Origin of the sequence: Bradyrhizobium sp. 17 (assembly GCF_023073515.1) — a bacterium.
GTDB lineage: Bacteria > Pseudomonadota > Alphaproteobacteria > Rhizobiales > Xanthobacteraceae > Bradyrhizobium > Bradyrhizobium canariense_D.
The window spans coordinates 1-115,343 of the sequence record NZ_JADPJQ010000127.1 but is presented as its reverse complement, the minus strand read 5'-3'; the positions used below and the strand labels follow the sequence as shown (position 1 = coordinate 115,343).

The 115,343-nt window shown below is 60.6% G+C and carries 100 protein-coding genes and 8 pseudogenes; 63 read left to right on the top strand and 45 right to left on the bottom strand.

The window, feature by feature from the left end:
• Positions 1 to 95: 95 nt before the first annotated feature.
• From IVB13_RS34785 to IVB13_RS34760, 6 genes are all read left to right on the top strand, one after another.
• On the top strand, positions 96 to 1,610 hold the full coding sequence (locus IVB13_RS34785; protein WP_247360286.1) for an amidase: 1,515 nt from the start codon (positions 96 to 98) through the stop codon (positions 1,608 to 1,610).
• Positions 1,611 to 1,646: 36 nt separating this feature from the next.
• Positions 1,647 to 2,504, top strand: a complete 858-nt coding sequence (locus IVB13_RS34780) for a branched-chain amino acid ABC transporter permease (RefSeq protein ID WP_026233434.1) — start codon at positions 1,647 to 1,649, stop codon at positions 2,502 to 2,504.
• A 4-nt stretch (positions 2,505 to 2,508) separates the two neighbouring features.
• Positions 2,509 to 3,729, top strand: coding sequence for a substrate-binding protein (locus IVB13_RS34775; protein ID WP_247491975.1), 1,221 nt, complete (start codon positions 2,509 to 2,511; stop codon positions 3,727 to 3,729).
• A 78-nt stretch (positions 3,730 to 3,807) separates the two neighbouring features.
• Complete coding sequence (locus tag IVB13_RS34770) at positions 3,808 to 4,845, top strand: branched-chain amino acid ABC transporter permease (protein WP_247396732.1); 1,038 nt, start codon at positions 3,808 to 3,810, stop codon at positions 4,843 to 4,845.
• Positions 4,832 to 5,566 carry an ABC transporter ATP-binding protein gene (locus tag IVB13_RS34765; protein WP_018457729.1) on the top strand — a complete coding sequence of 245 codons (735 nt, stop codon included), beginning with the start codon at positions 4,832 to 4,834 and terminating at the stop codon, positions 5,564 to 5,566. Before IVB13_RS34770 ends, IVB13_RS34765 begins: the two co-directional genes overlap by 14 nt.
• Positions 5,559 to 6,260: an ABC transporter ATP-binding protein gene (locus tag IVB13_RS34760; RefSeq protein WP_018457728.1), complete on the top strand. Its 702-nt coding sequence runs from the start codon at positions 5,559 to 5,561 to the stop codon at positions 6,258 to 6,260. The genes IVB13_RS34765 and IVB13_RS34760 overlap by 8 nt, the downstream gene beginning before the upstream one ends.
• 131 nt (positions 6,261 to 6,391) lie before the next feature.
• Here the strand turns inward: IVB13_RS34760 and IVB13_RS34755 are convergent.
• Positions 6,392 to 6,788 (bottom strand): annotated as a pseudogene (locus IVB13_RS34755) (IS5/IS1182 family transposase); the annotation flags it as partial.
• Positions 6,789 to 7,140: 352 nt separating this feature from the next.
• Here IVB13_RS34755 and IVB13_RS34750 point away from each other — a divergent pair.
• The 8 genes from IVB13_RS34750 to IVB13_RS34715 all read left to right on the top strand — a co-directional run bounded on the left by IVB13_RS34750 (position 7,141) and on the right by IVB13_RS34715 (position 16,011).
• Positions 7,141 to 8,319 carry a Tm-1-like ATP-binding domain-containing protein gene (locus IVB13_RS34750; protein ID WP_247491974.1) on the top strand — a complete coding sequence of 393 codons (1,179 nt, stop codon included), beginning with the start codon at positions 7,141 to 7,143 and terminating at the stop codon, positions 8,317 to 8,319.
• Positions 8,312 to 9,136 (top strand): phosphoenolpyruvate hydrolase family protein, encoded by an 825-nt coding sequence (locus tag IVB13_RS34745; protein ID WP_018457725.1) that lies wholly within the window; start codon positions 8,312 to 8,314, stop codon positions 9,134 to 9,136. The genes IVB13_RS34750 and IVB13_RS34745 overlap by 8 nt, the downstream gene beginning before the upstream one ends.
• A gap of 30 nt (positions 9,137 to 9,166) precedes the next feature.
• A complete protein-coding gene (locus IVB13_RS34740; RefSeq protein WP_247491972.1) occupies positions 9,167 to 10,942 on the top strand; it encodes an FAD-dependent oxidoreductase in 1,776 nt (591 codons plus the stop codon).
• A gap of 299 nt (positions 10,943 to 11,241) precedes the next feature.
• Entirely contained in the window at positions 11,242 to 12,654 is a 1,413-nt protein-coding gene (gene pyk, locus IVB13_RS34735) for a pyruvate kinase (protein ID WP_247491970.1), read from the top strand.
• 353 nt (positions 12,655 to 13,007) lie between these two features.
• Positions 13,008 to 13,385 carry a nuclear transport factor 2 family protein gene (locus IVB13_RS34730; RefSeq protein WP_247405885.1) on the top strand — a complete coding sequence of 126 codons (378 nt, stop codon included), beginning with the start codon at positions 13,008 to 13,010 and terminating at the stop codon, positions 13,383 to 13,385.
• A 357-nt stretch (positions 13,386 to 13,742) separates the two neighbouring features.
• Positions 13,743 to 14,693, top strand: coding sequence for a phosphotransferase (locus tag IVB13_RS34725; RefSeq protein WP_247491968.1), 951 nt, complete (start codon positions 13,743 to 13,745; stop codon positions 14,691 to 14,693).
• 112 nt (positions 14,694 to 14,805) lie between these two features.
• Positions 14,806 to 15,462 carry an MFS transporter gene (locus IVB13_RS34720; RefSeq protein WP_247491964.1) on the top strand — a complete coding sequence of 219 codons (657 nt, stop codon included), beginning with the start codon at positions 14,806 to 14,808 and terminating at the stop codon, positions 15,460 to 15,462.
• A gap of 198 nt (positions 15,463 to 15,660) precedes the next feature.
• Positions 15,661 to 16,011: a hypothetical protein gene (locus IVB13_RS34715; RefSeq protein WP_247491962.1), complete on the top strand. Its 351-nt coding sequence runs from the start codon at positions 15,661 to 15,663 to the stop codon at positions 16,009 to 16,011.
• Between the two features lie 96 nt (positions 16,012 to 16,107).
• On the opposite strand, the gene IVB13_RS34710 is transcribed toward IVB13_RS34715, so the two are convergent.
• On the bottom strand, positions 16,108 to 16,371 hold the full coding sequence (locus tag IVB13_RS34710) for a hypothetical protein (RefSeq protein WP_018457719.1): 264 nt from the start codon (positions 16,369 to 16,371) through the stop codon (positions 16,108 to 16,110).
• Positions 16,371 to 16,955: a hypothetical protein gene (locus IVB13_RS34705; protein WP_245288486.1), complete on the bottom strand. Its 585-nt coding sequence runs from the start codon at positions 16,953 to 16,955 to the stop codon at positions 16,371 to 16,373. Before IVB13_RS34705 ends, IVB13_RS34710 begins: the two co-directional genes overlap by 1 nt.
• 118 nt (positions 16,956 to 17,073) lie before the next feature.
• Here IVB13_RS34705 and IVB13_RS34700 point away from each other — a divergent pair, with 118 nt between their 5' ends.
• The gene (locus tag IVB13_RS34700; protein ID WP_018457717.1) at positions 17,074 to 17,931 is read left to right on the top strand and encodes an rRNA adenine N-6-methyltransferase family protein; all 858 of its coding nucleotides are present in this window, start codon (positions 17,074 to 17,076) and stop codon (positions 17,929 to 17,931) included.
• An 85-nt stretch (positions 17,932 to 18,016) separates the two neighbouring features.
• Here the strand turns inward: IVB13_RS34700 and IVB13_RS34695 are convergent, their stop codons facing one another.
• A complete protein-coding gene (locus tag IVB13_RS34695; RefSeq protein ID WP_247396690.1) occupies positions 18,017 to 18,313 on the bottom strand; it encodes a chorismate mutase in 297 nt (98 codons plus the stop codon).
• 435 nt (positions 18,314 to 18,748) lie between these two features.
• The gene (locus IVB13_RS34690; RefSeq protein ID WP_247447145.1) at positions 18,749 to 19,966 is read right to left on the bottom strand and encodes an MFS transporter; all 1,218 of its coding nucleotides are present in this window, start codon (positions 19,964 to 19,966) and stop codon (positions 18,749 to 18,751) included.
• Positions 19,967 to 20,481: 515 nt separating this feature from the next.
• Here IVB13_RS34690 and IVB13_RS34685 point away from each other — a divergent pair.
• Together IVB13_RS34685 and IVB13_RS34680 are read left to right on the top strand one after the other, a co-directional pair.
• Positions 20,482 to 20,970, top strand: coding sequence for a GNAT family N-acetyltransferase (locus IVB13_RS34685; protein WP_247491960.1), 489 nt, complete (start codon positions 20,482 to 20,484; stop codon positions 20,968 to 20,970).
• Positions 20,971 to 21,121: 151 nt separating this feature from the next.
• Positions 21,122 to 21,745 (top strand): NUDIX hydrolase, encoded by a 624-nt coding sequence (locus IVB13_RS34680; protein ID WP_039800203.1) that lies wholly within the window; start codon positions 21,122 to 21,124, stop codon positions 21,743 to 21,745.
• A gap of 750 nt (positions 21,746 to 22,495) precedes the next feature.
• Here IVB13_RS34680 and IVB13_RS34675 read toward each other — a convergent pair.
• From IVB13_RS34675 to IVB13_RS34660, 4 genes are all read right to left on the bottom strand, one after another.
• The gene (locus IVB13_RS34675; protein ID WP_247298893.1) at positions 22,496 to 22,708 is read right to left on the bottom strand and encodes a hypothetical protein; all 213 of its coding nucleotides are present in this window, start codon (positions 22,706 to 22,708) and stop codon (positions 22,496 to 22,498) included.
• Between the two features lie 45 nt (positions 22,709 to 22,753).
• Positions 22,754 to 24,097, bottom strand: a complete 1,344-nt coding sequence (locus tag IVB13_RS34670; RefSeq protein WP_247447143.1) for an LLM class flavin-dependent oxidoreductase — start codon at positions 24,095 to 24,097, stop codon at positions 22,754 to 22,756.
• Between the two features lie 45 nt (positions 24,098 to 24,142).
• Positions 24,143 to 24,979, bottom strand: a complete 837-nt coding sequence (locus IVB13_RS34665; RefSeq protein WP_247491959.1) for a class I SAM-dependent methyltransferase — start codon at positions 24,977 to 24,979, stop codon at positions 24,143 to 24,145.
• 226 nt (positions 24,980 to 25,205) lie between these two features.
• Positions 25,206 to 25,589 (bottom strand): hypothetical protein, encoded by a 384-nt coding sequence (locus IVB13_RS34660; RefSeq protein WP_247491956.1) that lies wholly within the window; start codon positions 25,587 to 25,589, stop codon positions 25,206 to 25,208.
• 126 nt (positions 25,590 to 25,715) lie between these two features.
• Here IVB13_RS34660 and IVB13_RS34655 point away from each other — a divergent pair, with 126 nt between their 5' ends.
• The 6 genes from IVB13_RS34655 (at position 25,716) to IVB13_RS34630 (ending at position 30,817) form a co-directional block, all read left to right on the top strand.
• The gene (locus IVB13_RS34655) at positions 25,716 to 26,135 is read left to right on the top strand and encodes a SidA/IucD/PvdA family monooxygenase (protein ID WP_247447140.1); all 420 of its coding nucleotides are present in this window, start codon (positions 25,716 to 25,718) and stop codon (positions 26,133 to 26,135) included.
• Positions 26,136 to 26,162: 27 nt separating this feature from the next.
• Complete coding sequence (locus IVB13_RS34650) at positions 26,163 to 26,789, top strand: hypothetical protein (protein ID WP_247491944.1); 627 nt, start codon at positions 26,163 to 26,165, stop codon at positions 26,787 to 26,789.
• Positions 26,790 to 27,091: 302 nt separating this feature from the next.
• Positions 27,092 to 28,018, top strand: coding sequence for a TauD/TfdA family dioxygenase (locus IVB13_RS34645; RefSeq protein ID WP_247491942.1), 927 nt, complete (start codon positions 27,092 to 27,094; stop codon positions 28,016 to 28,018).
• Between the two features lie 21 nt (positions 28,019 to 28,039).
• On the top strand, positions 28,040 to 29,098 hold the full coding sequence (locus IVB13_RS34640; protein WP_247398990.1) for an ABC transporter substrate-binding protein: 1,059 nt from the start codon (positions 28,040 to 28,042) through the stop codon (positions 29,096 to 29,098).
• Positions 29,095 to 29,955 (top strand): ABC transporter ATP-binding protein, encoded by an 861-nt coding sequence (locus tag IVB13_RS34635; protein WP_247491940.1) that lies wholly within the window; start codon positions 29,095 to 29,097, stop codon positions 29,953 to 29,955. Before IVB13_RS34640 ends, IVB13_RS34635 begins: the two co-directional genes overlap by 4 nt.
• On the top strand, positions 29,948 to 30,817 hold the full coding sequence (locus IVB13_RS34630; RefSeq protein ID WP_247395990.1) for an ABC transporter permease: 870 nt from the start codon (positions 29,948 to 29,950) through the stop codon (positions 30,815 to 30,817). Before IVB13_RS34635 ends, IVB13_RS34630 begins: the two co-directional genes overlap by 8 nt.
• A gap of 6 nt (positions 30,818 to 30,823) precedes the next feature.
• Here IVB13_RS34630 and IVB13_RS34625 read toward each other — a convergent pair.
• Positions 30,824 to 30,943 (bottom strand): annotated as a pseudogene (locus IVB13_RS34625) (serine acetyltransferase); the annotation flags it as partial.
• A gap of 1,043 nt (positions 30,944 to 31,986) precedes the next feature.
• Here IVB13_RS34625 and IVB13_RS34620 point away from each other — a divergent pair.
• Together IVB13_RS34620 and IVB13_RS34615 are read left to right on the top strand one after the other, a co-directional pair.
• Positions 31,987 to 32,208, top strand: a complete 222-nt coding sequence (locus IVB13_RS34620; protein ID WP_018457704.1) for a hypothetical protein — start codon at positions 31,987 to 31,989, stop codon at positions 32,206 to 32,208.
• An 18-nt stretch (positions 32,209 to 32,226) separates the two neighbouring features.
• A complete protein-coding gene (locus tag IVB13_RS34615; RefSeq protein ID WP_247491938.1) occupies positions 32,227 to 32,649 on the top strand; it encodes a hypothetical protein in 423 nt (140 codons plus the stop codon).
• Positions 32,650 to 33,818: 1,169 nt separating this feature from the next.
• Here IVB13_RS34615 and IVB13_RS34610 read toward each other — a convergent pair.
• Genes IVB13_RS34610 through mdcA form a run of 7 tightly spaced genes read right to left on the bottom strand, consistent with a single transcriptional unit; the run spans position 33,819 to position 39,830 of the window.
• Positions 33,819 to 34,736, bottom strand: a complete 918-nt coding sequence (locus tag IVB13_RS34610) for an acyltransferase domain-containing protein (protein WP_247491936.1) — start codon at positions 34,734 to 34,736, stop codon at positions 33,819 to 33,821.
• Positions 34,730 to 35,584: a triphosphoribosyl-dephospho-CoA synthase MdcB gene (gene mdcB, locus IVB13_RS34605; protein WP_247491934.1), complete on the bottom strand. Its 855-nt coding sequence runs from the start codon at positions 35,582 to 35,584 to the stop codon at positions 34,730 to 34,732. The genes IVB13_RS34610 and mdcB overlap by 7 nt, the downstream gene beginning before the upstream one ends.
• Positions 35,581 to 36,228: a malonate decarboxylase holo-[acyl-carrier-protein] synthase gene (gene mdcG / locus IVB13_RS34600; RefSeq protein WP_247360224.1), complete on the bottom strand. Its 648-nt coding sequence runs from the start codon at positions 36,226 to 36,228 to the stop codon at positions 35,581 to 35,583. Before mdcG ends, mdcB begins: the two co-directional genes overlap by 4 nt.
• Positions 36,221 to 36,958: a biotin-independent malonate decarboxylase subunit gamma gene (gene mdcE / locus IVB13_RS34595; protein ID WP_247491924.1), complete on the bottom strand. Its 738-nt coding sequence runs from the start codon at positions 36,956 to 36,958 to the stop codon at positions 36,221 to 36,223. The genes mdcG and mdcE overlap by 8 nt, the downstream gene beginning before the upstream one ends.
• Complete coding sequence (locus IVB13_RS34590) at positions 36,945 to 37,859, bottom strand: biotin-independent malonate decarboxylase subunit beta (protein WP_247491913.1); 915 nt, start codon at positions 37,857 to 37,859, stop codon at positions 36,945 to 36,947. Before IVB13_RS34590 ends, mdcE begins: the two co-directional genes overlap by 14 nt.
• The gene (gene mdcC / locus IVB13_RS34585; protein WP_018456505.1) at positions 37,856 to 38,173 is read right to left on the bottom strand and encodes a malonate decarboxylase acyl carrier protein; all 318 of its coding nucleotides are present in this window, start codon (positions 38,171 to 38,173) and stop codon (positions 37,856 to 37,858) included. Before mdcC ends, IVB13_RS34590 begins: the two co-directional genes overlap by 4 nt.
• Positions 38,174 to 38,183: 10 nt before the next feature.
• Entirely contained in the window at positions 38,184 to 39,830 is a 1,647-nt protein-coding gene (gene mdcA, locus IVB13_RS34580) for a malonate decarboxylase subunit alpha (protein WP_247491911.1), read from the bottom strand.
• Positions 39,831 to 40,023: 193 nt separating this feature from the next.
• Between mdcA and madL the strand changes: the two genes are divergently transcribed.
• The 4 genes from madL (at position 40,024) to IVB13_RS40540 (ending at position 42,189) form a co-directional block, all read left to right on the top strand.
• Positions 40,024 to 40,458: a malonate transporter subunit MadL gene (gene madL, locus IVB13_RS34575; RefSeq protein ID WP_018456507.1), complete on the top strand. Its 435-nt coding sequence runs from the start codon at positions 40,024 to 40,026 to the stop codon at positions 40,456 to 40,458.
• Positions 40,455 to 41,219: a malonate transporter subunit MadM gene (gene madM / locus IVB13_RS34570; RefSeq protein WP_247395958.1), complete on the top strand. Its 765-nt coding sequence runs from the start codon at positions 40,455 to 40,457 to the stop codon at positions 41,217 to 41,219. Before madL ends, madM begins: the two co-directional genes overlap by 4 nt.
• Positions 41,220 to 41,921 carry a GntR family transcriptional regulator gene (locus IVB13_RS34565; RefSeq protein WP_018456509.1) on the top strand — a complete coding sequence of 234 codons (702 nt, stop codon included), beginning with the start codon at positions 41,220 to 41,222 and terminating at the stop codon, positions 41,919 to 41,921. It abuts the gene before it with no gap.
• Positions 41,922 to 42,057: 136 nt separating this feature from the next.
• Complete coding sequence (locus IVB13_RS40540; RefSeq protein ID WP_346732294.1) at positions 42,058 to 42,189, top strand: LysR family transcriptional regulator; 132 nt, start codon at positions 42,058 to 42,060, stop codon at positions 42,187 to 42,189.
• Positions 42,190 to 42,720: 531 nt separating this feature from the next.
• Here IVB13_RS40540 and IVB13_RS34560 read toward each other — a convergent pair.
• From IVB13_RS34560 to IVB13_RS34520, 8 genes are all read right to left on the bottom strand, one after another.
• Positions 42,721 to 43,527, bottom strand: a complete 807-nt coding sequence (locus IVB13_RS34560; protein ID WP_247491909.1) for a PhzF family phenazine biosynthesis protein — start codon at positions 43,525 to 43,527, stop codon at positions 42,721 to 42,723.
• Positions 43,528 to 44,048: 521 nt separating this feature from the next.
• Positions 44,049 to 44,381, bottom strand: coding sequence for a hypothetical protein (locus tag IVB13_RS34555; RefSeq protein WP_247397218.1), 333 nt, complete (start codon positions 44,379 to 44,381; stop codon positions 44,049 to 44,051).
• A gap of 820 nt (positions 44,382 to 45,201) precedes the next feature.
• Positions 45,202 to 45,819 (bottom strand): NYN domain-containing protein, encoded by a 618-nt coding sequence (locus IVB13_RS34545; RefSeq protein ID WP_247397221.1) that lies wholly within the window; start codon positions 45,817 to 45,819, stop codon positions 45,202 to 45,204.
• 657 nt (positions 45,820 to 46,476) lie between these two features.
• Positions 46,477 to 47,055, bottom strand: coding sequence for a DUF2939 domain-containing protein (locus IVB13_RS34540; RefSeq protein WP_247397224.1), 579 nt, complete (start codon positions 47,053 to 47,055; stop codon positions 46,477 to 46,479).
• A 1,308-nt stretch (positions 47,056 to 48,363) separates the two neighbouring features.
• On the bottom strand, positions 48,364 to 48,855 hold the full coding sequence (locus IVB13_RS34535; protein ID WP_157642969.1) for an ester cyclase: 492 nt from the start codon (positions 48,853 to 48,855) through the stop codon (positions 48,364 to 48,366).
• 38 nt (positions 48,856 to 48,893) lie between these two features.
• Positions 48,894 to 50,102, bottom strand: coding sequence for a PLP-dependent aspartate aminotransferase family protein (locus IVB13_RS34530; RefSeq protein WP_247360215.1), 1,209 nt, complete (start codon positions 50,100 to 50,102; stop codon positions 48,894 to 48,896).
• 98 nt (positions 50,103 to 50,200) lie between these two features.
• The gene (locus IVB13_RS34525) at positions 50,201 to 51,184 is read right to left on the bottom strand and encodes an MDR family oxidoreductase (RefSeq protein WP_247491845.1); all 984 of its coding nucleotides are present in this window, start codon (positions 51,182 to 51,184) and stop codon (positions 50,201 to 50,203) included.
• Positions 51,185 to 51,197: 13 nt separating this feature from the next.
• Complete coding sequence (locus IVB13_RS34520; RefSeq protein ID WP_247397231.1) at positions 51,198 to 51,866, bottom strand: TetR/AcrR family transcriptional regulator; 669 nt, start codon at positions 51,864 to 51,866, stop codon at positions 51,198 to 51,200.
• A 400-nt stretch (positions 51,867 to 52,266) separates the two neighbouring features.
• Here IVB13_RS34520 and IVB13_RS34515 point away from each other — a divergent pair, with 400 nt between their 5' ends.
• The 12 genes from IVB13_RS34515 (at position 52,267) to IVB13_RS34460 (ending at position 62,667) form a co-directional block, all read left to right on the top strand.
• Positions 52,267 to 53,097, top strand: coding sequence for a tripartite tricarboxylate transporter substrate binding protein (locus tag IVB13_RS34515; RefSeq protein ID WP_247397232.1), 831 nt, complete (start codon positions 52,267 to 52,269; stop codon positions 53,095 to 53,097).
• Positions 53,098 to 53,115: 18 nt separating this feature from the next.
• A complete protein-coding gene (locus IVB13_RS34510) occupies positions 53,116 to 54,294 on the top strand; it encodes an acyl-CoA dehydrogenase family protein (protein WP_247491843.1) in 1,179 nt (392 codons plus the stop codon).
• Positions 54,295 to 54,313: 19 nt separating this feature from the next.
• Positions 54,314 to 54,976, top strand: a complete 663-nt coding sequence (locus IVB13_RS34505; protein ID WP_018456527.1) for a 3-oxoacid CoA-transferase subunit A — start codon at positions 54,314 to 54,316, stop codon at positions 54,974 to 54,976.
• A complete protein-coding gene (locus IVB13_RS34500; RefSeq protein WP_247483981.1) occupies positions 54,973 to 55,650 on the top strand; it encodes a 3-oxoacid CoA-transferase subunit B in 678 nt (225 codons plus the stop codon). Before IVB13_RS34505 ends, IVB13_RS34500 begins: the two co-directional genes overlap by 4 nt.
• The gene (locus IVB13_RS34495) at positions 55,647 to 57,290 is read left to right on the top strand and encodes a thiamine pyrophosphate-dependent enzyme (protein ID WP_247491841.1); all 1,644 of its coding nucleotides are present in this window, start codon (positions 55,647 to 55,649) and stop codon (positions 57,288 to 57,290) included. Before IVB13_RS34500 ends, IVB13_RS34495 begins: the two co-directional genes overlap by 4 nt.
• A gap of 71 nt (positions 57,291 to 57,361) precedes the next feature.
• Positions 57,362 to 57,835 (top strand): MOSC domain-containing protein, encoded by a 474-nt coding sequence (locus tag IVB13_RS34490; protein ID WP_247491839.1) that lies wholly within the window; start codon positions 57,362 to 57,364, stop codon positions 57,833 to 57,835.
• A complete protein-coding gene (locus tag IVB13_RS34485; RefSeq protein ID WP_247491837.1) occupies positions 57,836 to 58,786 on the top strand; it encodes a PDR/VanB family oxidoreductase in 951 nt (316 codons plus the stop codon).
• An 87-nt stretch (positions 58,787 to 58,873) separates the two neighbouring features.
• A complete protein-coding gene (locus tag IVB13_RS34480) occupies positions 58,874 to 59,407 on the top strand; it encodes a helix-turn-helix domain-containing protein (protein ID WP_018456532.1) in 534 nt (177 codons plus the stop codon).
• A gap of 10 nt (positions 59,408 to 59,417) precedes the next feature.
• On the top strand, positions 59,418 to 59,885 hold the full coding sequence (locus IVB13_RS34475) for a tripartite tricarboxylate transporter TctB family protein (protein ID WP_247483986.1): 468 nt from the start codon (positions 59,418 to 59,420) through the stop codon (positions 59,883 to 59,885).
• The gene (locus tag IVB13_RS34470; RefSeq protein WP_247491835.1) at positions 59,886 to 61,439 is read left to right on the top strand and encodes a tripartite tricarboxylate transporter permease; all 1,554 of its coding nucleotides are present in this window, start codon (positions 59,886 to 59,888) and stop codon (positions 61,437 to 61,439) included.
• 367 nt (positions 61,440 to 61,806) lie between these two features.
• Positions 61,807 to 61,959, top strand: a complete 153-nt coding sequence (locus IVB13_RS34465) for a rubredoxin (RefSeq protein ID WP_247492179.1) — start codon at positions 61,807 to 61,809, stop codon at positions 61,957 to 61,959.
• A 63-nt stretch (positions 61,960 to 62,022) separates the two neighbouring features.
• The gene (locus IVB13_RS34460) at positions 62,023 to 62,667 is read left to right on the top strand and encodes an FMN-binding negative transcriptional regulator (RefSeq protein ID WP_247491833.1); all 645 of its coding nucleotides are present in this window, start codon (positions 62,023 to 62,025) and stop codon (positions 62,665 to 62,667) included.
• A gap of 538 nt (positions 62,668 to 63,205) precedes the next feature.
• Here the strand turns inward: IVB13_RS34460 and IVB13_RS34455 are convergent.
• Positions 63,206 to 63,367 (bottom strand): hypothetical protein, encoded by a 162-nt coding sequence (locus tag IVB13_RS34455; RefSeq protein ID WP_247491831.1) that lies wholly within the window; start codon positions 63,365 to 63,367, stop codon positions 63,206 to 63,208.
• 46 nt (positions 63,368 to 63,413) lie between these two features.
• On the bottom strand, positions 63,414 to 63,773 hold the full coding sequence (locus IVB13_RS34450) for a hypothetical protein (RefSeq protein WP_018456539.1): 360 nt from the start codon (positions 63,771 to 63,773) through the stop codon (positions 63,414 to 63,416).
• 88 nt (positions 63,774 to 63,861) lie between these two features.
• Between IVB13_RS34450 and IVB13_RS34445 the strand changes: the two genes are divergently transcribed.
• From IVB13_RS34445 to IVB13_RS34435, 3 genes are all read left to right on the top strand, one after another.
• Entirely contained in the window at positions 63,862 to 64,032 is a 171-nt protein-coding gene (locus IVB13_RS34445; RefSeq protein ID WP_247491829.1) for a hypothetical protein, read from the top strand.
• Between the two features lie 786 nt (positions 64,033 to 64,818).
• Positions 64,819 to 65,172 carry a hypothetical protein gene (locus IVB13_RS34440; RefSeq protein WP_247491828.1) on the top strand — a complete coding sequence of 118 codons (354 nt, stop codon included), beginning with the start codon at positions 64,819 to 64,821 and terminating at the stop codon, positions 65,170 to 65,172.
• A 382-nt stretch (positions 65,173 to 65,554) separates the two neighbouring features.
• The gene (locus IVB13_RS34435; protein ID WP_039799784.1) at positions 65,555 to 65,962 is read left to right on the top strand and encodes a hypothetical protein; all 408 of its coding nucleotides are present in this window, start codon (positions 65,555 to 65,557) and stop codon (positions 65,960 to 65,962) included.
• Between the two features lie 704 nt (positions 65,963 to 66,666).
• On the opposite strand, the gene IVB13_RS34430 is transcribed toward IVB13_RS34435, so the two are convergent.
• The 3 genes and pseudogenes from IVB13_RS34430 to IVB13_RS34425 all read right to left on the bottom strand — a co-directional run.
• Entirely contained in the window at positions 66,667 to 66,819 is a 153-nt protein-coding gene (locus tag IVB13_RS34430) for a hypothetical protein (RefSeq protein ID WP_018456542.1), read from the bottom strand.
• A gap of 436 nt (positions 66,820 to 67,255) precedes the next feature.
• Positions 67,256 to 67,381: a hypothetical protein gene (locus tag IVB13_RS40260; RefSeq protein WP_256464742.1), complete on the bottom strand. Its 126-nt coding sequence runs from the start codon at positions 67,379 to 67,381 to the stop codon at positions 67,256 to 67,258.
• Positions 67,353 to 67,457 (bottom strand): annotated as a pseudogene (locus IVB13_RS34425) (DNA ligase); the annotation flags it as partial. The gene IVB13_RS40260 and the pseudogene IVB13_RS34425, both read right to left, overlap by 29 nt.
• A gap of 231 nt (positions 67,458 to 67,688) precedes the next feature.
• On the opposite strand from IVB13_RS34425, the gene IVB13_RS34420 reads away from it, so the two are divergent.
• The 3 genes from IVB13_RS34420 (at position 67,689) to IVB13_RS34410 (ending at position 71,748) form a co-directional block, all read left to right on the top strand.
• Positions 67,689 to 68,021 carry a hypothetical protein gene (locus IVB13_RS34420; protein ID WP_247491826.1) on the top strand — a complete coding sequence of 111 codons (333 nt, stop codon included), beginning with the start codon at positions 67,689 to 67,691 and terminating at the stop codon, positions 68,019 to 68,021.
• Positions 68,022 to 68,657: 636 nt separating this feature from the next.
• Positions 68,658 to 69,176, top strand: coding sequence for a hypothetical protein (locus IVB13_RS34415; RefSeq protein ID WP_247491824.1), 519 nt, complete (start codon positions 68,658 to 68,660; stop codon positions 69,174 to 69,176).
• A 7-nt stretch (positions 69,177 to 69,183) separates the two neighbouring features.
• Complete coding sequence (locus tag IVB13_RS34410; protein ID WP_247491823.1) at positions 69,184 to 71,748, top strand: EAL domain-containing protein; 2,565 nt, start codon at positions 69,184 to 69,186, stop codon at positions 71,746 to 71,748.
• Between the two features lie 961 nt (positions 71,749 to 72,709).
• Here the strand turns inward: IVB13_RS34410 and IVB13_RS34405 are convergent.
• From IVB13_RS34405 to IVB13_RS34395, 3 genes and pseudogenes are all read right to left on the bottom strand, one after another.
• Positions 72,710 to 73,057 (bottom strand): hypothetical protein, encoded by a 348-nt coding sequence (locus IVB13_RS34405; RefSeq protein ID WP_247385381.1) that lies wholly within the window; start codon positions 73,055 to 73,057, stop codon positions 72,710 to 72,712.
• A gap of 89 nt (positions 73,058 to 73,146) precedes the next feature.
• Positions 73,147 to 78,675, bottom strand: a complete 5,529-nt coding sequence (locus IVB13_RS34400) for an ATP-binding sensor histidine kinase (RefSeq protein ID WP_247491811.1) — start codon at positions 78,673 to 78,675, stop codon at positions 73,147 to 73,149.
• Between the two features lie 346 nt (positions 78,676 to 79,021).
• A pseudogene (locus IVB13_RS34395) lies at positions 79,022 to 79,730 on the bottom strand (ABC transporter substrate-binding protein); the annotation flags it as partial.
• 287 nt (positions 79,731 to 80,017) lie between these two features.
• On the opposite strand from IVB13_RS34395, the gene IVB13_RS34390 reads away from it, so the two are divergent.
• Positions 80,018 to 80,872 carry an SDR family NAD(P)-dependent oxidoreductase gene (locus IVB13_RS34390; RefSeq protein WP_247491809.1) on the top strand — a complete coding sequence of 285 codons (855 nt, stop codon included), beginning with the start codon at positions 80,018 to 80,020 and terminating at the stop codon, positions 80,870 to 80,872.
• An 865-nt stretch (positions 80,873 to 81,737) separates the two neighbouring features.
• Here IVB13_RS34390 and IVB13_RS34385 read toward each other — a convergent pair.
• A pseudogene (locus IVB13_RS34385) lies at positions 81,738 to 82,104 on the bottom strand (hypothetical protein).
• A 333-nt stretch (positions 82,105 to 82,437) separates the two neighbouring features.
• Here IVB13_RS34385 and IVB13_RS34380 point away from each other — a divergent pair.
• The 7 genes from IVB13_RS34380 to IVB13_RS34350 all read left to right on the top strand — a co-directional run bounded on the left by IVB13_RS34380 (position 82,438) and on the right by IVB13_RS34350 (position 89,168).
• Positions 82,438 to 82,851, top strand: coding sequence for a cupin domain-containing protein (locus tag IVB13_RS34380; protein ID WP_247337913.1), 414 nt, complete (start codon positions 82,438 to 82,440; stop codon positions 82,849 to 82,851).
• 579 nt (positions 82,852 to 83,430) lie between these two features.
• Positions 83,431 to 84,345: a hypothetical protein gene (locus tag IVB13_RS34375; RefSeq protein ID WP_247491798.1), complete on the top strand. Its 915-nt coding sequence runs from the start codon at positions 83,431 to 83,433 to the stop codon at positions 84,343 to 84,345.
• Positions 84,346 to 84,383: 38 nt separating this feature from the next.
• Positions 84,384 to 84,716, top strand: a complete 333-nt coding sequence (locus tag IVB13_RS34370) for a cupredoxin domain-containing protein (protein WP_247491795.1) — start codon at positions 84,384 to 84,386, stop codon at positions 84,714 to 84,716.
• An 11-nt stretch (positions 84,717 to 84,727) separates the two neighbouring features.
• Positions 84,728 to 85,558 (top strand): FTR1 family protein, encoded by an 831-nt coding sequence (locus IVB13_RS34365; RefSeq protein WP_247477573.1) that lies wholly within the window; start codon positions 84,728 to 84,730, stop codon positions 85,556 to 85,558.
• Between the two features lie 298 nt (positions 85,559 to 85,856).
• The gene (gene hemE / locus IVB13_RS34360) at positions 85,857 to 86,891 is read left to right on the top strand and encodes a uroporphyrinogen decarboxylase (protein ID WP_247491784.1); all 1,035 of its coding nucleotides are present in this window, start codon (positions 85,857 to 85,859) and stop codon (positions 86,889 to 86,891) included.
• Positions 86,892 to 88,053: 1,162 nt separating this feature from the next.
• Positions 88,054 to 88,263 (top strand): hypothetical protein, encoded by a 210-nt coding sequence (locus tag IVB13_RS34355; RefSeq protein WP_247477578.1) that lies wholly within the window; start codon positions 88,054 to 88,056, stop codon positions 88,261 to 88,263.
• 362 nt (positions 88,264 to 88,625) lie between these two features.
• Positions 88,626 to 89,168: a cytochrome b/b6 domain-containing protein gene (locus IVB13_RS34350; protein ID WP_247491782.1), complete on the top strand. Its 543-nt coding sequence runs from the start codon at positions 88,626 to 88,628 to the stop codon at positions 89,166 to 89,168.
• A 916-nt stretch (positions 89,169 to 90,084) separates the two neighbouring features.
• Here IVB13_RS34350 and IVB13_RS34345 read toward each other — a convergent pair.
• Complete coding sequence (locus IVB13_RS34345) at positions 90,085 to 90,486, bottom strand: hypothetical protein (RefSeq protein WP_247295317.1); 402 nt, start codon at positions 90,484 to 90,486, stop codon at positions 90,085 to 90,087.
• A gap of 173 nt (positions 90,487 to 90,659) precedes the next feature.
• Between IVB13_RS34345 and IVB13_RS34340 the strand changes: the two are divergent.
• Positions 90,660 to 90,789 (top strand): annotated as a pseudogene (locus tag IVB13_RS34340) (IS256 family transposase); the annotation flags it as partial.
• A 459-nt stretch (positions 90,790 to 91,248) separates the two neighbouring features.
• Here the strand turns inward: IVB13_RS34340 and IVB13_RS34335 are convergent.
• Positions 91,249 to 91,668 (bottom strand): hypothetical protein, encoded by a 420-nt coding sequence (locus IVB13_RS34335; RefSeq protein ID WP_247491780.1) that lies wholly within the window; start codon positions 91,666 to 91,668, stop codon positions 91,249 to 91,251.
• 1,803 nt (positions 91,669 to 93,471) lie between these two features.
• Here IVB13_RS34335 and IVB13_RS34330 point away from each other — a divergent pair.
• Both IVB13_RS34330 and IVB13_RS34325 read left to right on the top strand, forming a co-directional pair.
• Positions 93,472 to 94,836 (top strand): MFS transporter, encoded by a 1,365-nt coding sequence (locus tag IVB13_RS34330; protein ID WP_247491778.1) that lies wholly within the window; start codon positions 93,472 to 93,474, stop codon positions 94,834 to 94,836.
• A 548-nt stretch (positions 94,837 to 95,384) separates the two neighbouring features.
• Positions 95,385 to 95,607: pseudogene (locus tag IVB13_RS34325) on the top strand (hypothetical protein); the annotation flags it as partial.
• 369 nt (positions 95,608 to 95,976) lie between these two features.
• Here IVB13_RS34325 and IVB13_RS34320 read toward each other — a convergent pair.
• From IVB13_RS34320 to IVB13_RS40005, 5 genes are all read right to left on the bottom strand, one after another.
• The gene (locus tag IVB13_RS34320; RefSeq protein WP_247491776.1) at positions 95,977 to 96,348 is read right to left on the bottom strand and encodes a hypothetical protein; all 372 of its coding nucleotides are present in this window, start codon (positions 96,346 to 96,348) and stop codon (positions 95,977 to 95,979) included.
• A gap of 1,332 nt (positions 96,349 to 97,680) precedes the next feature.
• Positions 97,681 to 98,226, bottom strand: a complete 546-nt coding sequence (locus IVB13_RS34315) for a carboxymuconolactone decarboxylase family protein (RefSeq protein WP_247477587.1) — start codon at positions 98,224 to 98,226, stop codon at positions 97,681 to 97,683.
• 34 nt (positions 98,227 to 98,260) lie between these two features.
• Positions 98,261 to 98,878 (bottom strand): nitroreductase family protein, encoded by a 618-nt coding sequence (locus IVB13_RS34310; RefSeq protein ID WP_247477588.1) that lies wholly within the window; start codon positions 98,876 to 98,878, stop codon positions 98,261 to 98,263.
• A 188-nt stretch (positions 98,879 to 99,066) separates the two neighbouring features.
• Entirely contained in the window at positions 99,067 to 99,984 is a 918-nt protein-coding gene (locus IVB13_RS34305; protein WP_247492177.1) for an NADP-dependent oxidoreductase, read from the bottom strand.
• A 244-nt stretch (positions 99,985 to 100,228) separates the two neighbouring features.
• On the bottom strand, positions 100,229 to 100,720 hold the full coding sequence (locus IVB13_RS40005) for an OsmC family protein (RefSeq protein ID WP_247477590.1): 492 nt from the start codon (positions 100,718 to 100,720) through the stop codon (positions 100,229 to 100,231).
• A gap of 749 nt (positions 100,721 to 101,469) precedes the next feature.
• Between IVB13_RS40005 and IVB13_RS34295 the strand changes: the two genes are divergently transcribed.
• From IVB13_RS34295 to IVB13_RS34280, 4 genes are all read left to right on the top strand, one after another.
• Positions 101,470 to 102,711, top strand: coding sequence for an efflux RND transporter periplasmic adaptor subunit (locus IVB13_RS34295; protein ID WP_247477636.1), 1,242 nt, complete (start codon positions 101,470 to 101,472; stop codon positions 102,709 to 102,711).
• Entirely contained in the window at positions 102,708 to 105,881 is a 3,174-nt protein-coding gene (locus IVB13_RS34290) for a multidrug efflux RND transporter permease subunit (protein ID WP_247477591.1), read from the top strand. Before IVB13_RS34295 ends, IVB13_RS34290 begins: the two co-directional genes overlap by 4 nt.
• 296 nt (positions 105,882 to 106,177) lie before the next feature.
• Complete coding sequence (locus IVB13_RS34285) at positions 106,178 to 106,579, top strand: hypothetical protein (protein WP_009859394.1); 402 nt, start codon at positions 106,178 to 106,180, stop codon at positions 106,577 to 106,579.
• 235 nt (positions 106,580 to 106,814) lie between these two features.
• On the top strand, positions 106,815 to 107,837 hold the full coding sequence (locus IVB13_RS34280; RefSeq protein WP_247402228.1) for a hypothetical protein: 1,023 nt from the start codon (positions 106,815 to 106,817) through the stop codon (positions 107,835 to 107,837).
• A gap of 244 nt (positions 107,838 to 108,081) precedes the next feature.
• On the opposite strand, the gene IVB13_RS34275 is transcribed toward IVB13_RS34280, so the two are convergent.
• From IVB13_RS34275 to IVB13_RS34265, 3 genes are all read right to left on the bottom strand, one after another.
• Entirely contained in the window at positions 108,082 to 110,289 is a 2,208-nt protein-coding gene (locus tag IVB13_RS34275) for a xanthine dehydrogenase family protein molybdopterin-binding subunit (RefSeq protein WP_247491762.1), read from the bottom strand.
• Between the two features lie 3 nt (positions 110,290 to 110,292).
• A complete protein-coding gene (locus IVB13_RS34270) occupies positions 110,293 to 110,748 on the bottom strand; it encodes a (2Fe-2S)-binding protein (RefSeq protein WP_247383986.1) in 456 nt (151 codons plus the stop codon).
• A gap of 655 nt (positions 110,749 to 111,403) precedes the next feature.
• Positions 111,404 to 111,859, bottom strand: a complete 456-nt coding sequence (locus tag IVB13_RS34265) for a DUF3788 domain-containing protein (RefSeq protein WP_247477594.1) — start codon at positions 111,857 to 111,859, stop codon at positions 111,404 to 111,406.
• A gap of 1,870 nt (positions 111,860 to 113,729) precedes the next feature.
• Between IVB13_RS34265 and IVB13_RS34260 the strand changes: the two genes are divergently transcribed.
• Entirely contained in the window at positions 113,730 to 114,785 is a 1,056-nt protein-coding gene (locus IVB13_RS34260) for a class I SAM-dependent methyltransferase (protein WP_247477597.1), read from the top strand.
• 12 nt (positions 114,786 to 114,797) lie between these two features.
• Here IVB13_RS34260 and IVB13_RS34255 read toward each other — a convergent pair.
• A pseudogene (locus IVB13_RS34255) lies at positions 114,798 to 115,017 on the bottom strand (NADP-dependent oxidoreductase); the annotation flags it as partial.
• Positions 115,018 to 115,343: the final 326 nt, after the last annotated feature.

The following is a 115,343-nucleotide window of genomic DNA, read 5'->3' as shown; positions in this document are numbered from 1 at the left end:
CTTGCTCCGCAGTATGTGGCGAGTAAGTGGCCATCGTAGAATAATCGATGGGCGGCACGTCCAAATGCCGGGATGAAATTTCTTAGGAGAGCCTCATGTCAGTCGCCCTTCCCACGCCAACCCAGCTTCGTAGCATCGCCGAACAGTGTGGTCTCTCACTGACCGATGAGGACGTTGCCTCGTTCCGAGGCCTGATGCAGGGCTCGCTCGAAGCGTACAATCTCGTCGCTGCAATGCCCGACGAATTGCCGGTCGTCAAATATCCACGCACTCCGGGCTATCGGCCGTCGCCGGAGGAGAACCCGCGCAACGCCTGGTACCGCAAGTCGACGGTGAAGGGCGCGGCGAGCGGCAAGCTCAAGGGCAAGACGGTGGCCCTGAAGGACAACATCATGCTGGCCGGGGTGCCCATGATGAATGGCTCGGCCACCCTCGAAGGCTACGTACCCGACTTCGACGCCACCATTGTTACGCGCATGCTCGATGCTGGTGCCGAGATTGCCGGCAAGGTTCACTGCGAGGCCTTCTGTCTCTCGGGTGGCAGCCACACCAATGCGACCGGTCCGGTGCATAATCCACACAGGATGGGCTATTCGGCCGGCGGTTCTTCCTCGGGAAGCGGGGTTGTGGTCGCGCTCGGCGAGGTCGACATGGCGATCGGGGGCGACCAAGGCGGCTCGATCCGCATGCCATCCTCGTTCTGCGGCACATACGGTATGAAGCCGACCTGGGGTCTCGTTCCCTACACGGGCATCATGCCGATCGAGGTCTTTATTGATCACACCGGACCGATCACGGCAACAGTGGCCGATAACGCGCTGCTGCTCGAGGTGATCGCCGGTGACGACGGCTACGATTCGCGCATCAAGGCACCAAAGGTTGACGAATACACCAAGGCCTTGGGTGCAGGCATCAAAGGGATGAAGATCGGCATCCTTAAGGAAGGTTTCGAGCAGCCGTCCGCGGAGGCTGCGGTCAATGAAAGCGTACGCGAGGCAGCCAAGCGCTTTAAAGATCTCGGTGCGACTGTTGAGACCGTCTCCATTCCGATGCATCTCCTCGGGGCGGCGATCTGGACCCCGATCGGAACCGAGGGCGCCGTCCAGACCATGATGTTCGGCGACGGCTATGGTCTCAGCCGAGGCGATCTGTACCCGACCTCCCTGATGGATTTCCATCGCGGGTGGCGGCGGCAGGCAGACTCGTTGTCCGAGACGAACAAGCTGTTCCTGTTGCTCGGCACGTACATCAACAACACTTTTGGTTCCAGGTTTTACGGCAAGGCCGTCAATATTTCTCGCCGCCTCGCTGCAACATACGACAAGGCTCTGGAGACCTATGACCTTCTACTCATGCCGACGACGCCGATGAAGGCAACGCCGCTGCCGCCTGCCGGCGCCAGTCGCGAAGACTATTTCACGCGCGCCATCGAGATGTTCACCAATACCGCGCCATTCGACATTACGCATCATCCAGCCATGTCACTGCCCTGCGGAATGGTCGACGGCTTACCAGTGGGCCTGATGCTGGTCGGTCGTTACTTCGAGGAATCCACCGTCTACCGCGCCGCCCATGCTTTCGAACAGATGGGCGACTGGAAGAAGATGTGAGACGGGCTGCGATGGCGTCCGGGTGGATCGCAACATATGACTAACGCATTCATGGCGGCATTCGACATTCTCAGCTTCGGCGCGATCATGGTCCTGATCGTACTGGGCCTCGGAGTCATAGCGAGCATGATGGGCATCTTCAATTTTGCCCAAGGCGAGTTCGTGTTGCTCGGTGCCTATATTACGTATCTCGCCTATAGCCATGGTCTCCCCGTTTGGGTCGGTATGGCGGCCGCACCGATCCTCGTCGGATTGCTGGGTTTTGTACTCGAAGCACTCATTATCCGCCGCTTCTATGCGGCACCGATCGTGGCGATGCTCGGCACCTATGCCCTCGGTCTTATCATCCGAGAAACGGTGCGGGGCCTGATTGGCGGCTTCTATCTGACGGTTCCGGAGCCGATTGGCGGATCTATCGCTATCGCCACGATGCACATCTCGGCCTGGCGCTTCGCGATACTCGTGATCACGGGTTTGGTGATGGGGGCCTGCTATCTGCTCCTGTCGCGCACAAGCTTCGGCCTGCGCGTTCGGGCGACGCTGGAAAATCCAGCGCTGGCGCGCGCCTCTGGCGTTTCGACGACGTTCATCTATGGCGCCACCTTTGCTTTCGGCGCAGCGTTAGCGGGGCTCGCCGGTGCGCTTATCGTGCCGGTTTTCGATCTATTTGCCGATCTCGGAATTCGTTTTCTGATCCAGGGATTTGTTGCCGTCATGGTCGGTGGCGTCGGCTCCTTCATCGGACCGGTGGCAGGGGCTGGCGTAATCGGCGCTCTTACCGCGGCGCTACCTTGGGCAGTGGCACCGGTAGTCGCCGACGTGCTCGTCTTCGTGCTTGCCATCTGTTTCATCAAGTTCCGCCCGCAAGGCCTCATCGCGCAAAGGGGAGTGTAGTCATATGATTGCTGATCGCGTCCAACTCACACGTCGTCGTTTCCTTTCGAACTTCGCTTTCACGGCTGGTGCGATCGCCACAGGAGCCAGCAGTTGGGTGATCCGCCCCGACTGGGCCAATGCGGCCGAAGGCCCCATCAAGGTCGGCATCGCGATCGATCTCACCGGCCCAATCGGCTTTGCCGGAAAGGCGGATGCCAACGTCGCCAGAATGGTGATCAAGGAAATCAACAATTCCGGCGGACTTTTGGGCCGGCCGCTCGAGCTTTATATCGAAGACACCGCCTCTAATGAATCGGTGGCGGTGGGCAATGTGCGCAAGCTGATCCAGCGCGACAAGGTGGACATGGTCCTCGGCGGCCTCGCGAGCTCGATGCGCAACGCGATCAAGGATGTAATCGTATCACGGGGCAAGACGCTCTATATTTATCCACAATTCTATGAAGGTCAGGAATGCACACCATACCTGTTCTGCACCGGCGCCACGCCGGCGCAGCAATGCGACACATTTATCCCTTGGCTGATCAAAAACGGCGGCAAGAGGTTTGCCCTTCCAGGTTCTAACTATATCTGGCCGCGTAATCTTAATGCATACGCCCGTAAGTTGATTGACGCAAATGGCGGCGAGGTCGTGTTCGAGGAGTATTATCCTCTCGACCAGGTCGATTTCTCCGCTACTGTCCACGGGATTATCTCTAACAAGGTCGACACTGTCTTCAACACTGTCATTCCACCCGGTGTCGGCCCCTTATTCAAGCAGCTCTATGAAGCGGGCTATCTCAAGAACGGCGGACGGCTTGCTGCCGTGAATGAGGATGAGAATTATCTTAGCCTCCATCCGGTCAATGAGATGGAAGGGCTTGCGAGTTGCCTCGACTATTACAAAGCAGTCGCCAAAGATGATCCCGTCTCCGCCAGAATTCAGGCGGCCTATGAAAAGGACTATCCTGGAGATTCCCTGTTTGCCGCGAGCAGTGCCGCGCCCAGCACCTATCGCGGTCTGAAACTTTGGGAGGCCGCGGTCAAGGAAGCCGGGAAGGTCGATCGCGAGTCGGTTGCTGCAACGCTCGATCACGCCAAGATCGCGGAAAGTCCGGGCGGTCCCGCCGAGATGGTGCCGGGCAAGCGGCACTGTAAGATGAACATGTACACGGCGGTGTGCAAAAGCGGGAAGTTTGAAATCGTGGAACGTAGCAATGGGCTTGTTGATCCCAGGGAATGCTGACGAGTCGCGGCGGAAGCGATGAGCGCGGTAGAGAGGCCATCGGTGCCCACATTAGAAGTGAACTGTGCGACGGCTGAAATGGCGGAAACCGCCTTTGCAGGGCAAGTTGGCCCTGCGCGACGGGTCCTGCTCATCATCGAAGGGCTAGTGCTGATTGGAGCACTAGTCCTCCCGGTGATGCTGCACGACTATCTTACGGTGTTTGCGACGCGCGTCGTGATCCTGGCGATCTTCGCTCTCTCGTTCGATCTGGTGTGGGGGTATGCCGGGATCATGAGTTTCGGGCAGGCCCTCTTCTTCGGCTCGGCAGGCTATGGCGTCGCGCTGCTTGCACGCGATCTCGACATCACCTCAATCCTTTTAGTGCTGCCGGCGGGCACACTAATCGGCCTCGTCTTCGCGCTGCTGCTCGGTGGTTTCCTCCTACTCGGCCGGCATCCAGCCAGCGTGATCTTCGTTTCGCTCGGTACGCTCACCGGCGCCTATGCCGCCGATCGTCTCGCGCGAGGCTGGTACTATCTTGGCGGCCAGAACGGCATTCCCTCGATTCCGCCGATGACGCTCGGCTCCTACGAACTCTCGGAAGGGCCGATCTTTTACTATCTCGCACTGGGGCTTCTCGTCATTGTCTACTTAGCATGCCGCTTCCTGGTGCGCTCGCAGTTCGGTCTCGCGCTCGCTGGCCTCCGCGAGAATGAGCAGCGCATCGCTTTCTTCGGCTATAAGACACAGCATCTGAAGGCCATAGTGTTCGCGATCAGCGGCGCCATCGCAGGCCTGGCCGGCAGCCTCTATGCCTTCCACGAGGGTTTTGTGTGGCCCAACATGATCGGCGTTGTGGTCTCCACGCAGGTCGTGCTCTACGTGCTGTTCGGCGGCTCCGGCACGCTGATAGGCGCGGTGATCGGTACGGCCATCGTCGAAGGCCTCTCTTTCTGGCTGTCGGACAATTACCGCGACATCTGGCCGATCATTCTGGGCCTGCTCCTGCTACTCGTGATCCTTTTCCGGCCGCTCGGGCTTATCAGCATAGTGTTGACGGAGCGCGAGCGCGTGGGTGGCTTCGCCGCGAAAGGGCAAAGCAAGAAGAGGGCGCAGCATCATGCCGCTTCTTGAAGCCGCAGGCATTGGAAAGATCTTTGGCAAGCTTACGGCACTCGATGGCGCGGCTCTCACGGTCGGCGAGAACGAGTTCCACGGTTTGATCGGGCCGAACGGTTCGGGCAAAAGCACGCTGATGAAGTGCATTGCCGGGGCGGAAGTGCCGACGAAAGGCAAGGTCAGCTTCATCAACACTGACATCACCGCATTCACGCCCACCGAGCGCGCTCGGGCTGGCATGAGCCTGAAGTTCCAAATCACATCGGTGCTGCCAACCCTCACCCTCTACGACAATATCTTGCTCGCGCTGCAGGGGCACTGCTCGCTTCTTGATCTTGTGTTCTCGCGCAGCCGCAGACAGTTGCACGACCAAGTCATGATGATGCTCACCCAGTTTCGTCTTGCCGATCGCGCGTTTGATGCCGCAGCAGCGCTTTCTCATGGTCAGCAACAGTGGCTGGAGATTGCGATGGCGCTCGCGGGCAAGCCCCGGCTCCTGCTTTTGGACGAGCCCACCGGAGGCATGAGTCTGGAGGAGCGCCGCGTCACCGGCGAACTCTTGCGACCAATCAAAGAGCATTGCTCTCTCGTTATCGTAGAGCACGATCTCGATTTCATCCGCGATATCTGCGACCGCCTCACCGTCCTCGACCAAGGCAAGGTGCTTGCGACAGGAAGCGTCGCGGAGATCCAGGCCAACAAACGTGTCCAGGAGATCTACTTACGCCGTGCTTAAACAACAGTTCCTCGACATAAGGCATCTCGACGCGGGTTATGGCCGCAGCCAGGTGCTGTTTGACATTACCCTCGGCATTCCTAGGCGCGGCGGTGTCGCCGTGCTTGGCCGGAATGGTGCAGGCAAGACCACGCTGATGAAGGCCATCGTCGGCGAGCTACCAAGCTGGAGAGGCGAGGTTTTCTTTGATGGCCACGATTTCAATCGCCTCCGGACCGAGCAGCGTGTGCGCGCCGGTATCGGCTATGTGCCGCAAGAGCACTCGGTGTTCGCACGCCTCTCGGTACGTGATAATCTCGCAGTGGGATCGCTCTCCAACACCGACGCTTCGGCGATTGATCGGGTCCTGACGATCTTTCCCAAGCTCGGCCACCGCTTGGATCAGGCAGCCGGCACTCTTTCGGGCGGCGAGCGTAAGATGCTAGCGATCGGGCGTGCGCTACTGGGAAGCCCAAAGCTGCTGCTGCTGGATGAGCCGACCGAGGGAGTTTGGATCGGCGTGATCGAGGAGATCACTGAACGCCTGACTGCGCTCACCAAGGAGATCGCGGTGATCATCGTCGAGCAGCACCTGGATCTCGCTTTGCGCGTGGCGAGCCACGCGTACGTACTCGATCGCGGCCGCATCGCGCTGCACGGCGCGGCAGGCGATGTCCGCGGCAATCCGGAACTTCTGCGGTACCTCGCACCTTAGTTTTTAGCGCCAGTCCGAGATAGTTAACTCACTCGCTAAGTGAGCTTGGCGGAGCAGGCGAGGGTTCGCCATAGCAGTCCGGCGAACAGGCCGCTCAAGCGTTGTCTGAGTCAGCGAGGATGCGGCGGCATGTTGTGGCCAACGGCTGAGAGGATGACATTTGCGTCGGCGCTGCACTTGAGGTACGTGGCCGAGGTCACCTTCGGCTTTTGTGTGTCCGATCATGGGCTCGATGGGGAAGCGGCGGCGCAGCTCTCGCCTAATGACACCGAAGACGCCGCGCTTCTCCCGGAAATGAAGACGCGAAGGTGAATTTTGTGCGTCGTGACCGCAGTGCCCCTGCTAGGCCCGCTCAATCGCACAGCCACAGAGTGTCTCGGCGCAGTCGATGACGTCCCGCAAACGTGTGACCTTCGCAGGGGGGCGGGCATTGCGCCGGCGTGCAGCACGAATAGGCCACCACGGGCCCGGCGGTTTGTTGCTGAGGACGGAGGTCCTCACGTCCAATTCGTAGGGCGCGGCGGCCTTTGCCGAATGCACTCCGGCTCCGGGGCATGGGTTGCGCTTGCAGGGGCGCCAGGATTGCTTGGTCGAGCCCACAGACACGCTACATCAAGTTCCAGAAGGACGCGCTTTTGAGAAAAGCTGAGGGGAGGCCGGCAGTCTTCCTATAAGCCGCCGTTTCAGGGCATCTACCCAATCTTACCCAATCACACTCCTCGCCGATGTTATAGCCAGCGTCGGCTCGGTTTAGACCACATGCTATTAAGAATGATCCGGGAGGAAGATCGTGTCTCACCATTGCACGGGCGACCAGGGGTCGGTCCGGGATGGTAATCGATCTGGGATTTCGGCCGGCGCCTCAGGCGCGGTTGCAATCGTGGCTACGCTGGACACCAAAGGCCCCGAAGCATCCTTCCTCTCGGACATCATCCAAACATGCGGCCGAAAGACCATCCTGATCGATATCGGGACCTCGAATAATAAGGTGAAGGCCGCCCACGCAACTGACGCGAGCCGCGCGCGCTCAGCCTCGCCCGCCGAGCTCCTGAAAGAGATTGCCGCAGCTACCCGCATAAAGGTGGCTGGCCTGCTCGCCTCGGGCGCAATCAGCGCGATTGTGGCCATTGCAGGAGGCAAGGGAAGCGCTGTTTTCGGCGAGGTCGTGTCTGATTTGCCTTACGGCTTCCCCAAGCTGCTGGTGACCAGTGCAAGACCAGCGCTCCTGGCCGAACTCGCGATCCACAACGACATCATGCTCTATCCGACCTTGGTCGATTTCTTCGGCATTAACGCGTTCACGGCAAGGGTGCTGGAGAATGCAGGCCGAGCCATTGCGGCCATGCGCTATGTGCCGGCCAAGCATGGGTGCGAAAGAACGATTGTTGCGATCACGGCCTTCGGTGTGACGACGCCCGCGGCAACTCAATGCGTCGCACGTCTTGCAGAGGCCGGCGCAGACGCGATCGTTTTTCCTGCCAACGGTGCTGGCGGTCGCAAAATGGAGCAGCTGATTGCCGCCGGCGAATTCGATGCCGTGCTCGATCTGACCACAACGGAATTGGCCGATGAACTCATGGGAGGCACGGCCAGCGCCGGGCCCGATCGGCTCAAGGCGGCCTCGCGCCGCTCAATCCCACAAGTCATCGCGCCCGGCGCGATCGACATGGTCAATTTTGGTCCACCGGCCAGCGTTCCCGATCAATTTCGCGGCCGCCATTTCTATTCACATACACCGTACACGACACTGATGCGAACCACGCCTGCGGAGAGCGCAAAAATCGGCCGGGTTACGGCCGAGCGGCTCTCGCAAGCACGCGGGCCGGCAGCCGTGCTTTGGCCAGCCAAAGGCGTGTCAGATTACGACCGAGAGGGTGGCGTCTTTCGCGATGCCGATGCCGATGGGGCATGGCTCCAGGCAGTTAAGGACAATCTCCGGCCAGAGATCGTTGTCTGCGAGCTGGACTGTCACATCAACGACCCCGAATTTGCCGAGGCCGCCGTGACGTGGCTCCTCAAACAATTAGGTCAAGGAGGCACGTCCCGTGCAGATGTTTGAGCGAACCGAAATTCTCTCGAGGATTGCAGGTCAGGTCGCGGAGCGAAAAGCGGTCCTTGCCGCGGCGAGCAGCTGCGGCCTCGTCGCAAAATGCGCGGCACTCGGAGGGGCGGATATGCTGGTGGTCTACTCTACTGGGCTCTCGCGGCTCATGGGGCTCCCCACCAGTCGTATTGGTGACTCCAACGCGCGTACGCTGGAGCTTGCGGCAGAAATCCGCAACGTCGTGTCTTCCGTACCCGTCATAGGCGGCGTCGAGGCCTGGGATCCCCTGCGGCTCGATCTCGACGATCTTCTCGACAATTTCCTAGCCGCCGGATTCTCCGGTGTGATCAACTATCCGACCATCTCCACGATGGGAGAGAAATGGCGTGACCGCCGCGGTCGCGTTGGACTTGGGTTCGAGCGCGAGCTCGAGATGATTGCGACTGCCCGCAAGAAGAACATCTTCTCGCTTGCCTACGTTGCGAGCCCCGAAGATGCCAAAGCCATGGCAAGCAGCGGAGCCGACTGCATCGTCCCACATGTCGGCGCGACGCGCGGCGGGCTCGTGGGCCATGAGGAGGGCCAGTCCATCCAGGAGGCGATCCAGCGCATCAACGAGATCAACGCGGCCGCGCAAGCGGTCCGCTCGGACGTCATCCTGCTCTGTCATGGTGGGGCAGTCGCGGAGCCCCAGCACACATTCGAGGTCTATCGGTCGACTGAGTGTGTCGGCTTTGTCGGGGCCTCCTCAATCGAACGAATACCGATTGAACGCTCGGTCAAAGCGGCGGCAGAGGAGTTCAAAGCCGTTCCCCTTCCGCGACATCACTGACGTTCAAAGAAACACCGCAGCGAGGCGGAGATGGACAAGCCGATCAACCAATCAGGCGAACAAAGGACAGCGGCATTGCCACCAATAGATGCTACTCAAACGTTCGAAACAGAGGTGCTCGTAGTCGGTAGCGGGGCAGCCGGCCTTTCGGCGGCACTCTACGCCGCAAAGAATGGACTTCGCGTGACGGTTTGCGAAAAGTCTTCGCGTCTCGGCGGGACCACGTCGCTGTCGAATGGCATGATCTGGGTTCCCTGTTCGCTTCAGGCGCGCTCCGCCAAAATCGATGACTCGCTTCCGAAAGCCAGGACATACCTCGAGCATGAGCTTGGCAATTACTATCGGCAAGACTTCATCGAAGCCTATCTTGAGGACGGGCCGACTGCGCTTGCCGCTCTCGAGACCGGGACAGAGGTCAAGTTCACGCTGGCCTCCGCGCCCGATTATCACTCAAGCCAGATCGGCGGAGCCGACAAAGGCCGGGCACTCAGCCCTGCACCCTACGATGCGCGGCTGCTCGGCCCCGACTTCGATCTGATCGGCGACCCCATTCGGGTTGTGCTCGGGGGGATGATGATTTCTTCCAGCGAAGTCCGAAGCTTCCTGAATCCGTTCCAATCGTTTGCTTCCCTCAAGCATGTCTTGCGTCGCGTGACTCGCTACGCGCGGGATCGCTTGAGCTACAGGCGCGGCACCGAGTTCAGCGGAGGCAATGCCCTGATTGCGCGCCTGCTCGTGAGTTTGCGGAAGTTAGGCGTAGAAATATGGCCGGCGTCTCCTCTCGTTGAGCTCGTCATGGAAGACGGGCGCGTCACAGGGGCAATCGTCAAACGCGGCAATTCTGAGATCCGCGTGCGCGCATCCCACGCTGTCATTCTCGCGACCGGCGGCTTCGCGCGCAACGCGCAGCTGAGAGCCGAGCTGAGCGGCCCACACCAGCATGACGACACGCTGGCTCATGCCGATGTTACAGGCGATGGCATTAACCTTGCCTCGAAGCTCGGAGCTGCAATCGACAAGGACGTCGCTTCTGCAGGGTTCTGGACTCCAGTCTCGATGCTCAGGAGTGGGACAGGCTCCCAAATCGTCCCCTACGGATGGCTCGACCGCGGACGACCCGGCGTCATCGCGGTTGCCCCGAATGGGCAACGTTTCGTCAACGAATCCAATTCATACCACGATATCTGCCTCGCGATGTTTGGAAACGGATATCCCGCAGACAAGCGGTTCTACTTCGTTTGCGATCAGGAGTTCGTTCGGCTGAGGGGCATGGGACATCTGCTGCCTTGGCCATGGACGCTGAGTATCCGAAAGTACGCGCGGCTCGGCTACGTCACACTGGGCCGAACGATACCGGAGCTAGCCATGCAAATTGGGTTGAATCCCGGCGAGCTCCAAAGGACGGTCGAGGAGCATAATGCGCACGCCGCCACTGGCGTCGATCCGCTCTTCAAACGCGGTGAATCGGCGTTCAACCGCACGCTTGGCGATCCCTCGGTAGGAACGAAAAATCCAAATCTTGGGCCCATCCAGAGTGGCCCCTTCATCGCGCTGCCGATCGTTCCGGCAACGCTCGGCACAGCCGCTGGCTTGGCGACCGATAGCTACGGCAAGGTTCTGGACGCAGAACGCGTGCCAATCCCGGGTCTTTATGCCTGCGGCAATGATATGACCTCACCAATGCGTGGAATTTATCCGGGAGCAGGCATCACCATCGGCCCCGGCATAGTCTTCGCTTACCGGGCAGTTTCGAACATTCTGGCATCCGCTCATCGCGTGCAGAAGGCGCCTGCATCCGCAACGTGAAATCGCGACTCACGGCATCTGTATCGCGACATGAGGTCAATTCGGTCATCTTGTGCCGTCGATTTTGCTACTTTGGGAAGCAAGGACCATGTCTTCATTCTGGCGGCGTTCTCCTGTTCGAATCTCTGCTGGATGCCTCCCGGACCGCGTTGAGCCGGGGTGATCAATTTCGCCTTCGGCGCAGGTGCATTGTGGCGGCGGGATGCGAGCCCATCACGCGAGAGTCTGAACGCCATCATCGAAGACTGACCTTCGCATTTTATTCACACGCGTTTCATCCTCTTACGTCTGGAATCAACATGCGTCGTTCGCGCCTCGCCAAAATCGTTGCGACCGTTGGTCCGGCGACAGCTGCACCAGAACGATTGCGTGCTCTCTATCTCTCAGGCGCAGATACGTTCCGACTCAATTTCAGTCACGGGAGCCCGGACGATCACGCACGGGTCTATGACTCGATCCGCAATCTCGAACGGGACTTCGGCACGCCAATAGGCGTCCTGCAGGATCTGCAAGGACCGAAGATCCGCATCGGCGCCGTCGAAGGCGGCAAGCTCGATCTACGCGCCGGCGAGAAGGTTCGATTTGTGCTCGACGGAGCTACGGGCGGAACGCAATCGATCCCACTACCTCATCCGGAAATATTCGCGGCCGCACGTCCGGGCCAGACTCTTCTCGTCGACGACGGCCGAGTGCGCCTGCGCGTTGAGAGTCCGGGCGATGGGCAGATCATCGCGACAGTTCTCGTCGGTGGAGCGATCCGCGATCGCAAAGGGGTAAACCTGCCAGGTTCGCTGCTTGCTATATCTCCTCTGACGAAGAAGGACCGCGGCGACCTCGCCTTCGGCCTCGCACTCGGGGTCGACTGGGTCGCCCTGTCGTTCGTCCAGAAGCCTTCCGACCTCCTAGAGGCGCGCGGGCTGATCGGCGAGCGTGCCGGTCTGATAGCGAAGATCGAGACGCCTATGGCGCTCGATCGTATCGACGATATCATTCTCCTGTCAGACGGCATTATGGTCGCACGCGGTGATCTCGGTGTCGAAATCCCGCCCGAGGAGGTGCCGGGCCGACAGAAGGAACTCATCCGCGCCTGTCGGCTGACCGGAAAGCCCGTGATCGTCGCAACACAGATGTTGGAGTCGATGGTGGCTGCACCGACAGCGACGCGCGCGGAAGCCTCAGACGTCGCTACCGCCATCTACGATGGAGCTGACGCGGTCATGCTGTCGGCTGAGTCGGCAAGCGGCGCCTATCCAATCGAGGCAGTTGTCATGATGGACAAAGTAATCAGAAGTACTGAACGGCATCATCTCTATCGGTCGCTGGTCCAAGCCTCGCAAGCCGACGAAGAGATGTCCCCACCGCATGCAGTCGCCGCCGCTGGTGCAGACCTTGCGGTGACCCTCAATGCGAAGGCGATCATCGGTTTCACCGCAAGCGGCACGACGGCGGCGCGCATCGCGCGCAAGCGGCCCCCGGTGCCGGTTCTTGCTCTCACTCCAGATGAGAAAGTCGCGCGGCGCATGTGCCTGCTGTGGGGGGTGCACAGCATCGTTTCAGACGATCCCGCCACCGACGAGGAGATGACGCAGATAGCCGCAGCGGTGGCGTGCAACGAAGGCTATCTTGAAGCAGGTGATTTGATGATCGTCGTATCCGGCGTGCCGTTTGGGCAAATATGTGCAACCAACAACGTCCGTATTGTCACCTGCTAAAATGGTTCAGGGCAATTTCGCTACATCTGCCCTAAGAAACGAAGCACTACGGGCCGAACAATGATCGCCGACAACGCTCTGATTCTTCATCGGTGAGACCAGGAGCTGACCTTGCTTGGGCTCGACTACAGCATTCGGCTCGTTGATTTGCTCCCGGTTATCGAAGAAACGCTTTCGGTCGAAATGGCGCAGTGATGCGGCAGGCCGGATGCAATGCTCTGGCATTTTTTTGAGCTCCTCGGAGGTTCGAACAGGCAGTGCTTGATTGCGAGTAGCCGGTGTCAGCCGTGATATACGGCGTACGGGTACGGCGTTCCAGCTTTTCAGAGTCTTAGCGTCGAACGAGATCTGTAATGAAAAACAACTTCTTGGTGCCGGACGTCAACGAGTTCCTGGAGCTCTGGGAGCAAACCTTCAATGTGCACGCGCCGGAACGTCTGGTTGTGCTATACGCCGATGATGCGCTGTTTCAGGGTACATCGAGTGCTAAGCTCTGCATCGGGGCTAAAGAGATAGGCACTTACTTTCATGGTATCGCTACCGTAAGAATGGACGTATGGCATTCCGTCACGTTGGCGTACAACGTTGTTTTGGTGGTGGGACATTATGTCTTTTCACGGATGCGGAATGGTCATGAGGTGTCGACGCCGGCTCGGTTCACCTTCGTATTACGTCTCGAGGACGGCGTGTGGAAGATCGTACACCATCACTCATCTGCCATCCCCGATTGATCGCCGAACCAAGCTTTGCGGTATCGGAGTTTGTAGCTGAAGTGGCATACTCAAGCTGCCTCTCGCCCCATCGTGCCTCTGGATCGCCCAAATTTGTCGAACAGCGCTCGCAACGAGAAACAGGACGGCAGCGAGGTAACGCCTGTTTTGCTGAAGCGAGTGACGGCAGAAGGGCAGTCCCTCGATCGAACGAAGCGACGCCTTCGAGCTGGTGCGCGACCAGGCCGCCCACCCACTTATCCGACCAGAGCTCCATGCTCTCGCATATCTGCTCTGCTCGGCGCTTGTCGGCCGTCACAAGACGAGGCGTGGTGTTCGTGATATCCGGGCGGCGCATCGGCGATCGGATAGGTGGACATGCAACAGGAACTACGCGCGGCCGTCGAGCGAGCGATTCACGCCTACGTTGCCGATACCTATGGCCTAACCGGCAGGGTCTCGACAGTTGTGAAAGGTGCGAATTGGACGTTCGTGGTTCGTGACGGCGCCCAAGATCGGGCTTTCGTTCGTCTGTATCGAACATGGGGCCGCTCCGCTGCCGACGTGGCCAGCGAAATGGCCGTGCTCCGAGCCCTTCAAAGTACGCCTGCGCTTGACGCTTCTCGGCCCCTCATCGACCATGAGGGAAGGTCGTTCTCCACATTCGAATTGCCTGACCGCACCAAGCGCCTTCTTGGCGTCTTCGCGCCAGCTGCGGGGCGGGAACTCGCGGCTACACCGGCCGATTGGTATCGCGCCGGCGTTGCCCTGTCCGATTTGCACCGCCAGACCAGGCTCACGAAACTGGCGCCGAGCAGGGAAGTTCTGAGCGAGGCGAGGGACAAGGAGACGCTCGCGATGATCGCCGAGAGGTCTCCAAGGCTTGCCGACGACATCAGCAAATCACTAAGTCTGCTCCTGGGCGCCGGTGCAAGCCAGTCGATTGGCCCGACAGGGCTTTGTCATGGCGATGTCAGGCCGATGAACATGCGGGTTCAGGACGAGCGCGTCACATTCTTCGATTTCGATGATTGTGGCCGCGGCCCTCAATGGCTCGACGTGGCGGCCATGGTGCTTTGGCTAGAACTCACGGCCGATGACCGTGTTGGCGCACTGTGGAAGGCCTTCCTGACCGGATATGGCGTGGACGAAAATGAGTCCTTTGTCTATTTTGTGTGCCGGATGGTGGCTGGACACCAGCTGCGCATACTGCGGTTCTTGTTTGACTATTGCGAGCTCGACGGCGCGCTGTGGGCTGATGTTCTGACCCAGGCCAAGACGACCGTGAGCAAGGCCGCCCACCGCCAGCTTCGCGCATTTGTCTCCTGATGCGTGGATCTATTCGTGATTGCCTGCAGCACTCGAGGCTACTCAGCCGTAAACTGTGACCGCCCCGACGGGCGGGTTTTCCGAGATCGCTTTCAGTGAGCCAACGAGAGAGATGCACGGGTTCCATTCGCAAGTAATGCAGCGACGTTGCTTCATTGGCTTTTCTTCCATCTCCTTCTTCATCGTCGGCGCCGGAATTGTCATGCCGGCCTGGGTTGCGTTCGATGTGGGCGGATCGAACCTGGTGGGCCTGGTTCTGCTGGCCTCCAGTCTTGCCGGTTTTGCCCTGGCGCCGCTTAGCGGACATCTTGTCGACCGTCACAATCACCTCAGGGTCACCGCATCGGGACAACTCGTCAGAGCTTTGGGCTTGCTAATGTTGGCTCCGGTACAAGTTTTGCCCGATGCGCTCTCGCGTCCTATCCTCCTTCTATCAACAGTTCTCGGAGCTTTCGGCTACGCGCTTATAGCAGGCGCGATGAGCGGCATCCTGCAGTCGCTGATTCCCGAGACCGAGCGCATGCGCTTTAACCTGCGATTGTCGTTCTTCAATCAGGCGGGGATGGCTTTGGGCACAGGTGCGGCCGGCTACGGCATCGCTCACGTCGGCAGCGCGACGACCGCCGCCCTGTTTGCCTTCGTCGCGATCTCCGTTCTGCCCCTGTTGAAGAATCTGACCGCGTATCCTACGCGCACACACGCAGCGAAGCGCCTCAACCTGTTTTCGGCTTCTCGTGAAGCGATCAACTATCTTGTGAACGAGCCCTAAACCCTATCCGCGTCGGTATCAGTGGGCCTGGTATTTGCCGTCATTCAGATCACAAACCTGTTGTTACCTGGATTCGTCAGTCATTCGCTCGGCGGAGGTAGTCGCCTCTTCGGTACACTCGAGATGACGGCTGCGATTGCGGGCATGGCCGCTCTAGCCGCTGCGGGGATCCCAGCCGTGGCCAGAAGAATGGCTCGTATGACGACGCCCCTTGTGGCCGCCGCGGCGGGCTCGTTGCTCGTCCTGTCCTTTGCGACCGACCCGCTTGTCGCAATTGTGCTCTATGCGGCGGCTGGGATGCTGTGGAACCTATCGCGGGCGGCGGCGAACGGACATCTCTTAACCGTGGTCGATTCCGCGCTAATCGGACGCGTTCAAGCTTTTACTAGTCTTTTAACCGGAGCGGTTGGTGCGCTGATCTTCCTGCTTCCCACTTTGCTTCCGAATACGACGGAAGCTCAGCTCTACATGGCATGCGGCGTGATGATCTTAGTCGCGACCGCGCTCCTCGCTCTCTGGACTCGCCGCGGCAGACCCGCTCGCACCTGACAGGTCAGCATCGACGATGGGCGATGCCGCCGAGTTCTGGGGCCGAAGGGCGACATCGTGGACGCTCGCGGACGATATCCCCCGGCATACTTTTGTCTATTGCTGAGTTTTCTCCGCTTGCTCAACGGCGCCAATACTGCCGCCTGCGCCAGTTCTCCCGCGCCCGTCGCAGTCTTGTTTCACGCCAACATCCGCCCCCGCAGCCCTGATGAGTTTTCTGAGCTCTTGAGCCGTATTAGCGACCTTCCATCCTTGACGGTCGGACATCTGGCGCACCTCCTCATCGGTGGCGGAAAGGATTTCCACGCTTAGCGATTCGAACAATCGCTCCAGATCGAGACTCGGGTGCCAGCGTGTCATCACTTGTTCCAGTACTGGTGTTGGCGCAGCAACGTGCGCCTCATCCGTCGTCGTGTCGTGTCGTAATCGAGCTCGGACATCTCATGGATCTTGCAAATCTCTCTAGCCGCCAGACCATCAGCCATGCCTGCGATGATTTTCAGCGCCAGTGGATCACCCTCAAACAGCCGATAGATGTTGGCCAGCGTCTGTGCGGCAACCAAGATCCGCTCCGGATCGGGCACCTCGTCGGCATCTCCACCGGGCCCGCTCCGCTGGTCCTCGTTATCGCGGCTCACGAACAGCCTTTGCTCAAGCCGCGCACGACGCCAATGGTCGTTGCAGATGCTGCGCATCACGCCCGACAGGAAGCCCAGGATGGGCACGCCGGGCGGCCAGGGGCGCGAGCCGTCGAGGGTGCGTGCAATCGCCTCGTGGAGGATGTCGGTCCAGGAGAGCCCTCCCGGCAGGTCGCGGCTCCACAATCGTGCAAGAGCTTTGAGCCGCACGAGATCGATATCGGACAGGGCATCTATCGCAGATGCGACATCAGTCGCATGGGCGACCGCGTTGGCAGGATGGGGAGCGATAGTCAATGGTTCCATGTTCACAGTGCTATGCGCTCCAGCCAGCCCAGTGCGGACAGCCGAAGATAAACATTTTTGACGTGTCTGCCCGACCGGAGTTCAGACGCATCGTCTGTATCGCAACGGGAGAGCCTTCATGGACGACACGTTGGCAGCGGCGCGCCGCTGGTATGCAGAAGACCTGGGATACAAAGTCCCGGTCCTGCGTAACCCGAAGCTGATCGAGGCCTTCGCCACCGTTCGGCGCGAGCAATTCGTAGGCCCTGGGCCGTGGAGCATCATCTCCGACCCATACAGCGACCCATTTCTGACCCCTGATGACGACCCGCGCTGGCTCTACCATGACGTTCTCGTGACGATCGATGCGAGTCGTAACCTCAACAATGGGATGCCCAGCTTCTGGGCCCGCAATTTTGACCATCTTAACATCGCCGCCGGCGAGCAGGTACTTCAGGTCGGTGCCGGCACCGGATACTATTCGGCGGTGCTGGCCGAGATTGTCGGACCCGCTGGTCGTGTGACGGCGATCGAAACCGACACGGAGTTGGCGTCGCGGGCCCGAGTGAACCTCGACAGCTGGCCCCAGGTCGATGTCGTCTCGGGCGACGGCCGGGCGGTAGATGTCGGCAAGGTTGATATCGCCATCGTGTTCGCCGGAGCCACTCACCCATCCCGTGTCTGGCTTGATCGCCTTGTCGAAGGTGGCCGGCTTCTGATGCCTATGACCGACGATACCTGGAAAGGCTTTCTTCTCCATGTGGTACGGCGTCGAGACCACTTTGAGGCCTCTTCCATTGGTGCCGTCTCTATTTATCCTTGCACGGGTGGACGCGATGAGGACGCTGCAAGACGTCTACATAACGCGATCGACGGGTTGCCGCTTCGCAACCTTCCAATTCGCGCGTTGCACGTAGGTGAGCCGAGATTTAACGACTCAGAGAATGTGTGGTTTAGCGGGCCGGGCTTCTGGCTCGAGCGTGATCCTCTATGCTAAGACGACCTACACTGATCGAGCGCATACCTGTTCAGCCAAGTTGAAGATCACCGGCTCCGACGAGAACGCGCGTGGTCGAGAAATTTTACACGTCGGCGTTTGCTCCACGAGTAAGGTCGTGATGCAGGATCACTTCTTTGCTAATGAATGATAGGAACTTCTCGGCAAACTCTGGGTCAAGGCTAGCTGCCTGTGCGAGCGTGCGTAGTCTTTCTACCTGGCGTTCCTCACGAGCTGGATCTGCCGAAGGCAATTGAAGTCGCGCTTTTAGTTTTCCGACCTGCCGAGTGCACCTGAAACGTTCCGCGAGAATGTGGATAAGGGCCGCGTCGAGATTGTCGATGCTGCTCCGCAGTTCGTTCAATTCGGATGGAGTTTCCAAGTTCGCATCTCCTTTCTATGCAACCATACTTTCCAGCTGGACACCCGGGTCTCTGGCTGAAACATTTTCAGGCTTTCCGAGTCACTGGGCCCTAACAGCCCGGTCTGATTGAACTAATTCGATCAATCTCAGTACGCCACCTCGGCATTGAAAGCATTTCTGACTCGAGCGCAGTAAATCAGTATTGGCCCATGTGGCCATCGAGGTCTGCGGGTCTTGGATAGCCAGGCGGCCAACAATCTCAAGAACCACGTACGTTACTGCACTTTCAGGCTCGGCATAATAACGGCATCCGCGGTGCCTAGCCAGCCGCCGCGGTGCGGGCCAGCGCGACCAGGCCACCGCATTCTTAATTTGGGCGCGGTGAAGGATCGTCGAGCGTGCCAAGTGGTGGATGCCCTTGCTCTATGAGGTCTGGTCATAGGGTGGTATGCCTTAGTCGAACCCACGGACTGCCGGAGTGGCAGCTTCTGCAGCTGCAACTTCACTCATAAAGGCAACAGCCAGTCCGAAGCCGATGAGGCCAATCAGGATCGACCCTGCAGCAAGGGATGTGACCCCGCTAGTTTCGACGAGGATACCGCCGAGAACGGCCCCGATGGCTATTCCTGCGAAGGTGGTCGAGCTGTTCATTGCCAAAACTAGCTTCGACCTCTCCCCAGCTAGATCGAGAAGCCGGTGCTGGATCGGAACGAGATACATGTAACTCGCGTTGCCCCAAAGAAATGCGATGAGCACGGTTAAGGCACCATGATGCCCGAATCCAACCAGAGCTACGAGAACGATTAGTTGTGCGCCGATCACCGCAATGAGAACTTTGTAGGGGCCGAAGCGATCGGTTAGAAAGCCGCACGCTGCGTTTCCTGTCACAGCTCCGAAACCGTACGCAAAGAGCGCGGCTGAAAGCAGCGGCACGCCTGTAAGCAGAGAACCGGTGATAATGACGCTCACATAGGAGTAAACAACGAACTCGGAAATGACCACGAATAGGGTAACCGAAAGAACACCGTAGATAGCCCTGGGAAAGTCTTTCGAAGCCGGGCTTTTTCCGCGCTCCGGCGCCTTTGCAGAGACACCGGACATCATAGGGGCAAAGATCAGCAATGCCAGGAGCCCCGCAACTGCCACAAAACCGAAGGCAAAACGCCAGCCGATGGCATCAGCGATCCAGCTGGTCGCCGGAACACCCGCAACTTGTGAAACGGTCATACCACCGAAGATAAGGGACAATGCCGACCCTTTGCTACCGGGCGGCAGCAGCTCGGTTGCCAATGCGGTGGCCGCCGGCGTGAACATGGCTGCGCCGTAGGCTGAAATGACGCGAGCTGCAGCAAGGGTTGCAAAGTTCGGAGCGATCGCACAGATCACGTTGCCGATGATGAAGATTGAAACGGATAGGATCTGGACGTTGCGGCGGCTTGCGGCCCGGAACATCCAGGCATTCAGCGGCGCAAATACAGCGTAGGAGAGTGCGTAGATTGAGATTATCCATCCCGCCGCACCGGTTGAAATGTTGAGGTCACCAGAAATCACTTCTAGTGCCCCGATGATGACAAACGTATCTAGGCCAATAGCGAACGCAGCGATCATCAGAGCGGCAAGGATTAGCTTTGTTCGTTTATCAGGAGGAGATAAGCTCATGATCCTGGCCATTCAGTTCATCGCGAGGTGTTCAAAGCCGTCATGCAACTCAGGATAAGGGGCGGCCGATGGTCGTGCCTGAATACCCGGGGACGACGGCGCTGCCACGGCCCCAGCACCTCTCCACATCCTGTGTGATCTCAAGTTCGGCGGGATATTCGAGCACCAATCTGCGTAAGCCCCGCATCATACAAGCCTTCCAGGAGGTTTTTCGCTACAACCGGCGCTGTTGTTTCGAAAAGCGGCTTTATTTGATGCTTTCGCGTCGATCTACCCCACCCCGGCGAGCTCGGCGAGTATGACGTCTCGCAGCCTGGCCCCTTCGAAGTGGAGATATTTCACGCTGGCATGACGCGTACATCTTCTCGCCCGGCAGGGCGTGCAAATGCGGAGCGTCAGGATGCAGCGATTCGGTGCACGCGACCCGCTACAGATCACAATTTGGCTCATCCCGCTGCAAGTTTTGCGGGAATGCTGCGGCCACAATCTGAGATAAGTTTTGGTGAATGGTTGCGAAGGAATCACCAATGAGCAGCACAAAAGTTGATGGCGAAACGGTATTGCGCGCGGCTTGCACTGGCGATGCCCAGGCGCTCTATGACGTGACGGCACAATCGGTTCAAGAACTGGCAATCACCCATTACAAGCCCGAGCAACTGGAGCGGTGGATGGGAGAACGTACTGCCAAATATTACGAGGATGTCATCGCTGCGGGCACCACGATCATAGCCGAGCAGAACGGCGAGGTATTGGGGTTCGTCGACACAGTTCCTGGCGAGGTGACCCGCCTTTTCGTCTTGCCGAAGGCAGCAGGCCGCGGAATTGGTGAGCGATTGCTCAAAGCTGGTCTTGAAGCCGCGGCAAAGGAACACTCAGGACCAATCAAAATCGAGTCAACCTTGAACGCGCAACGGTTCTATGAACGTCATGGCTTCAGGGCCATCCAGAAGGGCTACTTCTCTCATGGGCTTGGCGGAGATCCGATCGAGATTGTCCTCATGGAAATGGCACGATAGAGCCGCGGGTGCGACTTCGCTATATTGCGCGGCGACTCGGGATTGGTCATTCATCGCTGTTTGCGCTGACTCTGGCTGAATTCCAAAGCATAAGCTTTCGCCTCAATGCGCCGTTTGCTATGATATCATCGGAATGATGACGGAGTGCGCTATGGAGCCTCAGTGGCTGACGTTTGGGAAACGATTGCAAGCTATTGCATCTAGTGGGCTCCATTTTGCGCGAGATCAATTTGATCGAGAACGTTACGAGGAGATTGCCTCTATAGCCAATGAAATGCTCGCCGACTTGGGAAGTGTTCCCATCGAGAGGATAGAAAGGCTCGTCTCTGATTTCGCGAAGGGCTATGCGACACCGAAAGTCGATGTGCGCGGAGCGATCGTAGAAGAGAACAAGGTTCTTCTGGTCCGTGAGAAGAGCGATGGTCTTTGGGCCTTGCCTGGGGGCTTTGCAGACGTTGGCCTTTCTGCTGCCCAAAATATCGCAAAGGAGTTGTACGAAGAGGCCGGATTAAAAGTGTCTGTTCGTCGCCTCTACGGGGTCCGACACAAGGCCGGCGCTTCCTATTCGCCTGATGTCCGGGATTTCTACAAAGTTTTCTTTCTTTGCGATAGGCTCTCAGGCGGTGAGACCCGGCCCAGATTGGAGACGAGCGAGGCGACTTTTTTCCCGAAAGATCGTCTACCTCCGCTGTCGCGAGGTAGAACTATCGAGAGTGACGTTGAAGCAGCCTTCGCATTCGCAGCTGACGCGAACAGACCTGCCTTCTTCGATTGAGAGCTCGATCCATTCTCTCGGTCCGCACTCTTTCCTCCGTCAGCAACGATTTTGCCGAATGGAGAGCTCCGCATGACAGAGAGAATCATTCGGGCGCCATCAACCACGGCGCCTTGCGCGTGCTTTGAAAGTCGGTTGCTGGTCGCTATCTTCGCTTTTAGTGAAGATCGCGACCGAGCCCTTCGGCACTCATTCGGTGGTGTAGAGCGGTCGGTGCGCAGAACGCTCAATGGTTTCGGTTGCGTCATCGCAGCCCAACGTAGCTGATGCTGGTCAAGCAGCTTCATCAGCGATCACGTCGACCAACAAACGTAAGGGCGCTGAAACTCGACTGCATTGGTGACCGCCTCTATGCCACGCTCAAATGCGTTTGCCCCGTGCTTGGGATGGGCGCCGATGATCGGGAGGCTGTCCACGCGCCGCGTCAGCGGTCGGCGAGGGGGATCCCGCAGCAACCCGCATCTGCCTCGGCATGTCCTTCAAGCTCTGCGCGAAATCTTCGTCCGGCACCCAGTAAACGTCGTTTCTGTCGCCTGACGTTGCGACCGGCGAGCGGAAGACATTTACGCCACGCAATCCGTCGCGGAACTATACTGTCGATCAATCGCAAGAAACCGTGTTTGCTCCCGCAACCTGAACTTACTAGCCCTTGGCGAACGACCGCCCATTTCTGCCGACTCTCCAACACTCGGTCCTTGGGATTGCGTCGGTTGACGCGGTCGGCCGCCCTTCGCGTAGAACCGGACCTTATTATCGGTCGCGTCGATTTAGAATGAAATAGTTGGCCAGCCCGATCGTTAATAGCAAGAAGGCCGACACGACTGTACGAATCAGGATGGAGTCGATCTCGGACTTGAACACGGCGTTGTTGGCTTCAGCACCTGTTGAGAAATCGACATAGGACCCGGCGGCGAGGAGGAAAATGGCCAAAAGGCTGGAGAGGAGAAAGAACGCCGTCTTCATGTCAGCTTGCTGTTCGCGAGTCTGGATGTGGGTGCGGAAACAGTCTCAGGCAATCGCCTTGACTGCGCTGGAGTAGACGCTGGCCGGCCGCGCGAGTCCGTAGTGCTCGCGCAAGGTCGTGCCGGTGTAGTCCTCGCGGAACAGGCCGCGCTTGCGCAGGATCGGGATGACCTGCTCGGCGAAGGTATCGAAGCCGCCGGACAGCCATGGCGGCATAACATTGAAGCCATCGGCCGCGCCGCCCTCGAACCAGGTCTGGATGTTGTCCGCGATCTTCTCCGGCGTGCCGGCAATGACCCAGTGGCCGCGCGCGCCGGCGAGGCGCTGCACCAGCTGGCGAATGGTCGGCTTCTCGCGGTCGACGATATCGACCACGAGCTTGAAGCGGCTTGCGACTCCGCGCGCGCTCGCTGTGTCAATGAGATCCCGGGGAACCTGGCCATCGAGATCGTAGCCGGTGAGGTCGAGGCCGATCAGCTGACGCAGCTGCGTCAGGGAGAATTCGGGCTGGATCAGCTCGTTGAATTCGTCCTGAAGTCGATCGGCTTCAGCCTGCGTGCTGCCGATGAAGGGGCTGATGCCGGGCAGGATCTTGATCTCGTCGGGACTGCGATCGAAGGTGCGGGCCTGGCGCTTGATGTCGGCATAGAACGCCGTCGCGGACTCCAGTGTCTGATGCGCCGTGAAAATTGCCTCCGCGAACCGGGCGGCGAACGCGCGGCCGTCGTCGGAAGAGCCGGCCTGTACGTAGACCGGCCGTCCCTGCGGCGCCCGCGAGATGTTCAGCGGGCCACGAACGCGAAAATGCTTGCCGATATGGTCGAGCGTGTGGATCTTGCTGGTGTCGGCGAAGATGCCAGAAGCCGGATCGTTGACGAGCGCGTCATCCTCCCAGCTATCCCACAGCCGGGAGATCACGTCGAGATATTCGCGGGCGCGCTCATAGCGCTCGTGGTGAGGCGGATGTTCAGGCAACCCAAAGTTCTGTGCGGCCTGCTGCGCACCGGTGGTGACGATGTTCCAGCCGGCGCGACCCCGGCTGAGATGGTCGAGAGACGCAAACAGCCGTGCCAGATTGTACGGCTCGGTATAGGTCGTTGACGCCGTCGCGATCAGCCCGATACGGCTCGTGACGGCGGCAATCGCTGCGAGCCAGGTGATTGGTTCGAAACGAAGGCGCTGGGCGTACCGAACGTTGTCGGCCAGCGCCGGCCCGTCGGCAAAGAAGATGGCGTCGAATTTGCTCGCTTCGGCCCGTTGCGCCAGCTCCTGATAATGGGTGATGTCGAGGATGCGGTCCGGTTCAGATCCCTTATAGCGCCACGCGGCTTCGTGATGACCGCCCGGATAGATGAAGAGATTTAGAACAAGCTGGCGTTGGTTGCTCATGGTTCGTTTGTCCCGATGCGATGGCCAATGGTGAGACTTGAACGATTAAAGACCCGGAGAGGAATCCCGTGGCTCCGGCTTTCGAGCGAACGCGAAGCGCAGATATCGCTCCAGGCGGAGGCCCTCCGGGGTGCGCTTCGCCTCGACCAAGCCAGCAAAGGCGCGCTCGATCGCTTCCCGTTCCGCTGTGGAAAAGCCGCCGAGGAAGTTACCGAATGCGCTAGCCTCGGACCATGCGAGCGCCGAACTCACGTCGTCATGAAAATCGACCAGTGAACGCAGGTCGCTTCGGTAATCGACGAGACCAGCCTCAACGAAGAGCATTTTGAGCTCGTCGTCGGTGGCTCCGAGGACCCGGTGCGCTTCACCACTCCTCTCGGCGAACCCAGCCTGTTCGATCGCCTGCAGAAGCACGGTGCGGGACTCGTGAGGTTTGGTCGGGTCCTGAATGTTCAACCCGATCCGGCCGCCCGGCTTGAGAACGCGGTGGATTTCGTGCAGGGCTCGCCGCTTGTCCGCGATCCAATGGAACACGCTGTTGAGATAGACGGCGTCGAAGTCCGCAGGTTCAAAGCGCGAAAGGTCTTCGGCACGGCCGACCGCGAATGTCAACGTCTTCGACGCGCGGAGACGCGCGATGGCAATACGGTTCTCGAGAGGATCGATGCCGGTCACACGGCCGTCAGGGCCGACAAGTTCTGCGACGAATTCGGTAAGGCGGCCCGTACCGGCACCGATATCGAGCACGTGATTCCCGGCCTTCAATGCGAGCGGGCCGACGAGGAATTTACCGTGATGAAATTGGAGGATGCCGGCCTGCTCATAGGTGCGAGCATGCTCGGGTGTGTCTCGTTCAAGGCTGATGACGCCGGAGGTCGACATCGTGCTTCTCAACTCTCCAACGGGCCGACGAGACGGCTTGATTGGACGAAGTTTATGTTGTCGGAACGAGGAATGTCGATGAAATTGATTTGCATTGTTCGGTGTGCTGCGAGCATGAATCTAGCGGCGCGCATCCCTGGAAGAGATGATGTTGCAAACTGATCGTGCCAATTGGATGCCCGCGCATGCCGAGCGTCTCGCCCGGTCTCTGGCTCGCTCCACGACACTACGCAAATCTTTCAACACGCCGTAGCCCGGCGATGGGTTCGTTGTGCGGGTTGAAAAACAAAGCCGATTCCATTTCATTGACTGAGTATCGTTCGCTTCTACGATTTGACCGCATTTGATGCTGAACAATCGAGGTGCGAATATGCTTCAGTCCGATGTCGACACTGCGGCGCGCGAGACCTTGCGCCTGATTGGACCCGATCCGCAGAACTGGATCCCTGACCGTCAGGGGATCGATCACAACGTCGCCATCATCGGCGGCGGGCAATCCGGAAGCGCGTTTCGCCTTTGCGTTGCGTCGTGCCGGCATCGGCAAGGTCACCCTGATCGATGCCGCCGGCGACGCTGCTTCGTCCGGCCCCTGGTTGAGCAGCGCGCGCATGAACAAGCTGCGTACGCCGAAGCGGTTGCCCGGGCCTGAGCTCGGTTTGACAGGCTGAGTTTCCAGGCCTCGTATGAAGCCCGCCACGGCGCCGCCGCGTATGAAGCGATCGATCGCATTGCCCGGGTGGATTGGGCCGCCTACCTCGACTGGTATCGCAGCACGCTTCGCATCAACGTACGCTACCGGACGCGGCTTCTCCGTGTCGAGCCGGCCGCTGACCATGTGCGGCTTCATCTCGACCTGGCCGGCGAAGCGCGAACGGAAACGGCCCGCAAGATCATTCTTGCCAGTGGCTTCCCCAGTAACGGCGGTCCGTCCGTCCCCGACGTGCTCTCGCGCAATCTGCCAAAAGAGGTTTACGCTCATGCGCTGGAAGCGATCGATTTCGAGAAGCTGCGCGACAGGTCAGTCGCGGTGCTGGGCAGCGCGGCCTCCGCATTCGACGCGGCAGCGGTGGCGCTCGAAGCCGGGGCGAGGGAGGTGCATCTCTTCGCGCGGCGCGACGGGTTTGCCTCGGAGCCGGTGATCAGGACGCGCGGCTAACCGGGAGCTTACGACAATTGCGGATCGTTGCCGGACGCTCTTCGCTGGCACCAGGCCATCCGTTTCCGCCGTGCCGGATCCACGCCACCGCCTGATGCGGTCGCGCGCGCCGTCAAGTTCCCGAATTTCCACCTTCATCTGGCGGCGCCGTGGACGTCGGCCAAGCCGTTCGGGCGGCGGCTGCTTGCGACCACGCCGCATGGCGATATCGCATTCGATTTCGTGATCGCCGGTACGGGTTATCGGGTCGATCTCGCAAAAACACCGGAGCTGGCAGCCTTCTCCGATAACATCCTGTTGTGGCGCGACCGCTTTTCGCCTTCTGCGGACGAGCAGGACGAGACCCTAGGCGCACATCCCTATCTCGGGTCGGGGCACGAATTCCTCGAGAAGGCACCCGGCCGCGCGCCTTATCTCCGTAACATCCACGTCTTCAACCCTGCGGCATTCGTGAGCTTCGGCTTGCCAATTGGAGACGTCCCGAGCTTCAAGCGTGATATCCCGGCCGTCGTCGCGCAAATCAGCAGGGATCTCTTTCTGGACGATCTTGCCTCGCATGAGGCCCGCATCAATGCGCCGATCGCCGACGATTTCGAACCTGCACTTTATGCGCCTGCGGTGTGGCGCACGCAGAGCGTCGCCGCGGCTGAATAGCAGAAAGCGCAGATATCAATCGGATACGTCGTGCGAGTGCGTGCAACTATTTTCCACCTTCGTCCAACTTTGGAAGCTATTTCCGAAAGTCTTGAGTTAGCATCCTGTGACTGAGCGAGAGGCTGCATCGATGCCGTCTCTCGGGGAAGATCCCGCCGGACCCGATTGCCGCCAGAGCAGACGGCGATACTGCAAGAGGATCGATCACGACCATCAGCTGTGTATTTACTCCGCCATCGCATCAGCGATCGGCGAACGGCGGAGCCTTGTCCAAACGGGATCGCGATCTTGGGGAAAATGACATGACGGACGCAATCACCATCGACAACGTCATTCCGCGCGCGGATATCGTCAAGCGGTCGGCACGTATCGGCGCGGAGATCAGGAACATCAAGCTCTCGGGCGATCTCCCGGACCGGACGATCGCGGCGATCAACCAGGTTCTGCTCGAGCACAAGGTCGTCTTCTTCCGCGACCAGGACCATCTCGACGACGCGGGGCAGGAGAGTTTTGCCGTGAGGCTCGGCAAACTGGTTCCGCACCCGACGGTCGGCGCGACCAAGGGAACGGCGTCGATCCTGGAACTCGATTCCGGACGCGGCGGCGGCCGCGCCGACCAGTGGCACACCGATGTGACCTTCGTCGACGCCTATCCGAAGATCTCCGTGCTGCGCGGCGTCGTGATCCCCGAGTTCGGCGGCGATACGATCTGGTCAAACACCGCGGCATCCTATCTCGATCTGCCGGCGCCGCTGCGCAAGCTCGCGGACGAGCTCTGGGCGGTGCACAGCAACGCCTATGACTACGCCGTCAAGACCCGCGCGAGCGAGGCCGACAGGAAGCACTTCGAGGAGGTCTTCACCGGCACGATCTACGAGACCGAGCATCCCGTCGTTCGCGTCCATCCCGAGACCGGAGAACGGACGCTGGTGCTTGGCAATTTCGTCCAGCGCTTCGTCGGCCTGTCGAAATATGACAGCCAGAAGCTATTCGACCTGTTCCAGTCCCACATCACTGCGCCCGAGAATACGGTGCGCTGGAGCTGGCAGCAGGGTGATGTGGTGATCTGGGACAATCGCGCTACCCAGCACTACGCGGTCAACGATTACGGCGACCAGCACCGCGTCGTCCGGCGCGCAACCATCGACGGCGAAGTGCCGGTCAGCATCGACGGCCGCAACAGCGTCACTCGCGTCAAGTCGACCAAGCCACAGGCGAAGGCCGCCTGAAACGAGCGAGGAGTGAATACAATGGAAATCGCTATCTCTGCGTTGCGTCGCCTGGTTGCCGGTCTGCGTGCAAGAGGGCGGCAACTTGGCCTCGCCGCCCTCGGGCTGATAGGGCTCGTCGGCAGCGCCATGGCCGAGCCGCAGCTCGAAAGGACCGAGGTCCGCTATCAAGGCTGGGCCGGCCAAGTCACGTTTATCGAGCTGGCCGATGACCTCGGCTATCTCGCGCCGCTCAAGCTGAAATGGATCGGCAACACCATCAGCGGTCCGCAGGACATCCAGACGGTGGTGACCGGCGATATCGACATCGGCGGCGCGTTCTATGGCGCGATCATCAAGCTGATCGCGGCCAAGGCGCCGATCAAGGCGGTGGTCGGCTATTACGGCTCGGACGACAACACCTACAACGGCTATTACGTGAAGGATGACAGCCCGATCAAGACCGCGCGGGACCTGATCGGCAAGAAAGTCGCGGTCAACACGCTCGGTGCACATCTCGAATTCGTGCTGCGCGAATACTTGGCTCGTAACGGCCTTACGCCGGCGGATGCGAAGCAGGTGACGCTGGTCGCGATCCCGCCCGTCACCGGCGAGCAGGTGTTGCGGCAGGGACAGGTCGAGGTGGCCACGCTCAACGGCGTGTTGCGCGACAAGGCGCTCGAACGCGGCGGCATCCGCAGGCTGTTTGCCGATACCGACATCTTCGGAAACTTCACCGGCGGGTCCTACGTGCTGAGGGACAAGTTCATCAAGGACAATCCCAACACCTCGCGCAGGCTGGTCGAGGGCGTGTCGCGTGCCATCGCCTGGGCGCAGACGACGCCGCCGGAGGAAGTTCGCGCCCGTTTCGAGCGCATCATCGCCGATCGCAAGCGGAACGAGGACGCCACACCGATCAAGTACTGGAAGAGCACGGGTGTTGCGACCAAGGGCGGCGTGATCGGCGATTCCGAGCTGCAGGTGTGGGTCGACTGGCTGGTCAAGGATGGTCTCTTGAAGCCGGACCAGCTCAAGCCGTCTGATCTCTACACCAACGAGTTCAACTATTTCCGCCCCGGCAAGACCGCGGAGGCGAAATGACTACGACCAAGATCAGATTCGAGCATGTCCGGAAGGACTTCCTGGTCCGCGGCAAGGATGGCGGGCCGGCGCAACGCTTCACCGCGCTGGACGACATCACGCTGGATGTCCGGCCCGGCGAGTTCCTTGCGCTGGTCGGGCCGAGCGGCTGCGGCAAGTCGACCTTGCTGGACCTGCTCGGCGGCCTTTCGCTGCCGAGCAGCGGGCGGATCCTGCTCGACGGCAAGGCCATCAACGGGCCGGCGCGCGACCGCGGCATCGTGTTCCAGCAATACGCGCTGTTTCCTTGGCGGACGGCCGCGCAGAATGTCGAGTTCGGACTCGACATCGCCGGCCTGAAGGCCAGGGCACGGCGGGAGAAGGCGCTGCACTATCTCGATCTGGTCGGGCTGTCCGGCTTTGCCGACCGCTATCCGCACGAGCTCTCGGGCGGCATGAAGCAGCGCGTCGCGATCGCGCGAAGCCTCGCCTACGATCCCGGGGTGCTGCTGATGGACGAGCCGTTCGCGGCGCTCGACGCGCAGACGCGCGAGACGCTGCAAGGCGAGCTGTTGCGGATCTGGCGCAGCACCGGAAAGACCATCCTGTTCATCACGCATGGCATCGACGAAGCCGTCGTCCTCGGCCAGCGCGTGGCGGTGATGACTTCGCGTCCCGGCCGCATCAAGCAGATCGTCGATATTCCCGACGAACTGCATAGCGAAACCGAGGACGTCCGCTCGTTGCATCAGTTCGGGCGTGTGCGGCATGAGGTCTGGTCCTTGCTGCGCGACGAGGTGTTGAAGGCGCAAGGAGCTCAGGGCCCCGTAGCGGACGGCGAGGGCGTCGCAAAGCCGAAGGAATTGGCTCATGTCTAATCTGGAGGTGCTGACGCTGCTGGAGCTGGCCGAGGGAAGTCCGAAGGACCGAGCCGCACGACGCGCCGGCGCGCCTACGGCGGCGCCGGGCGGCTTCGCGCGATGGTTCGGTGCCATCGGGCAGCGATCGCTGCTGCTGCTGCTGTTCCTGACCGTCTGGGAGACGGCGCCGCGGTTGGGTCTGATCGACGTGACGTTCCTGCCGCCGTTCTCCGAGGTGATCGCCGCGGGTTGGCAGCTCGCGCAGAGCGGTGAACTCTATGAGGACGTCGGCGCAAGCCTGCTGCGGGCGCTGAGCGGATTCCTGATTGCGGTCGTTCTGATGGTGCCGCTCGGCCTGCTCACGGGCTGGTACGCCCGGCTTGGCGATCTGCTGAACCAGACCATCGAGATCGCGCGCAACACGGCGCCGCTGGCGCTGCTGCCGGTGTTCATCCTGTTGCTCGGAATCGGCGAGCTCTCGAAGGTCACGATGGTGGTCTATAGCTGCGCCTGGCCGCTGCTGCTCAACACCATCGCGGCCGTGCGGCAGGTCGATCCGCTGCTGGTCAAGTCGGCGCGGACGATGGGCGCGACGCCAAGCCAATTGTTCCGCAAGGTGATCCTGCCGGCGTCGCTGCCAACCATCTTCGTCGGCATTCGGCTGGCAAGCGCTTCCGCGATGCTGGTGTTGGTCGCTTCCGAGATGGTCGGTGCCAAGTCCGGGCTCGGCTATCTCATCATCAACAGCCAGTACAGTTTCCTGATCCCGCAGATGTATTTCGGCATCCTCGGCATCACCGTGATCGGCCTCGTCTTCAACGCGATCCTCGAGGCGCTGGAACGTCGCTTGATGCGCTGGAAGGCGCCCGTAGCGGCCTAGCCCGTTGTTGCGGGCCGTAGCCGGCGTCACGAAGCTGTTTGGCGGCGCATCTTCGGTCACCCAGACGTTGCCCCCAATCGTCGAGCCGCGGCCGATCGTGATCCGGCCGAAAATGGTCGCGCTCGCCCGATGAAGAGCGCGGCGCGATGGACCTGGTCGCACAGGCTGTCGAGCGCAATGCTGAGGCGGTTGAGGAGAACGACATGCAGACGCGCCCCGGTTCTGCCTAGGCTCAAAAGTGCTACGTGCTCGCGAAACAGTGGACTCGAGAACGAAGATGACCTTACCTACGAGCTGCTCCATGACGACGTCGTGACGGCCGATCACCTCCCGCCGCAAAGCATCACGGGGGCGGCTTTCCACATTGTGTGTGCGCTGTCTGAGATGGACGTGACTGTGGCGAGCGAGCTTCGCCATTGCGACTAGCGCCCGTTGCTCAAACGATGAGGGGCGCCTCTTGGCTGCACTGCAATGCCGATGGCGCTGCACGATAAGGATGCGGAAAGGACAGGGTCGCGCTCCTATCGCTTGGGAAGGAGACCTGATATTTTATCGTCGTAACCTTTTGATCGAAATCTTTGAAGACGCTCCATATTTGATCGTACCCCGGTGGGGAGTTTTGTTCATGCAAAGCGATTTAAGGTGCGCCGGGCGTCACGCGGCGAGTGCCGTTGAGGTGGAAGAGCTCGCCGCCGAGCCTCTAGCAACCGGCAGGCCCGAAGCTGCAAACGATAACAACGAGGACGGCCCCTCGCTGCTCGTTCCATTTCCTGACGGTTGGTACGCAACTTGTTGAAACATGGTCCGAGATCGGGACCTAGCTTCCGAGTGCGCGTACTATCCGTTCGACCGTACGAAGCGGTGTCCCGCTCTTTTCTGCCGTGTCCCTTTGCGAAGCTGCCCGTACCGCCAATTTGGCGGATTGATCTGCGGTCGCCGCCCTTCTTCGTCTCGGATGCACCGCCTCATAAGCCGGCTTCCACTTTCCGACCAGCTTCGCCCGTTGTGCCGCCCTCAGGTCGCGGCGGATCAGGTTCTCATCGATTTCAGCGAGCCAGACGATCCCGATTATTAAGACGGCAGAACGAAATTTCCCGAGAGCAGGAACACTATTCACAGGGGCGAGGTTTGTTCTTCATCAGAGGCTAGGCATCGCGGAGTTCTCTTCCATGGCTACCCAGATCGTAATGGACAGCACAGGCGACAGCAGACATTTTTTTGAGCGAGAGGACCCGAAGGGGCTCGCCGAGGCTGAGCGGCGCTTCAAGAAGTTCACCGCCCAGGGATTTACCGCTGCCACTCGGACGCCGGCCGGCGATCTCAAGCTGATACGGTCATTTGATCCAACAGCGGAGGAAACGCTGTTCTATCCGCACTTAGTCGGCGGTTAGAACCGTCCAGCATCAAAGATGTTTTTGTTCGGACGTAACGTCGCCCAGGGCGCGCGTCTGCGTGCCCTGCGTGCCCTCTATCGGAGCTTCAACGAGCACAATGGCCCGGAGGCGCGTGCACGTCGTCTTTTGCGGGAATGGCTATCTCCAGAACAGCGCGCGCAATTTGATGCCAATGGCTTTTTTGAAGTCGCTGGTTCTCTTACTGGCCGTCGATACCGAATTTATCAGGGCACGATGAGTAATGTTTTGGAGCTGGATGAAAAATTGGAGCCTAAGGTGGGGTGGTGCTTCCTCCCCGAACGGGCGTTGGCAGTTGGCGATGTGATGCTCGCCCAGAAGATCGCACTCGAAACTGACGAAGCCGCAGTTCTCGCGATCGCGAAGTCGTTTTCTCCGAGACTGCCGTTTGTGCCCCGAGCAGTGCGGCGCGGTCACTAGAGCTGATCATGGGCGGGGCCGTCGCTTGTGACGGCGGCGACCCCTCGCCGCGAAGGCGCCGTTACGCGAGACGCGGACCACTTCGCGACTGCATCCAGCATGGGCGCTGGGCCCGATCGACGCAAGATCGTCCGTGCGTTAGTGTTACTTGAACCGCGGCCTAACTACGTTCGGCCGCTTCGTGGATCGGCCGCGTGAGACCATTTCCTCGACAGCTCGCAGCATCCGAGCGGATTTAGACTGAAGATGTCGAGTGTGCGCCGCATCTTTTGGCTCTAAGAATCTCGACGAGGAAGCGGTTCAATCGCGATGTGACGAGACGATTGTCAGAGTCTTGCGAGCGCAACGCCGTGATCTCTCCTCGTGTCTCGACTAAATCGAGCGGGTGATCATCCGGATCATTCGTCAAAACGGGGCTCGCGCTATCCATAGCAAAAACCCGAAACCGACGCGCCGAATGTGATGGCGCGCCGACTTCGCCATTGATGGACCCGGACGGGGGCAATGTCCGGTGTTCAGCCTAGCGTCGCCGGAGGCTGGGTCAACCTAAGTCGCGAATTAAGCTTGATGTCGGGGCTGCAGGTTGAATGCCGGAACCCGAAATCGCAGACGGCGAAGCGTGCAGACAATCGGACGTTGGCTGCTGTGGCACGGGATGGTTCTGTTCCTATTGGGGTTGCTGACCGGCTTGGCCGAACAAAGCTTCTCGAACAGGAGGGTGGGCTTGCGGCGCACTTCTAGGGAGTCAGGAACGGGACTTTCCTATGGGGCTGGGGTGCTGTTGGACGCAGGTTCGACTATCCGCCGCGCTTGAGCGCGGCACGTTTGCAGCGTTGGTGGCGGGGACATACCGCAATTGGGCGACGACAACGCTCGCCGCTGTGACCGGCACAGCCGCACTCTCACCCATCACAGCCGCGGGTCGAGGTGCGCCGGCCTGGCAAGAGATGCTGGTGACGACCGGCTTCGTGTGGGTCGGCATCCTGAGGCTGGCCAGCTCTTGCATCGTGCTCTGGGGGCTGAGGCGATGAGGTGGGCAGAAATCAACCAGGATCTTCTGTCGGAGGTACCGTACCCGTGCGACGATCGGTTGGTAGTCCCGTTCGGGCCCATGTGGATCCGACCTGCTTTGCAACGCACGCGAGCGTGGCTCGCTTCCGGATCTCCTGCTATACGGCAGCAACCCAGTTACGTAGGCCCTCGATCGTGCGAAAGCCGTCGGCGGCGTAGCAGCGCATGTCCGGCTGAGATGTTAGCATCATCTCCGCCAGCGCGTGTCCGGGCCCGAGGTCTAATACCTCCGTGACGCCCAGCTCTGTAAGCGCGTCCAGGGTTGCCGCCCAATCAATAGGATGGGCGACCTGGTTTGCCAGCTTCACCGTCGCGCCCGCGACCGAGAAGATGCGTTCGCCGTCACCGCCGGCAAGTAAGACGCGATGGTTTGCGACGGCCGCGTCCCTGTTGACATCGAGTGCCTGTTGCAGAGGTCGGCAGGCCTGCGCGAGCCTTGTCGTATGCGACGCGATTTTGACGGCCAGAAGCCCCGTTCGCGCTCCTTTCCGGGCAGCCTCGTCGCAGAGCGCAATGACCTCCCGCTCCACGCCTCCGATCACGAAAAGAAGGTCCGGATTCCTGATCGCGATCTCGCAGCGGTGCTTTGCAAGCAGAGGTTCGATCGTAGCCCGGTCGAGCCCGCGGATGTAACCCAGGCGACCGGTGGGCCCCGCTGCGTTCTCCATTAGCCGGGCACGAATATTGGTGAGCCGCAACGCTTCTTCGGCAGTCCAGATTCCCGCGATACTCCAGGCCGCCATCTCGCCGACGCTATACCCGGTGATAGCGGTCTCTTCGGCCAACAGGTCAGCGATGCAGGCGTGGGTCGCGAGAGCCGATGTGACGGTCAGGATCTGGCTGGCATAATTCTCGGACAGTTGCTCGGGGCTGCGCGTCCGAACGAATTCCCGCGGGTCCTCACCGAGCCAAGCCGTCGCCGCGGTGAAGATTGACTCCGCGGCAGGCTGGTCCGCGACAAGATCAAAGATCTTGTCCGAAAGCGCACCTTGTCCGCCGCAGAGCAGTGCTAACATCCGCGATCTATCCGATCGACGAATAGCGCCATGGCCAGCAGGTCTGCGGAGCCGCCGGGACTGAGATTGCGGGTCAGGAACGCTTGGTGAATGTCGACGGCACGCCTGCGCCATTCCGGCGATCCAACACCGCCGGCGGCAAGGAACGCTGACGCGCTGGCTTGCGCGAAGCACAGTCCCTCGGGCCCGCCTCGATGCAGGAGGTTGGTGTCGGTGACGCTACTAATCAAGCTCATGCACGTCTGAACGCGAGCGGCTTCCTCGTCATGAGGCGCAAGCTCGCGCGCTGCCTGCAGCGCGGGTAGGGCGATGTCGTAGACAGACGGGAATCCGTCGGCGGCTTCCCCTCTGGCGCCCCCGGCGCCATAGCGCCGCGCGGCCACAGCGCCGTGGCTGCGCAGCAATACCGGGCCAGATAGGATGTCCTCGCCCCAACGCTCCGAAACCAGCCGGCCAAGAGATTTGCGAATGCCGACGGCACTCCGATAGCCGGCCGCGGCGCAGAGCAGGCCCAGTCCGAAAATCGCGCCGCGATGGGTGTTGACGCCGGAGGTCGCAGCCATCATCGCGCGCTCCGCGGCAACCCCGATGGCGCGCAGCCGGTTCATGCCCGCACCTGCGGCGCCCGCGAGGGCGAGATCGCTGAAGAAAGGCATCAAGGTCTCAGCGCTCAGGCACAACAGCCCGGCGTCCATGTCGCGATGCGCACCGTTGTCGACATGGCTGACAAGCCCGGGCTTCGGATAGGTTTTTACTTCCAGCTTCAGGCATAGCGAAGCAAGATGACCGAGCTGCTCGGCATCAAGCGCGCCGCCCGGCTGTGATTGCCATCTGAGCGCAATGGTCATGAGACATGACCTGTGAGGAAGGCCGCGCGAGTCGTGGTGGTCACTCCTGCCGGGCTCTTCACAAGCACTTCGTCTTCGTCAGTGCCGGTCAGTTCGCGCCATTGAACCCCGCCGGCGGGACCTGTGATCTCACCGTCCAGCCGCATCGGCGACTGCCTTGCGATCCGCGCGATGTCGGACAACAGAATTCCTGTCTTGTCGGCCGACGAGAGAGGCCACAGCAGATCGAGGTCCGAGCCTTCCGAAAGATAGGGCAGGCCGGTAAGGTGCTGCCACGCAAGGCTGCCATAGGCGCGGGTCTCCGGCAGGAGTTGGACCAGTTTCTCGATCGTCTCGCGCCAAGCGGGCGGCGCCGCGGCCGCGGCGTCGGCCAGCAACGGAGGCTGAGCGAACGCGACGATATCGGCTGCGGCCAGCGAGACCGCAATACGACGTTTACCATGGCTCGGCGGCAGCGGCAGTCCGAGCGGAACGAGGCCTGCAGTATCGCTGCAAGCCGGTCGGCGAACGACGAGGGGACGGCCGACGTGCACCCAGCCTGCGACGATCGGCTCGCGGGCGAGTTCCGGATAACGCTTCATCACGGCCGTCCAGCCGGCGGCTGTGACCTTGACCATGCTGTGGCGCGCGAGAGCTTCACCCATTTGGCGCTCCTTGATGTGAAGTGGCTGAGACGACAACGCGCTCGGCAAGTTCGGCCGCTTTCCGCCGGCCGCCACGTTGGGCACCGATATGGCCGCGATCATCCTGTCCGTGCGGTCGTTGCAGCACGGCCGCAAGCTGCGGCGCCAGCGGCGCATGTTCATCCCAGACGGCGTGAATGCCGCCGGTCTGCACCATGTTGTCGAGCCCGGGCGCGAACACCGGCGTGGCTTCGGCCTTGGCTTTCAAGACGTCGATCGGAAGCTTGGTGACCCGGGCCATCGACGGCAGATCCATCACCGCGGGATGCGCGCCGGGCAGCGCCACCAGCGTGCCGGCGGCAAGCGCGGTGGCGATGAATGCGCCGGCGGCGCTGCCGCCATAGAGCAGGCCGACGGTGCGGTGTCCTTCGGCTTCCGCCAGCAGCAGGGCCTTGGCGAGATGCGACAGATATTCGCTGAGGCCCAGCAGTTCGTCGCGCTTGCTCATGCGCTGGCTGGCGGAATCCACCAGGAACAGGATCGGCGCACGGTCCTTCGTTTGGACGATCTCGACCAGCCGCCCCGCGAGCACGATGGCTTCGTCCACGCCGAGCGGCTGCCCCTGCGTGATGCCGAGCACGTGGATTGGTCCGCCGTCAGGCAGCGTCGCCTCCCCCGCGATCATCGCGCCGGTCGTTTTGATCTTGCGGCCGTTCGGGAATAGGCCGGCCAGGATGTCATCGAGCGTCATCGGCATTCTCCCTGTTGGCTGCCACGCGAAGAAATGCGCCGGTCGGAAGTGCGGGAATCTCGGTCGGCTGCCCGATGCCGAGCGCCTCCCAGATATCGACGGCGTCATCGGCCTCGCCAAAACGCTGCAGCCGTCGCTCGAGGCGCTTCTGCTCGGCCTCGAGAATCTCGGCGTCGCATCGTCTGGCTGCGTTGAGCGCATCAATGGCCGCCTCGCGAAACGCCGTCGCTTCGTCGTCGACGAAGATATCGGCACCGCCGATGAGATAGCGGTGCTTGCCGCCCATCGTGCGCCAGACCAGCGCGCGGTCGCGCGAGTCGAATTCCTCGATCCCCTTGTTGGTTTCGATCACCTCGGGGCCGCTGACGCTGAGCCGCCCCTGTTCGGAGATGATCAGCCGCGAGCAGGTGCCCGCGATCAGGCTGCCGCCGCCATAGCAGCCGGCGCGCCCCCCGATCAGGCCGACGACGTGGATGCCGCCGCGGCGTGCCTCGATGATCGCGCGCATGATCTCGGCGATCGCAAGCTCGCCGACATTGGCCTCTTGGAGCCGCACGCCGCCGGTGTCGAACAGGATCAGCAGATCTTGCTTGAGCGTGCGAGCTGCGCGCAGGAGGCCGGTGAGCTTGGCGCCGTGGACCTCACCGAAGGCGCCGCCCATGAAGCGTCCTTCCTGTGCGGCGACGAACACCGGCGAGCCATCCAGGCGACCGCGGCCGATGACGATGCCGTCGTCGAACTGCTCCGGCAGGTCGAAGATCGCCAGATGCGGGCTCATCTCGCGCTGCTCGGGACCGATGAATTCGGCAAAGCTGCCGGCATCGACCAGCGCTTCTATGCGTTGCCGGGCGCTCGCCTCATACCAGCTCAGCGAAACCGTATTGGCTGTGGCCACCGTCATCGTTCCGGCTCCTCGATCTTGCGGATGCCTTGCGCGAGGCGCAGCGCGACCGTGTCAGGTCGGGCTCCGCCGTCATTGATGGAGATGCGCAAGCCCCCGGCAGAGCGGCGGGCGACGAAATCGCGGACCACGGCGTCCCACACGGGGCCAAAGCCGTGAGCTGCGGTTGCGATGTCGATCGTGCAGCTGTCGGCCGGCGAGGTCCGTTCCAGCAGCACTTCGAGATTGCCGGAGGCGACCACGCCGACGATCGCCTGCGCGCGGGTGCCGCCGGCGCGGTTCGGTGCAGTCAGTCTGAAGCTGAGCTTTTCCATGCGAAACTCCTCACCAGTTGCGGAAGCGGCTGGGCGGGCGGTAGAGCCCGCCGGAGGCCAGCATGAGATCCTTGATCGAACGGGCCGCCAGCAGGCGCCGGTCGGCGTCAAGCGGATCGATGCCGAGATCCTCGGGGCGCCGGATCACGCCGCGCTGCCTGAGCTGCTCGACGAGCTTCGCGTCACGCCCGCGCCCAATGTCGGTGTAGCCGGCAACGCCGCGGATCGCCTGCTCGCGCTCGTCCTTGCTGCGGCACATCAGCAGGTTGGCGATGCCTTCCTCGGTGACGATATGGGTGACGTCGTCGGAGTAGACCATCACCGGTGCCAGATCGAGGTCGAGCTTGCGCGTCAGCTCTAGCGCATCGAGTTGCTCGACGAAGAGCGGGGCATTGCCGTCACCGAATGTCTCACCGATCTGCACCACGAGCTTGCGGCCTCGGCGCAGGGCAGCATTGGAGGCGGGGTCGGCCTCGGCACCCGCTTTGAGCCAGGGTTCGCTCGGGTGACGGCGCCCGCGCGGATCGGAGCCCATGTTGGGCGCGCCGCCGAATCCCGCGATGCGGCTCGTCGTCACCGTCGAGCTGTGGCCTTCGAGGTCGATCTGCAACGTCGATCCGATGAACATGTCGCAGGCATAGAGGCCCGCCGTCTGGCAGAAGGCGCGGTTGGATCGCAGCGAGCCGTCGGGACCCGTGAAGAAGATATCGGAGCGCGCCGCAACATAATCCTCCATGCCGACCTCCGATCCGAAGCAGTGGATCTGCTCGACCCAGCCGGATTCGATCGCCGGAATCATCGTGGGATGCGGGTTGAGCGCGAAATGGGTGCAGACCTTGCCCTTGAGGCCGAGCTTCTCGCCGTAAGTCGGCAGCAAGAGCTCGATTGCGGCGGTGTTGAAGCCGATGCCGTGATTGAGCCGGCGCACGCCGTAGGGCGCATAGATGCCCTTGATGGCGAGCATCGCCGTCAGGATCTGGGTCTCGGTGATGGCGGCGGGATCGCGGGTGAAGAGCGGCTCGACATAGAAGGGGCGGCCGGCTTCGACCACGAAATGCACGAGGTCGCCGGGAATGTCGACGCGGGGCACCTTGTCGACGATCTCCGTGACCTGCGCCACGACGAGGCCGTTCTTGTAGCTCGTCGCCTCGACGACGGTCGGAGTGTCCTCGGTGTTTGGCCCCGTATAGAGGTTGCCGTCCCTGTCGGCGCTGACGGCCGCGATTAAGGCGACGTTCGGCGTCAGATCGATGAAGTAGCGGGCGAACAACTCGAGATAGGTATGGACGGCACCGAGCTCGATCTTTCCCCCGAATAGCATCCGCGCGATCCGCGCCGACTGCGGGCCTGAATAGGAGAAGTCGAGCCGCCGCGCGATGCCCTTGTCGAAGATGTCGAGGTGGGATGGGAGGACCACCCCGGACTGGACCATGTGGAGGTCACGGACGTCTTCGGGGTCAAGGTTCGCGAGCGCCGAGGCGAGGATGTCAGCCTGCTTCTGATTGTCACCCTCCAGGCACACCCGGTCTCCTGACCGGATCACCGCATTCAAAAATGCGGGCAGGCTCGGGATCGGGACGACCTTTCCCTTCGCGTGCTTTCGGCCGGCCGCCAAGCGCTCTCCCAGGGCGGCCCTTTGCATACCCCAACTACTCATTTCGGCTCCTTGGCATGCGAGGTTGGCTTCCATGAGTCAGGGTGTATGCGCATTGCCTTCCAATGTCAATTAATGTATACGCACGACGCTAGGCGATAGACAATCGCATACACAGGAGGGAATTTTCGATGCGAGTGCATACACAGCTTCGATCTCTTGGGGTCAGCGCCCCGCTCACAGCCAGGAGGCGCCCGTGACCATTTCCGGCGTAGCTCTGCTCGCGATCTGCACGCTGCTCGGGGTCCTGCTCGGCGACCTGCTCGGCGTCGTCCTCGGTGTGAAGGCCAATGTCGGCGGCGTCGGCATTGCGATGATGTTCTTGATCGCCGCCCGGCTATGGCTGCTACGGCACGGTCTCCTCAGCCACGGGCTGAAGACGGGCGTCGAGTTCTGGGGCAGCTTCTACATTCCCATCGTGGTCGCCATGGCCGCGCAGCAGAACGTCGTCGCTGCGGCAAAAGGCGGTCCCATCGTTGTCATTGCGGGGATCGGCGCGGTGGCGGTGTGTTTCGCCCAGGTCGCTTTGATCAGTCGACTCAGCGGCCGTGTCGAGACGATGGACGAGATCGAGGCGCGCGAGGCGATCGAGGCGAATGTGCCCCACTTCAAGTCCGGGAGGATCGGATGACCATGATATCCCACGTTCTTGCCGCAAACTCGCTGATCACGGCGTTCGCCGCGGTGGGCATCCTGATGTGGATCTCCGGAGCGATCTCGAAATATCTCACCTTCGGGCGCATTCACGCCTCGGCGATCGCGATCATGCTCGGGCTTTTGCTCGCGTTTTTCGGAGGCCTCGCCACCGGCGGTGAAAAGGGCCTCGCCGACCTGCCGGCGCTAACCGGGATCGGACTGATGGGAGGCGCGATGCTGCGGGATTTCGCCATCGTCGCCACCGCCTTCGAGGTCGACGTCGTCCATGCGCGCAAGGCCGGACTGATCGGTGCGGTCGCGCTCGGATTGGGGACGGTCGTTCCGTTCATTCTGGGCGTTCTCGTCGCCGCAGCCTTTGGCTACACTGACGCCGAATCGCTGACGACGATCGGCGCCGGCGCGGTCACCTACATCGTCGGGCCGGTCACGGGAGCGGCGATTGGCGCCTCCTCGCCGGTTATTGCGCTGTCGATCGCGACCGGTGTATTCAAGGCGGTGATCGTGATGATCGGTACGCCCTTTGTCGCGAAGATGATCGGCCTAGATAATCCGCGCAGCGCAATGGTGTTTGGCGGCTTGATGGGTACGGTCAGCGGCGTTTCCGGAGGCCTGGCGGCTACAGATCGGCGTCTAGTGCCTTACGGCGCATTAACAGCAACGTTTCATACCGGGTTGGGATGCCTCGTCGCACCGTCCATTCTCTACTTCACGGTGCGCGCAATCATAGGAAGCTGAATGGCAGGTCTGTTTAAAGTTGCGGCTGAGGCAGAAGAAGATAGCGGCCTTCTCTCCGATCGCATCCGTAATGCGCTCACCGACGAGATTGCCTCCGGTGCGCTGGCTGCCGGTTCGGCGCTGGAAGAGCAGCAGCTTGCCGATCGCTTTGGGGCTTCCCGCACGCCGGTGCGGGAAGCCCTCCGGCAGCTTGTCGTCAGCGGGCTCGTCGAGGTGCGGGGCCGTCGCGGGCTCGTCGTGGCACGGATGACACCCGAACGCATCATGGACATGTTTGAGACCAGCGCAGAGGTGGAAGCCATGTGCGTCAGGCTCGCGACCTATCGCATGACACCGCTGGAGCGCAGCGATCTGATCGAGCTCCACGACAGCTCGCTGGCAATGGTCGACGCCAACGACGTGGATGCCTACGATGCGTTTAACCGGCTGTTCCACGAAGGCATCTATAGCGCAACGCACAACGCGTTCATGGCCGAGCAGGCGCAGGAGGTCCGTGCGCGTCTCAGCGCCTTCCGCCGCACGCAATTGCGGCAGGGCGATCGTATCCGCAAGTCCCGGGACGAGCATGATTCTATCATGCAGGCGATTGCAGAGGGCGATGGCGATACGGCCGCTCGCCGAATGCGCGCGCACATGTTGAACGCCGCCGCGGCGCTTCGGCGCTACATCGACGACCGCGCGAGCGGAGAAGGTCGAGCGTGACAGTAGGATCACCCTACTTGCGCGTTCGATATTCGCTGGTCGGGTGAGATCTCCGCGCTACTATTCAGGCAGAAGCCTTGTTCGTTGGAGTTGCGGTTAGTTCAGCCGTTCGAGCTACTTAGGGGCGACATGGGTATTGAAGACAAACCTTCAGATCAAGCATTTGCAATATCTCCTCGTTTTAGCGAGGGAGCGGCATTTTGGCAGGGCGGCAAAGGGATTACTGATCAGCCAGCCGGCGCTGTCTCAGGCGGGTCCAGCAGACTGAGAAGCATTTTGGTGTCGCGATCGTGCTTCGGCGCCAATCGGGCTTCCATGGGTTTTCGGCCGAGGCGAAAACATTCTTGCATGGGCGCGACAGGCGCTAGCTGACCATGACCGGCTTGTTCACGCCGTAGGCGACGCGGCTCGTGACGAACTGCGCGAAACGCCCAAGTTCGGCCTTGCACCTGCGTATGGCCGCCAAGGCGCTTTTGGGGGCTTTAAGCGCACTCCTGATCACTTCAATCACGCGGCCTATCTGTCGTGGCTAAAAATCCAGCTGTCGATCCCGTAGATCGGCTCTCTCTAACTCCGGCACGATGCGGATCGACTGTCCTCCGCGACCGAGCAGATGGAGACGCCGGCCTTAAACGCGATCCCTGCATGCCCGTTTTCCGCTGCCCAGATGAAACGCTGCGCTCACGGTCGTGATGGGCCACACAACCGGAGTTGGCGGCGCTTGCAGTGACTGCCGCTGTGATCCTGGGCCGACTTCGGCCGCCCCACGCGTTCAGGGACAAATCTGCCGCTGGCTGCACTACTCGATGAAATCGCCAGGCAGAGAAATATTGGCCTCCATAAAAGTCACGGCATTGCCCCCTAGAAACACCCGGTCTGCAGCGAGTTCGCAATCGATCCAGCCGCCGCGTGCCGATGCCTGATAGGCGGTGAGCCTTTCGCGCCCTAATTGCTTGGCCCAGTACGGAACGAGCGTAGCATGGATTGACCCGGTGACGGGATCCTCAGGAATGCCGGCACCGGGGGCGAAATAGCGTGAGAAGAAATCCGCCCGCCCGCCGTCGGATGCCCGCCCGGTCACGACTAGGCCGACCGTCCCAAGGCGGGCAATACCGGTCAGATCGGGGATGAAGCGAATCACGGCGTCCGCACTGCCTAGGTCGGCGAAGATGTTCTCAAAGTTGCGGAAGAGCCGGATGGGAGCCGCCTCGAAAATGCCTTTGATTTCTTCAGGAACCTCCTCCAGCGGCTCTGGCTGCAAACGCGGAACGTCGAGCCGATAACCGAGCGAACTGCGCGCCACCCGCAATTCGCCGACCCGGGTGTGAAAGATAAGAGGCGAGGCGGCTCCGGCTGCAGTGAATAGCACGTGCGCTGTCGCAAGAGTGGCGTGGCCGCAGAAATCGACTTCGTGAGCCGGAGCGAACCAGCGCAGATCCCACGCCCCATCGGATCGGGCCTTGACAAACGCGGTTTCGGCCAAATTATTCTCTTGCGCAATCGCAAGCATCAGCTCGTTGGTCAGCCAGTCTTCTAGTACTAGGACAGCCGCGGGGTTTCCCGTGAAAAGACGGTCTGTGAAGGCGTCGACCTGATACATGCGCATGAGGACCTCACGGAGGCGCGTCGCTCGTAATCGCTTTTGGCGCTCGTTGCTCGCTCGGACCAAGCTGCCTTCTTCAGGAAGCCAAACTATGACTTCACTCTCCCACTTACTACATCGGCTCATAGCCCATAGGCGACCTGGCGCTCGATACTGCGCTGTAGGCTACTGACTCCTAAAGTGAGAGGCATAGTTTGATGTCTCGCCAACATTGTGCCCAGCGGGCAGTAGCTTCTGGATCAGGCAATCCGTGCGAGATCATTCAGAGCGGGACGGAGCCCAATCAATCAGGATTGGCATTCTCAGAACACTGGGACAAATCGGAGCAACTGTTTTGCTTCATCGGTCGTCAAGGCGAGAGAGTGTCTCGACTGCCGATCTATTGCGCGAGATGATCGGCTTTCACTCGACCCCTTAAGCCATAGGATACTTGGCCCCGCGCCGCCGCCAGACGACGCCTCCCTTCACAGATCCGAACTCGCATTGTGCGGCCAGCGTTATAGGGACTTGGATTGAATGAGTAGCTAGTCGGGCAGACGAAGCCAAACGTCTTTACTGGATAGCGTGCCGGTTGGCGTCGCGATCTCCATATCGACGACGCGAAACGAGCCATGATTTTCGTAGACGTAGCAAAGGTGCCAGACCGGGCCGAGTTCCGGCGAAATGGCGAAGTCGTCCAAGGCGCTTGTGATGTTGTGAACGGCATCGCGTCGCCCCACCGGTGCGGAGAACATCGCCTCTATCAGGGCGGTCAGGCTCATGCCGCCGACCAGCATGGCTCGTGCAGCTTCATCGCCGTGAGTAAGCCGGAGGGCGGTCACGATTACCGCAATAGCGTCGGGGTTCTTGAGAGCCACGGCAGGTTCGCTTCGCCCAGCAAAAGCATAATGCCGGATCCCGATCCTTTCATGCAAGCAGGATCGAGCCGTCGCGAACCGGCTGAGGGCCCCCCGAGCCATTCTTATGGTCCGCTTATGGATGGTCGGCTTCGATTCGATTTCCTCTGCTGCGATACCAGTCGCAAAATTCTGCTCTATAGATAGGAGGCGGCGGGACTGAGTGGGTTCCAGATAAAGAACCCCGTCCACCATCCTGAGATCGCATAAGAAATTTTGCTCCGCGACGGGATCGGCCGGTGCGGCTTAGGCCGCCCGCGCCACCTCGAAACCCGGGTGACGCTTAGATGTGCGTTCGAGCGTCGCGATCGTATCGTGAAGATTGGCGCGCCGAGCTCGGAGGTCCAGCGCGAGCATGGGGTAGGAGAGGCTGGCCGGGTCGGGATTTCCCGCCTTTCGCTCCTCCTCTTGGATATCGCTCCCCAGCATCCGGACCCGTCGATGCAAGTCGGAAATGAGAGCGTGGAGGTGGAGGGACGCAGTTGCATCGAAATGGGGATGTGGGTGCATGTGATCGCTCCAATTTGAAACAAACGCCGTCACGGGTCTGCTTATTAGCGGTGACTGAGCAATAGCGGTGCCAGGGCGCTGACATAGAAGGTCAGAACCGATGCCAATTCTTGGCACGACTTATGCTCAGGCTTTGGCACCGGGATTTTGCTCATCCCCCGGGGCTGGGAAGCCGCCGCCTGCGATTATTCAAGCAGGCGGCGTTTTTTCTTCTGAAATCGATCGTGATTAATCTGCCAAAATTGATCGAAGCGTGCGCGGCCTTAGCCGTCTAATCGTGTGGGTCGTTTCCTTTCGGCTCTTGCAAGAATTTTGGCAGGTGTGCACGCGCTTCGCGGTCACGCGGAGCGGGGCGTTCGGACGGATCGCGGCCGAGCTTGGACTGCAGCTCGACCAGGTCGGTGAAAACGTCGGCCTGACGGCGCAGTTCGTCGGCGACCATCGGCGGCTGGCTGGCGATCGTGGAAATCACCGTCACCCGCACGCCGCGGCGCTGAACGGCCTCGACCAGGGAGCGGAAGTCGCCGTCACCCGAGAACAGCACCATCTGGTCGATGTGCTCGGCGAGTTCCATGGCATCCACGGCGAGCTCAATGTCCATGTTGCCCTTGACCTTGCGGCGGCCGGAGGGGTCGATGAACTCCTTGGTCGCCTTGGTGACCACGGTGTAGCCGTTGTAGTCGAGCCAATCGATCAGCGGCCGGATCGAGGAGTACTCCTGATCCTCGATGATGGCGGTGTAATAGAACGCTCGCGTCAGCGTCCCGCGGCTCTGAAACTCCTTCAGCAGGCGCTTGTAATCGATGTCGAAGCCGAGAGTTTTCGCCGTCGCGTAGAGATTGGCTCCATCGATGAAGAGCGCGATCTTGTCCGTAGAGGAAGGTGACATTCGATTCACGCTTTCGGTGGGGCAGCTCGGAGCAAGCCTGGAAGCATCTCGGATACGCGATGCGCACGGGCGGTCGCATTCTATATAGATCACTACCGAAGATCGTCGAGTAGACAGACGCTTCAACCTTCTACTTTTTTCAAACGGTATCACGCCTTGGAAACCCCACATTAGCCGAAAGTTGGGCTGTCAGATTTGTAATGTGTCCTGTCTATTTCCAAGTGCTTATTTCAGGGTGCTCGCGCCATGAGAGTTGGCGATTTTGCTCTCTTTGATCTTTGGATTGATCGGCGCGGCCGCGGCTGGCGGTGGTCTGTTTCGAGTCCATCCGGAGACCTTCTGTTGGTTGGAAGGGAGAGAAGCCGGTCCGCAGCGCGTTACATGGCTTCTCGAGCCATGTTCCAGTTGCTGCTGACCGCTCCTTATCGCAACGGAATGAGATCTAAAGATAGGTCGGCGCGGTGGCGTCGACCTGAATGCCAGCAAGGGATTTCGGCGGTGCATCGCATGGGCCGAGACGGACATCCCGGCCATTGAGGCGGGTCTGCAGACGCTGTCGGAGCGGCTGACCGGATAGAAGCGGGGTGCCACGGAGACCTTGAAGGACTGGTCCACCGGCCACCCGAACGAGATTCCGAAAGCGCTTCGTCGCAAGCCTCATCGCGCCGGGAGTCGGTCCACGATGTTGGTGAGAATCTTGGGTGGCAGCCCGATTCCAGAGAGCTTCCAAGTTGTCCCTTCAAGATGCATGCTGATGCTGCCTGCCTCCTGGCCTCCTCCAAGCCGCAATGCAAACTCAACGGGCTTCACAAAGGTGATCCGTCCGGCCAAGGCAAAGATGCTCGAGATGTCGAGCTCGGCCACTGAGGACATCGTTCCGAAAGTAATGTCCTCCGTGGCATTGCGAACAGCTCCGCTTTTCAGAAGTACCGACAGATTTTCTGAGGTCATGAGCTTGGCTGCCAGATCATCAGCGATGGTTGCACCAAAAGCGTTGATGGCTATTCGCTCGATCGGCCGCAGCTGGCGTTTTTGTCCGAGCCGGTCCAGGTAGGCCGTCATCACCTGGTCGACGATGGAATGGCGGAGGCGGGGCATATCCGTCCGAGCCAGGATTTGCGCAACATCGGCACCCCGGACTGCGGAAACCAAACCCACCAGCGAAACGAAAGCCGATCCGCCATAGATTCCTACACAGACCAGGACGGCCAACACGACGCCGATCAGCCATTTCATGGAATTGCAATGGAGCCAAATGAGCTTTGTTCCAAGGCCAGCGCGCGCCGGACGCTCGTTAACAGTCGCCAAAGGCACTCACGAGACCAATCGAAATGAGAACGACCGCAAGGCACGTCCATAAGGCTGGTGAGCTGGAGCCGATACCGGCGATAAGGATCGCGACGCCGAGGACGACGATGAATACCGAGGTCGCATAGGCAACCGCATTATCCATTGGTCTGAGGGAGGCTTTATGGGCATCCGACTCTCTGGATGTCGAAATGTTCCTATTGAGCGGCCGGCTTCAAACCAAAGGACTGGTGCGGGATTTGACCGGCGGTTTCGACGTCCCTCTCGTCCGAGATGCCCCAGGCTGACACTCCGAAACAGACGGTCAGGAATACGGCCGTCACCAACAGCAGTTGCTAAACTTCAAAGTCGAGCCCTCTTACTTCGCGGGCTAGTCGAGCAACGCCGTGGCCGAGGGGGTGAATAGCGACGTACCTGCATCTTGTTGGCGAGAACGTCCCTGGCGTACAGCCTCTTCTTCTAGGCAGGAAACGGTCCGAAGGACACAGCCTTTCTATTGCTGCTGGCCCTTGGCGACGGAGCCGTCCTCATCGTCGGGGCCTTTGCGGCCGCGCATAGCTATTGACCTTAGGAATCTATGGTGGTCGCCGGCTCACGCTGGCGGGCGCATGGCAAATACAAAGGCCGCAGCGGGAGGTTAAAACCGCTGCGGCCTGCGCACCGTCAAATGAACCCGGGTTAAAAAGACAAGTGAAATATGTAGCCAGCCCCGGTGACAAAAATCTGCCCTAGCTTGGTCTCGTTTGCAACCACCGTTTCGGCGGAACCGAACTCCACTGAATGGGCATTTAGTTCCGAGAACGGAACGACTTTGCTGTTCTCCCGGCGAGCCAGAGCGTGGCGGTGCCAAACGACAAACCCAAGCAGTGGACCGAGGCGCGGTAGACGCTGATCAAACTTTCGGCTTGGCCGCGGCTGAAATCTTAACCGAGGTTTGAGGTATATCGCGTGCGTAAAACGCGCGACAGGAGACATCGACATTTTGCTGCGAAGCGAGAGGGGTGCTGCACACAGAGAGTAGCCGTAAAAGGCGCTGCTAAAATTCCTCTATGCTGGCTCGCCAAACCCTACGGGAAAGCAGGGAATGGTGAAGCCGCCGCGTCTTACCGCACAACGAGGCGCCCGCACTCAGCGGATATTCTCGACGTCTTCGTTCTTGAAGGTTGGAGGCGTCTACATCGCTTGTCTGCGTTTCCAGAGGTGGTCCGCTCGGCGCGAAGGGGCATGGAGCATGGGCTACTTGTTTGTTGTGAATTCCGGTTCGCTAGTTGTATCCGGCGCGAGACGACCCATCAGTCCATGGATGTCGCCCAAGACCCACAGATCGCTCACCTTGTCGCCTCGAAACGTGAAGATCGGCGCACCGTACCACCACACGTGGCGTCCGGTGGGCGCGTGGCCGAACATCGGCTTTCGATGGATGCCGTGGAAGCGCAGCTTGCCCGAGACTGCGTTGTCCTCCTCGAGGAGATCGAGGATGTCAGACGTGTAGTTTTCCAGGGAGTCTGTCACCCATCTGACGTAGTCCGCGAACTGATCGAAGCCGACGAGGACAGGACCGAGAGAGCCCCGGAAGGTGAACCCAGGCTGAAATATTTCGGGGATTAGAGCAACATCCGCATTGTCCCACATTTCCTTGTAGAACTTTCGGACGATCTCTTTCTGAGGGCTTAGAGTAATCCGAGCAAAGTCCATGGCGGGCTCGAGTCCTGGCGGCGGCGCAATCATCTTTGGCCTCTCCTTGACTTACGTTCGTTGCGGGCGACCTAGAGACGATTCAGGGACTGCTCAAGGTCGCCGAGCAAATCTGCCTCGTCTTCCAGACCAACCGAGAGGCGAATCAGGTCATCTCCGACTCCCCTTTGCAGGCGCGCTTCAGGACGAACGGCGCGCCGGGCATGAACCAGGCTCGCGGGATGCATGATAAGCGTTTCAGCATCTCCAAGACTGACGGCAAGCGTAATGAGCTTGAGGTGGTCGAGAAAACATCGGGCGGCATCAAAACCCCCGCGTAGACCAAAGGACAGCATTCCAGAGCCCGCTGACATTTGTCTCTTTGCGATTGCATGCCGCGGATGGGACGGCAGAAATGGATAATTCACCCACTCTACCGCCGAGTGGGCATCGAGCATGCGCGCAATCGCAAGTGCGTTGGACCCGTGGCGGTCCATTCGGAGAGGAAGCGTCTTGATCCCGCGCAGAATCAGAGAAGAAACCATCGGCGACATGACGGCACCGGTGATGTAGCGCAAGCCGCGATCACGTATTTTTTCGATCAACTCGGTCCGTCCCAGCAGAGCCCCTCCAAGAACGTCTCCATGCCCGCTGATATACTTGGTAAGGGAGTGGAGCACGATGTCCGCCCATTGGAGAGGCCTCTGCAGCGCGGGAGATGCAAATGTGCCGTCGACGATGACCAAGAGGCCGGCCCGCCGAGCACGTTGCGCAATGGCTTCGATGTCGAGCACGTCTCCTGTGGGATTGACCGGCGTCTCAAAGTAGACGGCTCTACTGCGAGATGTGAGAACAGTATCCAGATTGGCGGGATCATTGAGATCGACAGGGATGGTCTTTATGCCGAAGCGCGGCAAGCCCTGTTCCGTCATGGTCGTCGTATTCGAATACAAGGTCCGATGGACGATGAGTTCGTCATCTTGGGATAAGAGCGAAAGTACCAAGGCACCGAACGCGGCCATTCCCGAGGCCAGTACGACGGCGTCTTCGGCACCCTCCAAGTTTGCCAAACGGGATTCCAGCAATGCGGTCGTCGGATTGAACTCCCGCCCATACAGTTTGCCCCCCAATGCGGCCACCGCATCTAATTCGGCGACGCTGTCGAAGGCGAAGGTCGACGTCATATGAATGGGATGGGATACCGCGCGAGAGTGATGGGCAGGGTCATAACCATGGTGGATCGCTCGCGTCGAGAACCCGAACGCAGGTTCATCCGTTCCAATTCGTTCCGAAGCAGCCATATTTGGGGATCTCCCATTTTTTGGACGAGCGGTCATTGCTTTCAGATTTACCCCGAGGCGGACCGCCACGGTCGCATCGCTCTACTTTTCGGTCGAAGTCATCTATTGACGTTGACGACGGTGCGCCCGCGCACTTGGCCACTCATCAGGCCGCCAGCCGCGGCGACGACCTCGTTCAGACCGATCTCGACCGCCGTCTTCTCCAGATCGGCTTCGGTTAGCAGGGAAGCGAGACGATCCCAGGCTTCGACGCGTTCTGCCTTCGAGCGGGTCACGCTGTTGATGCCGAACAGCGCCACTCCTCGCAGGATGAAAGGGGCGACGCTTGCGGGAAATTCCAATCCTTGCGCCATGCCGCACGCGGCGACCGCTCCGTCCGGTTTGATTCCGGCGCAAACATTGGCGAGCGTATGGCTGCCTACTGAGTCGATCGCGGCGATCCATCGTTCCTTCTGCAGCGGCTTGCCGGGCTGTGACAATTGTGACCGGTCGATGATCTCGGCAGCGCCCAGGCTCTTGAGATATGGCTCCTCGTCCGGTCGGCCGGTCGAAGCCACGACGCGGAAACCGAGCTTGTGGAGAAGCATGATCGCGATGCTGCCGACGCCTCCGCCGGCCCCGGTCACCAGCACGTCGCCCGCGCTAGGACGGATGCCATACTTCTCGAGGGCTACGACCGACAGCATCGCGGTATACCCGGCGGTACCGATGATCATCGCGCGGCGGGAAGGCATCGAGGGCGGCAGCTTGATCAACCAGTCGGCCTTGACCTTTGCTCGCTGCGCCAGGCCGCCCCAATGTTGTTCGCCGACACCCCAGCCGTTGAGAACTACGCGGTCCCCCGGCGTGTAGGTCGGGTCGGAGCTCGACGACACCACGCCAGCGAAGTCGATCCCGGGCACCAGCGGGAAGGATCTCACGATCGGGCCCTTGCCGGTAATCGCGAGGCCATCCTTGTAGTTCAGCGTGCTGAACTCGACTTCGACCGTCACCTCACCGTCGGGGAGGCGGCTGTCCGGTAATTCAGTGACGTCGGCGCGATATCCCCGCTCGTCCTTCTCGATCAACACGGCTTTGAACAACTCGAACTCCTCTTCACGATTTTCTTCTGGACCTGGCCTTCGGCTCGTCCGGACGCGGCAGGCCGGCGACGAAACCGGCGATGAAGGTATCAAGCGGGAGGCCGTTCTTGACGAGGCGCGCACGCATCACCGCTCCCTCCCAGCCGATCCAGAAAAACTCAGCCAGGGCATCGCAGTCCGCGCTGCCGATCTCGCCAGCCTCGTATGCGCGTTCCAGGCAATGCGCCACCTTCCGCTGCCATCCTTTGACGATCTCGTCCAAGGCGGACCTGTAATCGTCGGGCAGCGCTTCGACCTCTTGGCTGAGGTTTCCGACGAGGCATCCGCGCGTATAGCTGTATTTCGCCATGCCCGCTTTGGCGCCTTCGACGAAAGCTCGCATCCGCGCCAACGGCGCAAGCGTCCCGTCGTCCAGGGCGCGGTCCAGCTTGTGCCGGAAGAAGGAGTCGTAGGCCTTCATGATTTCGCGGCCGTAGTCGGCCTTGCTTTCGAAGTAGTGGTAGAACGAACCCTTTGGCACGGTGGCGCGGCGCAGCAGCGCGTCCAGGCCCGTAGCTGCAAAACCTTGTTGGGTCATCACCTCCATTCCGCAACGGATCAGAACGTCGCGGGTCGGCGCATAGCCGACTTGGTTTCGGCCCTGCCAATTGAGCTCGCGGTGGTTGTCTGTAGATTTCGCCATTTGCGTTCTCTGTAGACCGATCGTCTAGAACACAACGACGGGGTTTGGCAACCCTGGAAGGTCGGGCTGCCGGGCGGTACATTCGGCTTAGATGTGGCCTAACAGGCATGATGCACGCTTTTTCCGCAACGTTTGCCCGGTCAATGTGCGCCTCCTGGTCGGATCACGGTCGTTTCACACTTGACACAAAGTGTCCTTGGCTTGAAGGTGGGCCGTCCTTCGAGGGAGGTGCTGCATGTTTCGATCGCTCCGAAAAACTGCGTCGATTGGCGCCGGCGCCGCGGTTCTTTGTCTCGGCTTCCTTGCTGGACCGATCGAGGCCGCCGATGCTTATCCCTCAACCACGATTAAGCTGGTCGTCGGATTTCCCCCCGGAGGGCCAACGGACATCATCGGCCGGGTGATCGGTCGTCTGCTGGCGAAGGAGTTGAATCAAAACGTCATCGTCGAGAACAACGGCGGCGCCGGGGGCATGATCGCCGCGTCCAACGTCTCCCGCGCAAACCCTGACGGCTACACGCTTCTCGTCGCGGTGGAGTCCTCCAATACTCGCGCAAAGGCACTGTATTCGTCGGTGCGCTACGATCAGCAGAAGGGCTTCACCTATATCCGCAAGGTTGCGAAACAGCGGAACCTGCTCGTGGTGAACCCGAAGCTTCCAGTGTCCACTGTTCCGGAACTCGTGGCCTATCTGAAAGCGCACCCTGGAGAAGTAAACTTCGGCGGGACGTTCGGGGCGACGTCCCATGTCGGCGGCACGCTGTTCGACATGGCCTATGATACGAAGATGACGTTCATCAACTATTCGGGCGGCAATCAACCGATCGTCGATTGCATGTCGGGCATCCTGCAGGTGGGCTTCTTCACCGAAGCCACGATCGGCCAGCAGGTCAAGGCCGGATCCCTGAAGGCGCTCGCGGTGACGTCGGCCGACCGGTCGCCGGCCTTCCCGGATCTGCCGACGATCGAGCAGGCCGCTGGCAAGCCTCTCGATATCTCGCCGTGGTTCGGGGTCGCGGGTCCGCCGAACCTTCCCGCGGACGTCGTCGCCAAGGTTGGCGCCGCACTTGACAAGGCTTCGAGCGACCCGGAATTCCTGAAGCAACTGGAAACGATCGGCGCCACGCTGATCACAGGTTCAACGGTCTCGACCTTCACGGCCGAGGTCGGACAGGAAGAGGCCTACTGGAATAAGTGGGCCAAGGACATTGGGGCGCCTCTTCAGAAGTAGCTCGCCGAAGGATCTCCTGTGGACTTCTATTACCAGTATGACGTTCATCTCTCTGCCGAAGAGCGTGCTCACGTGGCGAAGGCGCGGGCGTTCTGCGCCGGTGCCTTCTCCGAGAGCGTCTTCGCCGCGCACGTGTCAGGTGACGCGTTCCCGCAGAGGTGGATCGCCGACTGGGCCGCTCTCGGCATGCTGGGCCTCCAGGCCAAGCGCGCTCACGGTGGCTTGGAAGCGTCTTATCTGTGCAAAGTCCGGGTCGCGCAGGAAATGGCGCACCACGGGTTTGCGGCAGCGTTCTGCCTGAACCACCATCAAGGCGGAGCCACGCGCCTATCACAAACCGGTACGTCGATCCAGATCGAGCGCCTGCTGCAGCCCGCGTTGCGCGGCGAGCTTCTTCTGACAACCGCCATGACGGAGCCAGCTGGTGGCAGCGATGTTTCCGCCCTGACCACCACCGCGGTTCCAGTCAACGGCGGCTGGGCTCTGAGCGGCACCAAGGCGTGGATGACCGACGGCCTGCTGGTCGGTGGTCTGATCGTCCTGGCCCGCGTCGGAGACGCTGCGGGGACCGGTGAGATCGCCAGCTTTTACGTGCCTTTCGGCCAAGCCGAGACGGTGAAGAGGACCGAGATCGTCGTTCCCGGCGCGCGTTCCTTCCGTCTGGCCGAAGTGGTCTTCGACGCTCACTTCATTCCCGAATGGTGCCTGATCGCAGCGCCCGGCGCCGCGCTCAAGGCATCGATGGCATCGGTCAACGCGGCCCGCGTTCACGTGGCCGCCATGTGCGTGGCGACTCTGCATGCGGCGCTGTGCGAGGCGGTAGAGTACTGCGAACGCCGGCAGGCCTTCGGAAAGCCGCTGACCGGACATCAGGGCCTGCGCTGGGAGCTGGCGGAGGTGTCGGTCCGGCTTGAGGCCGCCAACGCGCTCGTCTTCCGCGCCGCCGAGCAGATACAGACCGGGGGAAATCCGGTCGCCCTCGCTGCGCAAGCCAAGAAGTTCGCTGTCGACACCGCGCTTTGGGGCATCGATCAGTGCGTCCGGATCGTGGGCGCGACGGGCGCCGGCGCAGCCCACCGCCTGAACATGCATTTCGCCGAGGTCCGGATGGCGGCCTACGCCGACGGCACCAACGAGATGCTGCTCGACCGGGTCGGCCGTGGCCTGTCAACGACGTACCTCAAATCAATCCCGTAGCAGAGACGGCGGATTTACGATGCGCAACGTAGTGGTTGAAGACGCGGCGGCGGCCGTGGAAGGCATCAAGGACGGCGACGCCGTCATGATGGGAGGGTTCGGCGGAGCGGGGCTTCCGCTCGGAGTGGTCAAGGCGGTGCTCGACCGGGGCGTCCGCGACCTGACGCTGATATCGAACAACGCCGGCTCGACCGAGGACGATCTGTCGCTGTGGTTCGAAGCCAGGATCGTTCGCAAGATCGTCTGCTCCTATCCGCGCAGCGCCAAGCAGTTCGCCGAACAATATCGTGCCGGCACGGTCGAGCTCGAACTCGTTCCGCAGGGCACGTTGGTGGAGCGCATCCGGGCGGGCGGCGCCGGTCTCGGCGGTTTCCTTTCTCCCGTCGGCGTCGGAACGGTATTCGCTGACGGCAAGGAGAAGATCGTCGTCGACGGACGCGAATTTATTCTTGAGCTACCGCTTCATGCAGATTTCGCTTTCGTCAAAGGTCATCTCGCCGACACGCTCGGCAACGTCACCTATAACAAGACCGCGCGCAACCACTGCGCGGTGATGGCGACCGCCGGCCGGACGGTCGCCGTGGAAGTCGACCGCGTGGTCAACGTCGGCGATTTGGATCCGGAAGCCATAGTCACTCCATGCATCTTCGTCGATCGCGTTTTCGCAAGGAGCTCCCGATGACACCGCTTGCACGCGATGCGCTGGCCCGCATGGTCGCACTTCATCTGCCGCAGGAGGGATTCGTCAATCTCGGTATCGGCGCACCGACGCACGTCGCTGACTACCTGCCGGAGGGGTCTGGCGTGATCCTTCACAGCGAGAACGGAGTCCTCAACGTGGGTCCGAAGCCGCCGGCGGGCGAAGAGGACTGGGATCTCATCAATGCAGGGAAGATGCCCATCTCGATCCGGACCGGCGGTTCCTACTTCGACTCCAGCCTCTCGTTCGCGATGATGCGAGGCGGTCATCTCGACGTGGCAGTGCTCGGCGCCTTTCAGGTGTCCAAGGACGGTGATCTCGCCAACTGGACGACCGGTGACAACGGGTCTCCGCCCGGCATCGGCGGAGCCATCGATCTGGCGGTCGGCGCCAAGTCGATCTGGGTAATGATGGACCACACCACCAAGGATGGCCGCTCCCGCATCGTGGAGCGATGTGGGTATCCGCTCACGGCGCGCGGAGTGGTGACCCGCATCTTCACCAACCTCTGCATCATCGACGTAACCGAGGATGGCCTTGCCGTTCGGGCGCTACTTGACGGCCTCGCGATCGAGGCGCTGCGAGATCGGACGGAGGCGCCACTGCGCGTCATGGGCGATCCCCTGACCATCAGGCAGGACGGGAGCGTCGCATGACCTACCGCGTCGCGGAACTCGTCGCCGACTGTCTCGTCGCGCACGGGGTGGACAGGGCCTTCGGCGTCCCGGGAGAAAGCTTTCTGGCGCTGCTGGACGCGCTGCGCGACCGTAACGATTTCGATCTGGTGACTTGCCGGCACGAAGGAAGCGCGAGCCTCGCGGCGGTCGCTGACGCCAAACTCACAGGGCGCGCAGGCGTCGTGATGACGAGCCGTGGTCCGGGCGCCTTCAACGCAGCGCTCGGGTTGCATGTGGCCGCGCAGGAGGCGATTCCGCTGGTGATGCTGGTCGGTCAGGTCGATCGTCCGAACCTCGCAAGGGACGCGGTGCAGGAGATCGACTGTGGCCGATCTTTCGATGGCGTGCTGAAGTGGTCGGTGCGTCTGAACTCGGCGGATCTCGTTCCAGAGATGATGGCCCGCGCGTTCGCCGTGGCCCATGCGGGAACGCCAGGTCCCGTCGCCGTCGAACTGCCGGAAGATCTCCTTGAAGACCCGGCCGAGGGATTTGTGGCCACAGCCAACGGAGCTGTGCGTCCGGAGCCCGGTGCTGCGGCCATTGAACAGGCGAGGGCGGCGTTGAGGGCCGCGGAGCGGCCGATCCTGCTGGTCGGCGGCGAATGCCGGACGGCATCGTTCCGCCAAGATCTGATCGCGTTTTCCGAGAAATGGAACGTGCCCGTCGTCACTATGAACAAAATGCAGGACCAGTTCCCGAACTCTCACCCGCTGTGGGCGGGTCAGTTCGGGTTCTTCACGTCTCAGCCTCATGTGAAACTGCTCGAACGCGCCGACCTCGTCGTTGCCGTCGGAACACGTCTGGGCGATCTGTCCTCGCTCGGCTTTGCGTTTCCGAGACAGGCCGAGCCTCGCCAGCCATTGGTCCATGTCTATCCAGATCCCGATGCGATCGGAAAGCGCGTCCGAACCGACGTCGCGGTCGTCTCTGGATCGCATGCATTCGTGTCGGCCATGCTCGCAACTCCCGCGACGGCGCGGGCCTGCGCCGAGTGGTCCTCCGCGGCTGCCGCGGCGCGGACGGCCACGCATGGTTGGCCTCGGTTCGGCGTACCATCGGCGGACGTCTTCGGTCACGCGGTGGCGGCGATCGCCGCGCACTTCAGGCCCGATGGCATCGTCACGACGGATTCAGGCAATTTCGCCGGATGGGTCCATCGCATCTTCAGCCTCGAGCCGACCGCGCGGCTGCTCGGCTCGGCTTGCGGGGCGATGGGCAGTGGGGTCCCGTCCGGGCTCGCTGCCAGCCTTCGCTTTCCGGAGCGGCAGGTGGTTGCGTTCTGCGGAGACGGCGGCTTCCTGATGACGGGCAATGAGCTTGCGACGGCCGTCGCCAGAGGCGCGAACCTCACGATCGTCGTATCCAATAACCAGTCCTACGGGACCATCCGGTCGCACCAGGAGCGTGCCTATCCCGATCGTCCGTACGGCACGGATCTTTCGAATCTCGACTTTGCCGCTTTGGCGCGCGCCTTCGGCGCGACCGGCTTCGTCATCGAGGATGCGGAACGTGCCCCCGGGACCGTCGCGGAGGCGATGACGACCAAGGGACCGGTCGTCATCGAGGTGCGATCAGACGTGCGCCAGACCCTCGACAAATCGCTCGCCGCATCACGTTGAGACCAGTTCGGATTAAGACCCATGGAGAGAACATGATGGACGCGACCGCAATCGATGAGCCCGAGGTCACCATGTCCTGGCAGGGCGTCGTCCGCTTTTTGCACAAGACCCCGCGTGCTTTTTTGCCGATGCGCTCGTTTCCCTCGCTCGAGCTCGTCGCTGGACGCGGTATCGAGGGCGATCGATATTTCGTCGGCCACGAAACAGGATTCTACTCCCACAAGCCGGAGGAGGGGCGGCAGGTCACCCTGTTCGAGATGGAGACGCTCGAGGCCCTGCAACGCGACCACAAGATTGAGTTGCTGCCCGAGGAACATCGCCGGAATGTGACCGTCGAAGGCGTCCCGCTGAATCATCTCGTCGGCCGTCGCTTCCGGCTCGGAGAAGCGATTGTCGAGGCGACCCGCCTTTCAACGCCGTGCCGGCACATCGAGGAGATACTCGGCAAGTCCGTCTTCGATCCGTTGATCAACCGGTCGGGGCTAAACTGCAAGATCATCGCAGGGGGCACGCTACGCGTAGGCGACGCCGTGAGGCCGATCTAGATGGCGAAGGCGATCAAGACGGTCTCCACCGTCGTCTCGAAGGTCGAGGATCTCGGCAACGACACCAAGCGCTTCACGCTGGTCGACCAGGACGATTGGGAGCTGCCACCCTTTCGGGCCGGGGCCCATATCGACGTTCACCTGGAGCAGGGTCTCGTCCGGACCTATTCGCTCTGCAATGAACCGGACGATGATCGGCGCTACGTGATCGCGGTGAAGCGCGAACGCGAAGGCCGCGGCGGCTCGAACTTCCTGCACGATCGCGTGGAGGCCGGACAGCCGATTTCGGTCTCGCTGCCGCGCGGCGGGATCGCACTGGACCAGGAGGGAACGAACGTATTCCTCGCGGGAGGCATCGGCGTAACCCCGTTCATCTCCGCAATTCGGCATCTCGAACGACGAGGGCGCTCGAACTACGTGCTGCACTGGACCAGCCGCGGACGACCGGTCCTGACCGACATGATCGCGCCGGCAATCGGAGCAGGCCGTGTCCGCCTCTACGATACGACCGCGCAGGCCAAGCCCGTCATCGCCGAAATTGTCGGGGAATTTGCCAGATGTGGCCTAGCGGCCTGCTGCGGACCCGCAGCGATGCTGAAGGCTTTCGAAGATGCCGTCTCGGCCTGGCCGGAAGAGCGCAAACACATCGAAATGTTCACCCCGCCCAAGGCCATCGCCCGAAGCGACGTGCCTCCCTACGAGCTGTATCTGTCGGCGAGCCAGAAGCTTGCAACTGTCACGCCAGATGTTGGTCTTCTCGGAACGCTCGATGCCCTCGGCGTCGACGTCCCCGTGTCCTGCGGCGGCGGCATCTGTGGCGCCTGCCGCACGCGCTGGACCGAAGGGCCCCCCATCCATCGCGATCGCGTGCTTTCGCCTGCTGAGCGGCAGAATGAGCTCATCGTCTGCGTGGGCGATTGCGCCGGACAACGGCTAGTGCTGGATCTGTGATCAGTCGGCACCCGTTCTAAGGTTTGAACTATCGGTGGTTTGGTGCGAGATCGATGCGGGCAGTAACTTGGGAAAGAGCCGAGCGCAATGACACTCAACCTCAAATTCCTTCGCGTGCAGAGCGGCATGACGCTGGAGCAGCTTGCCGCCGATTCCGGTTTGACCCGCAGCTATCTTTCCAAGCTGGAACGCGGGCTCTCCTCTCCGTCGATAGGCTCCGCCCTCAAGATCGCCGCGGCTCTCGGAACGACCTTAGACCGCTTCTACGGCCAGCCGGACGACCACGACCCGATCACAATTGTCCGCGCGAAGAACGGGAAGGCCGGCGACGTCGACACGCACCTGTCGCTAGTCGCCGGTCTGGCTCCCGACCGCACCATGCGCGCCTTTATCGTGCGACCGACCAAGACGGCGAAACGCGGTCGCATCATGAGTCACCACGAAGGTGAGGAAATCCTGTTCATTCTCTCCGGCCGGATCGAGCTCGTCATCGGAAAGCGCAAGGAGACATTGAAGCCGGGCGATTGCGTCCAGTTCGACTCCACGATTCCGCACAAACTGACGCAGGTGTCTTCCGAACCAGCCTCGGCGCTCGTCGTGATAGCGACCACAACCAACTAGAGGTGCCGATATGCCGATGATGCTGCGGAAGAAGGACTTCTACGCCGGGCTGCTCATGGTGCTGCTGGGCGCCGGGATCGGCGTCAACTCAGCAACATATTCGCTCGGGACCTTCGCGCACGTGGGACCGGGCATGTTTCCGTTGATGCTCGGCCTCATGATGGTTCTCGTCGGAGCCCTGATCTTCGTCACCGGATTGGCGACGCCTCTCGAAGAGGGAGAGCGCGTCTTGCCCGCGGCGATGGAATGGCGTGGCTGGGCCTGCATCCTCGCGGGTCCTCTGATGTTCGTCCTCTTCGGCCTCTATTTCGGAATGGCCGCGGCCACCTTCATGTGCATCTTCGTCTCCGCGCTCGGCGACAGGACCGCCACGCTGAAAGGATCAGCCGTCCTGGCCGCGGTCGTCGCGGTCGTCGGCTGCCTCCTCTTTTCCTACGTGCTCAAGGTTCCTTTCCCGCTGTACCGTTGGGGGTTTTAGATGTTCGCGAGCGCGCTTTCCGATCTCTGGTACGGCTTTGGTGTCGCTTTCGAGCCGCAAAATTTCATGTGGTGTTTTGTCGGCGTCCTCGTAGGCAACATGGTGGGCGTGCTGCCGGGAATGGGACCACTAGCCACCATCTCGGTGCTGCTACCGCTGACGTTCGGCATCAAGCCGGTCGGCGCCATCCTGATGCTGTCAGGGGTTTTCTATGGGGCCCAATACGGCGGCGCGATTTGTTCGATCCTGCTCAACTTACCGTGCCATCCGCCGCACGCGGTGACGTGCCTCGATGGGTTTCCGCTGACGAAGCAGGGCCGCGGCGGTGCGGCGCTCGGCATCACGGTCCTATCGTCGTTCGTCGGCGCTTCCTGGGGCATCCTGGAAATGATCTTTCTGGCTCCGGTGCTGGTGAAGGTCGCGCTGGAGTTCGGTCCAACTGAAATATGCTCGCTGATGCTTCTGGGCCTGCTCGCCGGTTCGACGCTGGCGAACGGCTCGCCTCTCAAAGGCATCGCCATGACGTTGCTCGGCCTGTTTCTAGGAATCGTGGGAACGGATGTCGAGACCGGCTCGGAGCGCTTCACCTTCGGCATCCCGAATCTCCTCGACGGCATCGAACTCGTCGGACTCGCTCTCGGCCTATTTGGTATCGCCGAGTTCATGAAGAGCGTGAACCAATACTCTGAGGTGAACACGCGCTATTCGAAAGTCGGTTTGCGCGATCTGCGCCCATCACGCGACGAACTGCGCCGTTCCATCCCTGCGATGTTGCGCGGCACCGTCATCGGGAGCCTCTGCTCGCTCATTCCGGGAACGAGACCAACGATCGCTTCCTTTATCTCCTACGCAGCCGAGAAAAAGATTTCGAAGACGCCGGAGAAGTTCGGCACCGGCATGATCGAAGGCGTAGCCTGTCCAGAGGCGTCGACGCATTCGTCGGTACAGGGCGACTTCATTCCGACAATGAGCCTTGGTATTCCCGGGGACGCAGTCATGGCGCTGATCCTGGGTGCGCTGATGATTCAGGGCATCGTACCCGGTCCCCAACTGATCAAAGAGCACCCCGACATCTTTTGGGGCCTGATCGCGAGCTTCTGGATCGGCAACGTCATGCTGGTCTTGCTCAACGTCCCGCTGATCGGGCTGTGGGTGAAGCTCCTCATGATTCCGTATAAATATCTCTATCCAAGCGCGCTGTTCTTCGTCGCGATCGGCGTCTACTCGACCAACAACGACATGTTCCAGGTCGGCGAGACCGTCGTCGTTGGATTGATCGGCTATCTACTCCTGCTGCTCGATTTCCACCCGGCCTCGATCCTCCTCGGCTTCGTGCTGGGGCCACGACTTGAGGAGAACTTCCGCCGTTCGCTGCTGGTCTCGCGCGGTGATGCCATGATTTTCGTCGAGCGGCCGATCAGCGCGATCTTTCTTTTTCTTTGCGTGACGCTTCTGGCGGCGCAGGTCTATGTGCGTTTGCGCAAGCCGAAGGCTCTTGCGGCGCTCGACAATGCGGAGGGGAACGCCGTCTCGACCGCCCGGCCTGCCGAGTGAGCTTCATTCGTTCAAGAGCAGGTCGCTTCGCGGGCCAATAAAGACGACAGGCACTCCAGGCAACAAGAGCCCCAAGATGAGTCGTATCTCGACGAACGCGCCACCCGCGCGATGGCGCAGCATCGGCACGCCAGCAAACGCAAGGTGCAGGTGATGATCACGATCGGCGAAACAAAGGGAAAAGTAGTATCGCAGGCAAGAAACTGGTCCGGTAAACTGCAGTCATCTTGCACTGTTGGATAGGCCAGCCTTGCCCTAAATCGAACTCGTGAACCCTGCCACAGGAATAGGGGAAGTTGTCATGAGCAACGAAACTGCTCACGTGAACACGGAAATCGCAGGCGATGCGCCCGTCTACAAGACCTGGATGTGTGCACTGTGCGGGCTCATTCACAACGAGCGAGACGGATGGCCTGACGAGGGCATTCCGCCCGGCACCCGCTGGGAGGACGTGCCCGCAGATTGGATCTGCCCCGACTGTGGTGCTGGCAAGAGTGAATTCGAGATGACCGAGGTCTGAACCAAACCTGTTGATGCTGCGCGACCCAAGGGTGCACAGCGTCCTGCAATAGCCGGAGTTGTCATGTACGTCCCTCCGCACTTCGTTGAGGCTCGCGCCGAGGTGCTTCACGATCTCATTGAAAATAATCCGCTCGGCATCCTCTTTACGAACGGGAAGAGTGGACTCGACGCGAATCATATTCCGTTCGAACTGCATGCGCACGAAGGTCAGCAGGGCGTGCTTCATTCGCATGTAGCTCGTGCGAACCCTGTTTGGCAGGATCTCGCCACCGGTGATGAGGTTCTGATCGTCTTCCGCGCCGCGGATGCCTACATCGCGCCGAACTGGTATCCGAGCAAGGTCGAGTTCAAGAAGCAGGTCCCGTCTTGGAACTACATGGTTGCGCATGTGTACGGACGTGTCACGATCCGCGATGATGAGCGTCACGTCCGCGGCATGGTCGCGCGCCTGACGCGCATTCATGAGGCGAAACAGGCCAATCCTTGGAAGATGACCGACAGCCCCAAGGACTACATCGACACGATGCTCAAGATGATCGTCGGCATCGAGATCGAGATCACACGCCTGGTCGGCAAGTCGAAGCTGAGCCAGAACAAAGAGGTCCGGGATATCGTCGGCGCCGGCAATGCCCTGAAGGCACAGGGCAACATGATCGGCGACGCGATGCTGGCCGTTGCCGCCGTCAAGGCGGAGCAGGCCTCATAGCCAGAGATCCCAAAAAAAGACCATCGCGGCGACGCCGATCGTCGATACCGCAACGATCTCCGATCGAAACACGTCGGTTGACCTGCTCATTTTGGCGGCCTTGCGCTCCAACTGCAAAGCAGAGTGCAGCTCTTAGCAGGCAATCAGGTAAGGGCTATCGAACTCTCAGCGGCCCTCGCATCGAATAGAGCGAGCGGAAGTGATCGGGGTAGTCGACCCAGTTCGATATAGGTCTCCATGACACGCCGCAGCTGGGCCTCGCTGTTGGAATGTCGCGCGCGCAAGCCAGTCAATGGCGGGCTCTCCCTGAGTCGCCCTTTAGCTTCCGTGGTCATTCTCGCTGCAATTGTCTGCTCGTCCCTATCCTGCCGCAGCGGCCAGGGCGGCATTCGGTCGATTGGGCTTCGCAGCCAACGACCGTGTAGCTCAACTTCATACGGGAGGTCGCCTGTTCCCCGTTCTCGGACATCGGGCAGCGATCGCGTCGCGAGCTGACCTGCTAATGCACGGCTTCTGACGGTTGCCCTGGCCAGACCGTCTATTCCGGCACGTCAGCTCTCCGCCGCGGATGCACCCTCGCGTCAACCAAGACCTCGGTGATAGCGTCGCGGAGGCCGTCGCGATCCAGGATGCGGAGCAGCCAATCGACCGTGGTCTGCGCGTCGTCCTCGCGTGTCAGGTAGTTGGCCAGCGCGTTCATGGCGTCGTCATGGCTCTGCTCGAGGCGGCGGCCAGGGGCGCCATGCTCACACAGCTCCGCGCAGTGGAAGTGCTAGTTGGACAGCAAACGGCCGGGTAGCATTCGCTTCGATGAAGGCGCGCAGGGCTGGCGTGATCTCGGCGTTGCCCGCGGCGCGCTCACCAAGCTCATCTGCGACCTCGCTGGTGGCGTCGCGCGACCAGCCATCAACGGCGTTGAAAGCCACGATCCGGACCGGATAGGCGTACTGGCCCGTGATGAGGTCGCGGATGATCGTCTCGAAGTCGGTGTCCTGCTCGTCGGTCTCGCGCCATGAGCAGCCGGCCCGGGCACCGAAATCCTCCAGGACGAGGTAGATGTCCCGGTCGAGCCGATCCAGCGGCACGATGGACGGCGCATGACGCATGACGCAACTCCTACTGCGAGAAAGGCAATCCTGCTGACGGTCGTTCGTTCCGGGATCGGCTCGGCCCTGAGGGTGGCATTGCTGCGAGTTGCAGCGTCAAGCCGACTATCTCGACTCGACCGCTGGCGAGCAGCCGTTCGACAACCGCGTCGCTGATCACCTTGGTGCCGAAGCGCCAGCCACCGCGTGGGCGACGTTCAAATGGGCCATGTTCAAGCAGACGCAGAAGATAGCGCAGGTTCGTCCGATCCATCATTGAGTAGCCTCGCCCCAGTGCCGGCGGCGGGATCGTCCTTTGACACGCGCCCAGAGTCAATCGTGGGCGGCACGATCATGGAGGTTGCAGCCGGAGTTTTGTCGCGGGCAGGCAAAACGTAGGTCTGCCATGTCACTGCGCGAACGGCCTCAAGAAGCCGCTTAACATTCAGGTGCTTGATCGGCATCAAGGTCAGCCCTGCCGATCCTGTACGGTGCGGCCTTGTAGCCGAACAACTCCTTTCCGGCTGCTGAGCGATCGGCCCGTCCTCCAGGGTAGTACACCGGGCCCGTTCTTTAAGGCCATTGATGGAACCTCTGGTTCCTCTGGAACTTGTCCTACCCCGGACGCCTTACCGCCGATTATTGTCCGGGATGGAATGGCGGCCCCAGCCTGCAGCCCCCCGCTGGGGCCGTTTTGTTGCCCGCTGGGCGGGCGGAGGGCACGCAAGCTCCACGAACGCCATAAGAAAACGCCGCCCGCTTGAAATAAAGCGCAGGCGGCGTTCCAGCCCCGAGAGGGATTAGCAAAATCCCGGACATTCATTCGTCTGAACGGTCAGCGTAAAGGTTCAGGTGGCGGAGCGCTGGCCAGCGCGGGACCACAGCTAGGGCGGCAACGCCATTTGGCCGGCTCTTAGCAAGCTCCGGCTTGCTATCCTGGGCATGATGGCCATAGCTGCTCTTGTACTGGGCTCAGCCAGTCTTGCAGATTAGCAGCAGACACGGGCTGGAGGCCGCTGGGGCAATGAGACAGGAACGCTACCCCCCGGTGAGACGGGCGGGCTCGATGAACCCCGGGAAGGGCGCGTTGCCGCCGATGGTGTTCTCCTCGCGCGACGACTGGACAACTTATCGCCGATCACTGCAGCAGCGCGGTGCGCGCACTCCGGCGACGCGCAATGGCTGGGCCTGCGCAGCTGCAGCACGTCGAGAGCGCAAGCGTAGATATGGTGCGACGATCAAGGACGCGATGACGGCGCTGTGGGAGGCGTGGGATTGGGCGTGGGGCAAGCGGCTCAAGGCGATGATCCCGACCTTGCTGCCCGCGAGCAATATGGCCGATTGCAGCTTGGCCAGGCGGACCGTGATCGTGTTCTGGCCATCAACGCCGCGACCGTCGATCGCCTGCTCATCGAGGTGAAGATCGCGGCGAGCGGCGGCAGGCGGCGGCGTGCCCGACGGTTCATTTCTTCAGCCTCAGATAGGTCTCGGTGTTGGACAGCCGAATGAAGCTGTGAGCGCATCCGGTTGCCCGATGAGGCCTGCGGGAACGGTCGCCAAGACCCTTTCGGCCCCGGGGCCGCCCGGTAAGCGGAGGACGCCGAGCGGCCCTTTGGGCCGAGCCCGCGGCCGGCGAGCTTGGCGGGGCAGGCCTAATGCTTCGGTCTTGGCATTTGCAAGCTCGGTGCTGAGCGGGAGGAAAGCCCAGAATGCGGGTTCTCTTCCCAATTCGTTCTGGACAGCCGCATGGTCCGATGTAGGCTCATCATCATATTTTAATGATTTCGTTGCGGAGTGTGGCGTTGAGTTTTCAGCTCACTATCCTCAAGGTTCTGGACGGCCATCCCAGCGGCCGGGCGACGCTCGAAGAGCTGAAGCGCTATCTTGCCGTGCTCATGACCAGCGGGCCGGAATGGACGGCGCGGATGAAGCGCATGGAGACCCGTGCCGGCGGCAGCGTGGACATCTTCGGCAAGAAGCTGATTGTGCGCGAGCCTGGCGAGTGGCGCATAACCGACGCGGGCAGGGCCTTTCTCGCCGCGCTGGAGCGTCCACCAGCCGAGCACGAGCCGACACTTGATGACTTGATCGATGACGCGCCGTCGAGGGGTCCCCCGCCGCTTTCCAATACGCCGCAACGTCGCGTCAATGATCGCAAGGGGCGTCCCGGGAGGAGGGGGCGGACGCCACGAGAGCGCCGGTCGGCGTAGACCAGGAGGAGTGACGATGACCAACGTGCTTCCTTGGTACGCGGGACTTGTTGTCTGGATCATCATCATGGGCGTGGCAGTCGGTACTCTGGCAGCGGCCATGCATGATCGCCGTGTCAGGCGGTAAAAACGGAGACAGGTTGACGCGATCGACGCAAACCACGGATCGTGTTGGACGACGTTGGCAAGGCTCGCCACGACGACGACCTGGCTGACAATTACCTCCGCGCCGGGGGCGTCGCGGCGATCTGGATCGACGGAGGCCGGGCACATCGGCGCGGCGGACGATGCGACCGTCGACGACCAGCCGGCCGCATCGTCTGTTGCTGCATCCGCGGCGATCACTTCCGCCTCAGCTATCACCTGTACGATTGGAAGCACTCCGTCCAGGCAAGCCCCTTGTCATCGCGTATAAGCTCGAGGAGATAGTGGCCAGGCTCTCCAGAGGGCGCTCGCCGCGGTGGCGGCCTTCCACGCCGCCATCGAGAAGATGGAAGCCGTGCGGCGAACTATTCGACTTCAAGGCCGCGTTCAAGGCCGCCCGGAACGTGGACCCAACCATCCGCTACTAGGATTACCTGCGCGCCCGAAGGCGGCTATGCTGGATGGCCACCGAGGCGCAGCGGTAAGGCTGCCGTCAGGTTTTGCGCCTAATCACATACTAGCCGTCTTCTTCACCAAACCCCGTTGTACCCATTCACTTTTCAGACGAAGCCCCTCTTGATCAAATTGACTTGCCGTCCCGTCTTCGCAATGCGCTCGAGATCGAGGGCGTCAAGACTGTCGGCGAGGTCCGGAACATGGCCGATGCCGATCTGCTGAGCTTCCAGAACCTCGGCGCCGCCTCCGTTCGCCATCTGCGTCAACTATTCGGAGCTTCGCGAAGCGACCCACCTCGAAAAGGACGTAGCGGCGGCTGAGCCGGGAGCGGCGCGCGAGGCGAACGCCGGGCCGCTCTTGCAGTGTCCTCGCCGAGAAGGCTGCGGCAGCCCACGCGCATATTGGCGCCTGGCCCTCGGGTTGCATGGCGGCGAGGGCGTCGAGCTCGGCTCCCTTGTCCGGCGACGTCCGGGCGACGCGGTCAAGGTCAGGCCCGAGTGCCTTGGCGCGGGTCGCGCCGCGAGCGAGGGCTGTCCGAGATCGTTCGCTTTTTGCGGCGTATCGTCGAAAGGCTTTCGATTTCAAACACGAACTTGGGATTTAGATCGGCAGTCGCCACCCCTCTTTGTCTCCGAATGGATCGCTTTGTAAGCCGCCTTCCGTTCACGATCAGCTTCGCCCGCTGCTTGGGTGTCAGGTACCTTCGCCAAGATCATCCGCGCGCTGTTTCATCTCGGTCTTTGCCACCTCGAGGACGTGATCGGCGGCTTCCTTGACGCCGGTGATCGCATTCGAAGCCGTGGTCGACCGCGCCGGCATAGATGAACTCGTCGCCCTTCTGCCGGCCGACATAGATGCCGTCCCAGCGGCTGCCGTCCAGGGCGAACCCAGCGACCTTTCATGAACTCCTTCATCGGCATCTCCGAGGCCCAACGTCACCGTCCAACTTTCCGTCGGCGCGACCGTCAGCACCGTGGTCGCCGCGCATGCGCCCGTTGCTATCGTGGCCGCCAACAGGCATCGCGACATCTTTCTCCATGCCCGAACTCCTCGATCGCCATTGTGCCCCCGAAGGGGAAAGACCGGCAAATGTTCCGAGCATGGAACGTCGCCGCTCGCTGCGCAGTTGAAGAATCAGGAGCTGCTCATGAGCCTTAAACGACGGGTGGAAAATCTTGGACCCTACCAATCGCTATTTCTGTTGGCGGTGCCGACGGCGACCGTAGAGCCGTTGAAATTGGTCGCGGTCGCCGTTGCCGGGGAAGGTCACTGGATCGCCGGGACGGCGATGATCGCAACGTGCTATCTTCTCAGTCTGTTCGTGGTCGAACGGCTCTTCGTCATCGTCAAGCCAAAACTGCTCACCATCCCGTGGTTTGCCAAGCTTTGGACTGCAATCCTCGCGGTGCGCACATGGTTCGTCGCGGCGTTCCGAAGGATGCGTGCAAGGATGAGTTGAGTTGCCGCTTCGTCAGTGCATGTCGATCTCGAGGTGCCCCAAGGCGGCGTCGGTCCGGGCGATCCGCAGGAGCGGAACGCTACGGAGGTGATTTTCACGTCAACGATCCGCCCCGCAAACCATGACCGCGGGATCGCCAGGGTTGCCGGCGGCGGCGCCGACCGCAATGCTATCGATCTCTACGCCGGGCCTCGAGCTCATCGGTTTGCGCGCTAACCGTCCTGACGACAAGTTGCATCGCAGCCGGCACGCTCTCGTCTCAAAGCGGGCGCAGGCGCTCGATTTGGCCTATCGGGAGCCCGGGTTGGTCCAAATTGGCCGGGTACGAAGCTTCGAACGACTTCTGGCCGCGCTCTATTAAATTAAAATTAAGGACGCCTGGACCGTTCAGCCCAATTTCCAATACATCGTCCGCGGCCGTGCCACGCTTCCGGGGCCCGGGCCTGAGGAACTGCTCGGCTTCCGGTCTCAGGACCACCTTGGATTTTTGAGACGACGGGAAACTGCGCTAAGTTGAGCCTCGCTGCTGCTGAAGAGCTTGCAGTTGCAGCAAGCCATTAAGTCCCGGGATACCAAACGGCTTTACCCGTCGTTCGTCTCTCCCGCCTAAGTTCTGAAGGGGGCAGGACAATCTCGATGGATTTATTCGCGCGACTACGTGCCGCGTTCGCCGTGGGCGATACAACGGATCCGCTCGGTCGTTCGCTGGTCGTCGAGCAATTCCGGATTTTGCGAAAGCAGGTTCCAGTTCTCTACGCTGTGCTGCTGGTCGATAGTATCAGTGTAGCCCTGGTCCTCCCCCTAACTGTATCGGCCTGGCTCAGATTCGGCCTGCCAACCGCTCTCCTCGCACTGTGCCTGCTCCGGTTGGTTCAGTGGCTCCGCTTGAAAACGGTCGATGTCACGCCGGAGCAGGCGCACCGTGAGCTCAGGCGAACTCGCGTTGTCGCGGTGCTACTCAATGCGGGCTTTGTTGTCTGGATTCTGGCCCTGTTCGCGACCGTAGATCCCGATCTGCGCGCGCCTATCGCGTTGCTGGTCTTCATGGGGTGCATCGGCACGGCCTACTGCCTCGGCAGCTTTCCAGCGGCGTCCCTGCTGACCATGCTGATTGCCGGTACCCCAAATCGCGACCGTGCTGCTCGTTTCGGGTGACGGGATCATGATCTCGCTCGGGATCAATTTGATGTTGTTGCTCGTGCTGCTCGGCCGGATGATCAACACCAACTTTCGCTCGTTTGTCCAACTGATCCAAGCTCATAGCAGCCTGATCCAGGAAGGGGAGCGCGCAAGAGCCGCGGAGCAGACCGCGACCGCCGTGGCTGATCGGTTCGATCGGGCCCTTAACAACATGTCCCAGGGCCTATGCTTCTTCGACGATGATCAGCGTCTGATCGTCTGCAATCGGAAGTATCTGGAGATTTACGATCTGGATCCAGAAGCCGTGCGGCCGGGGATGAAGCTGAATGACATCGTCGATCTCAGGTACTCGGCCGGCAGCGCACCGAAGATCTCGAAGGAGGAGTATCTGGTCTGGCGCAATAGCGACCCGGTGATCGCCCAAAACTCAGATACGACCGTCGAGCTGACGAATGGACGGATTGTGCGCATCCGGCACCGCCCCATGGAGGGCAGAGGCTGGGTTGCCACGCACGAGGACATCACGGAGCGGCATCGAACCGAGATGGCTCTTGCCGAAGCGACGGCTGCATCCGAACAGGCCGAAGCTGCCGCCCGCGCCGCTCACTCCCATCTCACCGAGGCGCTCGAGGTCGTTCCTGAAGGCCTCGCCGTCTTTGACAAGGATGATCGACTGGTCCTTTGGAATAGCCAATACGCGGAATTCTATGCTGCCAGCCACGAAGCGCTTGCGGCGGGCGCACCGTTCGAAAGCATTCTCCGGGCTGGACTGGCGCGGCAGCAATATCCGGAGGCGATTGGCCGAGAGGATGAATGGCTCACTGAACGCTTGGCACACCATGCGCTACCGAGATACTCCCACGAGCAGCATTTGCCTGGCGACCGCTGGATCCGGGTGGAGGAACGGCGCACGGCTGATGGAGGCAGCATCGGGGTCCGGATCGATATCACCGACCTGAAGCGTCGGGAGGCCTCGTTCCGGCTCCTGTTCGAGGAGAATCCACTGCCCATGTGGGTGGTCGATACAGCAACCCGGCAATTGCTCGCGGTGAACGCAGCGATGTGCCGGCACTACGGCTATCGGCGCGAGGATCTACTTCTGATGTCCGAGCAGCAGCTGGAGTGCGGAGCATCCGATGACCTTGTGGACTTTGAACTGCACAGAACCGCTGGCGGAGATCTCATACAGGTCGCGATCGAGTCTCGTCCGCTCCAGTACGAGGGACGTTTAGCCCATGTTTGCGTGGCGTTCGACATTACCGAGCGCAACCGCGCCCAGGAGAGGATCAGCTATCTGGCCTCCCATGATGTTCTCACCGAGCTGCCCAATCGGACAGCCTTAAATCAGCACCTCTCGGCTGCGCTCGAGCGGGCCGAGGTCACCGGATCCGGCTTCGCCGTGCTGTGTATCGACCTCGATCACTTCAAGGAGATCAACGATCTATTCGGGCATGCGGTCGGAGATGCCGTGCTGCGCGAAGCCTCACGGCGCCTTCAGGAAGCCGCGCAAGGCTGCTACGTAGCGCGGGTGGGCGGCGACGAGTTCATCGGCATTACGGAAGAAGAGCCGATGTCGGGAAGCGCGGAACTCCTCGCGACCAAGATGCGGGCTGCATTCGAGGATCCGATCGTAGTCGATCGTCATGGTCTGAAGCTGGACCTCTGCGTCGGCGCGGCGCTGTTTCCCAGAGATGCGGATAACATCGTTTCTCTGCTCGCGAACGCGGATGCAGCGCTCTATCGCGCCAAGCACGAGGGCAGGGGCGCGATCCGGCTGTTCACGAGCGCGATGGACCAGCAGCTTCGGGAGCGCCGCGCGCTGGAGCATGACCTGCGGTTCGCCGTCGAACGCGGGGAGCTCTATTTGGATTATCAGCCTCAGCAGCACCGCGATGGGCACACTACCGGCTACGAGGCCCTCGTTCGCTGGCGGCATCCCGATCGCGGAATCATCCCTCCCGGAGAATTCATCCCAGTGGCGGAGCGGAGTGGCTCGATTGCCCAGATCGACGACTGGGTGCTGATGGAGGCCTGCCGTGAGGCGGCATCGTGGAACCAGCCCTTCAGGATCGCGGTCAACGTCTCGGCCGCGCAGTTCCGCAGGGAAAACCTCGATGCACAGGTCCGCAAGGCGCTGCGTGAAAGCGGGCTCGCGCCTGCGCGCCTGGAGGTCGAGATCACCGAAGGCGTCCTGATCGAGGACGTCTCGCGCGCCAAGAGGACGATGCAATCGCTCAAGAGCCTGGGCATCCTGATCGCGCTCGACGACTTCGGGACCGGGTATTCCTCGCTGTCCTATGTTGAGGCATTTCCTCTCGACAGGATCAAGGTCGACCGGTCCTTCGTCGCCTCCTTGGGACAGAGCGAGCGATCATTGGCCATCGTTCGCGCGATCATCGGGCTCGCCCATGGGCTGGGTGTGCCGGTCCTGGCGGAAGGGATCGAAACAAAGGACCAGATGTCATTGCTCATTAAGGAGGGCTGCGACGAGATGCAAGGCTACTTGATCGGACGCCCGCAACGATTTGCGGCCGAGAAAGCTCGTTCATGGCAGAACTCCAAGTCGCTCATTCTGTCGGCGTCATAGAACCTTGCGACGTCGCTGCGGAGCCTTATCGGGCGACAATCTCGGTGCCACTGCATTCGGTTTGCATCAGCGTGCCGGGATCGGCGCAGCGCTGCCCGACAGTGCAAACGTAAGGGCAGTTCAGCGGCCACCTACCGGATGACGGTGTGATCTGCCAGTCTGCGGTTCGGTTTCGACCGTTAGGCTTAGAATGGACACAGTGCCATACTGCCATCACGGAGCCGGTGCGGCGGCTTGAAGTCTTCACAGGAGACGCCGGATTGTCGCCGCAGCAGTTGTTTGGCTCGCGACGTCAGTCGCGAGAAGCAGCAGGCGGTCATTCCGAAGCTGCCCAAGTAAAGGTTGTGCCGGCCGTGCTGGTCGCAGGGTACCGACCCAAGTGCTTACCGGGAGCGCAAAGCGGCGCGCGGGCAGATAGCGGGATCATCGAGATTGAGGTCGACGGAATCACGATCCGAGCCGGGCGTGGAGCGGATAGGGCGATGATTTCGTCGATTGCCCAGGCGCTGAAGGCGAGCCGGTGATCGCTCCGTCAGGGGCGGTCCGGGTGACGATGGCGACCAAGCTGTGAGGCGGCGACCAGCGGTGCGCTGCGCTGACCTTTTGCAGGTCGGCCCGATTCAGGGAGACGGTAGTGAGAGATGTCGACGTCTGACGAGGCAGGTCACGCGGACATAAAGAAGGACGAAGGTGAGCGCCGTAGGGCATACAGCAGGGGCCAAGCCGGCGACCGCGGTTGGCATAGAACAGACATGGCCGGGGTTGAGTCTCACAAACCGAGTTGTTGGCTCCGTGCGGCCGATCTAAAGGAAATTGATGATTGAAATTTTCGGCCAGGCGTCCGTCCGCCGCGCGGCTTCGATCTTCGCCGACCAAGCGTCAATGAGATTGCCGAGTACCAATCGGCCGTTGCCACGGATATCCGGCCATTTCATAGTTGGCGTTCCGAGCGGCAGTGAAATCACTCCATGCCCGCGCAAAGCAGGGCCGTTGCCAGTCGTTGCGTTAGCATCGGCGTTGTCTCCACACCCAGCTCGGAGAGATACTCGCCGATCGAGGTCACAAAAATCCCAAATCCCCGCCGCGCAATGTCGGTCTGCCCGAAATAGACGCCATCAGGAAAGCGTCTGTCCTCGACAGTCCCAGCCATCGAATAGAGCGAGCGGAAGTGATCGGGGTTGTCGACCCAGTAGTCGATATAGGTCTCCATGACACGCCGCAGCCGCGCCTCGCTGTTGGAATGTCGCGCGCGGACGCGCTCGAGCCGATCCGCCATTTCCTCAAGATTCCGTTCTTTGACCGCCAGCAACAGAAGATCACAAAACTGCAAGAGTCATATCAAGATTCGTCAGTTCTGTAGGCACCCGCTCCGGTGATGGCCTGCTGCAGATGTTCAATTTACGCTGCCTCATTTGACTGCTCGGGCACCGTGAATTGAAAACTTGCGCCCTGCGGCTGGGCAGCGGTGGCCCAGAGTCCCCCTCCGTGCGCTTCAATGATGGTGCGGCAAATCGACAGACCCATGCCCAAGCCGCCAGGCTTTGTGGTGTTGAAGGCGTCAAAGATACGCTCCAGACCCTCTGAACTGAGACCTGGACCCGAATCCCGCACCACGACGAGCACGCCGGAGGGCTCTCCGGTATGAGTAGTGATCACCAATTCTCGCGCCCCCTCGCTGACCGCACTCAACGCTTCGACGGCGTTCATGATCAGGTTCATGATCACTTGTTGCAGCTGAACCCGATCCCCTCGAATAAGCGGCAAGTCGTCCGCGAGCTGCGACTTGACCGAAATGCCGTTCTTCACGATCTCGCCGCGGGTCAGGGTGATGACCTCGAGAATTGCAGCGTTAATGTCCACGTTTTCTTTCCGTAGAGGTGCTTTTTTGAAAAGGGCGCGCATCCGAGCGACGACGTCGCTGACGCGATTGCCGTTTGCAAAGATCCGGTTGAGGGCCTGCCGCGCTTTCTCCAAATCTGCCGGTTCTTTGCTCAGCCAGTGCAACGCAGCGGAAGTATTGTTGAGCGTTGCCCCGATCGGCTGGTTGACTTCATGGGCAATCGAAGCCGAGAGCTGCCCCAGTGTCGCGACTCGATTTGCGTGCACGAGCTCCATCTGCACCTCGCCGTAGCGCCGCTCGCTTTCGCGAATTTCCTGCTCTGCTCGCTTGCGCTCAGTTAAGTCTACCACGAAGGCCACGCCCTGGTCGGACCGCCCGCCGAACGTCGCTGCCCCGACCAGCACCGGTACGCGGCTGCCGCTTTTCCGGAAGTACTCCTTCTCGTAGGGTAGCGCCGTTCCGGTCGCCTCGAGCTCCGCCATTCGTCGGTCGTCGGCATCGCGCCATTCGGTGGGCGTCAGATCCCGCCAGCGCAGCCGACCGGAGACAACATCGTCGCGGCCGTATCCGGTGATGCGGAGAAACGCTTCGTTAGCATCGATGATCCGGCCGTCTATATCCCAGAAGAGGATGCCGATTATATTGGCATCCACTAGCCGTCGGATCCTCGCCTCCCGCTCGGCCAGCTCGCGGTACAGGTTAGCGTTCTCTATTGAGATAGCCGCCTGGGACGCGAGCAGCGTGAGCACCGCCATTCGAGTAGGAGTAAATGCGGCAGTCGTAAGCGTATTCTCCAAGTACAGCAGGCCAATCAACCTGGTCTGTTTCAGTATCGGCAGGCAGAGCACTGACCGTGAGCGATGGTCGCGAATATAGTCGTCCGCTGAAAACGGGTTCTGACTGGACGCATCGTGCAGGAGAACGCTTGTTTTTGTGCGAAGCACGTAGTGAAACACCGAGCTTGGTAGATCTGCGGTCGTGACGCGCGCCTGTTTCAGGACCACGGTGACGTTGTCACTGCTGGCTATAGCCTCTGCTTCGATTTGATATTTATCGGCTCGCGGAAGAATCAAGAGACCTCGATCGGCACCCGCGTGTTCGATTGCCGCACTCATGAGCGTATTGATTAGCTTCTCGAAAACGATCTCGCCTGACACCGCTTCCGAAACTCTGATTACGGTAGCCAAATCGAGTTGCTCGAAGGGTGTCACTATCGTCGCCGGGGAATCCTTGTCCACTTTGAGGTGCGGATACAGTTCCTCGAGTTGGCGAACCTTTCCGTCGGCTCCCCAGCGCAAGTAGCAGGCCCGCGCGGCCCGCAAATAGGTCGCAGCGATCTTCTCTTGACCGCGCTCTGCGTAGAAACGCCCGGCAATCTCGTTGGCAATGGCCTGGTTGTGCACGAACCCATGTTTGCGGGCCTCGCGGATCGCCTTGTCGTACAGCTCCTCAGCGTTCAGTACGCGGCCCTCCATGCGGGCGATCTCGGCACCGACCAAGGCAGCGCGGTTCTCGAAATTTTCCGCACAGCGCGCCGCCCATACTTCGAGTTGATTGCGGTGGGCCACAAGAGCCTCAAAATGTTCCTGTTTCTCGTCCGGCGATGCGGAATTCCATACTGCCGCGCGGCCGAGCGCACTATAGAAGCAATACTCAGCCGTTTCGAAATGTGATGGTGAGGTCCAAAGTAGCTGTTGCGCTCTCAATGACGCATCCATGGCGGAAGCATAATCCGCAGCGAAGATCCGTGCTTGTAACTTACGGACCCAATATCGAAACTCGAGTAGCTTCAAGACCGGATTACTCGCTAGGTGGCGCTCGAATCGAAGCTCATCGAAACCCTCGTGGTTGAAGGAGCCAAACGTCGGAGTCAGTCCGCTAAGCGTCCGAATAAATCCGAGCAGCATGGCGAGATTGTCAATGACGAAACCGAACCGAACCTTCTGCGCATACTCGAAACCCCTCTCGGCTTCCCGCTGCACCTCAGCAAGCGGGTCTCCCGCTGCCAAACAGTTGGTTATCAAGTGATTACAGCTATAACCCGCAAATGTGATGTCCCCTGTGCGATCAGCAGTAGCAAAGGCGCGACGTACCAGATCACGTCCCTCTAAGACATGTTTTGCCCATGGCATGACAATGTTACCAAAGGACATGTACGTTCGAGCTTGATAGCGCTTTAAGCCGCGCTTTTCTACCAGTTCATAGCCAAGCCGGCCGAAACGAAAACCGTCCTGATAGTTGCTGAAGCGAGGTCCAGCGATCTGGGCGAACCATGCATAAGCGAAGCATGACCCATCACTGTTGCCATACTCGAGGCTCAGATTCACCATTCGACAAACAACGAGCGAAGATAAGTTCTCCTCGATATGCATTGCCGGAAACTCGGCTAATATATCTAGAGTAGCGAGCAAGTCCGGATCGCTCATCAAAGGCAAGTCGACGAGTTCCTCGATTTGTCGACTTCCAAGCTGGGACCAGATTCGATCGTATTCGCGTTGTACTTCGATACGAGTCGGATGAAGTGACCAATCAATGCCTCCTCGCTGGAGGTATTCAAGGCATATCTCGAGGCCGCGATCGCTCTGGTCCAAAGTGGTATAAAGCGTGAGCCGCAAACGTGTGACGGCGGCGGTGTCGGGGCCGCGTCTGGCCCGACGCGCCAGCATCGAAAGTCGAGTTTCGGCTGCCACCTTACTCGCGGTCAGTAATTCGCACTCGGCTGTGAGACATTCGATGGCGAAGATGAGCTCGTAGTTGTAGTCCCAACTCTGCTCGGTCAAAAACGCTCGCCCAACGGCGAGATACGACAGCGCTGAAGTATACGCGGTTGATATCTTCGCGCGTCTACCTGCAATTAGATTCAATTCTGCGACCCGCTCACGCTCCTGATCTGACACTATGAGATGAGAGCCACGATTGAGCTGGTTTACGATGTCGAAGATCTTCTCTTCGATCTGCGTTGGCGGAGTGCCGACTGCGAGGAGGCGGCCGATTCGAATATGAGCTTCGGCGCGGGCCGTTTCAGGTATTAGTGAATAAGCCGCTTCCTGGACACGATCATGCAGAAAGCTATACGCGCTTTCGGAGTGGAGAACGAGCCCAACTCGGACCGCTTCCAGGAGATCTCGATGCACTACATCTTTCGAGCCTCCGTAAACCTTCGTAAGTAGTGCGAAATCCGCGCTGTTGCCTAGGCAGGCAAGCTGCTGCAATGCGTTCTGAGTTCGAACGGGCAGCCGAGTCAGCTTCCCGACCATGAGGTCCACCACGTTATCAGTGTAACCCTCTGCGCGAATGCGATTTACATCCCAAGACCATCGCGCGTTGCAGTGGTCAAAGAACAGTAACGCCTCCTCGGCAAGCGCATAAATAAACTGGTTGGCGAAGAATGGATTGCCAGCAGTCTTCTCGTGAACTAGTTGTGCCAACGATGTGGCGCGCTCCGGCTCGCAATGAAGGGAGTCCGCAATCAATTGTCCCAAGTGTTCACAGGCCAGGGGCGCGAGGGTGATCTCCTGCACTACCGCGCCAGCTTTGCGGATTGATTCGAGCCTGCGCGTCAGAGGATGGGCGGAGTCCACTTCGTTGTCTCGGTAGGCGCAGATCAACATCATGTACTGCAGGTCCTGCCGGCTCAGAAGATATTCGAGCAAATCGAGCGTTGCTGCATCGAGCCACTGCAAATCGTCGAGGAACAGCGTAAGCGGGTGCTCTGGCCGGGCGAATACGGCGATGAATCGCCCGAATACCAATTGGAATCGGCGTTGCGCATCCAATGGCGGAAGCACAGGAACCGGAGGCTGTTCTCCGATGATTAGTTTCAATTCCGGGACAAGATCGATGATAAGCTCCGCGTTTGGCCCCAACGCTTGGCGAAAGGCATCGCGCCAGATGCTCAGCTCCTCTTCCTCCTTGCCGAGAAGCGGGCGGACAAGGCTGCCGAAGGCCTGCGCGAAAGTGGTATACGGGATGTCGCGTTTGTATTGGTCGAACTTACCCGAGGCAAAAAGGCCGCGGGGCGGTACGAGCACCTTGTGCAGCTCATTGACGACAGAGGACTTGCCGATACCGGAATATCCGGAGACCAGCACCAACTCTGGTACACCGGTCTTGATGATGCGATCGAAGCAGGAAAGCAACGTGGCGATCTCACGATCTCGTCCGTACAGCTTTTCGGGGATGAGCAGCCGGTTCGGCGTGTCGAGCAGGCCGAGCGGAAAGTCATCGATACGGCGGAGCGCTTCCCATTCCGCCAGGCAGCGTCGCAGATCGCGCTCGACACCGCCGGCGGTTTGGTAACGATCCTCGGGAGTCTTGGCGAGCAGCTTCATAATGATCGCCGAGACGGGCGCTGGGACACCCTCTAGCCGTTCCCCTGGCGGCACTGGTTTTCTGGCAATATGGCAGTGCACCCATTCCATCGGATCAGCCGCCGTGAAGGGCAGAACGCCCGTGAGCATCTGGTACAGCGTGACGCCGAGGGCGTAGAGATCGCTGCGGGCGTCGATCGAGCGGTTCATCCGCCCGGTTTGTTCGGGTGCCATGTAGGCAAGCGTACCTGCGATGGTCTCGGGCGGCTCGGGCGCCTGCCGCTCGCGGGACAGGCGCGATGCGATGCCAAACCCAGTCAGCCGCACGTGTTGATCCGCGCAGTCCACTACAATATTAGCTGGCTTGATGTCTTTGTGGATGAGCCCGCGCTGATGAACCTTGTCCAGAGCAGAGGTAACAGCGATAGCAAGGCGCAAGAAGCGTCCTACCTCCATGGGCCCCCCGAGCAAACGATCGAGCGGCTCCCCGCCACCGAGATCATCGAGCACCAGTACGGTCCGACCGGCGTCGCGCATGAGGGCGAGCGGCCGCGCCGCCCATGCCCCGTCGAGTTCATCTTTCAGCTCGTATTCGTGCGTGAGGCGATCGAGTCTCGCCCGGGCCGGGTGGTCGGCGGCAGGCGCAACAAGTAGCACGGCGAGCCGGTTGCCGTTGTCGTCCAGTCGCCAGCCGCGACTGAACACGCGCTCGCCGTCCTCCCACAACACCTCAGAGCCGCCGTCCGAGTACGTGACGTTCAGCGACTGCTGCACCATCCGTCAAACTCCGCCGTGGGGGCTTCGGCTTGAAGTCGGCTGATCAAGCTCTTCGCGCGCGACACGCGCGGCCTCTCTCCGCCTCGAGAAATCGTACTCCATCACCAGAGAAATGCCAGCCTTCCCTTTGTCTTGCCGGGTAGGGCGGACGCAGATCCTTGTTCGTTTAGCACGATAACGAGCGATTTGCCCGGCGCGAGCTGGAACTCGGCGACCCGTTGCTGTACCGCGAGCGCCAGCTGACGCAGCTCACCGACCTTGGAAAGGAAGTCCTTCCGACCCGGCGTGCGCACTGGCCTCAGCAGAGGCGAGTGCGTCGCAGGGCCCCAGGAGTTCCAACGCAGCTGATCTCAGCCGCCTTCCTGATGGCTTGCGTCGTGAACTTTGGCGTGGCGATGTCAACGAATACGTCGGCATTGAGCGACTTCATCTTGACCGCGTGCGAGTCGATGGTCGGCTCGGCCACCTCATAGGCGTCTTCGGCAACGATCATCGACGCAGCCTTGGCGCCGAGGCCATCCTTCAGGCGCTTGAGGTAATCCTTGCCGTGGTCGTCGTTCTGGTAGAGAACGGCGACTTGGCGTTCGGCTTCTCCTTCAAAATATACCTCGCCTAGATCCGCGCCTCGTTTTGATAGTTGGGCGACTAACCTATAGTGCACGGGAAGTTCTGCGGATCGCTCCATTTGGTCGCGCCGGTCTGCACGAACAGTTGCGGCACCTTTTTCGCGTTCACGTATTCCTGTGTGGCGGTGTTGGACGGCGTGCCAAGCGAACCGAAGATGAGGAAAACCTCTTCGCTCTCAACCAGTCTGCGCGCCCGCTCGACCGCTTTTAGTGGACTGTAACCGTCGTCATAGGAAATGAAGTTGATTTTGCGGCCGTTGATGCCGCCTTCGCAGTTGATCTCGCGAAAGTAGGCGGCCTCGGTCTTGCCTGTAGTACCGTAAGCCGACGCCGCTGTAGAGGTGATGTTGCCGATCTTGATTTCGGTGTCGGTTGCGCCGGCATCGTATTTCTTCTGGCAAATACGCTGCCTCCGTTGGCAGCAAGCATTATAATGGCGGTCGAAAACGCCGCCAATCGTCGTGCGACGAAGGACGTCTCGCTTCTCCCTATGAACCAATGAATGTGTCTATGGTTATTGTGGAGCCAGCGCTTCCAAAAGCCGACCCTGACCCTCGTTATCCAGTGGTTTCCAATGTGCTAGTTTGAAACTCGCGACCGGTTATTTCTAGGCTTGGCGCGGGGCGCGGAACATTAGAACACGCCGCGTTCATTGTGCCACTCTGCGGCGCGGCCTGGCGGGTGAATTTGTTGAGTGAAAGCAAGGTGGAAAGCGCATGAGAGACTTGGCTGGACAGACCGCATTCGTGACAGGCGCTGCCTCGGGGATCGGACTGGGGATCGCGACCGCGCTGTCACAGGCCGGGGTGAAGGTTATGCTCTGCGATATCGAACAAGAGGCGTTGAAAAAAGCGGTCGCGGACCTGAAGACACGGACCGACGTCGATGTCGACGGCGTGAACGCCGACGTCTCGCTCAAAGGCGAACTTCAGGCGGCAGCGGACGCGACCGTCGCGCGGTACGGCAGAATCCACATATTGGTCAACAATGCGGGCGTGGGCGGCGGCGGCACCTATGGTGAGTGGACTGATGCAGGCTGGAACTGGGTCCTCGGCGTCAACCTGATGTCGGTGATCTGGGGCTTCGAGATTTTCGCTCCGCTGATCGAAGCGCACGGCGAAGGAGGACAGGTTGTTTCCACGGCCTCCGTCGCCGGGCTGATTGCGGGACCAAGTTTGGCGTACGATGTGAGCAAATATGGAGTGGTGGCGCTGTCCGAGGGGATGCGTGACGTGCTCGCGCCGAGGAAGATTGGGGTCTCCGTTCTGTGTCCGGGCGTCATCCGCACGCAGATCATGAACTCTCGGCGCAACGTGCCGCAGCGATTTGCTTTGGCTGTCGGCCCCCCTCCGCCAACAGAAGGACCCCGCGCCAACTTCATCAAGGCATTACAGGAACGGATCAACCACGGCATTGATCCGCTGTATGTGGGCGAACTGGTTCGCGAGGCCATCGAAAATGACTGGCCCTACATTTTCACGGATACCGAGCACGAATCGTTCATCGACGACCGCTTCGCAGCGATCAAGCAGGGCTTCGACCGTATACGCGGACGAACGCCGCGACACTAGCTCTCGCATCTGCTCACAGCCTGGTGGCCCCCTGCCGACCTGAGCGCGGAGCGCCGTGGAAGTCTGTTTCCGGAAGATGAGGCGACGAAGATCATGCTAGCTGTCGAGATCAACGGTGGATCCCGGGATTGTCTGACATGCCCACCCTAATGCTGCTTGATCCCGATCAAGTCAATCGAGCCGCGGCAGCGCCGATCTGTTGAAGGACGAATACTGCATTTAGGTCTCCTTGTGCTCGTGGCGGTGCCGCATGCGGGCGGCGGACGGTGGGACTTAGCGCCGATCGCCTGTTGATCCATGTCGGCGCCAATTAGATGGTCTGCCCATGCCGATGGCGCGTGCTACTACTTCGTGGATGGGCCAGCGGGGCTATCAGCCGCCTGCTTTGACTCGCCAGCGTTCCGTCGGCTCAAGGCGCTCCCTGAACTTGAGGTCCGCTGGGCTAATCTGAGCGCCGGACCCAAGGCGCTGACGAACCGAGAGGCGCACGAACTAGCCCTCGCTGAACGTGATCCTTGGCTGGATCAGTACAGCGATAACCCCAGTCAGCAGACCAGCTGGCACATCGGGCTCGGCGACCAGCTCTTCGGCGCCACGCCCGACCGGAGGGAGATCACGACCGCGACCCATTCCAAGGGGATTCTAGTCACGAACTGCTCAAGATTCGTCTGATACAATGGATTTCGGGCGAGTTAGCCGGCCACGGATCGCGCATTCCACGAGGAGAGACGGATGCGTTTCCCAGAACAGTTGGGAAAAATAGCCGCTCGGCAGACTGACGGTTGAGCGTAGTGTGACGGAATCGACAATCTGAGCGCCGCCCCCACGTTTATGATGCATGCGCCCTCGCGCGTTCACGGGCTTCTCAGCGACGCTGGCGACGTTCGCGTCGGCGCTTCGCTCGCTCTATCGGCTGCGGCAACGCAGGCACCGGCGCGCCAGCCGTTTCTGTTGGGTCCTCCTCAATCGCAGGGTCTTGGCTTCGGTGCGCCTCCATGCGTTCGAGCACGGCTCGCCCTTTGGCAGTGACCCTCTACGCGCCATTTTGACGCTCAACGAGGCCGTCCGAAAAGATGTTCAGTCCGGGCACGCGCGCGGCCAGTCGCTTGGTGCGCTCGGCCCACTCCGGCCGCTGGTGGCGAGGATCGCCACATGCGGTTGAGGTCCGCCACCACAGCGAACCTGTCCGGGTAGCTCACCAAGATCTTCAACACCGTCACCTGCAAGTTCAACCCGCACCTCGCCCGATCAAGGCCACGTGTGTCAGGGCTTTTCGGCCGGTCTCCCGCAGCTTGTCCGGTGTCGTTCGCCGGATCTTTGCGGCTTCGAGGATCTGGCAGACCAAACTGGGTGCCGCAGGGGATCCACAATCCCTGAAACGGAACTCTCCGCAGCCGCGAAGAGACGTTCACGTGCTCCCGGCCACTATAACGCGCGGCTATCGACTTCATGGCGTGACGTCATTTCCCATACGCCGCGCGCAATCTCATGCTGACGAGTGTGAGCGGCAACTTACGCCGCCACTCCGAGACCCGAGCAAAGGGTCCATAATCAGGAGGCTACAAATGGCAGTGAAGCAGCCGGTTCTTACGCCGTCCCACGGCGGTGAGACGGTGACGTCGAGCGGGGGCTCAACGCACGAGATCAAGGTGGAGAGCAGCCAGACTGGAGGCGAATATGGCACCGTCCTGTGGACGGTGCGGGCCGGGGAGGAGCCGCCGCTGCACACCCACTCGCACGAGGACGAGCTGCTCTTCGTTGTGGAGGGGCAGCTGATCGCGCGAGTCGGCGATGCCCGCATTGAGGTGGGGCAGGGCGCCTACGCGGCTCTTCCCCGCGGTGTGCCGCATACAATAGAGGTGGTCGGCGATCAGGCCATCCTGCTGCTCAGCTTCGTGCCGGGTGGGCTGGAGCGCTTCTTGGTCCCTCGCAAAGGCGAGCAGCTCGATCCGGCTGCTTTCGGCCTGACGTTCCCCTAGGGCGGGGACCGGCCGCGCGGAGCCCGCGGCCGTGCGCCCGCTCGGCCCGGCGACAGGCCGCGCGCGGCCCGCGCCGGCCGAGTGCGCCAGCGGTCTCCCGGTTCAAACCAACTAGCGCGCGGAGCTGTGAAATGCGCTAATGCGCCTGGTCGTCTGCAAGAATCTCGCTGGCCGAAGAGTACACACGGGGGACCGACAAGCCGGTCGCGCCGCTGGTGTCTTGCATATTCGTGGCAGCGTCGCCAAACACCTGAGAAAAAGCCGATAGCCGCCAATTGTCGGAATAGCAGAGGACGATGCAGTGGGACTGCGCCGGTTCGCATCGGCAACCGCGGAGCGGAGTTCAGGTGGCCTACCGGCATCATAACGCGGGGTTATCAACTTCATGGCGTGAGGTCATTTTTCATTCGTCGCGCGGAACTCCATGCTTGGCCGGAACCTTTCTTATCCATCGCACACCGGCTTAGCGTGTTGACACCCGGCTTTTGAAGCCATTCCAAATTAGCGGGACGGGAATCTCTTTGGATCGAGTGCTGTAATCCGCTAATCAATGCAGCCGAATAGGCTAGGGCCGACGGAATGCGCCAAACAATTGGACGTGTACGGCATTCGAGCGCGCTAATGGGCGCGTTCATTGTGCTGATTGGTCTCAGCGGATTTGCGCGCGCTGGCGGCCCCGCCAGCTCGGATGCAAGCTCATGGCGCGAGATCGAGACAAAATACATTTTCGGATTTACCACCGGCTCAGGTATCGGGATTGAAGGCGAAAAGGAGTTCACGACCGACACGATCGGCCGGTTTGGCAAGCGCGGCGGACGCTACAGTGCGACGGAGACGAAGTACGAGTTCGAGTTCACCCCGTCTCAATTCGTGCAAATCGAATTTGGGGCGCTTGGATCGACCCATGACATCCGGAATGCTACTGATCTCGACGACCGTCGCCAAGTTGCGTTCAGCGGCGGGTTTGGTGAATTCCGCTACCTTGCGCTTGAGCGGACGTCGAACAACCCGCTGTCGGTGACGCTTGCATTCGAACCGACGGTTCGGCTAGTCGATGAGACAAGTGGTGAGCGGGTTCACAACTACGAATTCGAGACCACTCTCAATGCCGACCTCGAGCTGGTCAGAAACCGGCTCTTCGCCGGCTTCAATCTCCTGTATGAGCCTGAATACACCCACACCCTGCTTGACGAGACCATCCGGGAAACGAAGCTCGGCGGCTCCGCCGCGCTGTCGTTCCGCCTCACGCCGAACGTCCTCATCGGAGCGGAAGTCTGGTATCTGCGTCATTATGACGACTTCGCGCTCTCGGCCTTTACGGGTGATGCCGTGATGCTCGGTCCGACGCTCTTCGTCCGGTTTACGCCAAAGATGTTCATGACAGCGGCGTGGAATACGCAAGTATGGGGTCGCGAAGTCAGCAGTCCATTCTCGCTCAATCTTGCCGAATTCCAGCGGAATCGCGCCAAACTCAAATTCGCGGTCGAGTTCTAATTCCCTCAAATCCAGGGCTCAGAATGTACGTTTTGACCATGAGCAAGAAGCTGCTCTTCGCAACGCTCTGTACGGCTATGCTGCCGTTCTCTACAGCATCGGCGCAGCAGGCGACCGAAATCCAGATCTCCTACTCCAACGGGCAATTTCAGCCCGGCGAGGTGCGTGCCCCAGCAGACAAGCCTGTCCTATTCCAGATCAGGAACCTCGAGGGCAAGGCGATGGAGTTTGAAAGCACCTCACTAAGAGTGGAAAAGGTCGTAGCCGCCAAAAGCCAAGGTGTTATCAACGTCCGCCCTCTGAAGCCAGGACGCTATGAGTTCTACGACGATTTTAACGAGAGCGCGCGTGGCGTTCTTGTCGTCGAATAGGCCAACGTCTCGTGCTCGCCGCGCTCATAATCGTTTTCCGCGAGGTTTTCGAGGCTGGCCTCATCGTCGGCATCGTGCTCGCGGTCACGCGTGATGTCGACCACCGCGGTCGCTGGATTGTCGGCGGCGTGCTAGCGGGAATCGGGGGAGCTTGTCTTGTCGCGGCATTTGCCGGCGGCTTATCGCAGCTGTTCGCAGGCATGGGACAGGAACTGTTCAACGCCGCCATCCTCGGAATCGCCGTCGTGATGCTGACCTGGCACAATGTGTGGATGGCGAGCCATGGCCGCGAGATGGCCCTCGAAATGCGCGCGGTCGGCCACGCGGTGGCCGAGGGCAGCAAGCCGCTAGGGGCACTGGCGGTTGTGGTCGGCGTCGCGGTGCTGCGCGAAGGCAGCGAGGTCGCGCTGTTTCTCTATGGGGTCGGGACCTCCGAAGGCGGCTCGGCCCTGGGCCTTACCTTCGGCGGCTGCCTCGGCCTGTTGCTCGGGGTCGCGGTTTGCCTGCTGACCTATTTCGGCCTGGTGCGGATTCCACCGCGCGCGTTGTTCGCAACGACGACTGTTTTGATCACCCTCCTGGCGGCGGGTATGGCGGCGCAGGCCGTCGCCTTCCTGGAGCGGGCGAACTGGCTAACGTCGCTCGACAGCGTCGTGTGGGACTCGGGCTGGTTCTTATCCGAAGCCAGCATTCCTGGCCGCGCCTTGCACACGCTGATCGGCTATAGTGATCAACCGACGCAAATGCAGCTCATCGTCTACCTTGTAGTTATCGCGGTTACTGGTCTTCTGATGCGGCTGACCGCGCGGGTGCGCGGTGAGAACGCTATCGCACCAGCCTAATAAACGTGAGATGGGTTCAGGGCCCGGCGCTCACAATGTAGCTTCGCGCGCGGATAACTGGAAGTTAACGTCTTTCTGGAGGCCGCAACGGCTACATAGGCGCGTGGATGACGTTTACCCAGCCACCCACGACATTCCATGAAGCGGGCGAGGGACGTTCTGGAAGGTCCAAGGAGTTACTCTTCAACGTGGCAAGCTGAGCCGAGTTGAAGCCCGGCATAGTCGCACCGCTGGTTCCCCTTTTCCGCTCGGGCCCTCGCCGGTGTATCAGGAACCTCAATCTGCAACAGGATGGTTCGTGCCCCAGTCTCCGACCAAGCCTTTCAGCGACGTGCTATCCGGCGAGCGACAGGTTATCCCGCCGGTCTGGATGATGCGGCAGGCCGGCCGTTACCTGCCGGAATATCGCGAGGTCCGCGCCAAGGCCGGCGGCTTCCTCGATCTCTGCTTCAATCCGGAGCTGGCCGCCGAAGTCACGCTGCAACCGATCCGCCGGTTCGGCTTCGATGCGGCGATCATCTTCTCCGACATTCTGGTGATCCCGTACACGCTCGGCCGCTCAGTGCGCTTCGAGGTCGGCGAAGGCCCGCGGCTCGAGCCGCTGGATGATCCGGCGAAGGTCGGAACGCTCGCCACGCAGGCCGATTTCGGCAAGCTCGCGCCGGTGTTCGAGGCGCTCAGCATCGTGCGCGGCGCGCTCGGGACAGAGATCGCGCTGATCGGCTTCTGCGGCGCCCCTTGGACGGTCGCGACCTATATGGTCGCGGGCCACGGCACGCCCGACCAGGCGCCGGCGCGGATGATGGCCTACCGGCATCCGGAGGCCTTTGCGAAAATCATCGACGTGCTGGTCGACAATTCGATCGAGTATCTGCTGGCGCAGCTAGCCGCAGGCGCCGATGTGTTGCAGATCTTCGACACCTGGGCCGGCGTGCTGCCAGCCGCCGAATTCGCGCGCTGGTCGGTCGAACCGACGCGGCGCATCATCGAAGGCGTGCGCGCCAAGGTGCCGGACGCAAAGATCATCGGCTTCCCGCGTGGCGCTGGCGCGCAATTGCCTGGTTACGTCGAAGCCACCGGCGTCAACGCCGTCAGCATCGACTGGACCGCGGAGCCGGCCTTCATCCGTGAGCGCGTGCAATCACGCGTCGCCGTGCAGGGCAATCTCGATCCGCTGGTGCTGATCACGGGCGGCACAGCGCTCGACCGCGCGGTCGACAATGTGATGGCGACTTTTGCGCAAGGCCGCTTCATCTTCAATCTCGGCCACGGCATCCAGCCGGAGACGCCGATCGCCCATGTGGAGCAGATGCTGAGGCGCGTGCGGGGCTGAAGAGAGATTCTTCCTTGCGGCGCATCCTTCGAGACGCCCGATTGAGGCGAGCTCCTCAGATGAGGACTTGTTTTGCGGAGAAAAGCCAAGGCGCAATCGGGAGCGAAGAAACCTCCTTCCGGCCGCCGCAGTTTTTCAGCGTGAATCGAGCAAAGTGGAGCCGTCGTCTCAAAGACGAACACCATAAACCTTCGTATTGTTCCGTGCCCCCTTATTGGTGTCCGATGATTACCTATGTCCGATTGAGCTGCTGGCCCCGATGGTCTTAGGCTGCATGTGTTCGAACGCACACGAGTTTATGAAGTGCGATGAGGAAAAACGAGGATCGAGGAAACAACTGTACTAAAACCAGAAGGAGACTGCGATGCCCTATTGCTCCGAAACTCCTAAGTCTGGCAGAGCCGCGCGATGCGCGGTTTGTGACGGCACGTTTGGTCTCGTCCGGCACTATTCGTGGCGAACCGGGCTATGTTCCAAGAAATGCGTCGATCGCTTCAGAGCTCGCAGGGAAAGTGACCGCGATTGGGTAAGCTGGCTCCCGATCGCCTTCAACCAACTGCCAGAGAAACGGCCGGGCCCATCATGACGCTCCGGAGCTCGCAACGCGGCACTGTGTATTTGGAAGCAGGGCGGACTTTGCTTCGCACGGCTCAAGCGGTGATTGACTCAGTGATTGCGGCCCGGCTCAAGTCCCTTGCCGACGACTACCAGTCGCAGGATGAGAACGTTCGCGTCTCGATCAACCCAACGGCATCGGCTCGATCGGTTGCCAACAACTGAGGTGAGTGGCGTGCATGACCTGACGGGCTGCTTCATCGCTCGTCTTCGGAAGAAATCGAGGCAATCTTTCGAACGTCCGGCGCGCGACCTGGTCACGAGCAGTTTTATTGAACCGCCCGCACGGCTTCACAGTTGGAGCTCAGATGGTAGATCTGAATGAAATGAGTATGGTCATATCATAGCGAAGCTGGTTCACGAGGCAGCTTTTCGGAGCGAATATGGGCGAAGTCATTGCGTTTGTCCCACAATCTGAGCGCGAGCGAGTTCGCCTAATTCGAGAGGCTCGCGCGATCCACGACAGTATCTTGCCGCCGGAGCAGCAGGACAAGACACTGACAAGTCACGAAGTTGGCGGCACCCCCGGTGACAAGGGCGAGTTCTCATGATCAAGATCATCGCCGTGCTCTGTAGTCTTTCCTCTCCGGCAAATTGCCACGAGCAAATTGTCACCACCTCAGACTTTGCCGAGGTCTCGATGCAGTCCTGCCTGATGGGCGCGCCGCAGCTCGCCGATTGGATGAACCAGCATCCGGCCGAGCGTTTGGCCACATGGCGCTGCGTAATTGGAAAACGGGATGGCAGGGGCGCTTAGATTAGAAGGCGGCGTTCGCTGGCCGTCCTCCGAGAATCCGGCGAACATGCTCTCCGCCAATGCAGGAGCGAAGACAACTACGCTGTGCGCTTATCACGCGAGTTGTGAGCACGACGGAACGAAGCTAATCGCCGGTTCTTTTTTACGACCTCCCCTCCAATCTCGGCGGCCCTAGCGATGATCATCTCCCGCTTGCAGTCTTGGTTAGATAGCACCGGAGGCTCAGCCGCCCCATTTTGGGTCCCTGGGCAATGGGTCGGAGGTAAAGTTGATCGCCGAGGCAACCGGCCAGCTTACCACCGCCCAACTTTCTGGCTAGACGCCGCGACAGTTCACCAACCGTGTGGCGGGATCGGAGCGAGATGATCGGCTTGCGCAGCAATTCCTCTCGCCACGGCGCCGGGGCCAAAGTCCTGCATTGGCTGACCGTCATGCTACTTCTCGCCGCTTATGTGCTGAGCACCGGCGACGGCTATTCGCTCTATTCCGCGGCCGCGGACGGGCTTCGCAGGGTTCATGAGGCGCTTGGGGTCGTCCTGTTCATTGTTGTCGTGCTGCGGCTGCTATTGCGCTTGATCGAGACTACGCCCGCGAAGCAGCCGATGCTGCCATGGATGGCTGCGGCCGCAAAGCTCATTCACCTCGCGCTTTATGCGCTCCTCATCGCGATTCCGGCAACCGCGGTGCTCGGCACTTGGCTGGAGGGGATTCCCGTCACCCTTCCCGGATTCGACATCGCCCCCCTGATCGCGAAGGCGCATGGACTGGGGCAGCTGATCATGGAAATACACGCTACCCTCGGCAACGCCATCCTCTGGATTGCCGCTGTGCATACAGCCGCGGCTCTCTTCCACCACTTCTATCTGCGCGACGACGTTCTTCAATCGATGACTCCGGGCGCATGAATGATTATCTTGCCGCTTAGATCAAGCCATGGCCGCGTAAGTAGAGAGATCATTTTGAAACCCCTACCGCCCGCAGCTAGATCGACAGCGAACACGTTTGACGGAACCTACCACGGTCGCATTCGAGCAGTGACGCGTGCTGCGGGTGTGGACGCGGTTAATAATGTCAAACGGTCGCGCGCTCTTTTCGGAGCGACAGGATCACTCTGGTCTTGAGGACTAAATCGGCTTCGAATTGTAAGGGCAGGGCTGTTGTCTACAGTCCTGGACGCTGGGTCAGAGCTCAGCGCTGGCGCGCATAACAGGCCGTCGTACAGGCGCTTCGATCGGGTACGGCACATTTTTTTGAGCCGGATCCGACAGCAGAGTCAACGTGATCTTCAATCGCGATCTGGTGATCGAACCCTAGCAGGGACGGAGAACAAAATGAACATCGGTGCCGAAGAGAGCTGAGCAGGTGACAATGAGAGTAAAACGCTTCGGCTGCCGTTTACTGTCGTCTAGAAAAAGTGCCGAACTGCCAAGCTGCGAGGGCCCTAATACCTTGATCTGAAACTCGCTCGTTGCTCCGATGCCGGCCCGATTTACGGCGGTTCATCGGTCGCTTTGACGAGCGCGAAGGCAGACTCGAAACGGAGACGCATAGCCTCCGACGTGAGGAAAATTCACAAAGAGCCGCAATCTGAACTCCTGGAACATCTACTGGGCGGGACGGCCGCGACCCACCACGACGATCGGCCACGCTTGAGCCGGCCGCCCTTGCGGAGGAGGCGCTCGGGCGACGGGGTTGTGGTCGATGCATGCCTTCACGTGGCTGAATAGCTCGACGCTTAGCAAGCCGGCGCTGATGCAGCCTCCCGGGACTTGCATTCAAACGCGGCGCAAGGTTTGCTACACGGCGCGGGGGGCCTCATGCCTAACCCGCTGTGCGCGTGTGCAATCCTGGACGTCTCACGACCGGCTCTTCAGGCGCGTCAAAGATTGACGTCGTGAGCAGGACAGCGGCAGCGAGGATCCAGTAATACGACGCGTCGAGCCAACCGAATTTGAGGGCAAAGGGTAGGATCACAAACACCACCCCAAGGGCGCGGTCGAGCCGAAGGTGCAGCCAGTAGGGGATGATACGGACGAGACCGGTGGGATGGTCGGTTGCAGCGGCCAAGAGCAGCGCGGCAACACCTACGACAACGGAAAGCCACATCGCGAGTGGTTCGGTCTGGCCCAGGTTCAGCACGAATGGCGCTGCGATCAGGACGATCGCGGCGGGATAGTCGATCAGGTAAGCGTGGACAGATTTGGTTATGAAGCGGAACGACATCAGTGACTCCTACGTGCTTTGCTGCTCGTGCCGCCGTATGCCAGCAAGCACTCTGCACAATTGTCAAGGGTCAGCCCGTTAGACACACAGGAACCCTATGACGGTACGCCAAGCATTAGAAGTGCCTGGTCGTTATGGTTTCCATTCCACTCGCTCGGGGCACGCCGTCGTTTCGCCTCATCGGCGCGATCCTGCTCGAACAAAACGAAGAATGGGCGGTTCACTGTGCCCGTTATGACAATGGAAGCAGTCGCGCCGTTGCGCGATGATTCGAGCGTCAGCCTCACGGCTCTCGCCAGCTGACCTGCCCGGCTCTCGACGGAAACGCGGTGATCCGCCGCCAGCTAAACCACACCACGGGACGCAATGGGCACATTGCGGTGCGCGGCATCGTAGCGGATCGTATTTCCACTTCGAAGGGCTCGCGTGCTCGATCGGGATGCCGGGACCGAACGAATCGATTTGCAGCATGGGTTTCGATCAACATTAAAGAAGGTGTGTGGGCCCCCAACGGGGGTTATTGCTTCCAATCTGCTGCGCATCGCCGAATAACCTCTCAAATAGCGGCCACAGTGCCGGATGTTGAGCAGCGAATCATTGACCTCGAACGCAAGCATCTACGGCACCACAGCGACACTCTTGCTATCTTGAGCGCCTGCTTGGTGTAGCCCGCGTGACAGGCTGTCATCCCGCCGATCGCGGCAGTTCTGAGCTCCGCAAGTAGCTTGCCCCCCAGCACAGAACATCGAGCATCGTCGGTCATTACCCGCTAAGACGAACCGATCCCCGCCTGCGGGTCCGCATGTTGAGGTTCGCTCTCCGGGCGGCGCTCACCTCGGGCGCGTTGAGAGCTGAGGTCGTCAGCAAGACTGCTGCGGCGAAAAGCCAGGAATAGCCGGCGTCTGGCCCAGTGACATGAAAAGCGGAGGGGGCAGTGATGGAGATCACACCCAATGCGCGGTCCACCCATTGTAGCGAGGCACGGATGATTCCGACGAGCGCCGTCGAGTGGTCCGTGAATGCCGACAGCAGCAGTGAGACGCGGGTCACCACCGAAAGCCACAGCGCGACCGGACTGCTTTTGCCTAGCTTGAGCAGGAATGGCGCAACAATTAAAACGACGGCGACAGGACGGTCGATTAGGTACGTGCGGATAGATTTTGTGATGAAGCGGAATGACATGGCGGAACTCCTGCATGCTTGGGCTGCTAGATCGAGTTGTCGGGACATCGAAAATAGGGGCTTGTGATCTGGGCGACCCGTGCTGCCACCAAATATCGATAAGGCGTATAAAGAACCTATTCCCGTCCGCGCGAGGTTAGAAATGTCGGATCGTTATCGTTTTCATTATCTCCAGCCGCTCGGTCTAAAGCTTTCAGACGCCAAGGCCCCCCGCGCGGGCGGTTAGACCAGCGCTCGAGTAGAAATCTCTTCCACTCGAACGCTCCCGTTTGCCACGCTAAGTCGTGCGAACCTAGCAACGGCGGGGCAAGGGCCTTGCATCCCATCGATTTTGAGCAAATCTCGTTCTGAACGCGTGTTCACAGTTGATCCAAAGTCGCACTCTTTTTGTCACCGGCCAACTCCGGGCGCCGCCATGGTCGATCTGAAAATGCCGCGTGAACTGCAACTTGCTCGAGGCAACCAGCGGGTCAGCCGCATGCCACACGGGCCACCGCGGGCGCAACGCCGCTAGCGACAGCCGTGGCGCCGGACCAGATGCTTACCGCACGGACTCTCTTGTCAGTGGGCAATCGCTGCTCGTGCACCGAAAGGCCGTCAGGCAGGACCAAGCCTTCGCCCAAACTTTGCAGTGACCGGCCGACGATGAGCCGGCGCGGAGCCAACCACGGTGGCGCCGAGGCATGGACATCGGCCCCGCGAGGAAGGTCCGCAGTTCGGCGTTCATCAGCCAGTGCAGTTGGAACGGCGACAGGGCCATGTCCGCCAATCGCCGCGAGGGGACCATGATGACGGCGCTGCTGACGAACATAAGATAGTTGCCCACGCTGCATACGGAGAGCACGTTTGTGCTGTGCCCGACGGCCTAGGCTTTTAGAGCCGCAGGCGGTGGTCGGCCGGCATCAGGGACGCGCTGCTCACGACTTAATCCTTCAGGCTTAAGTCGAGCGCTTCGCGGGCGCGAGTTCATTGGCCAACAGCTTGAAGCCGGGCCGCCGCATCCGTTGACAAATCACTCTCTCGGCATCAATGCAACCTCAAGCGGACTCTTCCTAAGCCGCTATCGCTTCCGGCCCGCGCTGCAATGCTAACGCTGGACGAACATTGCCAATTGCAGATGCGTATAGCACGGAAACTGGGAATGGCACGGTGCCGTTCCTCAATCCATTCTAGGTCGAGGCGAGTTGCGCAGTCCGCTACTGCAGCACGCTGCCCTCAGAACCGCAATAACCATGGTCTATCAACTCTATGCCGCGAGATGATTTCCCTCACCGCTGGGCGACTGCCATCGTGTGAGACCGCATTTGTGGCAGAGGCGGTGGAGGATCATCCGGCGCATTGATCGCCAGATATCGGAGTGAGGGAGTGCAATATTGAGGCTGCAGACCAGCGACGTCTCTCATGGTTTTGCATGCGCCTGTGGCGGCGGACTCCATTCCTTAGCGGTCAGGCGGGCGGGTCGGCGCCATCCTGTGTAACCGCCTGCAGCTTTTTGCGACGGTGGACAATGCGGCCGAGGGTAAATCGAAGCAGTATCGGTAAATCGCCAATGACGATCCGTCTATCTCCAGGCAACCAGCTTTGTTCTCAATCCCCAGAGCCGGATCGTGACTCCGTCTATTCGGCCGTCTGGGTCTGGCCCGCGACCTCAAGCCGTCGGCAAAACTAGTGAGGAGCAGTGGCAAACTATGGGGAAGGCGGATGAATGGCGCAAAAAATGTAGAGTGCCGCAGCTGCGGCGTTATCGATCCAGACCCCTGCCCTCGAGAGCTCGGGCGGAAAGCGCCGGCTCGGTGCCGACTCATGGTGCTCACGGCCTGTGTGCTCGCATCGTCGATGGCGTTCATCGATGGGACAGCGCTGCCCGTCGTCCTGCCGATATTGCGCGCCGATTTCGGTGCTGACCTCGCCTCGGTCCAATGGGTTCTCAACGGGTATATGCTGGCGCTCGCCTCCCTGATATTGATCGGCGGAGCGCTCGCTGATGTTTATGGCAAGGCGCGCATGCTCGTCGTCGGTTGCGTCCTGTTCGGTCTGGCGTCCGCGGCTTGCGCGTTGGCGCCTTCGCCCGCCTGGCTGATCACTGCCCGGGTGGTGCAGGGAGCGGCCGCAGCGATTGTTACACCTGCAAGTCTCGCCCTGGTTGGGGCAACCTATCCGCGAGCGGAGCGGAACCGGGCGATCGGCGTATGGGCAGCGGCATCTGCTCTCACCACCGCCGGGGGCCCTGTCCTGGGCGGCTGGCTGACCGAGACTTTTGGCTGGCCATCCGTGTTCTGGATCAACCCGCCGCTCGCGCTCGTAGCAGTGGGAGTTCTGCTGGTCTTTGCAGGCAGAGATGACCTCATCCAGCGCCGGTTCGACGGGATTGGCGCCGCGATCCTTGCTTTAGCGCTCGGGACGCTCACCTGGGCGCTGAGCCAGATCGGACCGAGTCAAACTCGGGCCGCTGCGAACGCACCAGCCCAATCGGTGACGGTGCTCACGATGGTCGCCGGGTTCGGCATTCTCGGGTTCGCCGCCTACGCCTTCTGGGAGCGCAGAAGCGAACATCCGATGACGCCACCCCGCCTGTTGGAGAACCGCACCTTTCTGGGGCTGAACGTTGCGACCCTGATGATCTATACGGGGATTTCGATCGTATTCTTCCTTCTACCTTTTGACCTCGTTGACCGCCGCGCCCTTTCGTCGACCGATGCCGGGTTGGCATTCCTGCCTTTCACGCTCGGCGTGGGGCTCTTGTCGAGTGTCTTCGGCGGGTTGGCCGACAAGATTGGCACGCGGACCATGCTTATCGCAGGACCGGCAGGTGCCGCGCTCGCCTATGTCTGGTTGGCGCTCGGTCATAAAGAATCTTTGATGCTCGGCGTGATCGTACCCATGACGCTGCTTGGCCTTTCCTTCGCGGTGCTCGTGACACCGCTCACCGCATCCGTCATGTCGAGCGTTGACCAGACGGATGAAGGGCTCGCCTCCGGCATCAACAATGCCGCAAGCCGGGTTGCGCAGCTTGCCGGTGCAGCACTAGCCGCCGGTGCCGCGTCTTTCGACTCCGGCTACGAGGTCGGTCTCGCCGTAGCCGCCGCGACCTCGATCTGCGGAGCTTTTACAGCCGCAATAATCGCCATGCCCGCCGACACGAAAGCGGGCGGCTCGGGAGGCGTCTAGACCCATGGAATTCAACTAGATTCGATATTGGCTTGCCAGATGCCCTCAAGTTCACCGAAGCAGCCATTCGGAGCGGAGTGTCTCGATCCAGGCTCAGACGCACCAGGCGCTGGAACACAAGTTGCCCGGAAGCTGGACTATCGCGATGTTCGCGACGCCGCGAGCCTCTCACGCTGGCGCCGTGAACGCCATCCTCGGACCTGATTACCGGATTCGTTAGCCGCAGGCCTCGGCCGGAAGGTCTTGCCTGATTTCATGAAGATCGGTCCGTTGACGGGCGGATGCACTCACGCCATCGCATCCTCAGGGGGAATGCTGAACGATCATAGAGGGGTGGTAGTCGCCTTCCTAGTTAGTCATCTGGAACGCAACGCCGTACATTATGGCGCGCGTTGTTTGCTGCGCTCGATAATCACCGCAGAGTTCGTTACCGCATGCCGCCAACGCACCTGGCAGTCGAGTTCTTGGAGTTATTGAAAGCGATTGATCGAGCTGATCCAGACGTAGCTCGATCCCAATCCCGACGCCATGCGGACATGACGCGAGGGGTGGAGCATCCCTTCGGCACTATCAAAGATTGTATGGGTGCGACCCAATTCCTGACGAAGGGCCTTGAAGGTCGCCGCTGAGATGGGGTTGGATGTCCTCGCCTATAACTTCGCAGGGGTGATTGAACATCCTCGGCACCTGAGGCTCATTGAAGCCAGATCCGCGCCGCTCAAAGCCGGAAGTGCGTCAAAAGCGCAATCTCGCGTCACCCAGATTTGTTGATAGATGATCTCACGCGAGAGCATCGGTTGGCCCGGAAGAATTGACGACCCCGGCCGCGCGTCGACTGACCGGTTTGACACCACCAACATCCAGAAGTGCCGTACGCATCACCGAGGGACGCTAAACTCTTTCAAATACATGTTGGCCAGCGGCGGCGTGAGGAGCCGCACGCCGCCAAGCTTTGGGGTCACGACGAGCGTGGCCAGCCGGACCCTAAGAGAAGCTCGGACAATAATCGTCGGATAGCTCCAATATCATCGTCAATCCTTGGGGTGTCATCGACGGCGGTGATCTGATCGTGGATCGTCCGGAGGTCGGCGCCGACTTCCTACATGCAGGCGCAAACCCTCGGGAGCGCAGAGGACTTTGTCAATACGGCGGACAGGTGGGCAAGTTGGCCCAGGGGGCTGTCGCAAAGGCGCCGACGCGCGGTCCGGGCGCACAACCTGACCTGTAATATCCGTAGCCGTCGGCTCGATAGTATGAATTATAGATCGGATCGCCCCAATACGAACTATAGGCGGGATAACCCCAGTTGGTATCATCGGTGGGATAGCTCGAGTACGAAGGATCAGGATGACCCCGCCGCGCCTGATAGCGCACGTCCATCGTCAGGGCCGGTCCCGCCGCTCCAATCGACGTACCATTAATTGGCGCAGCAGACGACTGGGCGGTGGCTGTCACTGCAAGAGGTACAGCAATCGCGAGGGCAATCGCGAGGCTGCGGACTTGAATCTTCATGAGTAGCTCCTGTTCGTTCTACCCCCCAGCAAGAATGACGTTGCTAGGCCGGCGAGGGAAATCACCTCTGGCCATAGAGTCGATAGACGATCATTATTGCCGCCGCGCCGCATGATGCCCGAACGAGGACTCTCAACGACTGCGTCTGCAAATACTTCCATTGCCGCGATCGGGCCCCCATTTTAACTCTGCACATTGCGGTGACGCGCGGTTAACAATGAAGCTGTTCTTTCATACCCAGGTCTAGCGGTAGCACGGAGCTAAGTCCCCGACCCACCACTCGATCCGAGCAGACCCGGACGTTGCGTCGCACTCGGCCCTTCGGCCATCTCCCGCGTTTTCCGCTTTTGTGCCGCTGTTGAGGGTTACGCCGAAGGCTTGGCATTTCGCTACGACGAGGCGACCGTCGTAACGGAGTAGGTTACAGGAACTGCCGGGATGAGGATTGTGGAGCGGCCCGAGCCGCAGGCATGGGGTCCGCGCCGCGGACTGGTCGGAACCGCTGGGCGCTGCCCGTTCGATCAGCCGGAACGCGGCAAGACACACTCGGCAAGGCTGCTGTCACCGTCCTTGATACCCATCGCGAGCTCGCTGACGACGTTCGTCAAACAAGCTCCTCGCTGCGCCAACCAAGACTCTAGTGGGATGACATGGGCCGCAAGTTTATCACGACCTCCGTTGGCCTTCTCACCGAAAGCGACAAACAGGCTTCGCGCCAAACAAGAGCATCAACCCTGTCGAAACGGTCGCTCGCCCGAGACGTTGTCGCCGAGCTATCCGGTGATGTGAAGAGATTGCCGAGCCTTTGGTTACACGCGGAGCGTAGATTTGCTGTATTTGAGGAAGGACAGTGAGTGCTATCTGATGCGAGGCGAAACGTTGTCATCGAGGACTACCGACTAGTACGTTGCTCCATGGGTCGGCTAGTCATCTTGCTCGGCCTAAGATACTGCCTATTGAGGGAGGCGGACGCGACGTACTGTTTCACATCAACGGTCTTCTCCGATTCCGCCATCGTTGCTCAGCTTCATGTCGCGAGTGCCAGTTTGCCGTTTTGCTATGACTTCGCGCTGATAACAATTCCGTTCCTATGAGCGAGCCCGGCCTCTTCTCGGCATCGCGCCGATCCTGTGTTCCTTCGCACTTGCCAAGCTGTCCCTCATAGTGACAATCGCCGTTCTGGCTTTTCGTAAACTCCTCGTCGGCACGTACCAAAACGCCCGGAGGCGCTCCCACCATTTTTTCCTGGGCGCATCCGGGCAGTGGTGTTGCGCTCGCATCACATGAACGCTCCGAGCACTCGCGGAGGTGTTCGATACGATCGGATGGAGTTTAGACCGAGCCAGCCGGCGCAACGGCGGGAAAGTCCTTCTCGGGATCGAACACATTGTTGAAAAAATTCGTCAGGGAGTACATGGCCACGAGCGCGACGATCTCAATGACATTCGCATCCGTGTAGCCGGCATTGCGGACGGTCTTTAGATCGGCGTCGCTGATCTTGCCGCGGGTCTCGGCGACTTTGCGCGCGAACTGGATCCCGGCGTCCCGCTTCGGGTCGCTGGCGTGGCCCATCCGAGCGAGAATTATTTCATTGGCCGGCAGCTTGGCCATATGATCGGCCGTAAAACTATGAACCGTCAGGCAATAGTCGCAGCCATTCGCTTCGGACACAGCGAGACCGATGCTATCACGCGTCTTCACGTCGAGCGACTTGCTCAAGGAGCCGAGCAGGGCGGCCCATGCGTTGAACGCGATCGGGCTTGCCGCGAAAGTCGCCATCATGTTCGGCGTAAACCCGATGTTCTTGGTGAACATGTCGAGGGTCGCTTTCGATTCGGGTGGCACTTGTTCCGGCTTTAGAGCTGCAATCCTGGGCATCATGTTCTCTGTATTTTGATGGCTTCACTAATAATCAGACCAGATTCAACACTTCAGCCACCGGCCGCCGCGGCTTCTGTGGCCAGTTTCCCGGACGCTCGGCCCCTACGGACAACAGCATGACCGGTACTTCATCCTTCGTAAGCGCGAACTCGCGGTGCACTGCTTCAGCATCGAAACCGATCATCGGGGTCGAACCCAGGCCTAGCGAGCGGGCCGCATAAATCATCGCCGCCGCGCCGAAGGTGCCGGTGCGTACGGCCTCGTCGCGCTGGCGCTGCGGGTATTCCATGTACAGGTCCCGTGCGGGGATCTCCCATTCCGGCACCATCTTTGCCGGCATGATACCCTCTTTTACCAGTGGTGCCAGACGGTCGGGTACCACGCTAGCGTCGGCCAACTGGCCGCAGATGATGAAAGTAACAGCCGCCTCGGTGATCGCGGGCTGGCTCCAAGCGATCGGACTGAGGCGAGCCTTGGCTTCCGGCGTGCGCACCGCGATGAAGCGCCAGTTCTGCAAGTGGAAGGATGTCGGCGCGGTGGTCCCGATTCGAACCAACTCGCGGATTTGGTCGTCGCTCAACGTGGCGGCAGGGTCGTAGTACTTCGTGGCCCGGCGGCTCAGGATGCATTCGATGACCTCATTGGTCATAGTTCTTCTGCTGGTCATAGTGATTCCGTTGGTCAAGTTGTTGTTCTGCGTGAGGGAATAGGCTGCGATAATGAGGGCTTTTGCTCCTTTTACTGGAAATGCTAACGAGCCCGCTCGGTAGTTTCCCACGTTGCTCCGGCTCTTCCGATAGGACGCGCCCGGCCACGTGCATCGAAGGCGCACGTCGTTCAGGGACGAGCGCGGATGATCGTCTTCCCGTCGATGCGCTCGGTCGGATTGAAAGCGGCGACGGCGTCATCGAGGATCGAGACGGTGCCGATGTTCGTCCGCAGTCGCCCGTCCCGCACCCGCTGGACGATTTCAGTCAATTGGGCACGATCGGATTCGACGACGAAGTCGACCGCCAAGGCGTCGGCAGCGCGCGCCTCGCTCGGCCCGACGATGGACACCAGCGTTCCTCCGGCTCGGATGAGGCGGGCGGAACGCTTCCCGATGTCGCCGCCGATTAGGTCGAACACCAGATCGACTCCGCCGACGTCTTCTAGGACGTCGTTGTCAAGGCTAACGAACTCGTTCGCGCCGAACTCGAGCGCCTTCTGACGATGAGCGCCACGCCCGGTGCCTATGACGTAAGCGCCGGCCTCTCGTGCGAGCTGTGTCACGATTGATCCGACTGCGCCGGCCGCGCCGTGCACGAGAACGCTCTGCCCTGCCTGAAGGCGGCCGTGCACAAATAGCCCCTGCCACGCCGTGAGGCCCGAAATTGGCAGACTCGCGCCCACTATGAAGTCGACGTCACCCGGGAGCGGGGCGAGGTTGCGCGCCTCCATTGCTACATACTCCGCCAGGGTGCCGTCGCGATACCAGTCGGCGAGGCCGAACACCCGCTGTCCCACCGACAACCCCGTTGTGCCATAGCCGAGGGCGGCGACCACTCCGGCCAACTCGTGTCCGGGAATCGACGGTGTTCGGTCACGATCGAGGCGGTCGGTCCATGTAGAGGGCCACTCCAGCTCAGTCGGGACGAATCCCGACGCATGAACTTGAACGACGACGTCGTTGATCGCCGCTTGCGGCTGGGGCCGATCCACGAGCCTCATACCCGCAGTTCCCGCCGCCTGGTCCGTTACGACAATTGCCTTCATCATCGGCCTCCCTGTGTGTGGTGTGTCGTCATTTTCAAGTTCCCTTGCAGACGAGCAAAAGTACGGTCGTGAAAATTGATGGTCTAATGACGGGTGGCTATGTAATCGATGCCAGGGACGCGAAAGCACAGAGCGCGTCGGCCGAGCGAATACTCCGCCGGGCATCGCGCGTCGCGAATTGAAGACCCTGCGGGTATGATAGACTGCGATGCCCCGGTGCTGTGATAGACGGCACGAGAGACGGTCAATCCGGAGTAATATTCGGAACCGGGAGCAGAGCCACGTCATCCTCGTAGCTGGCCTGAGGGCTTTCTTGGTGGCCGGAGGTTGTAACGTCCAGACGTGTGGTAATATCCGCACCAGTACCGAGAATTTGGCCTACGGGACACAAGTTTGCTGCTTCCATCAAGAATGTGCGCTGCTGGGCGTCGAGGTCTCCTTCAAGCACCACGGTGCGCTCGAACGAATCCTTTTCGCCTCGGGAGCCGTGATGGAAGCTGACGCCCACCTTCACGCGCTCCAGCGGTAGTTTCTGGCGCTGAGCCTGGAAACGAACGCTCATAGCACTGCATGCGGCAAGAGACGCGCTGAGAAGGTCGTAAGGATTGGGTCCAGAAGAATTGTGGCCGATGCCATCTGGGCCGCCGACAGCAAACCGAGATTCGCCGACATGGCAAATCAGCGCGCCATGATTGGTGGGGTCGGTTGCGACAACAACTTCGCGAATCTTGGTCACGATTAGGTCCCGATCCTTCGAATGATTGATCCATCGACTTCGACGAGCTTGTCCGCCAGTGACAGCAGGAAATAGATGTTAGCCGTGGTGGGAGATCCCAGCCTTGCGTCCACGCAAGCGAGCGCGTTCAGCAGGTAAGTCCGAAGGCCGTTCAGGTAAAGTTATCATTTCCATAATCGCCAGGAATGCTCCGTAGAGCGTATCGTCGTCCGGGTGAACACCTCCGTCAATGCGTGTGACGGGCCTACTGTCCGTCCGGTCACGAAGAATGCATTAAGTCCCAGTCAGCCGAAGTCCCAGAGCGTGGACGAGCACACCGCTTTCCACACGCGGTCCTCAAACGATGCGTGACCTTCTTCAGTGATCGTTGCGCCAGTTAAGTCCCAGGAGGACGCAACGAAGCCCGTCGTACGAGCTTTCCTCGGAGCCCTTGACGCGACTTCGCGGCGGCATCGATAGCCGGTGACTGCACGCGGCCTAGAAGCCTCTGCAGGGTAACGCGGCGCCCTCGAGTGCGGTGCGGCGTCTGAGGTCCCTCGCTAGGCGTCGTGCTCGCGGGTCGAGCGGCAATAACGACCGTTTATCGACTCCATAGCAAGAGGTGATTTCAGTCACAGACATTGCAAGGTCACTCTCCAAAGTATCGTCGAGGGATATTTACGGCTTCGCGGTCGGCACGCGGACCAACATGGGAATCTTTGAGAGTGGATGGACATGCTAAGCAACGATGTATTCGAAATCCTCGCTCCATGGGCGCGCTGACACTGCGACCTCCGTCCTTAGGGGCGGCGGAACCTCCCGCGTGTAGTTCGTTTCGTCGCCTTCGGTGCAGCGGCGCGCCGATCGTTCTGCTGCTTGCGTTGGCGCTCGTTGGCTGCCAAGACAAGGCGCAATCGCAGGCGGCCGCGCCTCCGCCACCGTCCGTGACAGTTGCGCAACCGGTGAAACGAACAGTCACCGACTGGGATGAGTTCACCGGCCGGTTCGAGGCGATCGAGGAGGTTCAGGTCCGCGCTCGCGTCGGCGGCTTCATCGACAGGGTCGCGTTCACGGATGGTGCGATCGTTCATGCAGGCGATCTGCTTTACATCATCGATCCACGCCCGTTTGAGGCGGTCGCGTTGCAAGCCCAGGGTCAACTCGACGACGCGCGGGCCAAGGAAGAGCTTGCGAAGCGTGAACTCGACCGTGGCCTGACCCTGGTTCAAACTAGCGCGGTCTCGCAGCAGGTCGTCGACCAGCGCCGTCAGGCGTTGCAGGCGGCTCATGCGGCTGAGACGCAGGCCGAGGGTACATTGAAGGCCGCCCAGCTCAACCTCGAATTCACCCATGTGCTGGCGCCGATCACCGGCCGCGTCAGCCGTCATCTAGTGACCCCCGGCAATCTGGTGCAGGGCAGCGAAAGCGGCGCGACCCTGCTGACCTCGATCGTGTCGCTCGATCCGATCTACATCTATTTCGATGTCGACGAGCCGACCTATCAACGCAACAGCAAGCTGTGGTTTCAAGGCAGGCGGCCGAGTTCGCGCGACACCGCGAACCCGGTGCAGGTGTCGTTGACCGGCGAAACGAAATCCTCACATGAGGGCAAGATGGACTTCCTGGACAATCGGCTCGACGTCTCCACCGCGACGCTGCGCAGCCGCGCCATCATCCCCAACAAAGATCTCTCGATCCTACCCGGCCAGTTCGGCCGCGTTCGCCTGATCGGCAGCGCGCCCTATGAGGCGCTGCTGATTCCGGACGTCGCGGTCGCAACCGACCAGTCGCGGAAGATCGTGTTCGTGGTCAAGGACGACAATAGGGTGGAGGCAAGGCCGGTGGTGCTCGGGCCTCTAGATGACGGCCTGCGGGTGATTCGCGAGGGCCTGAACCCGGAGGACCACGTCATCATCAACGGCATTCAGCGCGCCCGCGTCGGCGCCAAGGTGACGCCAATCATGTCGCAAACGCTGGGGGGCGACAAGACTCCGCCACGTGCCACGCCATGAATCTCGGAAGACTTTCCATCAACCAGCCTATCCTCGCGATGGTGCTGTCGATCGTGCTTCTGATCGTCGGCACGATCGCCTATCAGACGCTGCCGGTGTCGGAATATCCGCAAGCAGTGCCGCCGACCGTCACTGTGACCACGCAATATCCTGGCGCCTCGGCGCAGACCGTTTCCGACACCGTTGCTGCTCCAATCGAGCAGGAGATCAACGGGGTCGAGGACATGCTCTATCTCTACAGCCAGGCGACCTCTAATGGTCAGCTCACGATTACCGTCACCTTCAAGCTCGGCATCGATCTCGACAAGGCCCAGGTGCTGGTGCAGAACCGGGTCGCAATCGCGCAGCCCCGTTTGCCGGAGGAAGTCCAGCGCAACGGCGTCGTCACCCGCAAGAACTCGCCTGACATCCTGATGGTCGTGTTCATGCTGTCCCCCGACGAGAGTTTCGACCAGCTCTACATCTCCAATTACACGCTGCTGCAGGTCCGCGACCAGCTGTTGCGGCTCGACGGCGTCGGTGACATTCAGATGTTCGGTGCGCGCGACTACTCGATGCGGCTGTGGCTCGACTCGGAGAGGATCGCCAATCTCGGCCTGACCTCGACCGAAGTAATGGCGGCGATTCGGGCGCAGAACCTGCAGATCGCTGGCGGCCAGATCGCGGAGCCGCCGATCGCCGATCGCGCGTTCCAGCCGAATCTCGTCTTCACCGGCCGCCTCAAGGACATCAGGCAGTTCGAGGAGATCGTGGTGAAGGCCGGCTCGGACGGCCGCACGGTGCGGCTGCGCGACGTTGCCCGCGTCGAACTCGGTGCGCTCTCCTATGCCACCAGCAGCCGCATCCTGCGCAAGCCGGCGGTTGCAATGGTAGTGACCCAACGGCCCGGATCGAACGCGCTTGCCACAGCGAAGGCAATCTCTACGACAATGGTAAAGCTGAAGGACAGATTCCCGAAGGGGCTCGACTACAATATTGGCTACAACCCCACCGAATTCATCGCCCAGTCGGTCCACGAGCTGATCAAGACGGTCTACGAGGCGATGGCGCTCGTCGTCATCGTGGTGTTGGTATTCCTGCAGGGCTGGCGACCTGCGATCATCCCGATCATCGCGATCCCGGTGTCGCTGGTAGGTACCTTCGCGGTAATGGCCGCGCTCGGATTCTCAATCAACAATCTGACGCTGTTCGGGCTTGTACTCGCCGTTGGCATTGTGGTCGATGACGCGATCGTGGTGGTCGAGAATGTCGAGCGACATCTCCGGAATGGTATGAGCCGGCGCGAGGCGGCGCTTAAGACCATGGGGGAGGTCGGCGGCGCACTGGTTTCGATCGCACTGGTGCTCTGCGCGGTGTTCGTGCCGACAGCTTTCCTCGGTGGCATCTCCGGGCAGTTCTTCCAGCAGTTCGCTGTCACCATCGCGGTCGCAACCGCGATCTCCTGCTTCTGCTCCCTGACGCTCTCACCCGCGCTAGCCTCGCAGATCCTGGTCCCGCATGAGGAGAAGCGGTCCGCTGCGCGTTGGAACCTAATCGCGCGCGGCTGGTCGGCCTTCACTGGTGTCTTCAACCGTGTGTTCGATTGGCTGTCGAATGGCTATGCGGCTGTGGCATTCCTGGGGATCCGGCATTCCGCGCCGATGCTGTTGCTCTATGTCGCGTTGATCGGCAGCGCCGGCTGGCTGCTCGCGACCACCTCGCAGGGCTTTATCCCTGCGCAGGATCGCGGTTACCTCATCATCTCGGTGCAGTTGCCGGGCGCCGCGTCGCTTGCGCGAACCGCTGCGATCGTGCGCGAGATCGAGCGGATTGCACTGGATACGCCGGGTGTCGTCCGGGTCGCGGCGTTCAGCGGCTTTTCCGGCGCAACTCGCACGCAGGCCGGCAACGCCGCGGCGTTGTTCCCGGTGTTCGACGAGCCGGAGGCACGGCAGAAGAAGGGGTTGACGGCGATTGCAATCACGGCCGATCTGCGCAAGCGGCTGTCGACGCTGCAGGGCGCTTTCATCATCGTCATTCCACCGCCCGCGGTGCCGGGCATTGGCACCGGCGGCGGCTTCGCTATCCGCATCCAGGATCGACAAGGGCGCGGTCCCGAACTGCTCGCGGCTGCGACCAACGAACTCGTCAGAGCCGCGCAGAAGTCGCCAAAGCTGACCTCCGTGTTCTCGCCTTATTCGGCGAACACACCGCAGCTGTTCGTCGATGTCGATCGCGTAAAGGCGCAGAAGCTCGGCGTGCCCATCGCTAGCATCACCGACACGATTGAAACGTACTTTGGCTCGACCTATGTCAACGACTTTAACCTGTTCGGGCGGACCTACCACGTCACGGCGCAGGCCGACCTGCCGTTCCGGAAGGAGACCAGCGATCTTGCGCGGCTGCGCACCCGCAACGCTGTCGGCGACATGGTGATGCTCGGTAGCATCGTGGACTTCAAGGACATTTCCGGGCCCGACCGTGTCGCGCGGTACAATCTATACTCAGCGTCCGAGGTACAAGGTGAGCCCGCGCCAGGTGTGAGCTCGACGACCGCGCTCGACACCATCCAGAAGGTCGCCGACGAAACGTTGCCGAGCGGTTTTTCCCTCGAATGGACCGATCTATCCTATCAACAAGTGACGGGCGGCAATGCCGGTCTCTATGTGTTCCCGATCTGCGTGCTGTTCGTCTATCTCGTGCTCGCCGCACAATATGGCAGCTGGACGTTGCCGTTTGCGGTGATCCTGATCGTGCCGATGTGCCTGTTTGCCGCGACGATCGGTGTGCGTATCCTGGGCCAGGACGTCAACATACTGACACAGATCGGCTTTGTGGTGCTGGTGGGCCTGGCCGCCAAGAACGCGATCCTGATCGTCGAGTTCGCGCGTGATATCGAGCTCGAGGGCAGGTCGCGGCTGGAGGCGGTGATCGAGGCCTGCCGGCTCCGCCTGCGGCCGATCCTGATGACCTCGTTCGCCTTCATCCTAGGCGTGCTGCCGCTCGTGGTGTCAACCGGTTCCGGCTCGGAGATGCGCCAGGCGGTCGGGGTTGCGGTCTTTTTCGGCATGCTAGGTGTTACGCTGTTCGGCCTGATCTTCACACCCATCTTCTATGTGGTGGTCCGCAACCTCGCGGAAGGAAAGAACGAAGGCAAACCGACTCAGATAACCGCGGCTGGGGCAGGGTGACAGGCAGTGGCGCCAATCCGCGATGAAGCTGCAACTTTTCAGCGCATGCGAGGAGCGGATGCGTTCACTACTGCCGACCAACCCGCTTCTATTGCACCAGGCGAGTGGAATGAAAAGGATAACGACCCGGCATTTCTAATGGTTGGCGTGCTGGCTTACCGTTCCTCAGCTGAGCTGTCCCGTGACTGTTTTAGCGAGCGCTCGCCAGCTTAGGACCGCCGAGTCGTCCGCTTGGGTCGATGCACTCTCCGCGTCGCAAGGACCCACTGTAGCAACGAAACACGTAGGAGACACCGATGTCATTCCGCTTCATCACCAAGTCTATCCACGCCTACCTCATCGATTATCCCGTCGCGATCGTCTTAATTGCAATGCCGTTCGTGCTGAACCTCGGCCAGAGCGGACCGCTCGCAATGTGGCTTTCGGCTGTCGTCGGTGTGGCCGCGCTGCTCTTGGCCGGCCTGACCGACCATCCCACCGGGTTCGTCCGCATCATTCCCTACTGGCTGCACCTTTGGGTGGATCGCGCAGTCGGGGTGGTGTTTGTCATCGCACCCTTTGCCTGCAAATTCGATGGGATCGACGCCTGGTATTATTGGATCCTCGCTGCCGCTGTCCTGTTCACGACGTCGGTCTTGAACGCACCTGAGGATCCGGTCACGGTCCGTTCGAGATTGGGCAGGCGTACAGCGGCGTGAAAGGCGGCGGCTCCGTGGTTGAGAGTCGAAATGTTGCCGGTGTTGGTCTGCGGCAGTCCGTCACGAACCCGCGTGGAGCGTGGTATTCACAGCCGCCCTAGCGATTCTCCCGAGAGCGATACGCTTGGAACCTGGGCTGGGATCATTCTTCATAACGTCGATGGTGGGGGCTTGCACTTTGCAAGCCTTCGGGCGGTTCGGCCGCATCGCGCGCTTGATATTCAGGAGACTCAAGATGGCGTTTGCTCAGCCGCCGGACCGAAGCGACGCGTTCGGGCCACGCCTTGACTATTTGGCGCTGACTCCCGCAGCGGCTGCCGTCTGCTACCCTTTTCTACTCCGGGCCTTTCATGCCGTCGTCGTCACGCAGGCCGCAACGCCCTCGCCATTCGCAATTGCCGGCGCGACCTTGATTCTGGCTATGGCGTTCGTCGTGCCGTTCCTCGCGTTCGCGCTCGCTTGCCGGCCCGACGCCGATCCCGTGACGCGGCGGCTCGCCTATGCCGGCGTGGCGACCCCAACGCTCTTCGTCTTTCTTGGCGTCGTTCAGGTCCTGATTCATAGCCCATTCCCTGACGAACTCGTGTGGTGCGCGCTTTGGCTTACGATCGCGATTTGGCCACAGACCGCCGGCAATCGCGCCGCGGCAACGGGGCCAACCGTGGGGCGCTGGCGCATTGTCCACGGAATAACGGCGGGGGTCTTGTGCCTATACGTGGCTTTCCATCTAGCCAATCATCTGTTTGGCTTGATAGGCCCCGACGCACATGCGGCCGTCATGAAGATCGGCCGCGTTGTCTACCGCTCTGGCGTGGGTGAACCGCTGTTGGTCGTGGCGATGCTTTTCCAGATTGGCACCGGGCTGTTTCTGGCATGGCATTGGAGTGCCGTCCCGCAGGGCTTCCATCGGACATTTCAGGTCGCCTCGGGGGCCTACCTCTCGGTGTATATCCTTGGGCACATGAACTCGGTTTTCATCTACGCAAGAAGGTTTCTCGGCATACCCACAGATTGGAATTTCGCGATCGGCGCCCCGAGCGGGCTGATCCACGACGCATGGAACATCCGCCTTTTGCCTCACTACGCGCTGGGCGTGTTTTTTGTCCTAAGTCACCTTGCGTCGGGATTACGGATGGTACTGATCGCGCATGGCGTCGATCGGTTCGCTGCAAATCGTCTTTGGGGCGCGGGCATCGCAATAAGCGCCTTGATCTCGGCAGCGATCCTCGCGGGTATGTGCGGCATTCGAATCAGCTAGGCGACAGCGGCAGGCTAAGGAGCCGAAATATTACCCTGAATGGACCGTTCCGTACTTCCGTTGCTGGCCTACTAGGAAGCCGACGCGACGGCTTGAACCGGATCGAATTTGCAGCCCGACGGGCTCCTTCTGAGAGGTGATTTTCTCCGAGCGGAGAAGGCGGCCACTCTCATGGTCGTTACGCGCAAGAGCCTTAACCTTCACCCGTCCACGCTGCGACGCGCGCGGGATGATGGGGCAAGGACTAAGACGACGATTTCAGCAAATTTGTATCAACCGGCAGGCTGCGCAGACGCTTGCCGGTCGCGGCGAAGATCGCATTGGTCACCGCAGCACTGACAATGGCTGTCGGAGCTTCACCGACACCACCTGGAGCTTCCGCGTTTTTAACCAAGTGCGTGTCCACGACCGGCACCTCGTCGATACGCATTGGCAAATAGCTGTCGAAGTTGCTTTGCTCGACCCGACCATCCTTGAACGTGATTGACCCATGGAGAGCGGCGGTCAGACCGAAAAGCGTTCCACCTTGAATCTGTGCTTCGATCGTGTCTGGATTGACGTACATGCCGCAGTCAATCGCGCAGACGATCCGCTTGACTTTGACGGAGCCATTCGCGGCCACTTCGACCTCGGCGACCTGCGACGTATAACTTCCGTATGCGAATTGCACCGAAATCCCGCGGCCATGCCGCGCGGGGAGGGGTGCCCCCCATCCCGCTTTTTCCGCGGCAAGCGACAGAACAGCAAGTGCTCGCGGATTGTGGCCAAGCAATCCCTTGCGATAAGCGACCGGATCCTGCTTCGCGGCATGCGCAAGTTCATCTATGAAGCTTTCGACCACAAAGACGTTGTGAGTTGGACCGACTCCGCGCCACCAAGACGTCCGGACACCTGTTGGCTCGACCCGGACAAAGTCGACGTGGACATTTGGCAGCGCATAGGGCGGCTCGGCGGCGGCTTCTATCGCATCGGGATCCAATCCGTCCTTGAAGTACGGAGGATAGTAGCGAGCCATGACTGAGGATCCGGCGATTCGATGCATCCAGGCAACCGGCTTGCCGGCGGCATCAAGTCCAGCTGACAACCGATCGAGATAATACGGCCGATACATATCGTGCTGGATGTCTTCCTCGCGGCTCCAGATCACCTTAACCGGCCCGTCGACGTGCTTGGCGATCTTGACGGCGAGGATCGTCCCATCGGCCTCCAGCCTTCGGCCAAACCCACCGCCAATCAGATGATTGTGAATTTTGATCGCATCCATCGGCAGGCGGGTGAGCTCGGCCACCTGAGCCTGGGTGATCGTAGGCGCCTGTGTACCGACCCAAATATCGCAACGATCCTTCTGCAGATGAACAGTACAGTTCATCGGCTCCATCGCCGCATGCGCCAGGAAAGGCACCTGATAGATGGCGTCAACCCGTTGCGCTGCCTCCGCAATTGCCTTCCCTACATCACCCACCTTACGAGCAACCGCGCCTGGATTTTTGGATTCCTCCTCCAATTGCTTGACGATATCGGCGCTGCTGACCTTGCCGTTCGGCCCGTCTTCCCAGGCGATGGCGGCGGCCTCGAGCCCCTTCTTCGCCGCACCCATGTGATCCGCCAGCACGGCAACGGCTTCATCTATATTGACCACCTGCCGGACGCCCTTTACCGCCAGCGCGGCCTTCTCATCCAATGCTTTCGCCTTGCCGCCGAGCACAGGCGCAATAGCAACCGCCGCAACCCTCATACCCGGCAGTCGCGCATCGATACCGTAGAGCGCGCGCCCATCGACTTTTATTGCCGAATCCAGACGCTTGGCACGCGTGCCGATCAAGGTGAACTCATTCGGATCCTTCAATTTCACTTTTGCTGCAGGCGGCACAGTCAATTTCGCCGCGGCGTTCGCAAGTTCGCCGTAGCTCAATTCCTTCGAGCCTGGTGCATCGAACACCACGCCCTCCTTAGCGCGGCAAGTTGCCGGATCGACATTCCAGCGCTTTGCCGCTGCCGCGATCAGCAGACCACGGCCCACTGCCCCTGCCTGACGAAGCGGTGTCCAGAAGGCACGGACAGACGCGGAGCCACCGGTATTTTGGATGCCTATGATCGAGTTGACGTAAAGAGCATCATTCGGCGGTGCATGCTGAACCTGAATCTGGTCAAGCTTCACTTCCAGTTCCTCAGCGAGAAGCATCGAGAGCGACGTGTAAACCCCCTGTCCCATTTCGATCATCGGAATAATCAGGGTGACGACGCCGGTTGGACTAATCCGTATAAATCCGTTCGGCGCGAAAGTGCCCATAACCTCATTTTCCGTTACCTGCGAAGTACGCGCTGCGAACACGGGCTCTGTGCGTGCACCGGTCATAGCAAAACCGAGCAGCAAACCTGCCCCCTGAAAAAAGGTGCGCCGGCACATGGCGCTTTCACCCTCGGTATAGTTCGTTCGAATTGGGCTAACCATGCTTCACACTCCCGCTGCTAGCTGTATCGCGGCGCGGATGCGCTGGTAGGTACCGCAACGGCAGACATTTCCCGACATCGCCGAGTCGATATCCGCATCGCTAGGTTTAGGAGTCTCTTTTAGCAATGCCGCCGCCGACATGATCTGCCCGGATTGGCAGTAGCCGCACTGCACTACTTCCAGATCCAGCCAGGCCTTCTGCAAGGCGGCGCCTTGCGGCGTGCGCCCAACCGCCTCGATGGTGGTAACCGCGCTGTCGCCGATACTATCGACCGACGTCTGACAGGAGCGGGTCGGTCGGCCGTCGATATGCACCGTGCAGGCGCCACACAATGCTTGGCCGCAACCAAACTTGGTCCCTGTCATGCCGAGCACATCGCGCAGCACCCATAGCAAGGGGATGTCGCCGTCGACATCGATCTCATGGGGTGAGCCGTTGATCTTTAATGTGAAAGCCATGAATGCCTCTTGATCCGCCTAGGGGGTCAGCCATGAGTCAATCAACCGCACTCATGAAATCCGCGAAAGCTCACACATTGATCGCAACAAGGGACGACGCTTTCCAATAGCCGGCATGTATAGTTTTCATACCAGCGGGGAATGCCGCCAAGGGATAGCTAAGAAGACGATTAACGCAGCCAGTGTTCGCTTCGGTGTCGCCGCGCGCCTAGACCTCTTGCCGGATGACAGCCTAAGGGAGAACGAGCGCTTCTCGCGTTCGCTCAGCGTGATGTCGTTTGGAGTCAGCATCTACTTGGTCGATCAACCTACGGAAGGCCTGATGCCAAAGAGCTGCGGATGTGATCGGGGAACAATGACTAGCCCCGCCGCCGGCGGCGCATGCGTCGCTCTGGTCGAGCAGAACCTACATCTTGTTCATAGAAACCGCGCGTTAGCGCTGACAGCACTGGTCATATAGGGCAGATCGTAACCACACTCCTGGCCGAGCATATTGACGGTAGTTGGTGTGCCCGAGCAACTCTTCACACGATAACGCATCTGCAACGACGTCGCGAGGTTCGTCGGCCGAATGGTCAATATCCGAAACTTGCTAGCGAGTTTCTTTACACCTATCCAGCGTCTTTCCTCGCTAGACTTAACACTTCCGCGACATTCAAGCGCGCGAGCGTGGAGGGCGCTTCATAGTCAAAAGCTCCGTCACATCATGCCGATCATCTGCGGATGAAATGGCAATTGTCAGGAATTTACCATCCGGGTATGTCTTGGCTTTATCGTAAAGCTTGATCAACTGCGAGCGCCAGGCATTACGGCGCTCCTCAAACCTATCTCGTTCTGCTCCCCCCAAGACCACCACGGCGGAAAACCGCCTGTATTCCGGCAGCAAGGTACAAAATGCCCTTGTTTTCTTGTAGCGTAGGGACCAGCCGCGCTTCTTGCCGCCATAGAGCCATTCCGGCGCGAAGACCCCGGGGTAAATTTTCTCAATCCAATTCTGCAGAGAGGCCCAATGCTTGAACGTGCCCGGTCCGATCCAGCCCCGAACGGTGCTATCATCGGGCGATGCTGATTTGTCAGTAATTCTGTCGCCGATTTGGGGGGACTTTTCCATGCCGGTGTCCTTCAATTTTTCACGACCGATTCGAAGCTTGGCGGCCCACCTTGACCTTGTACGAAGGGATGTGTGGGCCTTCTTTCCAGATTTCGCAACTTCTGTCGCGGACCTCTCCACCATTGGGGCTAGGCGATTTGCCTGTCAAAGCTGATATCGGGCGTGTGGACTTGCGGACACGGAAAACGGACGTCCGGTCCGTTCTTCGGGGACAGGATTCTACTGACATTTTGGGACCGGTCCGTTGCAGTGACGATCTTTCGCCGCAGAACATGATAAGCATGCGACCACGCTAACGATTCCGCACGCTTCCGGGCCAGCACCGTCACCAGCCCGCACGATTAGTGTGTGCGCACATCGCTGGCCGCAGCCTTTCGAGGGCGAGCGTGCGGTTCCGATATCGGGCGCCATCGCTGCGCAATGGGTTGCACACCGGTTTTTGGGTTGAAGTCGCAATCCTTAGCTAGCGCGCGCCTGCGTTCCTCGATGGCGCGCCCGGAGCACCTCGTAAGGCCATTCGTGGGACGGCTCGTCCTGCGCGTGTTCGTACCAGAGCAGCCGAGCTTGCAAGGACCTCGCGATCTAAGGCAGTTCATAGTTCGTGATCGCATGGGCTTGCCGGGCCCACGCGCCAGCGGTCGCGGAACGATAGCCGCCAATTCGGCGCCGACCAGCAGCTGAGCGTCGAGGAGTGGCGCGGCTGCTCGATGCCGCCCGGGGCCCAAATACAAGCCCGCCGCTGGCCCACGTGAACCGATCGTTCACCGGCGACTCGCGCATTTTGGCACCAACGGCCGGTCCATCAAGCGTGTCTGCGGCTTCGACCGCCTTCACATCGTGCATCACATCACAGGCAGCCTGCGCGGCTCTTGGATGAAGTGGGTGTGTTTGACGATATCGTGACGCCGTAAGGTGATCTTGAAGAAGAATCGTAAGGTCGAGATACTCTGGTCGATCGGGACGCCGATGAAGCCGATAGCGGCGCACCTCTTGGAAGGTTGCCGGAGCCGAAGACCATCTGACGAACGCTGCGACTCTCTGACCAGTTGAAGGTGGTCATGTTGGGTGTTTGGCGCGCACTTGCGTATCGATCTCATCGATCATGCGCACGCCGACGCAGCGGGCTCACTGCCTCGTTGGTCATGGGCGGCTCCTCTCTCTAAGGTGAAGGTTACGAATCCCTTCTCAAGAGAGCAGGCTTCGCTGCGCTATGCTCTTAGGCGCCCCGCTGGCTCTCATGCTCTACCACTCGAGCGTTTACTTTGAGGCATTGCGGAACTGGTCGGCTTTAAGGGCGAACGCAATGAACCTTCGTATCGTTCCATGGCGACTTTGGATACTCGACGATTTCCTAGGTCTAATTGAATCGCTGATCGCGACTATCTAGGCTGCACGCGTTAAAGGGTGCGGCGCTCAAAACAGCTCGCTCCCGCCTTCCGGTGGAATACGCCCCCTCCCGCGGAAGGTCTAAGGGCGGTGAAGTCCCCCAACTTCACCGCCCGCTTTTTCCACTCGATCGAAAGTACCAGAAGGAAGGCACAATGCCCCACTGCTCTCCGAGCCTTAGATCTGGCAGAGCCGCGCGATGCGCAGTTTGTGACGGCAAGTTTGGTCTCGTCCGGCACTACTCGTGGCGAACCCCCCTTTGCTCCAAGAACTGCGTTGACCGATTCAGAACTCGGAGTGATCGCAATTGGATGGCCTGGCTCCAAATCGCTCTCGACCAGCTGCCGGAGAATGGCGCCAGGGGCGGCTCACGGTCAGACTGACGCGAATGACCCAACCCGGAAATTTGCCTCTGGGATGATGCGGTACTGCTGTGATTTCCAGCCCGTTCGTAGAATTTCTGCAGCTATCACAGGAGCACACCTTGAATATCGCTTTAATGTCTCAGTTGGTAGCGGGCGTCATCGTCGCGTCCTTTGTGGCATATAACTTGTTTCATTACCTACTGTTCCTTTTGGTGACCCGACCGAAGGACGCGAGTAAAATCGGCCACCAGCTGAATGAGTTCGAGCAGCGCCAACTGATCGAGTGGACACCAAAGCCGAGCGATTTTCTGAAACATGACGACGAAACGCGCACATACGATGACGTGTTCGGCAGGTATCGCGACGAACAATCAAATTACAGCACGTGTGTGTTCCCCCGTTTGGCATTTTCGCACCCTTACGAAGCCGAATATGCGCTTTTGAAGCCGAGAGACGGGATGCGATTCCTCGATCTCGGATGCGGCTCCGGCGCGGCAGCGGAATACCTCGCCAGACGGAGCAATATCGAAGTTGTGTGCGTGACCAATTCCTCTGTCCAGGCGGAGATCTGCCGGCGCAAATTTGCGAGGCTTGGGGGACGTGGACAGGTGATAGTCATCGACTTCGACAGCCTCGATCTCCCGAATGAACACTTTGACGGCATCTATGCGCTAGAATCGATTGGCTACACCAAAGATCTGGACGCGTGGCTAGCTAGGTGCTGGCGGATGCTCAAGCCGGAAGGACGGTTGCTGATCCATTCGCCGGGGTCGCTGGATCATTGTCGCCGTACCGAGGATTACCTGAGTGTCACCGCCTTCTTCGAGAATTGGCGTTACAATTTTGTCGGCGCCAATCTTCTGGTCTACAAGATGCGCCGACTTGGCTTCGGTCCAATCCACTATCGGCGCCTACCATTCTTGGCGTGGGGAGTAACCTGGAACTTCATTCAACACATGCTGTTGTGGAAATACCGGCTGAAGATGCGCACATTCGTGGAACTGGAGCGAATCATCTGGCGCACGTCGAAGGTATTTGTGTTCGGTAACCCGTACAACACGGTGCTGGCCACCAAACCCAGGCACCCTGATGCTCCCACACTCATATGTTCGGAAGGAGTGGCTGGGGTTTCCGACACTGACCACGAACTCCGCGCATCAATACCGGCTTCATGATAATCGCTGTCTTAGAGGGCGACGCCTCGCCGGTCTGACGATGGTCACCAGCGTTCCTCCGGCACGAGTACGCCTGCGGACCGCATCTGGATGTCGCCGCCGATGACATCAAACGCCGGATCGGGCCCGCCGACGCCCTCCAAGCCGTCCTTCTCGAGGTCAACGAACTCCTTCGCGCCGAAGTCGAATGCTATCTGACAGTCGGCGGGGGTCCGGTACCGATGACACAGGCGAACGGACTGCGCCTGCCGCGCCGTAGCAGTGAGCGGTGACCACTCCAGCCAGCGCGTGCCGCGGGATCGATGGTGTCGGCCCCAATCGCGGCGATCGGTCGGGGTCGAGGGGCGAGCCAACCCTCATGATGAGGATCGACCGCTGGTCACCCTTCGCTTTGAAATGACCACCACGGCGGACGTGTCTGTTCGACTTCGCCATTCGATCTCAGGAGATGCATATTGTCTCCAGGCGCGGAGATAATCGCTGGTGTGGTGCTAGGGTTCAGACTCAATTGATCCAATAAGCGACGAGAGCGGCGAGGTGGACGGCGGCCAAGAAGTT

Bases quoted from the DNA above. Each gene is read 5' to 3' on its own strand.
- IVB13_RS34785 (WP_247360286.1), top strand. From the start codon at position 96: ATGTCAGTCGCCCTTCCCACGCCAACCCAGCTTCGTAGCATCGCCGAA.
- IVB13_RS34780 (WP_026233434.1), top strand. From the start codon at position 1,647: ATGACTAACGCATTCATGGCGGCATTCGACATTCTCAGCTTCGGCGCG.
- IVB13_RS34775 (WP_247491975.1), top strand. From the start codon at position 2,509: ATGATTGCTGATCGCGTCCAACTCACACGTCGTCGTTTCCTTTCGAAC.
- IVB13_RS34770 (WP_247396732.1), top strand. From the start codon at position 3,808: ATGGCGGAAACCGCCTTTGCAGGGCAAGTTGGCCCTGCGCGACGGGTC.
- IVB13_RS34765 (WP_018457729.1), top strand. From the start codon at position 4,832: ATGCCGCTTCTTGAAGCCGCAGGCATTGGAAAGATCTTTGGCAAGCTT.
- IVB13_RS34745 (WP_018457725.1), top strand. From the start codon at position 8,312: ATGTTTGAGCGAACCGAAATTCTCTCGAGGATTGCAGGTCAGGTCGCG.
- IVB13_RS34740 (WP_247491972.1), top strand. From the start codon at position 9,167: ATGGACAAGCCGATCAACCAATCAGGCGAACAAAGGACAGCGGCATTG.
- pyk (WP_247491970.1), top strand. From the start codon at position 11,242: ATGCGTCGTTCGCGCCTCGCCAAAATCGTTGCGACCGTTGGTCCGGCG.
- IVB13_RS34730 (WP_247405885.1), top strand. From the start codon at position 13,008: ATGAAAAACAACTTCTTGGTGCCGGACGTCAACGAGTTCCTGGAGCTC.
- IVB13_RS34725 (WP_247491968.1), top strand. From the start codon at position 13,743: ATGCAACAGGAACTACGCGCGGCCGTCGAGCGAGCGATTCACGCCTAC.
- IVB13_RS34720 (WP_247491964.1), top strand. From the start codon at position 14,806: ATGCACGGGTTCCATTCGCAAGTAATGCAGCGACGTTGCTTCATTGGC.
- IVB13_RS34715 (WP_247491962.1), top strand. From the start codon at position 15,661: ATGACGACGCCCCTTGTGGCCGCCGCGGCGGGCTCGTTGCTCGTCCTG.
- IVB13_RS34710 (WP_018457719.1), bottom strand. From the start codon at position 16,371: ATGACACGCTGGCACCCGAGTCTCGATCTGGAGCGATTGTTCGAATCG.
- IVB13_RS34705 (WP_245288486.1), bottom strand. From the start codon at position 16,955: ATGGAACCATTGACTATCGCTCCCCATCCTGCCAACGCGGTCGCCCAT.
- IVB13_RS34700 (WP_018457717.1), top strand. From the start codon at position 17,074: ATGGACGACACGTTGGCAGCGGCGCGCCGCTGGTATGCAGAAGACCTG.
- IVB13_RS34690 (WP_247447145.1), bottom strand. From the start codon at position 19,966: ATGGCCAGGATCATGAGCTTATCTCCTCCTGATAAACGAACAAAGCTA.
- IVB13_RS34685 (WP_247491960.1), top strand. From the start codon at position 20,482: ATGAGCAGCACAAAAGTTGATGGCGAAACGGTATTGCGCGCGGCTTGC.
- IVB13_RS34680 (WP_039800203.1), top strand. From the start codon at position 21,122: ATGGAGCCTCAGTGGCTGACGTTTGGGAAACGATTGCAAGCTATTGCA.
- IVB13_RS34675 (WP_247298893.1), bottom strand. From the start codon at position 22,708: ATGAAGACGGCGTTCTTTCTCCTCTCCAGCCTTTTGGCCATTTTCCTC.
- IVB13_RS34670 (WP_247447143.1), bottom strand. From the start codon at position 24,097: ATGAGCAACCAACGCCAGCTTGTTCTAAATCTCTTCATCTATCCGGGC.
- IVB13_RS34665 (WP_247491959.1), bottom strand. From the start codon at position 24,979: ATGTCGACCTCCGGCGTCATCAGCCTTGAACGAGACACACCCGAGCAT.
- IVB13_RS34660 (WP_247491956.1), bottom strand. From the start codon at position 25,589: ATGCGCGCGCTGCTCAACCAGGGGCCGGACGAAGCAGCGTCGCCGGCG.
- IVB13_RS34645 (WP_247491942.1), top strand. From the start codon at position 27,092: ATGACGGACGCAATCACCATCGACAACGTCATTCCGCGCGCGGATATC.
- IVB13_RS34640 (WP_247398990.1), top strand. From the start codon at position 28,040: ATGGAAATCGCTATCTCTGCGTTGCGTCGCCTGGTTGCCGGTCTGCGT.
- IVB13_RS34635 (WP_247491940.1), top strand. From the start codon at position 29,095: ATGACTACGACCAAGATCAGATTCGAGCATGTCCGGAAGGACTTCCTG.
- IVB13_RS34630 (WP_247395990.1), top strand. From the start codon at position 29,948: ATGTCTAATCTGGAGGTGCTGACGCTGCTGGAGCTGGCCGAGGGAAGT.
- IVB13_RS34620 (WP_018457704.1), top strand. From the start codon at position 31,987: ATGGCTACCCAGATCGTAATGGACAGCACAGGCGACAGCAGACATTTT.
- IVB13_RS34615 (WP_247491938.1), top strand. From the start codon at position 32,227: ATGTTTTTGTTCGGACGTAACGTCGCCCAGGGCGCGCGTCTGCGTGCC.
- IVB13_RS34610 (WP_247491936.1), bottom strand. From the start codon at position 34,736: ATGTTAGCACTGCTCTGCGGCGGACAAGGTGCGCTTTCGGACAAGATC.
- mdcB (WP_247491934.1), bottom strand. From the start codon at position 35,584: ATGACCATTGCGCTCAGATGGCAATCACAGCCGGGCGGCGCGCTTGAT.
- mdcG (WP_247360224.1), bottom strand. From the start codon at position 36,228: ATGGGTGAAGCTCTCGCGCGCCACAGCATGGTCAAGGTCACAGCCGCC.
- mdcE (WP_247491924.1), bottom strand. From the start codon at position 36,958: ATGACGCTCGATGACATCCTGGCCGGCCTATTCCCGAACGGCCGCAAG.
- IVB13_RS34590 (WP_247491913.1), bottom strand. From the start codon at position 37,859: ATGACGGTGGCCACAGCCAATACGGTTTCGCTGAGCTGGTATGAGGCG.
- mdcC (WP_018456505.1), bottom strand. From the start codon at position 38,173: ATGGAAAAGCTCAGCTTCAGACTGACTGCACCGAACCGCGCCGGCGGC.
- mdcA (WP_247491911.1), bottom strand. From the start codon at position 39,830: ATGAGTAGTTGGGGTATGCAAAGGGCCGCCCTGGGAGAGCGCTTGGCG.
- madM (WP_247395958.1), top strand. From the start codon at position 40,455: ATGACCATGATATCCCACGTTCTTGCCGCAAACTCGCTGATCACGGCG.
- IVB13_RS34565 (WP_018456509.1), top strand. From the start codon at position 41,220: ATGGCAGGTCTGTTTAAAGTTGCGGCTGAGGCAGAAGAAGATAGCGGC.
- IVB13_RS34560 (WP_247491909.1), bottom strand. From the start codon at position 43,527: ATGCGCATGTATCAGGTCGACGCCTTCACAGACCGTCTTTTCACGGGA.
- IVB13_RS34545 (WP_247397221.1), bottom strand. From the start codon at position 45,819: ATGTCACCTTCCTCTACGGACAAGATCGCGCTCTTCATCGATGGAGCC.
- IVB13_RS34540 (WP_247397224.1), bottom strand. From the start codon at position 47,055: ATGAAATGGCTGATCGGCGTCGTGTTGGCCGTCCTGGTCTGTGTAGGA.
- IVB13_RS34535 (WP_157642969.1), bottom strand. From the start codon at position 48,855: ATGATTGCGCCGCCGCCAGGACTCGAGCCCGCCATGGACTTTGCTCGG.
- IVB13_RS34530 (WP_247360215.1), bottom strand. From the start codon at position 50,102: ATGGCTGCTTCGGAACGAATTGGAACGGATGAACCTGCGTTCGGGTTC.
- IVB13_RS34520 (WP_247397231.1), bottom strand. From the start codon at position 51,866: ATGGCGAAATCTACAGACAACCACCGCGAGCTCAATTGGCAGGGCCGA.
- IVB13_RS34505 (WP_018456527.1), top strand. From the start codon at position 54,314: ATGCGCAACGTAGTGGTTGAAGACGCGGCGGCGGCCGTGGAAGGCATC.
- IVB13_RS34500 (WP_247483981.1), top strand. From the start codon at position 54,973: ATGACACCGCTTGCACGCGATGCGCTGGCCCGCATGGTCGCACTTCAT.
- IVB13_RS34495 (WP_247491841.1), top strand. From the start codon at position 55,647: ATGACCTACCGCGTCGCGGAACTCGTCGCCGACTGTCTCGTCGCGCAC.
- IVB13_RS34490 (WP_247491839.1), top strand. From the start codon at position 57,362: ATGTCCTGGCAGGGCGTCGTCCGCTTTTTGCACAAGACCCCGCGTGCT.
- IVB13_RS34485 (WP_247491837.1), top strand. From the start codon at position 57,836: ATGGCGAAGGCGATCAAGACGGTCTCCACCGTCGTCTCGAAGGTCGAG.
- IVB13_RS34480 (WP_018456532.1), top strand. From the start codon at position 58,874: ATGACACTCAACCTCAAATTCCTTCGCGTGCAGAGCGGCATGACGCTG.
- IVB13_RS34475 (WP_247483986.1), top strand. From the start codon at position 59,418: ATGCCGATGATGCTGCGGAAGAAGGACTTCTACGCCGGGCTGCTCATG.
- IVB13_RS34470 (WP_247491835.1), top strand. From the start codon at position 59,886: ATGTTCGCGAGCGCGCTTTCCGATCTCTGGTACGGCTTTGGTGTCGCT.
- IVB13_RS34465 (WP_247492179.1), top strand. From the start codon at position 61,807: ATGTGTGCACTGTGCGGGCTCATTCACAACGAGCGAGACGGATGGCCT.
- IVB13_RS34460 (WP_247491833.1), top strand. From the start codon at position 62,023: ATGTACGTCCCTCCGCACTTCGTTGAGGCTCGCGCCGAGGTGCTTCAC.
- IVB13_RS34455 (WP_247491831.1), bottom strand. From the start codon at position 63,367: ATGAACGCGCTGGCCAACTACCTGACACGCGAGGACGACGCGCAGACC.
- IVB13_RS34450 (WP_018456539.1), bottom strand. From the start codon at position 63,773: ATGCGTCATGCGCCGTCCATCGTGCCGCTGGATCGGCTCGACCGGGAC.
- IVB13_RS34440 (WP_247491828.1), top strand. From the start codon at position 64,819: ATGAACCCCGGGAAGGGCGCGTTGCCGCCGATGGTGTTCTCCTCGCGC.
- IVB13_RS34430 (WP_018456542.1), bottom strand. From the start codon at position 66,819: ATGGCGAACGGAGGCGGCGCCGAGGTTCTGGAAGCTCAGCAGATCGGC.
- IVB13_RS40260 (WP_256464742.1), bottom strand. From the start codon at position 67,381: ATGCCGGCGCGGTCGACCACGGCTTCGAATGCGATCACCGGCGTCAAG.
- IVB13_RS34415 (WP_247491824.1), top strand. From the start codon at position 68,658: ATGGATTTATTCGCGCGACTACGTGCCGCGTTCGCCGTGGGCGATACA.
- IVB13_RS34410 (WP_247491823.1), top strand. From the start codon at position 69,184: ATGATCTCGCTCGGGATCAATTTGATGTTGTTGCTCGTGCTGCTCGGC.
- IVB13_RS34400 (WP_247491811.1), bottom strand. From the start codon at position 78,675: ATGGTGCAGCAGTCGCTGAACGTCACGTACTCGGACGGCGGCTCTGAG.
- IVB13_RS34390 (WP_247491809.1), top strand. From the start codon at position 80,018: ATGAGAGACTTGGCTGGACAGACCGCATTCGTGACAGGCGCTGCCTCG.
- IVB13_RS34380 (WP_247337913.1), top strand. From the start codon at position 82,438: ATGGCAGTGAAGCAGCCGGTTCTTACGCCGTCCCACGGCGGTGAGACG.
- IVB13_RS34375 (WP_247491798.1), top strand. From the start codon at position 83,431: ATGCGCCAAACAATTGGACGTGTACGGCATTCGAGCGCGCTAATGGGC.
- IVB13_RS34370 (WP_247491795.1), top strand. From the start codon at position 84,384: ATGAGCAAGAAGCTGCTCTTCGCAACGCTCTGTACGGCTATGCTGCCG.
- IVB13_RS34355 (WP_247477578.1), top strand. From the start codon at position 88,054: ATGATCAAGATCATCGCCGTGCTCTGTAGTCTTTCCTCTCCGGCAAAT.
- IVB13_RS34350 (WP_247491782.1), top strand. From the start codon at position 88,626: ATGATCGGCTTGCGCAGCAATTCCTCTCGCCACGGCGCCGGGGCCAAA.
- IVB13_RS34345 (WP_247295317.1), bottom strand. From the start codon at position 90,486: ATGTCGTTCCGCTTCATAACCAAATCTGTCCACGCTTACCTGATCGAC.
- IVB13_RS34335 (WP_247491780.1), bottom strand. From the start codon at position 91,668: ATGTCATTCCGCTTCATCACAAAATCTATCCGCACGTACCTAATCGAC.
- IVB13_RS34330 (WP_247491778.1), top strand. From the start codon at position 93,472: ATGGTGCTCACGGCCTGTGTGCTCGCATCGTCGATGGCGTTCATCGAT.
- IVB13_RS34320 (WP_247491776.1), bottom strand. From the start codon at position 96,348: ATGAAGATTCAAGTCCGCAGCCTCGCGATTGCCCTCGCGATTGCTGTA.
- IVB13_RS34315 (WP_247477587.1), bottom strand. From the start codon at position 98,226: ATGCCCAGGATTGCAGCTCTAAAGCCGGAACAAGTGCCACCCGAATCG.
- IVB13_RS34310 (WP_247477588.1), bottom strand. From the start codon at position 98,878: ATGACCAATGAGGTCATCGAATGCATCCTGAGCCGCCGGGCCACGAAG.
- IVB13_RS34305 (WP_247492177.1), bottom strand. From the start codon at position 99,984: ATGAAGGCAATTGTCGTAACGGACCAGGCGGCGGGAACTGCGGGTATG.
- IVB13_RS34295 (WP_247477636.1), top strand. From the start codon at position 101,470: ATGGGCGCGCTGACACTGCGACCTCCGTCCTTAGGGGCGGCGGAACCT.
- IVB13_RS34290 (WP_247477591.1), top strand. From the start codon at position 102,708: ATGAATCTCGGAAGACTTTCCATCAACCAGCCTATCCTCGCGATGGTG.
- IVB13_RS34285 (WP_009859394.1), top strand. From the start codon at position 106,178: ATGTCATTCCGCTTCATCACCAAGTCTATCCACGCCTACCTCATCGAT.
- IVB13_RS34280 (WP_247402228.1), top strand. From the start codon at position 106,815: ATGGCGTTTGCTCAGCCGCCGGACCGAAGCGACGCGTTCGGGCCACGC.
- IVB13_RS34275 (WP_247491762.1), bottom strand. From the start codon at position 110,289: ATGGTTAGCCCAATTCGAACGAACTATACCGAGGGTGAAAGCGCCATG.
- IVB13_RS34270 (WP_247383986.1), bottom strand. From the start codon at position 110,748: ATGGCTTTCACATTAAAGATCAACGGCTCACCCCATGAGATCGATGTC.
- IVB13_RS34265 (WP_247477594.1), bottom strand. From the start codon at position 111,859: ATGGAAAAGTCCCCCCAAATCGGCGACAGAATTACTGACAAATCAGCA.